We start from the raw sequence: 113,306 nt of genomic DNA, 5'->3' as shown, positions 1-113,306 counted from the left end.
CATCGGGCTGACGCCGAGGCTCTCGGCGCTGGCCACCACCACCGGAAAGGTGATCACCGCCGCGGCGTTGTTGGTGACGAGCTCGGTGAGCAGCGCCACCAGCAGGTAGGTCCCGATCAGCAGCAGCCAGGGGCTGCCGTCGGCCAGGCCCAGCGCCAGCCCCGCCAGGGCCGCCGCCGCCCCTGAACTCTCCAGCGCCGCCCCCAGGCCGAAGGAGGCGGCGATGGTCAGCAGCACCTGGGTATCGAGCCCGCGCTTGGCCGCCCCCACCGAGCAGCAGCCGCTGGCCAGCGCCAGCACCGCGCCCAGCATGGCCGCGTTCATCAGGCTCATCACACCGAAGGCGGCAAGCAGCACCACTCCCGCCAGGATGCTCCAGGCCATCCACGCCTTCTCGTGGGCGGGCCGCGCGGCGCCGTTGACCTGGCTGATCAGGAGAAAGTCCCTGGACTGGCGGTGGCGCTCGATGAATGGGGGACGCGCCTCCAGCAGCAGCACATCGGCGGGCTGCAGGCGTACCTGGCCCAGGTTGCCGGCCACCCGCTCGCCGCCGCGGCACACCGCCAGCACGGCGGCACCGTAGAGGGTGCGGAAGTGGCCGTCGCGGATGCGCTGCCCGACGAACTGGCACTGGTCCGACACCACGGCCTCCACCAGGCGGCGCTCGCGGAACTCCTTCTTGAGGCTGGATTCGCCGTGGTACGACGGCACCAGGCCGCGGATCTGCTGCAGCTCCACCGCGCCGTCGGAGGTGCCGGCGAACACCAGCCGGTCGCCCCCCTTCAGGCGCTCGCCGGGCCCCACCACGCTGACCACGTTGCCGTCGCGCTCGATCTCGACCAGGAACAGTTCCTGGAGATGCCGCAGGCCGGCCTCCTCCACGGTGCGATTCACCAGCGGCCCCGCGGGGTCGACCTCCATCTCGATGGTGTATTCGCGCGGGTTGTCGAAGGCCTGGCCGGCGTCTCGCCGCTGTGGCAGCAGGCGGGAGCCCACCAGCAGCAGGTAGAGCAGACCGGCCACCGCCACCGGCACGCCCACCCAGGCGATGTCGAACAGCCCCATGGCAAGCTCGGGCCGGCGCTCCAGCAGCAGGCCGTGCACCACCAGGTTGGTGCTGGTGCCGAACAGGGTGATGGTGCCGCCGAGGATCGAGGCGAAGCTGAGCGGCATCAACAGGCGCTGGGCCGGCAGCTGCAAGCGGCGGCTCCAGCTCAGCACCGCGGGGACGTAGGTCGCCACGATCGGCGTGTTGTTGAGAAAGCCGCTGAGGGCCGCCACCGGCAGGATCAGCCGCGCCAGCGCCCCGCTCTCGCTGCGCGGCCGGCCCAGCACGTGGCGAATGATCAGGTCGATGCCGCCGGTCTCGCGGATGCTCGCCACCAGCACGTACATGAATGCCACGGTGAACAGCCCGGTGCTGGAGAACCCGCCCAGCGCCTGGGCCGGGTCGATCACGCCGAGGGTCAGCAGCAGGATGACCGCCCCCAGCAGCACGATGTCGGGGCCGAGGCGGGAGAACGCCATCAACGGGAAGACGGCGAGGACGACGAGGAAGGCGAGCCAGGCATCCAGCGGCATGGGAGACAATCCGGGCACAGGGGAACGTCGGGCTATTGTGCACTGCCGCAGCTTATTCTAAAAAGTTATTTTTAGAAATCCAAAAATAACCAAAAAGAATAAAGATGGGATCGCCGACCCAACGCCGACAACGAAAAAGGCCCGCTTTCGCGGGCCTTCTCTGCCACCTGGGTGGCACATCAGTTCATGGCAAGCCGAGGCTTAGCCGATGACCTTGATGTTGGAAGCCTGGAGGCCTTTCTTGCCCTGAGTGACGTCGAAGGAAACCTTCTGGCCGTCCTGGAGGGTCTTGAAGCCGTCAGCCTGGATCTCGGAGAAGTGCGCGAACAGGTCGTCGCCGTTGTCGTCCGGAGAGATGAAGCCGAAGCCCTTGGTGTCGTTGAACCACTTGACAGTACCGGTAGCCATTATCGCAATTCCTCTAACAGCATTGATTTTTCCGGGAAATACCCGAGTTGCAGTGGGTAAAACAAGAAACTTTTCACCGGGAAATCGACGCGATGAGCGTTGCGATGACCACTTGCGATGTTCGACTTGCCAACCAACTGCACGCATCTTGCGCTGTTCGCGCACGCACGTCAAATACTATTTTGCATCGATGACGGAAATCTTACCGTCCTCCGAGAATCCACCCCGCCGCCTTCTCGGCGATCATCAGCGTCGGCGAGTTGGTGTTGCCGCTGGTGATGGTCGGCATGATGCTGGCATCCACCACCCGCAGCCCGTCGACCCCGTGCACCCGCAGGCGCGAGTCCACTACCGCCATGGGGTCGTCGTCGCGCCCCATCTTGGCCGTGCCCACCGGATGGAAGATGGTGGTACCGATGTCGCCGGCCAGCCGTGCCAGCTCGTCGTCGCTCTGGTACTGGGGCCCGGGCTTGACTTCCTCCGGCCGGTACTTGGCGAAGGCCGGCTGCTCGGCGATGCGCCGGGTGACCCGTAGCGAGTCCGCCGCCACCTTGCGATCCTCCGCGGTGCTGAGGTAGTTGGGCGCGATGGCCGGGGCCTGGCGCGGGTCGCGGCTCTTGATGCGCACGCTGCCGCGGCTGGTGGGGTTGAGGTTGCACACGCTGGCGGTGATCGCCGGGTAGTCGTGCAGCGGCTGGCCGAAGGCCTCCAGGCTCAGCGGCTGGACGTGGTACTCGATGTTGGGATGCGTGTACTCGTCGCTGCTGCGGGTGAAGATGCACAGCTGCGAAGGGGCCATGCTCATCGGCCCGGTGCGCCGCAGCAGGTACTCGATGCCGATGGCCGCCTTGCCCAGCCACGAGGCGGCCAGGGTGTTGAGCGTCTTGGCGCCGGTGACCTTGTACACCGAGCGGATCTGCAGGTGGTCCTGCAGGTTCTCGCCGACGCCGGGCAGCTCGTGCACCAGCGGGATGTCGTGCTCGGCGAGCAGCCCCGCCGGGCCGATGCCGGAGAGCTGCAGCAGCTGCGGCGAGCCGATGGCGCCGGCGGCCAGGATCACCTCGCGCCTGGCCCTGACCTGGCTAACGGCACCGTCACGTTCGAGCTCGACCCCACTGGCGCGAGGCTTGCCGCCGCTGCCTTCCTCGAACAGCAGGCGATGCACCTGGGTGGAGTGCCACAGGGTGAAGTTGCTGCGCTTCTCGCACACCGGGCGCAGGAAGGCCTTGGCCGCGTTCCAGCGCCAGCCGTCGCGCTGGTTGACCTCGAAGTAATCGACGCCCTCGTTGTCACCGCGGTTGAAGTCGCGGGTGCGGGGAATGCCCGCCTGGACCGCGGCGTCGGCGAAATCGTCGAGCACCTCCCACTTGAGGCGCTGCTTCTCGATGCGCCATTCGCCGCCGTGACCGTGATAGTCGCGGTGGGCGGCATCGGCGTCGCCACCCTCATCGAGGCGGTAGTGGTCCTCGTGCTTCATGAAGTCCGGCAGGCAGTTCTCCCAGCGCCAGGCGTCGTCACCCACCTGCTCGGCCCAGCCGTCGTAGTCGCGGGCCTGGCCGCGCAGGTAGAGCATGCCGTTGATGCTGGAGCAGCCGCCCAGGGTCTTGCCACGCGGGTAGATCAGCGAGCGCCCGTTGAGCCCCTCGTCGGGCTCGGTCTTGAAGCACCAGTCGGTGCGCGGGTTGTTGATGCAGTAGAGGTAGCCCACCGGGATGTGCACCCAGTGGTAGTTGTCGCGCCCGCCCGCCTCGATCAGCAGCACCCGGTTGGCCGGGTCGGCGCTGAGGCGGTTGGCCAGCAGGCAGCCGGCGGTGCCGGCGCCCACCACGATGTAGTCGAATTCCTGCTCTGCCATGGGGACTCTCCCGACCGGCTCACTTATGGGTCGGCATGGCGAACTCGGCGCCCGCGTTGATCGAGTCGGACCAGCGCTGCATGATCGACTTCTGCTTGGTGTAGAAGCGCACGCCCTCCTCGCCGTAGGCGTGGGTGTCGCCGAACAGCGAGCGCTTCCAGCCGCCGAAGCCGTGCCACGCCATGGGCACCGGGATCGGCACGTTGATGCCGACCATGCCGACCTGGATGCGGCGGCCGAACTCTCGGGCCACGCTGCCGCTCTCGGTGAAGCAGCTCACGCCGTTGCCGAACTCGTGGTCGTTGATCAGCTGGATGGCGGTGGCGATGTCCGGCACCCGCACGCAGGCCAGCACCGGGCCGAAGATCTCCTCCTTGTAGATGGTCATCTCCGGGGTGACGTGGTCGAACAGCGAGCCGCCCATCCAGAAGCCCTCGCCGCAGCCATCGCCTGTCGTGCCGGCATCGAACTCGCGGCCGTCGACCACCAGCTCGGCGCCCTCGGCCACGCCCTTGTCGATGTAGCCGGTGATGCGCTGGTGGGCCTGGGCGGTGACGATGGGGCCCATCTCGGCGTCGAGCTCGAGGCCGTTCTTGACCTTCAGCGCCCTGGCGCGCTCGGCCAGGCGAGGGACGATCCTGTCGCCCACGTCGCCCACCAGCACCGCCACGCTGATCGCCATGCAGCGCTCGCCGGCGCTGCCGTAGGCGGCGCCGATCAGGGCGTCGACGGCCTTGTCGAGGTCGGCATCGGGCATCACGACCATGTGATTCTTGGCCCCGCCCAGGGCCTGCACGCGCTTGCCGTGGCGCGCGCCGTTCTCGTAGATCAGGTTGGCGATGGGCGTGGAGCCGACGAACGACAGCGCCTGCACGTCGGGGTGCTCGATCAGCGCCTCGACCGATTCCTTGTCGCCCTGCACCACGTTGAACACGCCGTCGGGCAACCCGGCCCGCTTGAGCAGCTCGGCGATCAGCAACGAGGCGCTGGGGTCGGTGGGGCTGGGCTTGAGGATGAAGGTATTGCCGGCGGCGATGGCCACCGGGAACATCCACATCGGCACCATGGCCGGGAAGTTGAACGGCGTGATGCCGGCCACCACGCCGAGCGGCTGGCGCACGGTCCAGTTGTCGATGCCGCCGCTCACCTGCTCGGTGTAGTCGCCCTTGAGCAACTGCGGGATGCCGCAGGCGAACTCGACGATGTCGATGCCGCGGGCCACTTCGCCCTGGGCGTCGGTGAAGACCTTGCCGTGCTCCAGGGTGATGGCGCGGGCCAGCTCGTCCTTGTGGGTGTTGAGCAGCTCGAGGAACTTGAACAGCACCCGCGCGCGGCGGATCGGCGGCGTGTCGGCCCAGGCCGGGAAGGCGGCCTTGGCCGCGGCCACGGCGGTCGCCACGTCGGCGCGGGAGGCCAGCGCCACCTGGCCGGAGACCTGGCCGGTGGCCGGGTTGTAGACGTCCTGGTGGCGGCCCGACTCGTCGGCCGTCATTTGTCCGTCGATATAATGGGTGATCGTGTTCTGCGTCATGGGCTCTCTCGTCTTGTCGTTGGCTGGTGTCGCTGACTGGCGCGGCGGGCGCGGCTTGCATTCAGCACAGGCGGTACTTTGACCATCAAGCCTACCGATTCGTACGCCATGATCAATTGAGAAATCCAAAAGCGGGATATAAGCTAACCTTATATCCCTAGGCAGCCCCAGCCATGCACGATCTCCCCACCCTGCGCGCCTTCGTCACCGTGGCCCGTGAAGGCAGTGTCTCCCGCGCCGCCGAACGGCTGCACCTGACCCAGCCCGCCGTCAGCCTCAAGCTCAAGCACCTGCAGGAGGCGCTGGGGCTGACGCTGTTCCGTCGCCGCCCCCAGGGCCTGGCACTGACGGACGACGGCCACGCCCTGCTGCCCGCGGCGGAGCGGGCACTGGCCGCCATGGCCGCCTTCGAGCAGAGCGCCCTCGCCCTGCACAGCACGCTGCACGGCCGGCTGCGTATCGGCACCATCGTCGACCCGGAGTTCATCCGCCTGGGTGCCTTCCTGCACCGCCTGGTGGAGCGCGCTCCGCAGCTCGAGACCGAGCTGCAGCACGGCATGAGCGGCAGCGTGCTGGAGTGGATACGCCGCGACGAACTCGACGCCGGCTTCTTCCTCGCCCCGCCCGGCGAGGGCCCAGGGCCGGAGGCGCCCGAGATCGCCCATCGCGAGCTGACCCACTTCCACTATCACGTGGTCGCGCCTCCCGGCTGGGGCAGCCGCGTGGCCAATGCCGACTGGACGAGACTCGCCGCCCTGCCCTGGATCGTCACGCCAACCCTGTCGGCGCACCACCGGCTGCTGCACGGCGCGCTCGACCCGCTCGGGGTGACGCCCCACGGCGTGGCCCAGGTCGACCAGGAGGCGTGCATGCTCGACCTGGTGCGCGCCGGCGTGGGCCTGAGCCTGGCGCGCGACGCCCTGGCCATGGCCGAGCGCCAGGAGCGCGGCCTGACGGTGGTCGAGGGGCTGCGCCTGCCCTGCGCGCTGTGCTTCGTGTGGCGGCGCGAGCGCAGCGAGGAACCGGCCATCGCCGCCGCGCTGGAGGTGCTGGAGAGCGTCTGGGGCGGCCAGCGCTGAGCGCTGGCACCGCATGAACGCGACATGAACGAAGCCTTAAGGCTCCCGCAAGGCAACGCCGGGTAAAACGGTCACGTACCCCTCCAAGGAGTGACCCGATGAACTGGCTCGATACCGAAAACCGCTATGGCCTCGTCTCCCGCGCGCTGCACTGGTCCATGGCCGTGCTGGTGCTGTTCCTGCTTGCCAGCGACTGGTGGATGGAAGCGCTCGAGGATCTCGGCAAGGGCAACCTGATTGGCCTGCACAAGAGCCTCGGGGTGGCGCTGCTCGTGCTACTCGTCTTCCGCCTGGCCTGGCGCTGGCACAACCACGGCCGTGTGGCGCCACCGGCACACTGGCGCCGCGCCGCCCGCCTCGGCCACCTGGCGCTCTACCTGCTCCTGCTGGCGATTCCGGTGAGCGGCGTGCTCGCCGCCTGGGGCAGCGGCCACGGCGTCGCCTTCTTCGGCCTTCCGCTGATCCCGACAGGTGCCGAGATCGAGTGGCTCGAGGAGGCCTTCGAGGAGACCCACGAGGTGCTCGCCAACCTGATGTGGCTGATGATCGGCGGGCATGTCGTCGCCGCCTTCGCCCACCAGTGGTGGCTGGGTGAGCGAAGCCTAAAGCGCATGGCCTGAGTGGCGATCGCTTAAGGCTGCGATAAGACAGCGCGGGGAAAGTGCAGGCGTCATCCCATCAAGGAGCGCCTGCATGTTCCTGCTGACTTCGATTCGCCGTCACCCGGCCATGCGCAAGCTGGGAAAGCGCCTGGAAAGAAGCGCCAAGGCCTGGTGCTACCGCGCCCTCAGCCTGCGTCATCGTCAAGCCAAGGCCGTCACCCCGAACGTCCTGGAGGGCGTGCAGCGAGTGCTCTTGGTACGCCCCAACTTTCGACTCGGCAATGCTGTCATCGGGGCCCGCTTCATCCAGGCCCTGGCCCGGGATCGCCCGGGCCTCGAGATCGACTACCTGGGCACGGACACCACCCGCGCCCTCTTCTCCGGCATGCCGCTCGCCAACTACCACGGCCTGAGCCGCTCCATGCTGCTCGGCCCCTGGCGCCTGTTCAGCCTGCTCGGCGAGCTGCGGCGGCGTGAGTACGACCTCGCCATCCAACTGGGCGAAGGGTCCCTGACCGGCTGGGCGTTCACCCAGCTCTGCGGGGCCCGCCAGACGCTTGGCCAACCTGGCCGGCTGGAAGGCACCTATGACTGGGTGGCGGAGCCTGCCCCGGCTCACGCCCATGCGCTGGCCAGCAGCCTGGCGGCGCCCCTGGGCCTGGCCTGCGAGCCGCGCCCCTGGCTGGTGCTGTCGCGGCAGGAGCATGACGCCGCGCTGGCGCTGCTGGCGAGGCTGTCGCTGCCGCCCACCGCCGTCGGCATCTTCGTTGGCGGCCATCTCGACAAGCGCCTGCCCCTTCGCTTCTGGCAGGCACTGCTGCGCGCGCTCGAGGCACGCCAGCAGCCCTATGTGGTGCTGCTGGGGCCAGAGGAGGCACGTCACCTTCCCGCCCTGGCATCCACCTGCGGCGTACACGGCCGCCTCCTGCCGCCCCTGCCGCTGCGCGAGTTCGCGGCCGTGCTGGCCCAGTTGCCGCAGCTGGTCACGCCGGACACCGGCCCCATGCACATGGCCGCCGCCCTGGCGGTGCCCGTGATGGCCCTGCTCAACGTGCCCGGGTCACGCAGATTCGCTCCCGAGGGCCCCGCGGATCTGGTACTTTTCCAACCAGACCCTGAGACGGTGGCCGAGCATGTGTCGCATCGCCAGGAAGCCGCGCGACCCGCGCCGCAGCCGCGCCGCGAAGCGCATGGGCATGCAGCCCCGGCACACCCGGGCCACGACGACCGAAGACGAGATCGCCTGCATGCGCATCCTGCTGGTGGAGGATGACCCGAGCCTGGCCTCGGGCATCCGCCTGGCCCTCAAGCCCGAGCACTACACCGTCGACCACCTGGCCGACGGTACCGCGGCCCTGAACGCGCTGCACGGCGACGAACCGTTCGATGCCGTGATTCTCGACCTGGGGCTGCCCGGGCTCGACGGCATGCGGGTACTGCAGAGCGCTCGCCGACGCGGCAATCGGGTGCCGGTGCTGGTGCTCACCGCCCGCGATGCCGTCGACGACCGTATCGCCGGCCTGGATGCCGGCGCCGACGATTATCTGGTGAAGCCCTTCGAGGTGGCCGAGCTCAAGGCGCGCCTGCGCGCGCTGCTGCGCCGCAGCCAGGGCCAGGCGAGCCCCGTGCTGGCGTGTCGCGACATCCGCCTCGATCCCTCCACCCTCGGTGTCAGCTACCGCGGCCGGCCGGTGGCGCTATCGCGTCGCGAGTTCACCCTGCTGCACGAGTTCATGAGCCATCCGGGGCGCGTCTTCACCCGCGATACCCTGACCCGGCTGGTCTATGGCTGGGAAGCGGACGTCGAGAGCAACGCCATCGAGGTCCATGTCCACCACCTGCGCCGCAAGCTGTTCCCCGGCCTGATCCGCACGGTACGGGGAATCGGCTACGTGCTGGATGAGGCCGGCGCCCCATGACCTCGATCCGCCGCCGCACCCTGGGCCTGGTCCTGCTGGTGTTCGCCATCAGCATGCTGGCGATCGGCCTGGTCAGCTATCGCTACGCCGCCCACGAGATCGAGGAGCTCTACGACGCCAGCCTGGCGCAGAATGCCCGCCTGCTGGAGGGGCTGGCCCAGTCACCGCTGCCGAGCGCACAGCGCGAGGCCCTGCTCGAGAGCCTCGAGAGCGCACTGCTGCGCGCCGAGCAGTCGGACAAGCGCCTCGCCGGACACCGCTACGAGAGCAAGCTGGCCTTCCAGCTGTGGGAGGGGGAGCGCCTGCTGCTGCGCTCCGCCAGTGCCCCGGAGCAACCGTTCACCGATCACCCGCCGGGCTACACCGACAACCGGGTGGCCGGGGACGACTGGCGCATCTACGTGCTCGATGTGGCCGATGCGACGCGCCGGGTCATGGTCGCTGAACGCAGCGACGTGCGCGGCGAACTGACCCGCGCCGTGGCCCTGCGCACCCTGCTGCCCGACCTGGTCGGCCTGCCGCTGCTGGCGCTGCTGCTGTGGTGGGCCACCGGCTGGGGGCTGCGCCCGCTGTCGCGCCTGGCCGAGGCGATCCGTCACCGCGACCCGTACAACCTGCAGCCGCTGGCACTGCAGCCGCTGCCGCGTGAGTTGGCCACCATCGTCGGCGCGCTGAACCGCCTGCTCGAGCGGATCCGCGAGCTGCGGGTGCGCGAGAAGCGCTTCATCGCCGACGCCGCCCACGAGCTGCGCACGCCACTGGCGGTGCTCGACCTGCATGCCCAGAATGCCCTCGCCGCGGAGAGCGCCGAGGATCGTCGCGAAGCGCTCGATGAGCTGCGATCCGGCGTGGCACGGGCCACCCGCCTGGTGGCGCAGCTGCTGACACTCGCCCGCCTGGACCCGGAGGAGGCCCGGCCCGCGCTGCGCGAGGCCGACCTGCTGCTCGAACTGCGCGAGGCGCTGGCCAAGCTGGCCCCCCTCGCCGCCGAGCGCGACCAGGCGCTGGCTCTCGAGGCCGACGCCAGCCTCGACTGGTGCCTGCGAGTCGAGCCCGGCGCCATCGAGACCCTGGTGCAGAACCTGGTGGGCAATGCGCTGAACCACTCCCCCGATGGCGGCCTCGTCACGGTCGCGCTCGAGGCGGATGACAGCCTGCTGACCCTGCGCGTGGACGACCAGGGGCCCGGCATACCCGCCGCCGAGCGCCAGCGCGTGACCGAGCGCTTCCATCGTGCCGGCCCGGGCGCCGGCGCCGGCCTGGGCCTGTCCATCGTCGAGCGCCTGCTGGCCCGTCATGGCGGGCAGCTGCAGCTACAGGAGGCGCCCGGGGGTGGGCTGCGGGCCCTGGCGACTCTGCCGCGGGAGGCCGTGTCACAGCCCCGGAACAGCAGCCCCGAGCGCTAGGCTGCCCAGCGGGGAAGATCAGTCGCGCTCCACGTCGGTCACCCCGCTCTCGCCCTGCTGGCTGCGCACCTCGATCTCGCGGCCGTCGGCGTCTCGCCCCTCGATCTCGATGCGGCCGTCGCGGTCGACCTGGAGCTCGTCGAACTCGGCCAGGCCTTCGGCCACGGCGGCTTCCATGGCCATGCGGACGTCCTCTTCGCTCATGCCCCAGGCCCCGCCGTCACGGCGCTTGCGCTCCTCTTCGAGGGATTCTCCGCTCTCCAGCGACAGGCGCACCTCGGCCTGCCATTCGTCGTCGAGCCAGCCCTCGACCTCGACGCTGTCGCGCCCCTTGGCCTCGATCTCCTGGATGTGCTGGAAGCCGAAGCCCGTGACCTGCTCCAGCACCTCGTCGAGGCGCTCCGTCGCCAGGCGAGCGTCGGAGGCCTGTACCGAGGCGGCGGCGAGCATCAGGGTGGCCAGCGAGCCGGCTGCGAGTGTCTTGCGTTTCATGGGTGAGTCCTCAGTGGCTTTGACGGTGTCGCGTTTCTCGACACAGATCAGGTTTTAGCACCGGCCACCTTGCCCCATGCTGACAGGCCCGTTCATGCTGTATTCATGTCGGGCCCGGCACTCTTGCTTCATGAAGCCTTCACTCCCGTTCCCTCGCACTCGCCTGTCGCGCCGCGCCTTCGCCCGCCGCGTCCTGGCGGTCCTGTGGCTGTCGCTGCTGGCCGCCGCCCCGGCGTTCGCCGACAGGCACTGGCACGACCTGCACGAGGCCGTGCGCAGCGGCCGACTGGTCGCGCTGCCGCAGATCCTCGACTGGCTCGAGGCACGCTACGAGGGGCAGGTGCTCGAAGTCGAGCTGGAGCGCGACGACGGCCGGACGATCTACGAGGTGGAGATGCTCGGCCCCCGGGGCCAGGTGGTGGAGTTCGAGTTCGACGCCGAAAGCGGCGAGTTGATCGGCATGGAGGGCGTCGACATCGACGGCATGCGGCGCGAGGGGAAGGCGCGATGAAGGTGCTGCTGGTAGAGGACGACGACGCGCTGGCCACGGTGCTGGCGGAGGCGCTGCACGAGGCCGGCGTGCTGGTCGAGCGAGCCGGCAGCGGCGGCCAGGCCGATTTCCTGGTGCGCACCGAGGTGTACGACGCCGCGATCCTCGACCTCGGGCTGCCCGACGGCGACGGCAGCCGCTGGCTCGCCGAGTGGCGCGAGGACGCCATCGAATTGCCGGTGCTGGTGCTGACCGCGCGTACCCGCTGGGCCGACAAGGCCACCGGCTTCTCCGCCGGCGCCGACGACTACGTCACCAAGCCGTTCGAGACCGCCGAGGTGCTGTTCCGCCTGCGCGCCCTGGTGCGCCGCAGCCACGGTCACGCCCATCCGGTGCTGCGCATCGGCGAGCTGGCCTTCGACACCCATACCGGCAGCGTCACCCTGGCCGGTCGCCCGGTGAGCCTCACCGCCCAGGAGTCGCGCCTGCTCGCCTACCTGGCCCACGCCGCCCCGCGGGTGGTCAGCCGCAGCGAACTGGCCGAGCACGTCTACGATCGCGACCACGAACCCGACTCCAACGTCATCGACGTCCAGATCAGCCGCCTGAGGCGCAAGCTGGGCGCCGAACGCATCGAGACCCGCCGCGGCCAGGGTTACCGCCTCAGCGGCAGCGCCGAGGCCTCATGAAGCGACTGCATCGACTGTCGCTGGCCAGCCGACTGATACTGGCCACCCTGCTGATGCTGGCGCTTACCCTGCCGCTGGCCGGGCTCGGCCTCGCCCAGCATTTTCGCACCACCGCCACCGCCGCCTTCGACCGCCAGCTGGAGGCGCTGCTCAACGTGGTGATCGCCGGTGTCGCCTGGGACGACGTGGCGCAGCAACTGGTCCAGGAGCGCGACCTCGGCGATCCGCGCTTCGAACAGGTCTACTCGGGCTGGTACTGGCAGGTGAGCGATGGCGGCGAGCGGGCGCTCACCTCGCGCTCGCTGTGGGACCAGCGCCTGCCGGTACGGGAAGCCCCCGAGGTCGCCCGGCACGACGTCGCGGGCCCCCGCGGGACACCGCTGCGGGTCGTCGAACGCGATATCCGGCTGGCCCCGCTCGAGTCGCCGCTGCACGTCAGCGTGGCGGTGCCCCGCGAGCCGTTGGACCAGGAGCTGGCGCGCTTCGCCCGGTTGGTGGCACTGTCGCTCGCCGGCCTCGGCCTGCTGGTGCTGGCGATGCTGGCGCTGCAGGTGCGCTGGGGACTGGCGCCGCTGCGGCGCATGCAGGGCAACCTGGCACAGGTGGAGAACGGCGACGCCGAACGCCTCGACACCCGCCTGCCCGCCGAGCTGGCGCGCCTGGCCGGGGCGGTGAACGCGGTGCTGGCCCGCGACCGGCGGCTGATGGAGCATGCCCGCCACGCCGCCGGGAACCTGGCGCACGCGCTGAAGACACCGGTGAGCGTGCTGACCACCCTGGCCGATGGCATCGAGGAGCCGCGCCGCAGCCGGATTCGCGACGAGCTCGCCCGCATCGACACCGCCGTGCGCCACCACCTGGCGCGCGCCACCGCGGCGGGGGACGTCGGCCTGGCTCCCCGGATCGCCGTGACCGAGACACTCGCCCCCATCCTCGACGGCCTGGGGCGCCTCGCCGGTCGCCGCGGCGTGCAGCTCGAGCACAGCCTGGCGGACGGGCTGCGCGTGCGCATGGCGCCCCAGGACCTTCAGGAGCTCATCGGTAACCTGCTGGACAACGCCCTGCGCTGGGCCGACGGCCGGGTCAGGTTCACGGGCAACGCCGCCGGCGACGGCTTGTGGCTGTGCGTGGAAGACGACGGCCCCGGCATGAACGAGGCCCAGCGCCAGGCCGCCATGGGTCGCGGCGCACGCCTGGACGAGCAGCGCTCCGGCAGCGGCCTGGGGCTGGCCATCGTCGCCGACCTGGCAACCCTGCACGGCGGCCGGCTGGCGCTCGACGCCTCTCCCCTCGGCGGTCTTTCCGCCCGGGTATGGCTGCCGGCCCGGCCACTGGCCGAGCCCCCGGCAGCGCCGGGCTAGACTCCCTCGACGACTCGCGCCGCCTCCCGCCGCCGCTTCAGTTCGTAGACCACGGCGACTGCCACGGTGATGAGGATCAGGATCAGCCCCAGGGCGTTGACCGCCGGGGTCAGCCCGGTGCGCACCTTGGAGGCGATGTAGACCGTCAGGGTGGTGTCGTAGCCGACCACGAACAGCGTGGTGTTGTAGTTCTCGAAGGACTGCAGGAAGGCGATCACCGCCGCCGAGTAGAGCGCCGGCTTGAGGTAGGGCAGCAGGATGCGGCGGAACGCCTGCCAGGGGCTGGCGCCGAGGTCCAGTGCCGCGCGCTCGAGGGTGCGGTCGAAGCGCTGCAGCCGCGCGGTGACCATCAGCATGACGTAGGCGGCGATGAAGGTCGCCTGGCCCAGCACGGTGAGGAAGATGCCGCCGCTGACGCCGAACTGGCGCCAGAAGATCAGCGTCGAGATGCCGATGATCACCCCGGGGGTGAGCAGCGGCGAGAGGATCAGCGCGTAGAGGAACGGCTTGGCGCGGCTCGACACGGTGTTGAGGAACAGCGCCGTGGCAATGCCGATGGGCACGGCGACGACCAGCACGCCCGCCGCCACGACCAGGCTGTTGCCGAGCGCCTGCCACATGCCGCCGTCCGCCGCCAGCTCGCCGAACCAGCGCAGGGTGGTGCCGTCCCACGGGGTCACGGTGGGAAAGCGGCTGTCGTTGAAGGTGGCCGCCGCCATGATCAGTAGCGGCAGGAACAGGTAGGCGAAGAAGACCACCACGTAGAAGCGCAGGCCAAAGGCCAGGAAGCGTTGCGAACTCATCTCCCGATGTCCCCCAAGCCCACTTTGAACACTTTCATGACCAGCGACATGAAGCCGATGCACAGCACCAGCAGCAGGAAGGCGTAGGCCGCGCCCTGGTTCCAGTTGCCGCCCTCGAAGAACCAGTTGTAGATGATCTGGGTGAACCAGCGGCTGCCCGGCGAGCCGAGCAGCGCCGGCACCGCGTAGCTGCCGGCGGCGAGCATGAAGGTCATGATGCAGCCGGTGGCGATGCCCGGCTTGGCGTGGGGAATGACGATACGCCGATGGGTGCGCAGGGTGCCGGCACCCAGGTCGCGGGCGGCGCGCACCTGGTTGTCGTCGAGGCTCTCGATGGCGTTGTAGAGCGGGAACACCATGAACAGGATGTAGGCATAGACCATGCCCACCATCACCCCGCCGTTGCCGCTGAGGAAGCGGATCGGCCGCTCGATCAGCCCCAGCATCATCAGCACCTCGTTGAGCGGGCCGCGAAACGCCAGGATGATGAACCAGGAGTAGGTGCGCAGGATCTCGTTGATCCAGAACGGCACGATCAGCAGCAGGATGCACAGCGCCGCCTGGCGCGGGGTGGCGACCTTGGCCAGGTACCAGGCCAGCGGGTAGCTCACCGCGAGCGTCAGCAGCGTGACCAGCACGCTCGACCAGAGGGTCTTGAGAAAGATCGCCCGATGGATGTCGTTGTTGAACAGGGTGGCGTAGTTGGCCAGGGTCAGTCGGTCCTCGGGCCCGCCGATCTGGGCCGGCAGCAGGTTCGGCTTGAGCGAATACTCGATCATCTGCAGCTGCGGCAGGGTCACCATCACGATCAGCCAGATCCCCAGCAGGGTGACGATGGCCATCGCCAGCGGCCCGCCGAAGCGCACCTGCAGCTGCCTAAACATGAGCGCCTCCGGCCTGTGCGCGGTCGCTCTCCACCACTTCGCCGGTCTCCTCGTCCACCACCGGGCTGCCGTCGTCGGGCAGTACCACGGCGTCGCCGGGGTCGTAGGCAAAGGTCATGCGCTGGCCCGCGGCGAGCGCCTCGGCCTGGCCGCGCGAGACTTCGTGGCCGAGCTGCACGCGCAGCTTCTCGCCCGTGGCCGCCAGGCGCGTCTCGAGCATCACCCAGGCGCCCTCGAAGTGCACCGCCTCGATCTCGGTGTCGAAACGGGGACCCGCGGCCCCTGCCGCCACCGGGCGCAGGTGCTCGGGGCGCACGTAGAGCGCCGCGGCCTCGCCGTTGGCCAGGCGCACGCCGGGTCCGGCCCGACCGGCCAGCTCGCCCAGGGCACCGCCATCGAGGCGCACCCGCTCACCCTCGCGGTCGATCACCCGCGCCTCGAGGCGATTGTTCTCGCCGACGAAGGCGGCGACGAAGCCGGTGGCCGGCTCGCGGTAGAGGGTCATGGGGTCGGCGACCTGCTGGATGCGCCCCGCCGACATCACCGCGACCCGGTCGGACATGGTCAGCGCCTCGCCCTGGTCGTGGGTGATATAGATGAAGGTGATGCCGGTCTTGCGCTGGATCGCCTTGAGCTCGGCGCGCATGTGCTGGCGCAGCTTGAGGTCCAATGCCGAAAGCGGCTCGTCGAGCAGCAGCACGCGGGGTTCCACCGCCAGCGCCCGGGCGATGGCCACGCGCTGCTTCTGCCCGCCCGAGAGCTCGGTCACCCTTTTCGGCCCGCTGCCCTCCAGCGCCACCAGCGCCAGCAGCCGTTCGGACACCTCGCGACGCTGGCGCTTGTCGACCCCGCGCACTTCGAGGCCGAACTCGATGTTCTCGAATACCGTCATCAAGGGAAACAGCGCCAGGTTCTGGAAGATCATCGCCGTGGGGCGACGGTTCACCGGCACGCCGGCCATGGGCTCGCCGCCGATGAACACCTGACCCTCGCTGGGCGTGATGAATCCACTGACGATATTGAGCAGGGTGGTCTTGCCGCAGCCCGAGGGGCCGAGAAAGCTGAAGAATTCGCCCGAGCCTATCGCAAGCGAGGTCTTCTCGATGGCGGTGAAGTCGCCGAAGCGCATCACCACCTCGTCCAGTCTGACGCTACCGTCCATCAAAACCTCATACGCAGGATCGCCGCTATGCGGCTAAAACGAAGCGGGAAGAGCGGCGCTGCGCGCCCCTCTTCCCTCTTACCTCTTCATCCGTCGATTCATGCCGATAGGTAGCGATCCTGGTATTCGTTGCGCAGCGCCACGTACCACGGCTCCTGGATCGGCCACCACCACAGATTGGCCAGGTCCTCCTCGGTGTAGGAGTCGGTGAAGAACTGGCGCGTCTCGTCGGGCAGCAGTTCGGTAGCGCCCTTGGAGGTGGAGTTATAGCCGGTCGCCTTGACGAACAGGGCGCCCGCCTCCGGCGTGTAGTACCAGTTGATCAGCTCGTAGACGGCGTCCGGGTTCTGCGCGTTCTTGGGGATCACGAAGCCCTCCATCCACGCCAGCGCCCCCTCCTTCGGTGCACCGTAGGCGATGTCCTCGCCCTCCTGCTGCAGGCGGAAGGCGGTGGAGTCCCAGGTCTGGCCGATGATGGCGCCGTTGGTACGGAAGGCCGCCTGGGCGTCGTTCTCGGTCTCCCAGAACTGCACCAGCATGTGCTTGTGCTTGATCGCTTCCTCGAGGATGACGTCGAAGTTGGCGCGCATGGCCTCCTCGCTCTTGTAGGAGTCGAGCAGCGGATGCGGCAGCCGTCCCTCGCGCTCGAGCCACAGGCCGATGCCCACCAGCGCCGAGTGCCCGCGTACCGTCACACCCTGGTCGTGCTCGGGGTTCCACAGGTCGGCGTAGCTGAGGTTGGCGCGGTCGACCTTGGCGTCGCGACGGTTCCAGGTGATCGCCTCGGTGCCCCAGTCGCTGGGGGCGAAGTAGCGCTTGCCGTCGACCACGCCGCCCACCTCGGAGCCCTCGATGGCGCTGTCGAGCGCGCCGGACCAGTTGATACGCGATTCGTCGAGCGGCTGCACCAGGTCGTAGTCCAGGTAGCCCGGCACCCGGTCCACGGTGGGCATGATCACGTCGAAGCCGGTGCCGTCGGTGGCGCGCAGCGAGTTCATCAGCTCGTCGTTGGTGCCGTAGGGGGTGAAAGTCGCGCGAATGCCGGTCTTCTCGCTGAAGTCGGCCAGCATCTCGTCGGTGAAGTAGCCGGCCCAGGCATAGATGCGCAGGGTCTGCTCCTGGGCCAGTACCTTGTTGATGTAGAACGACGGCACGCTGGCGGCCGCACCGGCAGCCAGGGTGCCCTTGAGGAAACGGCGACGTGTGAACGACATGAGGGGTTCTCCATGAGGGTCCTGCACAAGGTGACAGGGGCCAGCGGGACCTGGCCCCCGACCCTTATCGCGCGACTCCATGACGAAGGGATGACCATTGAATGACCGTTCAATCCCTGTGTAACAAAGAGTAGCAGTCGTTCGCGAAATGTCCGTAAGCCGTTTCAACGTTCGCCTCTCGTAAACTCCTCCTATCGTCAATGCCCGCTTCTCGCCAATGCTCAATGCCGGGCGCAGGTCGGCTCCCATGCTAGCTTTCCCCGAAGTATGCAGAGACGAGCACCACCGAAGCTCACCGTTGGTCGTAGCTGAAGCTTGCTGATAGCCTCCGCAATCATATAAAAAGCGCGTGCAGGCAAGGGCAGTACTGCCATCCCGCCAAGCATCGGCCTGCTGCACAGCTATCCCAAGAGCCCCCATGACGGCTATCGCGAATAGTACATCGAGTACACTGAGGCGCTTCAGTCTGCGCTTCGGCGACCCATTGCTGGAACACGCCTATCGGCGTGACACCCTGCCTCGTACCCTGCACCAGGGTCGCACTGCAATCGTTGTCGGCATGCTCGTCTATCTGCTGTGCGGCCTTCTGGATACCTGGTATGTCCCGCCAGAGGCCAGTTGGGGCGTTTGGCAGTCGCGTCTCACCGCCTTGATGGTGCCAAGCCTGGTGTTGGCCGTCAGTTTCACTTCAGCTTTCCAGCGCCTTGCGCAGTGGTGGCTTACGGCTGTTTGCGCGGCGGCCGGATTCGGCCTGATCGCCATCCAATCGCAGGTTCCTCTCGAAAACACCCCCTACTATTACCCCGCCATGGTGATGGTGACCTTTTACACCTATAACTTCATCGGGGTTCGCTTTCCCTATGCCCTGGGCCTCGATGCGCTGCTGTTGGCGAGTTACAACCTGATCTTCGGCCTCCTGCTGGACTATCCGGCACACATTCTTTTCAGCCATAACGTGTTCATCATATCGGCCAATCTCATCGGCGGTACCACGGGGTATCTGGTAGAACGCCAGGGACGCCGGCTCTACCTGCGAGAGCGGGAGCTCGAGAAAGAACGGCGCTTTCACCATGAGCGTTCGTTGCACGATCCGCTGACAGGGCTGCCCAATCGCGAACTGCTCTACGACCGCATTCAGCAAGCCTTGGCAGCCAGCCAGCGGCAGCGCAAGCTGCAGGGTGGCCTGTTCATCGATCTGGACGGGTTCAAGAACGTCAACGACCAGCTCGGACACAAGATGGGAGACCATCTGCTTGTCCAGGTCGCCCGCCGCCTCAAGCACAGCGTGCGCCAGACGGATACCGTGGCGAGGATCGGTGGTGATGAGTTCTTCGTGCTCGCCCGCGATCTCAGCTCCGAGCGGGATATTCACCACCTGGCGACAAAGCTGCTGCTGAACCTCCGAACGCCGTTACCTGACGTACCCGCCCCGCTCTCCCTTCGGGCCAGTATCGGCGTATGCCTGTTCCCCTATCCGGGCATGAGCGTCGACGACATCATCCATCGCGCCGACATGGCCATGTACCGGGTCAAAACGGCGGAAAAGGATGGTTACTGCCTGGCGGAACTCGAGTCATGACGAACCGGTCGGCAAGACATCCCCTGCCGACCGGTTCGCCCGCTGGGTCAGCCCGCCCTTATCGCCACTTTCAGCACGCCGTCGCGCTGGTGCGAGAAGAGGTCGTACGCTTCGACGATGTTCTCCAGCGCGTAGCGATGCGTGACCATGGGGCCGAGATCCAGCCGCCCGGTCTCGATCACCTGCATCAGGCGGCGCATGCGCTCCTTGCCGCCGGGGCACAGCGAGGTGACGATCTTGTGGTCGCCCAGCCCGGCGCAGAACGCCCCGAGCGGGATCGTCAGGTCGCCGGAGTAGACCCCCAGGCTCGACAGGGTGCCGCCCGGCTTGATCACCCGCAGCGCCGCCTCGAAGGTGGACTGCAGCCCCAGCGCCTCGATGGAGGCGTCCACGCCGCGCCCGCCGGTCAGACGCAGGATCTCCTCGACCACGTCGACCTTGCGGAAGTCGAGGATGACGTCCGCGCCCATCTGCCGCGCCATGGCCAGGCGTTCGTCGACGCCGTCCACGGCGATGACCAGCCCGGCGCCGCGCAGCCTGGCACCGGCCGTGGCGCACAGGCCGATGGGCCCCTGGGCGAACACCGCCACGCTGTCGCCGATCTTGATACCGGCGGACTCGGCACCGGCAAAGCCGGTCGACATGATGTCGGGACACATCAGCACCTGCTCGTCGGTCAGGCCGTCGGGCACCTGCGCCAGGTTGGCCTGGGCGTCGGGCACCCGCAGGTATTCGGCCTGGGCGCCGTCGATGGTGTTGCCGAAGCGCCAGCCGCCCATCGGCTTGTAGCCGTGGGCGTGGTGGCCACCGTCCTGGGCGCTGCAGCCGTCCTGGCAGGCGTAGGAGGTGAAACTCGGGCAGATGGCGCCGGCGATGACCCGCTGGCCCTCGCGATAGCCCTGCACGTTGGCGCCCAGCTTCTCGATCACGCCGACCGGCTCGTGGCCGATCGTCAGCCCGCGCTCGACCGGGTACTCGCCCTTGAGGATGTGCACGTCGGTGCCGCAGATGGTGGTGGTGGTCACGCGGATCAGGGCGTCGTTGGGGCCGATGTCCGGGATCGGCTTGTCGTCGATCTCGATGCGCCCCGGCTCGACGAAGATCGCGGCTTTCATCATGGCAGGCATGGCGTGGCTTCCTGTGTCGTCTGCGCGTTGGCAAGGAGGATGGCGTAGGGCAACTATCCGTCACGGCTGGCCGCGTCGCCTTGATGCAGATCAAGGTAGCCCGCGGCGTCACTCCCCGCCCGACTCTACCCACACCTCACTGCAAGGCTGCCTCCGACCAGCCGAGGGTCGATTCCAGCGCCGCTCGCACGACAGGAAAGTGCCAGACTGACGATTGACCCAGACGAACGAGGAGACGCCCCCATGACGACCCATACCGGCCTGTCCGCCGAGGCCGCGGTACTGGAACAGCTGGAAAGCTGGGCGGCCGCGGTGCGCGCCCAGGATCTCGACGCCATCGTCGCCCACTATGCCCCCGATATCGTCGCCTTCGATGCGGTGACGAAGCTGCAGTTCAAGGGCGTGGCGGCCTACCGCGACCACTGGCAACGGTGCATGGAGATGTGCCCGGGGCCGATGGTCTTCGAGCTGCATGAGGTGACGATCCATGCCGACGGCCAGGTGGCCTTCTGCCATGCCATGAATCGCTGCGGCGGCAGCAACGCCAACGGCGAGACCAAGTCGGGCTGGCTACGCATGACCAGCGGCTACCGGCGCATCGAGGGCCAGTGGAAGGTGGTGCACGAGCACTTCTCCGCCCCTTTCGACACGCGCAGCGGCGAGGCGTTGTTCGACCTGGAGCCCTGAGGCGCGAGCCGGGAGAAGCGCGACCTACATCACCGGCACCCCGGTGACCCACACATGCAGATGGAAGGCGAACAGGTAGTAGGCGACCAGCCCGACGCCCAACGTGATGAGGGTGCCCGAGGCACGCGGGCTCACGGCCGGGGCGGGCTGGCGACGCCGGGCGGCACGGAAGTCGAGCACGGCCCAGAGCAGGAAGGCGCCGAAGAAGACGATGTCGCCGAGGCGCCCGTTGGCCAGCAGGTGGGCAAACGCCCACACCTTGACCGCCAGCACCATGGGATGGCCCAGCTTGGCCTTGATGTGGTTATGGGGAACGTAGGCCGCCACCAGCAGGAGGAAGGCGGGGAGCATCAGCAGCGCCACCGCGTGGCGCATTCCCACCGGCGGGTACCAGACCCAGGTGGGGTCGAGGCGCATGCGCCCGAAGCCCCAGATGGCCAGTGCCAGCCCCACGATGGAGACGAGCGAGAACAAGCCCTTCCAGCGCATCTCGCCCAGGCGCTGGATCTGCTCGCTGCGCCAGTCGTCGGCAAAGATGCGTACGGAGTGGGTGCCCAGGAAGAGCACGAGCCCCAGAATCATGACGAGCATGTTGCCGTCTCCATCAGCAGGAATTGAACGAATCGCAGCCCAGCCTACTCACTTGGAGTGTCATGCGCCAGCGATGGCGCGAGTGCGCCAGACAGGAGAGCCCGATGACCGACGACGCCCCGCCCCTGCCCGACGTCCTGGCCGGCCCCTTGCTGCGACGCCTGTCGGCCGAGCGCCTGGTGCTGTGGCTGGTGGCCACGCGGCCGCTCGAACTGACGCTCATGCTGCACCCCGAGGGCCACCCGCCGCGGCGCCTGCGGCTGGGCGACGGGCGGCTCGAGCGCATCCCGGTCGGGCAGCATGCCTGGCTGCACCTGATCGACGTTTCCCTCGCCACGCCGCTGCCCACCGGCACGTTCGTCGACTACGACCTGAAGATACGCGGCGAAGCCGAGGAGCGCGGCATCGCCGACTGGGCACCGCACCTGCTGCATGAGGGCACGAACTACCCGAGCTTCGTGCTGGCCGAGCGCCACCACCGCCTGCTGCACGGCTCCTGCCGCAAGCCCCACCATGACGGCCCCGACGGCCTGGTGGGCGCCGACGCCTGGCTCGCCAAGCGCCGCCGGGCGCCACAGGAATGGCCGGCCTGGCTGCTGATGACCGGCGACCAGGTCTACGCCGACGACGTGGCCGGCCCCACGCTGGTGGCGATCCACACCCTGATCGCACGGCTGGGCCTGTTCGACGAAACGCTGGAGGGCGCCACGGTACCCGACAGCCGGGCGCTCTATCGCGACGAGGCCAGCTATTACCGGCGCGAGGCGCTGCTGCCGGACACCGAGAGCGGCAGCGCCCTGCGCGAACGCTTCTTCGGCGGCGTACGCAAGCCGGTGTTCACCACGGCCAATGCGCACAATCACCTGATCACCTTCGCCGAGGTGATGGCCATGTACCTGCTGGTCTGGTCGCCGCTGCCGTGGCGGCTGATCGAACTCTCCCCTCCTGCGCTGGACGCCGAATGGCACCAGCGCTTCCTGGCCGAACAGGCCATCCTCGAGCGCTTCGTCGAGGGCTTGCCCGCCTGCGCCCGCCTGCTGGCCCACCTGCCCAGCCTGATGATCTTCGACGATCACGACGTGACCGACGACTGGAACCTGACCGCCGACTGGGAGCAGGTCGCCTACGGCCACCCCTTCTCGCGACGCATCATCGGCAATGCCCTGCTGGCCTACCTGCTCTGCCAGGGCTGGGGCAACGATCCCGAGCGCCTGGATGGCCTGTGCGCACGGGCGGCGGCGCTGATGAGCGAGGCACGGCGACAGGAGGGCCAACTGCCTAGGCAGGCGCACGACGCCCTGCTGCAGCGGCTGCAGCGCTTCCAGGGCTGGGAGTACCGCATACCCGGGCCGCCTCCCCTGATCGTGCTGGATACCCGCACGCGGCGCTGGCGCAGCGAGCGCCACCCGACCCGACCCTCGGGCCTGATGGACTGGGAGGCGCTGATCGAGCTGCAGGAGGCCATGCTCGACGCGCCAGCGGCCATCATCGTCTCGCCGGCCCCCATGTTCGGCGTCAAGCTCATCGAGACGGTGCAGCGGCTCTTCGCCCTGGCGGGCAAGCCCCTGCTGGTGGATGCCGAGAACTGGATGGCCCATCGCGGCGCCGCCAGCGTCATGCTCAACATCTTTCGCCACTCGCGCACGCCGGGCAACTACGTGATTCTCTCCGGCGACGTGCACTACTCCTTCGCCTACGACATCCACCTGCGGCACCGCGAGCAAGGCCCGCGGCTGTGGCAGATCACCGCCAGCGGCATCAAGAACGCCTTTCCCGTCACCCTGCTAGACTGGTTCGACCGGCTCAACCGCTGGCTCTACGCCCCGCGCTCGCCGCTCAACTGGTTCACCAAGCGTCGCCGCCTGGCGATTCACCCCCGCGACCCCGATCGCGCCCGGGCCGGCGAGCGGCTGTGGAACGGCTGCGGCCTCGGCCTGGTCGACTTCGACGAGGCGGGGGAACCCCGCGACATTCGCTACCTCGATGCGCGCGGATTCGAGGTCGGCTTCCCGCCCGCCAGGGAGTGAAGGTCGCAGGCGGTTTGTCTTTGCGTCGATGCGGGCCTAGCTTGAGGGCAGACCCACCAGAGCACGGTTGCCATGACCTCACCCCGCCCCGCCCCGGCCGCCGCAAAGGATTCACGCCGATCACTCTGGCTTGCCGCGATGGCCGGCGCCGGCGTGATGGCCGCCGTCGACGAGATCGTCTTCCACCAGTTGCTGCAGTGGCATCACTTCTTCGACCGCGCGACGCCGACCGTCGGCATTCTGTCGGACGGCCTGCTGCACGCAGCCGAGCTGCTCGCCATCGCGCTCGGCGCCTTCCTGCTGATCGAGCAGGCCCAGCGTCGCCGGCTGGTGGCGCGCTGGGCCTGGGCCGGCGCCTTCCTCGGCATGGGCGGCTTCCAGCTGTTCGACGGCATCGTCAGCCACAAGCTGCTGGGTATCCACCAGATCCGCTACGGCGTCGACCTGCTCGCCTATGACCTGAGCTGGAACCTCTCTGCCCTGGCTCTGCTGCTGGTGGGCCTGGCCCTCTACCGTCGAGCCAGGCGGCTAGAGCGGGGCTGAGCCATGCTCGGCAGCGTTGCCGCTGGAGGCGCATCGGCGCTGTTGGCGTGGCTCCCGCTTGGCCTGCTCTGTCTGGTGACCCTGGGCTATCTTGGCGCGGCCGGGCGCCAGCAGCGTCACGGCAACGGCTGGAGCGGCTGGCGCTGCGCCCTCTTTGTCCTGGGCAGCCTGCTGCTCGCCGTGGCCGTGGCCCCGCCGGTCATGGCCTGGGCGCATCACGACCTGAGCGGCCACATGGCCCAGCACCTGCTGATCGGCATGCTGGCACCGCTGGCCTGGGCACTGGCCGCCCCGGTGACGCTGACCCTCAGGAGCCTGCCGACCGCCGCGGCGCGCCGGCTCGTTGGCGTTCTCCGGAGCCTGCCGCTGCGGATCGTGTCGCACCCGATCGCCGCCCTGCTGCTCAACGTCGGCGGAATGGCCCTGCTCTACTTCACCCCGCTATATGCCGCCTCGCGGCACAGCGGCCTGCTGCATGGCTGGGTCCACCTGCATTTCCTGGCGGCGGGCTACCTGTTCTGTTGGTCGATCCTGGCGGGCCCGGACGCCTCGCCGCACCGGCTCGGCCTGCGCTTTCGCCTGGGCGTACTGTTCGTTTCCATGGCCGCCCACGCCCTGCTGGGCAAGCTCATGTACGGCTACCTGTGGCCGCGCGGTGCCGGCCATTCCGCGGCAGAGATCCAGGCCGCCGCCCAGCTCATGTACTACGGCGGCGACCTGGCCGAGCTGTTGCTGGCGGTGGCGTTGATGGCGCTGACCTCCGCCGCGCGACGAGAATCGCTGCTGACATTTCCGCCTCTTCGCTAGTCGCCCTGGCCGAACGCCCCTCTGCCTTCCGCCCTAGCGGTGGCCTTCGGGCCTGGCCAGGGGATGAAAGGCCGGCCCCTCGATCACCTCGCCCTCGGTGTCGAAGCGGCTGCCGTGGCAGGGGCAGTCCCAGGTCGATTCGCTGGCGTTCCAGTGCACGATGCATTTCATGTGCGGGCATACGGCGGAGAGCACCTTGAGATCGCCGGCCTCGGTGCGGTGAATGGCGAGCTTCTCGCCTTCGACGGTGGCGACCCGGGCCTGCCCCGGTGCGATGCCGTCGAAGCCATCGAGTTTCTCGGTGCCCAGGTAGTCCTTGACCATGTGCTTGGTGACGGTGGCGTTCTCCCTGGCATACTGCAGCGCCGACTTGCCGGGAGTGATGCGCCGCGCACCGAAGCAGGCCTGCCAGGGGTTGACGCGCCCCAGGATCTGGTCGGCAATGATCCGGCCGGCCAGGGTGCCCCATACCAGGCCATCTGCGGCGAAGCCGGTGGCCATGTAGAGGTTGTCGCGACCGTGCATGCGACCGATGTAGGGCAGCCCGTCGGGCGAGCTGTACTGCTGGGCAGACCAGTGGTGGGTGAATGCCGCGACGTCGAAGTGGCGCGCGAGGTACTCGCGTAGCTGCTGATAGTGGTCCCCCCGGTGCTCGCCGGTCGGGTGCTTCTCGCCGACCACCAACAGGTAGCGTTCGTCGCCGTGCCGGTAGCTGCGCAGCGAATGGAAGGGGTCGAGCACCCAGATGATGCCTTCGGGATAGTCGTCGCCGCGCAGTCGCGCGCCGACGGCGTACTCGCGCGACACCGGCATGCCCGCCTGCACCAGGCTGATCCCCTTGGGCGTATGGGTCGCCTGCACGATATGCTTCGCGGTGACGCGGGCCCCATCGGTTCGCACCAGTTCCTTGCCGGCATCGATCTCGCGCACGGGGGCATGCTGGTGGATCACCACACCCTCGCCGAGCAGGCCGTGGGCCAACCCCTGGACGTAGTGCAGCGGGTTGAACTGGGCCTGGCGGGCGATGCGGATGCCCCAGCTGTCGAAGGGCAGGCCGGGACCATCGGCCAGCTCGGCCTCGAGACCCACGCCGACCAGGGCGTCGAGCTCGTCCTCTAGGTCGTGTGGCGTCGGCTGGCGCTCGCCGGTCACCAGGCGGTAGGCCGGTTGTCGCCGGAAATCACACTCGATGGCGTGCCGCGCCACCAGCGCCTCTATGTGGTCGATGGCTTCGGCTCGGGCCCGCACCACGTCGGCCGTCATCTGGTCGCCCCACTTGCGGCGCAGCGGCGCCAGGCCCGAGGCCAAGGTGGCGTAGAGATTGCCGGTGGAGCCCCCCGTGACCCCGCCACCGACGGTCCCTGCCTCGAGCACCATGACCCGCTGCCCCGCCTCGGCCAGCGCCAGCGCCGCGGTGAGCCCGGTGATGCCCGCGCCGATGACGGCGACATCCACCTCGGCATCCTCGTCCAGAGGAGGGTGTTCGGCGATGGCGCGGCTGCCCAATCTCCACATCGCTTCCATTACGACTCCTTTCGTCACGCAAGACATCCGTCAATGCCCCAGTTATAGAAGCCCCGGCAAGGCTGCGCGAACGCCTGAGCCACGCTTTGCTGCGCTTGCCAGACGGGGCCAAGCCATTACCTTGAGGGTAGGCGTTGTCCGAAAGCTGGCTGCCCTTGGCCGTATGGGGGAAAAATCCGCTCAAGGCACCCTTTTGCACCACGTGAACTCCGCCTGTCCGCTGATTTTCCCCACCCGGTCGTCGCATGCCGAATTCCAGGCAAAGTCCTGTGCCCCCACTCAAGGAGGAAAAATCTCATGGCGCACACCGTTTCTGTCGCCGCACTAGGCTTGGTGGCCGTTGGCCTGTCGCTGACTCCACACGCCTTGGCGCAACCGAAAGAGTCCGTTCAGACCGAGGCCGGAGCCCTGAGCATCGATACCGTCGTCGACGGGCTCGTTCACCCCTGGGGCATGGCATTCCTGCCCGACGGCCGGCTGCTGATCACGGAGCGCGAGGGTCGGCTGCGGCTGCTTTCTCAGGAGGAGACCCTCTCCGAGCCGCTCGAGGGGGCTCCCGATGTGTTCAACCGGGGCCAGGGCGGGATGCTGGATGTCGCCCTGCACCCCGACTTCGAATCCAACCGTCAGGTCTACCTCTCCTTCTCCGAGCCCGGCGAAGAAGGGGCTACTACCGCGCTGGGACGAGGCCGCCTGGAAGATGACCGACTCGAGGACTTCGAAGTGATCTTCCGCATGCAGCCACGGGTCGAGCACGAGAATCACTTCGGTGGTCGCATCGTCTTCTCCGATGAGGAGACGCTCTTCCTCACCCTGGCCGAGCGCTTCCAGTTCGATCCGGCGCAAGACCCGTCCAATCACCTGGGTACCATCGTGCGGCTCAACGATGACGGCACGGCCGCCGACGACAACCCTTTCCTCGATGACGACGAGGCCCGCGACGAAATCTGGTCCTACGGCCACCGCAACATCGAGAGCGCCGCCCTTCACCCCGAGACGGACGAGCTATGGGTGGCCGAGATGGGCCCCCTGGGCGGCGATGAGCTCAATCGCCCCGAGGCAGGCCGCAACTACGGCTGGCCCGAAGTGAGCTGGGGCAAGCACTACGACGGCGAGGAGATTCCCGACCCCGGCGATGAAGGCTACTACGCCGGTTCGGTCAAGCAGTGGACACCGGTCATCTCACCTTCCGGCATGACCTTCTACACCGGCGACACCCTGCCGGAGTGGCAGGGCAGCATGCTCATCGGCGGGCTCACCGAGCAGGGCCTGGTGCGCATCACCCTGGACGGCGACGAGGTAGCCAACGAGGTGAGCATCCCCCTTGGCGCTCGTATCCGCGACGTCGAGCAGGGGCCGGATGGCCGGGTCTATGTCCTGACCGACGAAGCCGATGGCAAGCTGATCCGCCTGGCACCGCTCGAGGATGACGACGCTTGAGGGCAGCCACGCTGCCATCGCACGTACTCGGTCACATAAAGCAACCGATGAAAACCGCACAAAAGCCGAAGCATTGCTACGTTGAACGAGCCAGACAAAGGAATGGCCTATCCAGTGAAACGGAGGACACATGAAGATCGATAGCCCCCAGGAACTGTTCGTGCGCCTGCTCTCCGAGACCAACAGCGCCGAGAAGCAGATCACCCGCGCGCTGCCCAAGATGGCCCGCGCCGCCGATGACCGCAAGCTGGTCGAGGCCTTTCAGCATCATCTCGAGGAGACTCAGGGCCAGCTGGAACGCATCGAGCAGGCCGCCGATTCCATTCCCGACCTGCGGGTCAAGCGTCTCAAGAGTCACGCCATGGAGAGCCTGATCCAGGAAGGGGAAGAGCTGATCGACGCCACCGAGAAGGGCCCGTTGCGTGACGCCGGCCTGATCGCTGCGGCCCAGAAGGTGGAGCACTTCGAGATCGCCACCTACGGCACGCTGTGCGAGCTCGCCGAGCAACTGGGCCACACCAAGGCCAAGGAGATCCTGGCCGAAACGCTCAAGGAGGAAAAGGCCACCGATGACAAGCTGAGCAAGATGGCCAAGCAGGACATCAACAGGAAGGCGAGCTAAGCGCCTGGCGTGTTTCGTGGCAGGCCGGCCACGGCCTGCCCGCCCTTGCCCCACTTCTCTTCGCTACCGCTTTCCCGACCTCTCTCGCTACGCTGCCCTGCCTTCGCGCGGCCTTGCGCGGGGGCGCTACGCCTCCACGCGGAAGACGTGCTTGAGATAATTCACGTAACTTTCGTCGCGTGACATGGTCTTGCCCGGCGAATCGGAGATCTTGGCCACCGGCTGGCCGTTGCACGAGACCATCTTGATCACGATGTTCATCGGCTTCACCCCCGGCACGTCGCAGGTCAGGTTGGTGCCGATGCCGAAGCTGGTGCGGATACGCCCCTCCAGCGCCGTCTTGATGCGCATGGCCTTGTCGAAGGTCAGGCTGTCGCTGAAGATCAGCGTCTTGGTCAACGGGTCGATACCCAGCGACTCGTAGTGGCGTATGCACTTCTCGGCGAACCACAGCGGGTCGCCGCTGTCGTGACGCAGGCCATCGAAGAGCTTGGCGAAGTAAAGATCGAAGTCGCGCAGGAAGGCGTCGAGGGTGACCGTATCGGTGAGCGCGATGCCCAGGTAGCCGCGATACTCCTGCACCCACGCCTCCAGCGCGGCCCGCTGGCTGTCGATCAGGCGACTGCCCAGTTGCTGGTGGGCCATGACCCACTCGTGGGCCATGGTGCCCATCGGGCTGATGTCGTGGCGCCGCGCGATGTCGACGTTGCTGGTACCGACGAAGTGGCCCGGGAACTCCCGCTCCATGACCGCGACGATCGCCTCCTGAACGGGCTGGGAGAGCCGTCGCCGCGTGCCGAAGTCGGCCAGGTTGAAGCCGGCCAGCTGTTCGGGCGCATAGGCCTCGCGCAGCGCATCGAGCTTATGGCGCAGCTGCGCCACGGCCTGGTCGATCTCGACCTCGGGGTAGAGCGTTCGGTTGCGCACCTCGCTGATGATGGCGAGTATCACGATCTCGAACAGGATGCTGTGCGACCAGGGGCCGTCGATGACGATGCACAGCTCGCTGCCCTGCATGCCGACCTGGACGTACTCCGGCCGGAAGCGAAACAGCTCCAGAAAGCGGATGAAGTCGGGCGACATGTAGGGAAAGCTCGCCAGGTAGGCCGACTCCTCGCGGGACAGCTGCAACGTGGCCAGGCGATCGATCTGCTCGCGGATCTCGGGTATGTAGCGCTCCAGGGGCTCGGCGTCGCGACAGCGGAACTCCCAGGTGACGCTGGCATTGGGGTACTGGTGATGTACCCCCTGCATCATGGTCAGCTTGTACCAGTCGGTATCCAGCAGGGAGCGGATGATAGGCCCTTCGCGGTAGGTTTCGCCCATGTCGCCTTCCGTTTGCGTGGTCGGTGTGCTTGCGTCTCCTGTCAGGCTAGCGCTCGGCGCGCTCCTCGACCACCCGCGTCGAACGTAGCCCGCCTTCGTCCGCGACGGCCAGGAAAGCCTCCGCCGCGGCCTGGGGCGGCCGGCTCGCCAGGCTGGCGCCGACGAAGGTAGCGCTGGCCACCAGGATGCCCCACACCCCCGCCGGCAGGCCCAGGAAGGAGTTGCCGGTGGCAAACACGAACAGCACGAAGGCGCTTGTCACCACTACGCTCGCCAGCACCCCGAGAGCGGTGCCACGGCGCCAGAAGAAGGCCCCGACGATGGCCGGCACCACGGCGACGAGCCCCGCCGAGGACGCCACCGAGAGCACCGCGATCAGGTTCAGCTGCAGCTCGGCGAAGCCCAGCGCCAGCAAGGCGATAACCGGAATGACCCACTTGCCGACCGCCAGCTGGCGCGCCTCGCTGCTGCCCGGCCTGAGGTTGGCGTAGACGTCGCGGGCGACCATCGAGGAGAGCGTCAGCAGGATCGAATCGATGGTCGAGACCGCCGCCGCCAGGATGCCGATCATCACGATCACCCCCAGCAGGGGCGGCACGTGGCTGGAGGTCAGCAGCGCGGGGGTGGCCAGGTCGGCGTTGTCGAGCCCGGGAAAGGCGACGATGGCGGAGAGCCCCCACAGCACCGAGACCAGCGTATAGACGAAGCCGAAGACCAGGAAGCCGAGCAGCATCCGGCGCATGGCCGCAAGCGAGGCGGGCATGAACAGGCGCTGGCTGACCTGGGGGTTGGAGAGGCTGAAGAAGAACCAGGGGATGGTCAGGCCGAGGAAGGTGGTGAAGGTGAACAGGCCCTCCCCCGGCACCACGAGCGCCTCGGGGCGCTCCTCCGCCAGGGTGCCGAACAGCGCCTGGAAGCCGCCCAGGCCGCGGATGACCAGGAAGGTCACCAGCGTGGAGGCCACGATCATCATGATCGCCTGCAGCGAGTCGGTCCACATCACCGAGCGGATGCCGGCGATGTAGGAGAAGAACAGCGCCAGCGCCGTGGCCAGCAGCACCCCGGTGGTGAACGGCACCGCGCCATCGGTCGTGCCCTGCATCAGGTAGCCGATGCCGGCGAGCTGCACCGCGGCGTAGGGCACCAGGAACAGGCAGTTGGAGAGCGCCACCACGATCGCCACCGCCCGGCTGTCGTAGCGCCGCCCCAGCATCTCGCTGGGGGTGACGACGCCGAACGCCTTGCCCACGGCCCAGAAGCGCGGCCCGAACACCGCCACCAGCGAGACCCCGGCGAAGTAGACGATCTCGAAGCCCAGCGCGCCGACGCCGCCGGCGTAGGCCAGCCCCGCCAGCCCCACCATCATGAAGGCGCTGTAGGTGGTGGCGCTGTAGCTGAGCGCGGAGACGAAACCGCTCATCTGGCGGTTGCCGAGGAAGTAGCCCGACATGTCCTGGGCGCGGCCCTGGCGCGACAGCACGGCAATGAGGACGGCGATCGCCAGGTAGCCCGCGATGGCCCACCAGATGAGGGATAGCGTCATCTCAGCGGTCCTTGAAGTCGCGGGTGATGACCACGTTCAGCGCGATCACGGCCAGCCCCGCCAGCGTCCAGAACAGGAAGCTGCCGTACCACTGCGCCACGTCGCCGAGCAGCGTGTACGGCACCGCGTAGCATAGTGCCACCACGATCCAGACCAGCCAGATCCCCTTCCCCCGCCAGCGCTCGTCCTTTCGCATACGCCTCCTTTCGTCCCCAATGGCCCCTGCACGTCTACAGCCTAGATGCCGGGAGCGCAACCTCCCACCCCGAGAACGAGGCGGTGATGTCGGCTTGGCGAGAGGATTCGGTCGGGAAATTCAATGAATACGTACCCTAATCTACAACCAAAGTATATTTTATTCTAAAACAGAAACTTGCCTCTCATACACCGGAACGTAATCAGCCCAGCTATTGCATACGTATGCACACTCTTCTACAACGTGTGCTGTGTGTGCCGGCATGCCTTCGCCAGGGGCTTGCGCCGCTGCTTGCTGGCACGTGTCGATGGAACAAGGACAAGACGGTCAACGATCCGTTGGCGACGAACCGAGGAGACACCATGAAAACATCCCAGCTCAAGAACGTCGGCCTGACCGCCCTCACGGCGTCGGTACTCGCCGCATCCACAGGCGTTCTGGCACAAGCAGAGCAGGTCATCGAAGTGAGCCTCCCGCTGGGCCCGGAATCCCAGCAAGGCATCGGGGTACTCAAGTTCGGAGAGGAGCTGGAGCGCCTATCCGACGGGCGTTTGACCATCGACCCCCAATACGACAATGCCCTCGGGGCCGAGCGCGAGGTCATCGAAGGCATGGGCTTCGGCATCATTGATGCCGGGATTACCTCCACCGGGCCGATGGGCGGCTTCGTCGATCAGTTCATGCTGTTCGACCTGCCCTATATCTTCGACGATCATGACCATGCCTACGCCTTCCTCGACAGCGAACATGGCGAAGAGCTAGCCCGCCTGGCCGAGGAGGAGATGAACGTCAAGTTCCTGGCGTGGATGGAAAACGGCTTCCGTCACAACACCAACTCGGTGCGCGCGCTCGAGCATCCCGATGATCTGGAAGGCATCAATCATCGCACCCAGGAAAGCCGCGTCCAGGTCGACACCTGGGAAGCGCTGGGGGCCAATGCCACTCCCATGGCCTGGACCGAGGTCTACACCGCCCTGCAGCAGGGCGTGATGGACAGCCAGGAAAACCCCTTGGCCACCATCTACGACGTCAACTTCTATGAAGTTCAGGACTACCTGAACATGACCCAGCACGTCTACTCGCCGGCGCCGCTGATGATGAGCCTGGACCTTTTCAACTCCTTCAGCGAGGAGGACCAGGCCATCATTATGGAAGCGGCCGAGATCGCCCTGTCCGTCCAGCGCGAAGCCAGCCAGGAGCTCGAGCAGCGCTATCTCAAGGAGCTCGAGGAGCTGGGCATGACGGTCACCCACCCCGACCTCGACCCCTTCCGCGAGGCCGTCCGCCCCGTGATCGATGAGTGGAAGCCCACCGTCGGCGAGGACCTGGTCGACGCGGCCATCAACTTCGAGTATTGAGCTTTGCGGCACCCGCGGGCGGCGATGCCCTGCGGGTGCCACGCTGACGCACGAGGCAGCCATGAAGACATACCTTTTGCTGGCCAACAGAGCCATCGATCAGTTCAACCGATTGATCGGCTGGGGGCTGGCCGCCCTACTGCTGGTGATGACCGTGCTTATCCTCTGGCAAGTCTTCGCCCGGTTCGTGATCGGCAAACCGCTGTACTTCTCCGACGAGATCGCCCGCTTCGCCATGCTCTGGCTGACCTTCGTCGGGGCCGGCTACGCCTACCGCAAGGGCACCCTGATTTCGGTGGACATCGTGCTGGAGTATGCCGGCAGGAAACTCGCCTGCCTGCTGCGTGTCGCCATCATCCTCAGCTCCGCCCTCTTCGCCGTCGTCATGGTCAAGTACGGCCTCGAGCTGCTGGAGCGCGTCTCTCACCAGACCGCGCCCAGCACGCGGATATCCATGATGTGGCCCTACCTGGCGGTTCCCGTCGGCGGCATCGTCATCATCGTCAATAGCGTGGCGCTGCTGATCGATGAGGCGCTCGGCACGCCCCCCAGCCCGACCCAGGAGGTGAGCTGACCATGGCGCTGCTCCTGTTCCTGCTGCTGCTCGCGCTGTTCATCATCGGCGTGCCCATTGCCTTCTCGCTCGGCCTGGCCTCCGCCGTCACCGTCTGGCAGGGCGACCTGATGCCGATGGTGATCGTCGCCCAGCAGCTGATCGCCTCGGTAAACTCCTTCCCCTTGATGGCCATCCCCTTCTTCATCCTGGCGGGCTACCTGATGCAGGGGGGCGGCATCTCGCAGCGACTGGTCGACTTCTCCAATACCCTGGTCGGCGGCATGACAGGCGGACTGGCGATGGTGGCCATCGTCACTTCCCTATTCTTCGCGGCCATCTCCGGCTCAGGCGCCGCCACTACCGCAGCGATCGGCTCCATCCTGATCCCGGCGATGCTCGCCAAGGGCTACCCCGGCGGTTATACCGCTGCCAACCAGGCCGCTTCCGGCGCGCTGGGGGTGATCATCCCGCCCAGCATTCCGCTGATCCTCTACGGCATCGCCGCCAACGTCTCCGTGGGCGACATGTTCATCGCCGGCATCCTGCCGGGGATCCTGGTCACCCTGACCCTGCTGCTCTTCGCCTATTTCTTCGCCAAGGCCAATGGCCTGGGAGGCAACGAGAAGTGCACCTGGAGGGAGGTCCTGCAGGCAGGACGCAAGGCCATCCTGGCCATCCTCATGCCGATCATCATCCTCGGCGGTATCTACGGCGGGGTCTTCACGCCGACCGAAGCCGCCGTGATCGCGGTGGCCTACTCTTTCCTGGTCGGCTTCGTGATCTATCGCGAGATCACCCTCGCCAGCCTGGTCGGTATCTTCAAGCAGGCCGCGGTCACCACCGCCGTCGTGCTCAGCATCATCGGCGCCGCGGGGCTCTACGGCCGGATCCTGCAGCGGCTGCGCGTGCCGGACATGCTCTCGCAGTTCGTGATGTCCACCATCGACAGCCCGCTGCTGTTCATCATCCTGGCCAACCTCCTGCTGCTGTTCGCCGGCATGTTCATCGAGGCGGCCGCCGCCATCCTGATCTTCGTGCCGATCCTGCTGCCCATCGCCGTCAGCTTCGGCTTCGACCCTGTCCACTTCGGAATCATCATGGTGGTGAACCTGGCCATGGGCATGTTCACCCCACCCGTCGGCCTCAATCTCTTCGTGGCCTCCCAGATCACCCACATCGGCATCGCCCGTCTCGCCTGGGCGGTGATGCCCTTCGTCGCCATCGTGCTGCTGAACCTGTTGATCATCAGCCTGTTGCCGTTCCTGGCCACCTGGCTGCCTTCGCTGTAAGCCCCGTCAAGGAGAGAGCCCATGAGTGTCATTGAAAGCCTGTCGCCGCGCAGAGGACTTCGCGTGCTGGTCACCGCCGGCGCGGGCGGCATCGGCCTGGCCATCGCCCAGGCCTTCCACGAGGCGGGCGCCCGCGTGCATGTCTGCGACATCGATACCCAGGCACTGGCCGCCCTGCCCGACGGCATCACCCACACCGTGGCGGATGTCAGCCAGCAAGCGGACGTCGACCGGCTGTTCCAGGATGCTGCCGCCCTGGGCGGCCTCGACGTGGTGGTCAACAACGCCGGCATCGCCGGCCCCACCGCCGGCATCGACGAGATCGACGAGGACAGCTGGACGCGCACCATCGACATCAACCTCAACGGTCAGTATCGCGTCGCCCACCGCGCCGCGCCGCTGCTGCGCGAGAGCCAGGGGCTGCTGATCAACCTGGCCTCGGTGGCCGGCCGCCTGGGCTTCGCCTACCGCACTCCCTACGCCGCCAGCAAGTGGGCCGTCGTCGGTCTGACCAAGAGCCTGGCCAGCGAACTCGGCCCCGAGGGCGTGCGGGTCAATGCCATCCTGCCCGGTATCGTGCGCGGCCCCCGCATCGAGAAGGTCATCGCCGACCGGGCCGCCAAGCGCGGGATCAGTTACGCCCAGATGGAGCAGGAGAACCTCGCCAAGATCTCCATGCGCCGCATGGTCGAGCCCACGGATATCGCCGCCATGGCGCTGTTCCTGTCGGCGCCGGGCGGCGCCAACATCTCGGGCCAGGCACTGAGTGTCTGCGCCAACGTCGAGTCCCTGTGACCGGAAGGAGTCTGCCATGCCCCCCCAGATAGGTATCGTCGGCGCCGGCCTGATCGGTCGCGCCTGGGCCATCGTCTTCGCCCGGGCCGGTCTGCCCGTCTCCCTGCACGACCTGGACTCCAGCGCCCTGGACAAGGCACGTGACGCCATTCGCCAATCCCTCGAGGACCTGCGCCAGGCCGGCCTGATCGAGGACGTGACCGGCTGCCTGTCGCTCATCCGGACCGAAAGCGATCTCGCGCACGCCATGGCCGGCGTCGAGTACATCCAGGAGTGCGGCCCCGAAGACGTCGAGGCCAAGCGGCGCATCTACGCCGACCTGGAAGCGGCGGTGGACGAGACCACCGTGCTGGCCAGCTCCACCTCGGGCATCGCCGCCTCGCAGTTCACCGATCATCTTCGCCACCCCGAACGCTGCCTGGTCGCTCATCCGGTCAACCCGCCCTACCTGATCCCGCTGGTCGAGGTCGTCCCCTCGCCCGCCACCTCGGCGGCGGCCGTCGACCGCACCCTGCGCCTCATGGAGCAGGCCCGGCAGGTCCCGATCCTGGTCCGCAAGGAGGTACAGGGCTTCATCCTCAACCGCCTGCAGGGCGCCCTGCTGAACGAGGCGCTGCGCCTGTTCCGCGACGGCTACGCCTCCGCCGAGGACCTCGACAAGACGGTCAAGCACGGCTTGGGGCTGCGCTGGTCCTTCATGGGGCCCTTCGAGACCATCGACCTCAACGCTCCTGCCGGCGTGGTCGACTACGGCCAGCGCTACGGCCCCCTGTACCGCGACGTCGACCGTCAGCGCGGCGAGGACGACCCCTGGGAAGCCGCCACGCTCACCGCACTGAACGAAGAGCGCCGTGAACGGCTGCCCAGCGACGGCCTCGCCGATCGCCAAGCCTGGCGCGACCGTCGCCTCATGGCGCTGATAGCCCATCAGCGTGGCGCTTTACCTTCCTGACACTCGCTACCCGAGGAGCAACCTACATGGCTAACAAACGCAAGGTCATCATCACCTGCGCCGTGACCGGCGCCATCCATACCCCCTCCATGTCGCCGCACCTGCCGGTCACGCCGGAGGAGATTGCCGAGGCCGGCATCGCCGCCGCCGAGGCGGGCGCCGCCATCCTCCATCTTCACGCGCGCGATCCGGCAACCGGCAAGCCCACCCAGGACCCCGCCGTCTTCGAGCGTTTCCTCCCGCGCATCAAGACCTCCACCGACGCCGTGATCAACCTCACCACCGGGGGCAGCCCGCACATGACCGTGGAGGAGCGCATGCGCCCGGCCATGGAGTTCAAGCCGGAGCTCGCGTCGATGAACATGGGCTCGATCAACTTCGGCCTGTTTCCCATGCTCAATCGCTACGAGAGCTTCCAGCACGAATGGGAGCGCGCTCACCTGGAGAACAGCCGCGACCTGGTGTTCAAGAACACCTTCGCCGACATCGAGACGGCGATGACGCTTGGCGGCAAGAACGGCACGCGCTTCGAGTGCGAATGCTACGACATCGGCCACCTCTACAGCCTGCGCAATGTCATGGACCGCGGCATCGTGGGTGGCCGTATCTTCGTGCAGAGCGTGTTCGGCATTCTCGGCGGCATCGGCCCTCACCCGGAGGACGTGATGCATATGCGCCGCACTGCCGATCGGCTGTTCGGCGAGGAATACGAATGGTCCGTGCTGGGTGCCGGCAGCAGCCAGATGCGCATCGCCGCCCAGGCAGCGGCCATGGGCGGCCATGTTCGCGTGGGGCTCGAGGATTCCCTGTGGCTCGGCCCGGGCAAGCTGGCCGAAAGCAATGCCAGCCAGGTGAAAAAGGTGCGTGAGATTCTCGAAGGACTCTCCCTCGAGATCGCGACTCCCGAGGAGGCACGCGAAATGTTGCAACTGAAAGGAGCCGACAAGGTCGGCTTCTAAGGAGACTGGACTGATGCCCCTCTACCGACTCGAAGGCCACGCGCCCGAGATCGATTCCTCGGCCATGGTGCTGGATGAAGCCACGCTGATAGGAAAGGTTCACCTGGACCGTGAAGTCAGCGTTTGGCCGGGGGCGGTGCTGCGCGGCGACAATGAACCGATCAGCGTGGGCGCAGGCAGCAACCTGCAGGATGGCTGCGTCGTGCACACCGACCCCGGCCACCCGGTCGTCATCGGCCGCCAGGTCACCGTCGGGCACCTCGCCATGCTGCATGGCTGCCGTATCGGCGATGGCGTGCTGGTGGGCATGAACGCGACGCTGCTCAACGGTGCCGAGGTCGGCGATCACTGTATCATCGGCGCCGGCGCGCTGGTCACCTCCGGCAAGCGATTTCCCCCCCGCTCGCTGATCGTGGGCGCGCCCGCCAAGGCAATCAGGGAACTCAGCGACGAGGAAGTCCAGTCGGCGCTGGACAACAGCCGCAGCTATGTGCAGAAGATCGCCCAGTATCGCTCGCTCGAGCGCATCGAGCCGGCATCATAGGCGGCCCCAGCCAACTCGACACTACGTGAATCGATGAAAAGAAAATCCGTTACCTCACGCGATGTCGCCAAGCTGGCCGGCGTCTCGCAATCCGCCGTCAGCCGAGCCTTCTCGCCCAATGCCAAGGTCTCGGAGAGAACACGCAGAAAGGTAATGGATGCCTCTCGCGAGCTTGGCTATCGCCCCAATACGATAGCCCGCTCGCTCATTACCCGCTCGAGCCGCACCATCGCGGTCGTGACCTATAGCCTGCAGAACCCCTTCTACAGCTTCATGCTCGAGCAAGCCTCACGCTTCTTTCAGCAGCAGGGCTACCACCTGCTGCTGTTCTTCGCCCCCTCGAGTGGCGACTTCGATGCGGTACTCGACGACATCATCAGGAGCCAGGTGGAAGGCGTGCTCATGCTCGCCCTGACCATGAACGAGCAGCAGGCGCGCCTGGTGGCCGACTTCGGCATACCCATGGTCATCATCAATCGCACCGTCAACGGCGCGGGGATCAGCCAGGTCAGCAGCGACAACTTCCAGGGCGGTTACTGGGCCGGCCGACACCTGGCTTCGCTGGGGCATGAACGCATCGTCTACCTCGCGGGGCTGCCGGACTCCTCCACCGAGCAGCAGCGGCGGGCGGGGTTCCTCGAGGGGCTCGGCTCGAAGGAGGCGTCTTGCCATGCCATCGATGTCGGCAATTACCGCTACGAGGATGCCTGCCAGGCCACGCGGCGGCTGTTCGCCGATACACCGGCCCCGGACGCCCTCTTCGCCGCCAACGACCTCATGGCCATTGCCGCCATGGAGATCCTTCGTCACGAGTTCTGCCTGAAGGTACCCGAGGACGTTTCGGTGATCGGTTTCGACGATGTGCCGATGGCGTCATGGCCGAGCCACTCCCTCACCACCCTGCAGCAACCGGTGGGCACCATGGTCATGCGGGCCACCGAACTTCTGCTGGCCCAAATCGCGCAGCCCGACACCCCGCCGGAGCATATCACCCTGCCCGTCACGCCGATGCTGCGTAACAGCACGAGACGGCAGCACCGCCACCCAGGATGAAGCACCTGCGATCGCGAACGCCACGGTCACACGCGACGCCCTGGTGTCCAGGCCGGCCGGGGTTCGAGCCCGAAGCGCGACGCCGACATGCCGCGTCACCGCTCGCCAAGCCTCGGCCTGACTGCTATGGATAGGGAGGACACTACAGGGAGGGCAGCACCATGAGCCAGCGCGAGAGGACCGTGATGGCCTTCGACGACCAGGGCCGCGAGTACATGATCGACGTGTTCGTCAGCATCCGCGAACTCAGCGAAATGCAGCATGCCGGCGCCACGCGGGGTTCCCCCGCCTTCCGCACCCACGACGGCCACGACGTGACCTACCTCGGCAACGGCGAATTCATGATCATGGTGCCCGGCGAGGAAGGCGGCGTGACCGTGCGGACCGACGACTCGGAGTTCGTTTGACGCCGCCTTCACTCGGCCAAGCAGACGCTCACGGGGGTCTCGGTGGCCGGGACCGCACAGCACATCAGCACCTCACCTTCCACGACCGCCGCCTGCGGCGGCACCGGATAGTGCACCTCACCGGCTACCAGGCGCTGCGCGCAGCTCCCACAGCGCCCTGCCCGGCAGCTTGAGGGTGGCGCGAGCCCTGCCTGCTCGGCCAGCTCCAGCAAGGTGCCCTGCGCCGGCGTCCACTCGACGACGCTCTGCGCCTCGCGCGATCCGTCTTGCCCCCTGGAGGCCGACACGAACGTGACCCGGGCGCGTGAAGGCAGCGCGTGTGGCTCAGTCGCCTTCGGCTCAGTGGCCACGGGTGACTCAAGCGAGCCGCGCCCGAAGACCTCATGGTGCAGATGTTCCCGCGGCATGCCGAGCGCCAGCAGGGCCGCATGCTGCGCTCGCATGAACCCCTCCGATCCGCAGAGGTAGACCTGGCATCGGGTCATGTCCGGCAACCAGGTCGTGAGCGATGCCAGCGTCAACCGCCCTCGCGAGTGATACGTCTTGCCCAAAGCATCCCGCGGAGTGGGGCGAGTATAGGCGATATGCAAATGCAGCCAGGAGTACCGGTCTGCCCACGCCTTCAGCACCTCCGCAAAGGCCTGTTCCCGCCCGTTGCGCGCGCTGTGAACGAAGAACACTTCGCCAGGTGGCGCCTCTCCGGCATCGGCACGCTGCACCAGGGTCTCCAGCATGGCGGTCAACGGAGTGATGCCCACGCCGGACGACACCAGCACGATGGCACTCGCCCCTTCGCGCAGCGTGAAGTCTCCGGCCGGCGGCAGCGCCTCGAGCACGTCTCCCACCGCGTATTCGTCATGCAGCAGGCGAGAGACCCTTCCGTGCTCTTCTCGCTTGACCGAGATCCGGTAGCTTGATGCCCGCTCATGCCACGCCCTCGAAAGGCTATAGCTGCGCGTCAGCGTGGCCTGCCCTCGAGCAAGCGACTGTCCGGCCTTGGCGGCAAGGCGCAGGGTGAGGAACTGACCCGCCGCATAGGGCGCCAGCGGTGGGTCATCCGCAGCCAGCGGCTCGAGATAGAAGGAGGTGATGACCTCGCTCTCCCTGACCTTGTCGGCGACCCGCAGGCGACGGTAGCCCTTCCCGGCAGCCGCGTGGGGCCAGGTGCCCGTCTGCGCCAGCGTGGGAGAGCGTTCGATCAGCCGCCCGTGCACAGGCAGGGCGTGCTCGACATGCCAGACCTGCTCCGGCACGACGTCCACGATACGCTCGGCCCCCTCGACCAGCGACGCGCGCCGAGGGTCCCAGTCGATCCGGCCGCGCCCTTGCAGCACCAGGGCTTCACCGGTCGCGAAATCGGGTATGAACAGACTGACCCGTGGGTCCTGCTCGATGTTGCCCAGGGTATTGAAGAAGCGATTGCCCGGGAAATCCGGGAACGACAGGCTCCCGTCCGAGTTCAGGAGCAAGAAACCCGGCTTGCCGCCGCGATGGGAGATGTCCACGCCATGGCTCGAATCTCCTTCCAGTTCGCCTGCACGGGTGGCAATGAAGAACGTATCGGCCTGGGCCAGCATGGCCCGGCTGGCACGCGAGGCGATCGCTACCTGCCGGATCACGGGAGGCACCACCTGCCCCGCCTGCCAGTCCACCTCGCGCTGCTGGATATACTGAGGACAGTTGCCGAAGCTCTGGTCGACCGAGACCCGTATCCCCTCGGCATCACGGGAACGCACCGTGCCGTTCAGCCGATTGCGACGACGGCTGGTCATCTCGAGCCCAAGCAGCCCCAGCCTTGCCCCGGGCCCCAGCGAGAGGCCCAGGGCTTCCGCCAGCGGTGGCAGCTTGCGGATCCACAGCTCGCTCGACGTCGCCGTGCACAGCTGTCCCGGGGCGCCGTAGCTCACCACCGCCCACGGCCACCCCTGCCGGTCCAGCGCCCCCATGAACAGTACCGGCTGATTGCTGAAGAACGCTACGTGCTGGTCGGGCATCGCGTCGCGCACATAGGCGGAAACGCGATCAACATACGCACCTGGCACGCCGGCACGCTGCTGTACTCTGAGCTCGCCCTCATGGAACACACGCCGGTTCGCTGTCATGGGATTCGCCTCCTGTTGCTGCCGTTCGATCAGGCCAGTGCCGGGCTGCGCACCATGCCGACGAAACCGGGCTGCGCCTCGATGCGCTCGAGCCAGGCGAGGATGGCCGGATATGCCTTGAGACTGACCCCACCCTCCGGGGCGTGGGCGATGTAGCTGTAACCCGCCACGTCCGCCAGGGTGATCTCGCTACCGGCCAGGTACGCTTGACGACCGAGGTGTTTCTCCATCACCGAGAGGAGCGAGTGCGCACGGGCAATCGCCTGTGCATGATCCAGCGTCGCGTTGAAGAGCGTCACCAGCCGCGCCGCACAGGGACCCACCGCAATCTCGCCAGCGGCCACGGACAACCAGCGCTGTACCCGGGCGGCGGCGGTCGGTTCGGTGGGAAGCCAACGGTCGTGGGCGTCATAACGGCGGGCCAGGTAAACCAGGATGGCGTTGGAATCGCTGAAGAACTCGCCGTTGTCTTCGATCGCGGGCACCTGGCCGAACGGGCTGATCTCGAGGAACTCGGCCGACTTGTGCGCACCGTTGGCCATATCGACATCGACCGTCGCATAGGGCAGCTCAAGCAGCGCGAGCATCAGCTCGACGCGATGGCAGTGGCCGGACTTGGGGTTGCGAAACAGGCGGATCGGCGCGGCATCACGCGGAAAGCGCGCATTCACGGTAGTCGGCGTCGGCATGGCAAAGACTCCTGCTGGTAGTGGCATGGCACGCCGTGAAAGCTCACGACGGCGGAACGTCACCAGACTATTCCTTGCAACAAATCACTAGAATCCTCACGAATCTCAATTCATTATTTCAGCAATTGATGCCAATCGACGCCGATCGGGAAGCCCCTTGATGGACCGTCTCCAGACCCTGCAAGTCTTCGTCGCCGTGGCCGATGCCGGCAGCCTTGCCGCCGGGGGGCGAGCCATCGGCATGAGTGCCCCCTCGGTGACCCGCGGCATCAATGCGCTGGAGGCCCGCCTCGGGGTACGCCTCTTCACGCGTACCACGCGACGGGTTCACCTGACGGAGATCGGAGCACGCTACCTGGAAGACGCGCGGCGCATCCTCCAGGAACTGCAGGCGGCCGATGATGCCGCCAGCGGCGCGGCGGCACGCCCCACCGGGCTGCTGCGGATCAACTGCCCCAATGAGTTCGGCCGCATTCACGTGATGCCGATCCTGCTGGAATACCTCGATGCCTACCCGGAAATGCGCGCGGAAATCGTGATGGTGGACCGCGTGGTCAATATCATCGAAGAAGGCTTCGACATTGCGGTGCGTATCGGCCCGCTGCCCTCCTCCGGTCTTTCCGCCATCCGGGTGGGAAGCGTGCGCCGGGTGGTCTGCGCTGCGCCCGACTACCTCGCCCGACACGGCACGCCAACCAGCCTGGAAGAGCTGGCGGCACATCGCATCCTCGCCACCACGACACTGAGCGCCAACAGGGAGTGGCGCTTCGGGAGCGACCATGGCCAGGCGATACGCATCCACCCGCGAGCGACGGTCAGCAGTATCGCGGCCTGCATCGAGGCGGTACGCAACGGCTGGGGCATCACCCGGGTACTTTCCTACCAGATCGGGCCGGATCTCGAGGCAGGACGGCTAAAGGCCGTACTGGAAGCCTACGAGCCGCCGCCCCTCCCCATCCACCTGCTGCACAGCGAAGGCCGCGGCGCCGTCGCCAAGATTCGCACCTTCCTCGATCTGGCAGCGGAGCGCCTGAGGACCTCGCCGATTCTCAAAGCGCGCTAGCCCCTCGGCCAGCCGCCGGTGGTGGCTACCCCGGCATCCCGAGTTGACAAAAGGATGTTCCTTTCATAGAACGTTCATTAAAAGGAACAGTGAGACTCTCTAGCGTGGACAAGCTCTCCCTCGGCACCCTGGGCCGGCATCTGCAGCAGCTGCGCCAGGCACAGGGCTTGTCGCTGTCGCAGCTGGCCGCCGCCGCCGGCATCGCCAAGTCGAACCTGTCGCGCCTCGAGCAGGGCAATGGCAACCCCACCCTGGACACCATCTGGCGCCTGGCGGTGCAGCTCAAGGTGCCCTTCGGCACCCTCGTGGCGCCCATCGCCGTGCCCCTGGGCGAGGATGGCGTGGAGGTGCGCCTGCTCGACCAGGGCAAGGAGCCGCCTCAGGTCGACGCCTACTGGATGCGCTGCGCACCCCACACCCTGCGGCGTGCCGAGCCCCATACCCCCGGCGCCCGTGAAACGCTCACACTGATCAGCGGCACCCTGGAGGCCGGCCCGGAAGGCGACACCCGAAGCCTCTCGGCCGGCGAGACCCTCACCTTCGCCGCGGACCGCCCCCATCTCTACCGCACCGGGGATGCCTGGGCCACGCTGCTGCTCAGCGTCATCTATCACGAGGAACCCCCAGAATGAGCCTGCAAGCCGCCTCCTCACCCACCCGCCCCTGGCTGACCGGCATGAGCGAGGCCATCCCGCTGCTCGGCGGCTATGTGCCGGTGGCCATCTCCTTCGGACTGATCGCGACCCAGGCCGGCTTCAGCGCCTGGGAAGCCGTGGCGATCTCGACGCTGATCTATGCCGGCGCCTCGCAGTTCCTGTTCGTCGGCATGGTCGCCGCCGGTGCGCCGCTATGGCTGGTGGTAGCCATGACGCTGCTGATCAACCTGCGCCATGTCGTCTACGCCCCCAACCTGGCTCCCTGGCTGAGCGCCAGCCGCCTGTGGCCTTGGCTGATGCACGGCCTCACCGATCAGATCTTCGCCCTGGCCCATGCCCGCCTGCCCCAGCTGCCCGCCGCGCAACGCCTTGGCTGGTATACCGGCGCCGCCCTGCTGGCCTGGCTGAGCTGGATCGGCGGCACCGCGCTGGGGGCACTTGCCGGCGGCGAACTGGTCGCCCGCTGGGCGCTGATGGGAGAGATCCTGCCCTTCGCCCTGCCCGCGCTCTTCCTGGTGCTGGTGGCGCCACGCTTCACCTCCCGGCGCTGGAGCCTGGCCCTGGGCCTGACCATCGTCAGTGCCCTGCTGCTGACCACTCTGGGCCTGACCAACGTGGCGGTCCCTCTTGCCGCCGCCTGCGGGGCCCTGTGTTTCCAGCTCGTCAGATTCGGCCACGCCAGGAAAAGCGAGCACACGCAAGGAGAGCACCATGAGTAGCGCCCTCTGGACCGCCGTCCTGGCCTCGGCGCTGGGTACCCTGTTGATACGCCTGCTGCCGCTGCTGTGGATGCAGCGGCGCCTGCAGCGGCAGGGCGGCGACGGCCTCGAGGCCATGCCCCAATGGCTGAGCCTGCTCGGCCCGCTGATGATCGCCGCCCTCTTCGGCGTGTCGCTGATGCCGGTGGCGCCCGGCGCCAGCTCCTGGTTCGCCACCGCCATCGGCGTGCTGGCGACCCTTGCCGTGTGGTGGCGCAAGCGCACCCTGGGCTGGCCGGTGGCCGCCGGCGTGGCCGCCTATGGCGTCGTCGTGATGCTGCTGGGTACTGCTACGCTCTAATGTCGCCAAGATGGGGTAGCCTTTACCTTGGAGAACGCATGACCATCACCGTCCGTCCGCTTACTTTCGGCCAACGCCGGCGCCTTACCGTGACCCGCCGTGCAGGTCCCGGCAGCCTGTTGCTGACCCTGCTGCTGCTGGCCCTACCGGCGGCGGCCGGTTGCCCCGAGCCATCCAGCGTCGACCTTGCCGCCATCAAGGGTATTGGTGAACGCACGGCCCTGCCCGCCGACCGTGAGGTGATTGTCGACGGCGTGGTAACCGGCGAGTTTCTCGGCCGCGGGCGGCTGGGCGGTTTCTATCTGCAGCAGGCGACCGAGCATGGCCCCGTCGGCCTGTTCGTCTATATGCCTGATGCGACGCCGAGCGATGGGGCGCTCATCGCTGCCGGCACGCACCTGCAGCTCCACGCCCACACCGGCGAGTACCGCGGCCAGATCCAGTTGCAGCGGGTCGAGCGGATAGAAACTTGTGCCCGCGACCAACTGCCCGAGCCGCTGAGGGTCGACTGGCCGCTCAGCGAGGAGCAGCTGTCACGCAGGGAGGGGTTGCTTCTGACGTTTCCGCAGGTGCTGACCGTTACCGGCAACCATGAGCTGGCCCGCTACGGCTCACTGAAACTGGCCGCCACCCGCCTGTTCCGACCCACGAATGTGCCCGGCGAGCTCCAGCGGAGGGATATCCTCGAGCTGGACGACGGCAGCTACCGCACCTTCCCGAACCCCATTCCCTACCGGGATGCGAACGGCTCCCGCCGTGTCGGCAGCACCGTTGAGGGGCTGACCGGGATACTCACCCATGCCTTCGACGCCTACCGCCTGCACCCGACCCTCGAGCCGCGCTTCGAGGACGCCAACCCGCGCCCGGAACCGCTGCCGGCACCGGGAGAGCGGCTGCGCGTGGCGACCTTCAACGTCGAGAATTACTTTCTCACCCTCGGCCAGCGTGGTGCTGCCAACGACGACGAGCTGGAGCGCCAACGGGCCAAGCTTGCCGCTGCGGTGGAGGGGCTGCAGGCCGACATCCTGGCCCTGGTCGAAGTGGAGAACAACCCGCGTGCCCTGGCCGACCTGGTCGAGCAGCTCGGCGAGCGGACCGGTATCCGCTATCGTGCAGTGGGTGGTGATGTCGACCGCGGCAACGATGCGATCAAGCTCGCCCTGCTCTACCGGCCGGAGCGGGTAGAAGCCGTGAGCGAGCTCTATGCCGACGACAGCCGCGTCCATCACCGCCCACCACTGGCGGCCTTCTTCCGCAGCGTGAACGGCGGCCCGGCCTTCGGTGTGGTGACCGCCCACTTCAAGTCCAAGTCCGGCTGCCCGCCCAGCGGCGATGTCGACCGCGGCCAGGGCTGCTGGAACCAGCGCCGGGTGGAACAATCCGAGGCCATGAACGCCTTCCTCGACCGCCTCGCTGCCGCCGAGGAGCACGAGCGTCTGCTGCTGGCCGGTGACCTCAACGCCTACGGCGCCGAGGACCCGATCCGCACCCTGACCCACGCAGGGCTGGTCAACCTGATGGCCCGCGAACTGCCGCCGGAGCGACGCTACAGCTATGTGTTCCGCGGTGAGTCGGGCTACCTGGACCATGCCCTGGCAAGCCCCGAGCTGGCCGCGGCAGTGGAAGAAGTGCGGCCGTGGCCCATCAATGCCGACGAGCCGCCCTACCTCGGCTATGACGGGCCGGACAACGCCGCGCCCCACTTCCGCCCCGACCCCTTCCGCTCCTCGGATCATGACCCGATCGCGGTGGACCTGGAGTGGCGTTAGGTGGGAGCAGCTTGAGGCTCGATGATGGGGGCGCCGACCAATATCGTGGACGCCCGCATCATCTCAAGGGGATCAGTAACGCCGACGTCCCAGGTCGATGTCGTCGCGGTTGGTGGCCGCGCCGACGGCTGCGCCCAGGCCGCCTCCGATAACCGCCCCCCTGGTCACGCTGCCGCCGGTCATGTAGGCGGTGCCGGCACCGGCGGCTGCCCCCAGGCCGCCGCCACTCAGCGCTCGCTCGCCGGTGGTGGTGCCACAGCCTGTGAGTCCCAGGGCCAGCACGCCGGTCAACAGTCCGATAGATAGCATTCGCATGGCATTTCCCTCCCAATAGAGTCAATTACGACCAATCATCCCGTTTGATTTCTTTGGCAATCAAGCAACCGCTCCGGCTTCGGCTTCGGTATCCACTCGACGCCTTGGCCGGAGCGAAAGTCATCGAAGCCGCGCAGCGCAGCACCAAATCGCATGTCATTGCGACCACTCTGGTTGCCGATGCGCTGTATCCCTTATACAGCCTCGGTAGGAAGACGGTTCATGGACCGGATAACGATCCACACTCTTTGAGAATTTCAGGCACTTGAGTATCAAGATGGCGACAAGTAAGGCTGAACCGCACCGGAGTTAAGGAGGGGTTCTTCGCCCCTCCCAGGCATGACTCCACCAGTGGCTGAACTCATCAATAGAGAGCTGCAAGGGCCCCGCCAGGCGTCGTGGTGGGCACCGAGTTGCGAGATATCCGTGACGGCAGCTGGCTGAGCGAACACTCCAGGTGTCCGCTCAGGCCGGATGCCACGGCTCAGGGCGCCGACTCGGGCCCCGGTATCGCACTTGGATAGTCGATATCGCGAATTACCCCCGGATCGGCTACCGGCACGGCAATCACCCTGTCGGCGAACCGGGCGAGAACCGGGCTGGCCCCCAGATCATCCAGGTTGGTGGCCAGGGCAGGCCAGAAGTCACGACCGAAGAAGACCGGATGTCCGGGTATATCGAGGTAGAGGGGTCTGACGATGGTGTCGGCAGCAGCTCGTCGGGCCAGCCGCTGGCAGGTTTCGGGCCTTACCCAGGGCATATCGCCCAGCCAGATGGCGACGCTGTGGACATCACAGCGCGACAACGTCTGGTCGAGCTCTCGCAAGGCATGGGCGATGCTGCCTCCAAGCCCCACCGGAGCAGCGGGACGGATGACCAGCACCATGGCCTCGGGAATTCCCAGATCGGCGGGCGCTACGCGGGTATCCACCACCACCCTCACCTGCTCGAAGGCGTCCATGGCGGCGGCCAGGGTAGTGGCGAGTAGCGTGCGACCGTCGGCGAGACGCGCCAGTCGCTTGTCACTGCCGAAGCGCCTGGAGTGCCCTGCCGCCATGATCAGGGCCAATGAGTGCTTAGAGCGCATCTCGCGCCTTGCCCCGATGGACCCGAACGATATCGGCCATGACCGCCAAAGCGATTTCGGCCGGCGTCTTGCTGCCGAGACCAAGGCCAATGGGCATGGCGATCCGGGCGACCTGCTCGGGGCAGAGTCCTCCAGAGCGTAGCAGCCGTGCCTCGCGCAGACGTGAGGTCTGCCGCGACCCCATGACGCCGACATAGAAGGCGTCGGTGCGCACGGCCTCGATCATCGCCAGATCGTCGATGCGAGGATCATGGGTCAAGGCCACCACGGCGGTGGCGGCATGGCAGGCCCCCGAGGCAATGAAGGTCGAGGGCAATACTGCCTGCACCTCCACCCCCGGTACCGCAAACGCCCGGCGCGCCTCCTCTCGAGGATCGCAGACGATGACCTCGAAGCCCAAGGTACTGGCGAAGCTGGCACAGGCCTGGGAGACCGGTGAGATACCCGCGATGATCAGGCGCAGTGCCGGGCCGATGCGCACGCCGATGATGCCTTCCTCCCAAAGGATGGCGGGCCCCGGCGCCTCGGCCAGCGCGAAGTGCGCCCCGCGACCATCCAGTGGCACACGCCGAATCAGGGCTCGTCGGCCGAGCAGGGTGGCATGCACCACCTCCAGGTGGGTCAGGGTGGCCGCGTCGGGCTCCAGCCGCTCCACCAGCACCTCCAGGCTGCCTCCGCAGGGCAACCGCACACGGCTCGACCCCGGAGCCTCCCCCTGGTCGCCATACCGGATCCGTTGCACCGGCTCGCTGAATTCCCCCTGGCGCAACCGCTCGAGAAAGTCCTCCTCCACACAGCCACCGGAGAGCGATCCCAGATGCTCACCGTCCTGACGTGCCACCAGCATGGCGCCGGGCTCCCGGGGCGACGAGCCAAAGGTGGCCAGCACCGTGCACAGCCATAGACGATGGCCCCGGTTGGCCCACTGCAGGGCGCGCTCGATGACCTGCAGATCGAGATGCTGCATCAGCTGATCGCCTCAACCGGAGCCGACCGAGCAGCAGCCAGGGTGCGGCGCACCACCTCCGGTGTGAACGGGGGATGGGTGAAGCGTACCCCGGTGGCATCATAGAGGGCGTTGGCGATGGCCGGAGCGCCGGGCAGGGAGGTGGATTCCCCGACTCCCAGCGGCGGTGCCTCGGGGCGCTCGAGAAGCATGACGTCGATATCAGGCAGCTCGGAGAACCGCAGGATTGGATAGCCGCCCCACTCCCGGCTCACCGGCAGGCCATCCTCGAAGGAGACCCGCTCCTTGAGGGTCCGGCTCAGCGTCTGGATGACGTTGCCATGCACCTGATGACGCACGCCGGCCGGATTGACCATGAGGCCGGCATCCTGGCCCACGACCAGCCGCTCGATGACGATGCGTCCACTCTCGGGGTGCACCTTCAGCTCCACCACCCAAACCGCCAGGGCCGCACCGAAGCCGGGAAACTTGCTGTGCACGTACTGGGCGTAGGCAACCCCTCGCCCATGGTGCCAGCCCTCGACCACCCGGAGCGAGGAATGGGCGACCCGAGGCTGCCAGCCCGCTCGCTCGGCCACGGCCTCGGTCAGCTCCACCGCGCGCGGGTCGGCCAGGTAGCGTAGCCGGTAGGTCACCGGATCCTCGCCGGCCAGCTGGGCCAGTTCGTCGATATGGCTCTCATGCGCGAAGGTGTTGGGCATGGCCGAGACCCCTCGCAACCAGGAGGCGCGCACCAGGGTCGGCACGTCATCGCAGGCGATCTGCCGATGCGGGTAGCGATAAGGCGGGACCGAGGTACGATCCCCCATCTCGAAGGGGATATCGCTGGGCTTGACGGTACCAGTCAGCAGCAGGGCCAGGGTCGGGGCATTGTTCGAGGGGTAGCGGGCAACGAAACGATAGCCCGCCGGGCTACCATCGGCGTTCAGTCCCCCCTCGACCTCCATCAACTGGGCCGCGCCCTTGGGCTCCCAGCCATGCTCCTGTTCCCGGGTCAGCTGTACTCGTACCGGCCGCTCCACCGCACGCGACAGCAAGGCAGCATCGGCCCCTACATCGTCGGCACAGTTGCGGCCGTAACAGCCAGAGGCCTCCATACGTGTGATGGTGATAACGCCCTCATCGAGCCCCATCAGCCGCGACAGATCAGCGCGCAGGCTATGGGGATTCTGAGTGCCGGACCACACCTGCAACCGGTCGTCACGATAGTCGGCCACCGAGCAGGAGGGGCCGATGGAGCCGTGCAGCTGGAAAGGCCAGACATAGGTGCGAGATACACGATGGGCAGCCCGGGCCAGCGCCTCCTCCACGTCGCCCTCTTCCAGCAGGTGACGCCGTTGGGCCGGCAGCTCTCGCAGGGCCTGCTCCAGGTCGTCGAGCCGGGCCAAGCCCTCCGGCTCGCGCCAGGTGACCTTGAGCTGCCTGGCCGCTGCCGCGGCCTGCTCCTCACGCTCGGCGACCACGCCAACGAAATCGCCGATCACCACTACCTGGATCAGCCCGGGCATGCCGGCGACCGAAGCCTCATCCACCGCCACCAGGCTGTTGCCGACAAAGTCGCCGCGATCATGGCCGGTATAGGGTGGGCGGATCACTCGACCATGTAGCATGCCGGGCAGGCGCAGGTCATGCACGAAAGTCAGCTTGCCGACGGCCTTGTCGGGAATGTCCACCCGCGGCGCCGACCGTCCTACCAGTCGATAGTCACCGGCTGGCTTGAGCGGTACCTCATCGGCGAGCTTCAAGGCGTGACGCTCGCCGTGGAGAAGATCACCGTAACTCACGGCGGCTCGCCCCCTCTCGAGCGGCAGAATGTGTCCCTCGACACACCGCAGGCCGCCTCGCTCCATGCCAAAGTGGCTCGTCGCCAGATCCAGCAAGTATTCGCGCGCCTGGGCTGCCGCACGCCGCAACGGCTCGGCGGTGATCTGGATGGTGGCGCTGGCGATGGTCGGCCCCTGGTTGGGCACCTCAAAGGGATGGCCCAGCACCATCGTGACCTGCTCGAAGGCGACCTCCAGCTCCTCGGCGACGATCTGGGCCAGGGCCGTGCGAATGCCGGTACCCAGATCCACGTGGCCGTTGAAGGCCATCACCCGACCATCCGCGAGCACGGCGATAAAGAGCTCGGGCTCCGTGGGTATAAAATCAGAGTGTGCGCCCGGTTGGCCCGGCGCCGGCTTGGGCGGCACCACGGGCTCTCGGTAGACCACCAGCAGGTCGGTCCCATGGAGGAGCGAGTGTCGGTCCGGCAGTGATATGGACGCCATTCAAGCCTCTTTATCTGTTATCGGTGGCCAGGAACGCGATACGGTGGAAGCAGCGAAACGGCCTGAAAGGGGCCAGACCGGCTTGCTCTGTCCACCAATTAGTTATAGTGTATACACCATAAATAAGCACGAATACGCCGTCGTCTGCAAGCCTGTGTCGCGCCTGCGTTGACGCTCGAGGCTGCTCTGCCCCGCCACCAAGGCCATACTCGGCGTTGACACCGTGACAGCCAGAGGTCGTCGACAGCACACCAAGGATGCTCCATGACTACAGAGACGCCAGCTCACGCCGCCATGTCCAGCGACCACCGAACACCCGCCGAGCAGGGTTATGACTTCTCCGAACAGGTTGGTCACCTGCTGCGCAAGGCCTACCAGCGCCATACGGCAATCTTCCAACGCTACAGTTGTGACAAACAGCTGACCGCGATCCAGTTCGTCACCCTGTGCACGGTCATGGAGCGTGGACCAAGCTCGCTCACCGAGATCGTCAATGCCACCGCCATCGATCCCGCCACGATCCGCGGGGTTATCAAGAGGCTCAAGGCACGGGAGTGGATCACTCTGACCACCGATCCCAGCGACCAGCGCAAGGTGATGGTGGTCATCACCGAGGCGGGAGAGACCCTGGTCGAGACCATGGTGCCCATCGCCAAGCAGATCAGCGATCAGACCATGAGCAACCTCAACCCCGCCGAGCGTATCGCCCTGATGCATCTGCTGGAGAAGATGAACGCCGACGGTTGAGGTGGCCGCCCGGCCGCCGTCGGCCGGGTCGGGTCAGTCATGACGCAAGTGGTTCAGCGTCTCGTCGAGGGAGACTACGTCGCCGTACTTGCTGTCGATATCGAACAGGTTGGCCTCGTGGGGGGCGGGGTGGCGATCACCGACGCAATCGCGCACCACCATCACGCGGAAGCCATGCTGCAGGCCGTCCACGGCGGTGGCACGAATGCAGCCGCTGGTCGAGCAGCCGGTCAGGATCAGGGTATCCACCCCCATGGCCACCAGCGTCGGGGCCAACGAAGTGCCGAAAAAGGCGCTGGCGTACTGCTTGGTAATCACCAACTCATCGTCAGACGGGATCACCTCCTCACAGAATGTTGCATAGGGGTTGCCCGGCACCATGGCACGCATTACCGGTGCCTTCTTGACCCAGATGCCTCCATCACGCTGATCCGGCGCCAGGTAAAGGATATTGGTATGGATAACCGGCACCCGGGCCTTGCGCGCCGCCACCAACAGCCGCGGCATCCTTGCCACCGCCTCTACCACACCCGGGGCATAGAGCGGCGAGCCAGGCGTGGTGTATCCCTGCATGAAGTCGACGACCAATAGAGCGGGCTTGTTACCGAAACCGATCCGGCCATCCCAGACGCCTTTGTAGTTGTCGCTGGCTTCCTGAGCGTGTTGCGTCATGACGATCTCCTCAGTAGGCGCCCGACAGCAGAGCGCCGGCTCCCGGCACCACCGGTTCGAGATCGAGGGCCTTGAGCATGGCATAGGTAGTGGCGATAGCCGCGGTGACCACCGGCTTGCCAGTGATCGCTTCAACCTTGGAGACGGCGGCCAGCGATGGCATCTGCACACAAGCAGAGAGCACGATGGCATCCACGTCGCTGTAGTCGAGGCCGGCGACAATCTCCGGCAAATTGGCTGGATTGTGGCGGGCCACGTCGAGGTTATTGGGAATCTCCAGCGCGCGGTAGTCGACCACCTCGACGCCCTCCTCACGGATATAATCCACCACCATCTCGGTAAGCGGCTTCATGTAAGGCGCAACCACTACCACGCGCTTGGCCTTCATTACGCCCAGGGCATCCACCAGGGCGCCGGCACTGGTCACCACCGGAGTGTCGCAACCGTTCTCCTCGGTGCGGCTACGCAGGCGCCGTTGGGATTCGCGGTGGTAACCCGGCCCCATGGACATTATCGCCACCAGGCAGGCATAGCCCATCACATCCACAGCCGCGTCGGAGAGCTCCAACGCACAGCGGTCGGACTCGGCATCCATGGCAGCCAGTTCATCCTTGCTCACGGTCTTCATGCGCATGCGGCTGGAGTGGAAAGTGAAACGCTCGGGGCGAATCAGTTGCCTCGCAGCCAGCATCGCGGGAATTTCCGTCTCCATGGTGATGTTGGAGCTGGGTACGATCTGGCCGATACGGTATGTCTTGGTCATGGCGCAAGGCCTCTCTCAGAGTTTAGTGTCCAGGAAGTCCCCGAAGGCGGCGAAGAAGCCCTCGTAGTCGTCCCAGGGAATCATGTGTCCCGCCCGCTCGGCGGTGGTGATGCGAATCGACGGCAGCAGTTCGCGGATCTCGGCACGATCTTGATCCTGAATCACCCCGCCCTTGCCGGCGCAGATCAACAGCGTCGGTACCGTCACACCGGGAAGGTCCTGGTGGATATCCACGCTGTGGAACTCTTCGAAGGCCTGGACGATAGCTGGCTCGTAGCAGGTATGCAGCCATTCGGCGCGCAGGCGCAGCTGGTCCTCGCTCCAGGTCGGGCAGTACCGACGCATGGTCTCGAGGTCGGCCCCCCGGGTGCAGTCGCGGATCGAATCCACGTACCAGGGCAGTTTGCTGGGGTACTCGCGGCGCCCCGGACCGGAGACCGGTGGATCGATCAGCACCAGCTTGTCGATGTCTCGAGCGCCCCGGGACAGGGCACGCAATGCGAAGCGGGCGCCCATGGAATGGCCGGCAAGAATGACACCCTCCAGCCCCAGCGCCGCAATGAACGCGCTCACGTCATCGGCACAGGTATCGGTGTCGTAGTCGAGTTCGGGACCGCTGGAGGAGAGACCCCGGCCGCGCACGTCGAGTACATAGGTATCGAAGTGTCGGCCAAGACGCTCGGCCACGAATCCCCAGGTCACGGCCGGGCTGGTGATACCGGGAATCAGTACCAGCGGCTGGCGAGTGGCCGATGCCTCTCCGCCATAGCGCAGGTAGTGCTGGCGAATGCCATTGGCCTGGACGTTGGCGCCGTACAGGAAGGTACTGCTCATGCCGGACTCTCCTCATCGGTGTGCTGCAGCTGCTTGAGCGGCACCTCATAGACGTCATAGCCGAAGACCCAGGCCGGGTCTTCGTCATGACGCAGCCAGGTGTTGTCATGGGAGACCTTCTGCACGCGGGAGGCGCGCTCGAAGCGGTTGGTACGGTACAGCTCGAAGGCATCCTGATAACGGTCGGCACCGACCTTATCCAGGCAGCGCACCAGCATGGCGGCATCCTCGATGGCCATGGCGGCACCCTGGGCCATGTGCGGCTTCATCGGATGGCAAGCATCGCCAAGCAAAACCAGGCGGTTTTCATGCCACAGTGGCAGGGGGTTACGCTCGAGCAGCGGCCACTTGGTGACCGTCTCGGTGCAGTCGATCAGTGCCTGGACCGTGGGGTGATAACCCTCGAAGGCCTTGCGCATCTCTTCGCGAGAGCTGTCCACGAAGGAGGTACCGTGATTCCACTCCGGCTCCGGTACCCCGGTGACGTAGTAGTACTCCTTCTCATCGCCGGTCACGAAGTAGACCATCATGTGGCGATCCTCCGACCACCACTTCACGCACGCCTCGAAGTCGAGGTCATAGGCCTTGAGCTTCTCTGCCGAGATGATCGCGCGATGGGCGACCCAGCCGCTGTAGGTAGGCGCCTCGGGCCCCAGCAGCTTCTCGCGGATGCGTGAATTGACGCCATCGGCACCGATCACCAGGTCGGCCTCGTCGGTAGTGCCATCGGCGAAGGTCATGATCACCTTGTCGCCGTTGTCGTCGACGTCCACCAACCGCTTGTCGAAGTAGAGCCGCTCCTGATCCAGGGTGCTTACCATCAATTCATGCAGGTCACCGCGGTGCACGGTGATATAGGCCGCACCGTACTCTTCGCGTGCGAAAGCGCCGAGCGGAATGCGCGACAGGTACTCACCGCTCCTGCCATCGCGACTGAACCAGTGCGTCGGGTGGGAGCCCATGGCGTTGAGCTTGTCCTCGATGCCGATGCGACGCATCACCTTCATGACGTTGGGACCGAGGTGAATACCGGCACCCAGCCGGGAAAAGGCCGGTGCCTGCTCGTAGACCCTGGTGTCGTAGCCAGCCTGCTGCAGGAGCGCACCCGCTGCGGCGCCTCCGAGACCTGCACCAATAACGGCAATTTTTCGATTCTTGGTCATTTACTCCACCTGTTTGATTTTATTGATCTTCCTCGATGCCCAAAGGGCAGAGGGCATGCGCAGAGCGACTCTTCGTCGGGGGGCGCTCCAGCATGGGGCACACGCCGGGGTAAAACGAGGCTCAACTACAACGTATACACCATTTATTTTTACGTCAAGCACCGTTTACCCGATCGTCTCGCCGAGCGCCCACATCAGGAGAAAAAGAGAAGAATCTTGACCAACGCCCATGAAACAGTAATTTTTCGAAGGAAAAGCATGACGCAGATCATAGCTTGCAGAAACAGGACGCAAGGTGCTATATGTGTAGAAACCTAAAATTAATAGCGTATACACTGCAATCAATCAGCACATCCGGATCCGCAAAGGGAAGCGCAGGGTGATGCCTGAACTGGCTCCTTCAGGAGTCGATAAATGTGGATAGCGCCAAGAATAACGACGAGTCCCTATGACCGAAGCGATCTCCCTGACTGTTAATGGCCGTTCCTACGAGCTGGCAATACCGCCGGACACCCCCCTGCTGACCGTCCTGCGCAATGACCTGGAACTCAACGGCCCCAAATACGGCTGCGGCCTGGGCGAGTGCGGTGCCTGCAGTGTACTGATCGACGGCATGGCCGCCCGAGCCTGTGTGCTGCCGGTTTCGGTCGCGGTCGGGCATGAGATCCTTACCCTCGAGGGCCTGGCCAGCGAAGGCCGCCTCGACCCAGTCCAAAGCGCCTTCATCGAGGCCCAGGCCGCCCAATGCGGCTACTGCCTCAATGGCATGATCATCAGCGTGCGCGCTTTGCTCAATCATACCCCTAGGCCCTCATCAGCCCAGCTGCGGGCCGCTCTGGAGTACAACCTCTGTCGCTGCGGCACTCACGTGGAGATTCTCGAGGCGGCGAGTCGCGCCGTGGCAATCAGCACCGCCGAGTCGCCGGAGGCGCCCCATGAGTGATCGGCAGCCCCCCACTTCCCGGGCTGAACCCACAGAGCTCCCCGCTCCGCTTGCGTCGCCCAAGCGCTTCGGTGTAGCGGTAAGGCCGCCCCACTATGCCTGGAACGGCGAGCACTTCGTCAGCGATCGACTGGTAGCCGTGGATCGGACCAGCGTGGCGGGCCTGCCGGGCCGAGTTGAAATCGTCATCGAGGGTGATTTCGTGGGCGTGGTGGCCGACAGTCTGGCCGCGGCGCAAGACGCTGCGCGGCACCTGAGGCTCGAATGGCGGGCGCCCTCCGGGGCCGGTCAAGGTGACGCCACCCCGCTTCCCGTGACAACCGGGGCGGCATCCCGGGAGCTGGCGACGGAATATGCCAAGACGGCCTCGTCCCATCGACATGACTATGGCTGGCCGAGCCGACTTCGCTGGGGCGATACCCCCGGCTGGGTGGTGGCCGACTGCTCCGGTCAACGCCTGATGCTGTGGGGAGAAACGATCACGCCCGAGGCCTTGATTCACGACCTGATGACCCTCACCGGCCTGCCGGCCGAGCGGATCGAGCTCTACGGGACCACCCCGGCGCGGGTCTCCGGCCTGGGGCGTCACTGTGGTGACGATGCCGCCGTGGATGCCGCAGTGATGTCCCGGCAACTGGGCTGCTCCGTGGCGGTATGGCTGGATGCCGCCTATACCCGTGATGTGCATGCCCTGGGACAGGCACAGCGCATCACACTGAGCGCCGACCTGGCGGAGAGCGGCGATATCGCCGACTACCGCTATCATCAGGCCCATGCCTCGGGCGATATCGCCGCCGTAGGCCTGTGGCTCTGCGGCAGGCCGCCCGCCCGGCGGACCGTGGCCGGCAGAACACCGTTCTTCTCGCCTTATGACTTCAATAACGCCCAACTGACCACCCGTCGCGACGATCATGGCACCGGTCGGCGCAACGAGCACCTCGCCGAGATCCAGCAGGCCTTTGCCCGGGAATCCTTCCTGGACGAGGTGGCCCACGAAAGTGGTCAGGATCCTCTGACGCTGCGGCTACGTCACCTCGACGACGCCCGTGGCGTCGAGCTGATCACCTCGGTGTCGCAGCGCGCCCGATGGGGCGAAGCGCTGTCGTCCGTCACTACCACATCACCGGATCGGCTGCGCGGTCGCGGTTTCGCCTATTCACAGCTGCCCGACCGGCATCAACGCATCCCGGAAGGCGTGCGCTCGGCCTGGATTGCCGACGTGGAGGTGAACCGTATTACCGGTGACGTGACCTTGGCTCGGCTGGTGGTCGGCCAGGACGCCGGCCCCGAGGTAGACACGGATCGCCTGCAGCAGACCCTGCAGGCCCGGGTGCTGGGTAGCGCTCGTCCGCTGCTGGGACGCGACCCGGCCTTCGACGAATGGGGCGATGGCAGCAAGGACGATAAGAATGTCGATCCGACGCCCGGCGGTGCGCTGGCAATCCACACCGCCATGGCAACCAGGGAGAGCGCAGACGCTGAGGCAACGACCTCGCTGCTCCAGCCGCTCGACGACGTGAATCTTGCACCCGGCGTGGCGGTGATCGCCAATGCGCTGTTCGATGCCACCGGCGTGCGCTTCCGTCAGCCACCCTTCACCGCCGGCCGCGTACGTCAGGCTCTCCACGACCAGGCCGATTCCTTGCAGGAAGAGACACCCGGCAGACCGACCAAACGCTCTGGGCGCCGTTGGCTCAAGGCGGCGGCCCTGACCGCAATGGCCGGCACGGCGGTCATGGCCTGGCCCTGGAAGGGAGCGATCACGCCGATCAACCGCCCCGCAGCCAACCTCTATTCCGCCGAGACCATCGAACGGGGACGGCTGGTGGCTGCGGCCGGCGACTGTGCGGCCTGCCATACCGTCGAGGGAGGTCAGGAGAATGCCGGCGGACGTGCCTTCGAGACGCCATTCGGAACCCTCTATAGCACTAACCTGACGCCCGACGAGGGGACCGGGATCGGCCAGTGGTCCTATGCGGCCTTCGAGCGCGCCATGCGTCACGGCATCAGCCGCGATGGCAAGCATCTTTATCCGGCCTTCCCTTACACGGCCTTCGCCAAGATCAGCGATGCCGACATGCAGGCGCTGTATGCCTACCTGATGGCCCAGCCCGCAGTGAGCGCCGAGACACCGGCCAATGCGCTGAGCTTTCCGTTCAACTTCCGGCTATTGATGGCCGGCTGGAACGCCCTCTACCACGACCCCAGCCCCTTCGAGCCCGATCCCGGCCAGAGTGAACTCTACAATCGCGGCGCCTATCTCGCCGAAGGCCTGGGACACTGCAGCGCCTGCCACACGCCGCGCAATGCCATGGGGGCCGAGCGCAGCGGCCAATACGCCCTCTCAGGCGCCATGGTGGACGGCTGGGAGGCGCCGCCGCTCAATCGGCTGTCCCGCTCGCCAATTCCCTGGAGTGAGGCCTCCCTCTACGACTACCTGCGCCACGGTGCATCGTCACTGCATGGTGCAGCCTCGGGCCCCATGGCACCGGTGGTGGCCGGCCTGGGCAAGCTGCCCGAGTATGACGTACGCGCCCTGGCCCACTATGTGGCGGTCCAGATGGACGCACCGGCAGGCGATAGCGAGACCGTGCAAGCCGACGCTGCGGTTCGCATCGCCACAGCCCAGAGCGGCCCCGCCGGCATGGAGGAGGGAGAACGCCTGTTCGAAGGAGCCTGCGCCAGCTGTCATATGGAGAGTGGCGCGCCTTCCTTCACCAGCGCCCAGACCGCGCTGGCATTGAACACCAACCTACATAGCCAGCATCCCGACAATGTCATCCAGTCGATCCTGGGTGGCGTGCATGCCGACCATGTACCCGGCCTCGGCAATATGCCCGGTTTCGCCGACAGCTTCAGCGACTCCCAGGTCGTCACTCTGACGGCCTATCTACGGGCGCGTTTTGCGCCCGACCAAGCCCCCTGGCGAAACATCGAGTCGCGCGTGACGGCGATTCGCCAGCATAACAACAGTCCTTCCCCCACCCCTGACGCAACAACAAGACGAGGTTGATCATGAAAAGAAGCAAGTGGATATGGCTGGTCTGGGCAGTGGTCCTGCTCTGCTACCTAGTGCCCTACACGCTGTTGACTCATGTGCAGGCATGGTATGGCAGTTTCCTGTTCTGGACGATTGCCGGTCTCGCGGTCATCGCTCTGAACCTCTTCATCACCAAGGACTTCGAGGAGCACGGCAATGACTGAGTCACTGATCTGGTGGTCGATCGCCATCTATCTCTTGATTGCCATCGGCATCGCCATCCTGTCGCGCCAAGGCAAGTCGGAGAGCATGTCGGGCTATTTCCTGGGTAACCGGCAGATGAACGGCTTCGTATCGGCGTTGAGCTACAGTGCCACAACCTACAGTGCCTTCATGATGGTGGGGCTCGCCGGGCTCACCTACGCCGGTGGCGTCGGCGCCCTGGGCTTCGAGATCATCTACTTCGCTGGTGTCTCGCTGGTGGCCATCTTCGGGCCGAAGTTCTGGGCCGTGGGCAAGAAGTTCAACTTCGTGACCCCGAGCGAGATGCTGGGGCACCGCTACAACAGCAAGCGGGTCGCCATGGCGGTGTCGATAGCCAGCTGCATCTTCCTGATCCCCTATGCGGCAGTGCAACTGGCCGGGGTCGGCTACCTGCTGCAAGGCACCACCAACGGCGCCATTCCCTTCACCACCGGGGTGATGCTGGCCACGGCGATCGCTATCTTCTTCTCCTATGTGGCAGGCATTCGCTCGGTCATGTGGACCGACTCTCTGCAAGCGATCATGATGATCGTCGCCTCGACCCTGGTCGCCTTCCTGGTCATCCAAGGCCTCGGCGGCTTCGCCGCATTGTTCGAGACCCTGGCCACCGAACACCCTCAGTCGCTGACGGTACCGGGCCCCGGCCTGTTCAGCTTCATCACCTTCCTCGGCCTGACCATCCCCTGGTTCTTCTTCAGCCTGTCCAATCCCCAGGTCAGCCAGCGGCTGTTCATGCCCTCCTCGCTGCGCTCCATGCGGCAGATGCTGATCGGCTTCCTGGTCTTCGGCTTCATCTACACCCTGGTGTCGGTGCTCTGGGGTTTCTCGGCCCTGGCCGCCTTCCCGAGCCTGGAAAGCGCCGACCTGGCCACGCCATCGCTGCTGGCGTCCGAGTTCGTGCCGCCGGTGCTGGGCGTCATCGTGATGATCGGGATCATGGCCGCGGCGGTCTCCACCATCGACTCGATCATGCTGACCCTATCCTCGATGTTGGCGCGTGACGTCTATGCCAATGTCAAACCGGGTGCCAGCGAGAAGCGTCAGCTGCTGGTCGGCAAGATCGTCATTCCGGTAATCGCGCTCATGGCGCTGGGCTTCGCCGAGCTACAGCTCGACCTGATCGCGGTACTGTCGGTCGCGGCCTCATCCGGACTGGTGGCCATGGTGCCGGCGATCATCGGTGCCTTCTACTGGAAACGCGGCACCGCCGCCGGCGCTCTGGTGAGTGTGCTGGGCACCGGTGCCTTCGTACTGTTCGTCTATGCCATCGGCAACTCCTTCCTGGGGCTCCCCGCTGGAGTATGGGGGATCATCGTCTCCAGCGTGCTATTCGTTGGCGTAAGCCTTGTTACCCAACCTTGCCAATCTGCTGCAGATAGTTTTATGGAAGCCATCAAGGAAGAGCTTTCGAAAAAGTCGCTGAAGCCAAAAAAAAGCGAGACGGAACTCCCTCCTTCACTTCAGAGTAAAGTCCAGTAGCAACACGGACACACTGCACACAAACCAAGAGCGTAATTAGCGCTCGACAGGGGGCGAAATCGCCCCCTGCCCTAGAGCGTTCAACTACCAGAGTCAGGCATGCCAACAATTAACTCTCTTTCAAGCCAGATTCGCACGACGTATCCCAAGCCTTGAACCTCAACACCGACCTGAAGCGGAGAACATCATGGATCAGGCAAGCTTTACAGAAATTTGTCTTCATCAGCTAAAAATGTCGGGCGTTCATGAAGGCGAGAAAGTGATCGTTCTAACACAAGGTAGTGAAAGAATCGATTATGCTGACGCATTCATGGCGGCGGGACAGCGATTAGGCGCTAGTATGTATCATATGCGCTTACCTTCCCCACTACCTACAGGAGGATGGAATGTGGGCACCACTGGCCTAGCCAGCATGCCCGACGCGGTAGAGGCTCTCAAAAATTGCGACATGTTAATAGACTGTATTTTCCTGCTTTTTTCACCAGAGCAAGTGGCCATACAGGCAGCGGGAACGCGCATACTCACTGTCGTAGAGCCTCCGGAACTACTGGCCAGAATGCTTCCCAACCAAGAGCTAAAGGAGAAGGTCGAGATAGCCGGCGAGCTTCTTTCAAAAGCAAAGGTGATGCGTATCACCTCGGCTCATGGCACGGATGTTACGTACAAACTAAACACATACCCTACCGTCACAGAGTACGCCTGCACTGACGAACCGGGCCGATGGGATCATTGGCCTTCTGGCTTTGTATTCACAGGCGGTGATGATGATGGGGTGGATGGCACCATAGTCGTAGCACCGGGCGACATTCTGTTACCACAGAACATTTATGTTAGAGAACCCATTACATATACCATAGAAAAAGGATGGATCACTAACATTCAAGGTGGATTAGAAGCGGAAATTGTAAAATCCTACATGGCAAGCTTCGAGGATGAACGTGGCTTTGGCATGAGTCACATCGGATGGGGAATGAATCGAGATGCCAAATGGCATCGAATGGTTCCAGGAGAATTTCCTGGCGGCATGGGCATGGAACCCAGAAGCTTTTATGGGAATGTCATGTTCTCAACTGGTCCCAACAATGAGCTTGGCGGAAAAAATGATACCGCCTGCCACTTGGACATTCCTATGAGAAACTGCTCTCTTTTCCTAGACGACAACCCCGTATTGATCAATGGCGACATTGTAGAAAAGGACATTACAATTCGTCAGAAATAGGATCGAAAGCCCCAGGCCACTTTAACCTGGGGCGATTTCCTTCATACAGCAGACTGATCTACAGCACGTTGCGGTACTCGCTGCTGTGGCTGAATGGGTACAAACACGATCTATCGACAGTGTGTATTCACCACTCGTCCCGGTTTATTACTCACCACAACCCCGGCGAGATATAGGGGGGTACCGAAATAGAACTCTCGAATCGTTGTTTCAATCACCTTGGCTGGATGTCCGCAAAGGCACGGTGCCGGGCCAAGGCATGATCGACAGTTGAAACAGGCCATGGCCTCGCCAGGACGCCGCGCTAGTTGGCCTTCAGATGCTGATGGTCTGCTCCCCGGCATGACAGTTACCGAACTGCTCGACGATAGTCTGTCGGGCTCATGTGCCGATACTTGGTGAATACCCGAGCGAGAACCTGGTTGGACGAGTACCCGACCTCCTGGGCGATCTCACTAACCGAAAGCTCCGTCAGTTCAAGGAGCTCGCAGGCTTTCTCCACTCTCAGTCCCGTCAGGTAGACGCGTGGCGGAACACCGACGCTCTGCTTGAACATGCGTGCAAAATGGAAAGTTGAGAGTTGTACCTCCGCCGCCAGTTCGTCGAGACTGATGTCTTCCGCAAGTCGCTCCCTCATCAGCTCCATGCAGCGACGCTTTGCCCACGGGGCCAGGCCGCCCCTTGTCGGTGTGAACGGCGCCCCGCTCAACCGGCACAGCTCGGCGAGAATCTCGCAGCCGGCGGCCTGCGCCAGGAGACGCGACGGCACCCCCTCCTCATTAGACAAGGCCCATAGGTTCCGCAACGCAGATTGTATGGCCGGCGAATGAAATGACCCTCTATGCACACGAAAGCATTCCATCGAAAGCCGTCCGTCTGCGGCTTCATCGAGCACTTTCTGCCAGTGCGTTAGAGGAAACGATAAACTTCGAAGCTGATGGCTGGCATCGACCATGACCGTATTGGCGAAGTTCGGCGCGGCGAGAAAAAAACCGCCCCTTTCGCTCATCTCATCAAAATGTCCGCCTCCCATGTTTCCGCTGACACGGCAACCACCGAGTAAGTCCTGATACAGAGTGAGGTCCGGTACGGCAGGGTCAGACATGTCCCCGGCCGGTTGCGCTGCCTCAAGTAGACTTAGGATTCCGCCGGGCGATTTCATCATGCGTACATAGGAGGCGAGGCGGCCCTCGCAGTACCATTGGGTGAAGGACGAATAGGTAGTTGTTGTCACTGTAGTGTCCTCTGGCAGTGCAGACTGCTTCATACGAAGAGCTTTCGCTCCGGCACGCACATCAGATATGGCTCAAACAATGTTAGAAAACCGGGCCTCGGCCCCACCATAGTGGCCATTTACTGCATATGATATTACTAAATGATGGCTTTGAATCTCGTATTGTCCAGCAGCGAAATCCCTGCCAGGCTGTAATTCGGCTAGTCAGCATGCCCATAAGAAACAGTATAATTAGCCAGACAAAAACAAAGCTCTAGCAACTAGGGTTACGTTATAATCCTAGCTGATCCTTGCACTCTTCGCAAAGGGACGTGTTCACTAAAACTCATGCTTTGTGTCCCCACGATTGCTCGCCCCCCTTTATCAGTCCTTCCGGACCGGCTTAACTATTTGCGAAGGTGACACGTGGTCGCAGCACGTGATCGAACCAAGCGCGTAGCGACGAAGCGATGCTGAAGTACTGCATTGAAGCCCCAATCACTATTTTGCCATATACTTTTTACCCTAACGTATCATCTTGGATTACCGGTAGCCCTGATTCGCAAAAGCTGTGTTGCAAGATCCGGAACGCTGACAGGAACAACCAATAGAAGTCGATTCCCCTCTTCATTCACCGGGCCAGCGTCGTAGCGATGGCGTAAAGATTGTTACAATACTGTATCTGAACGACCCACACTTATGGGTTGTTTTGGCGCCTCCCTTAATGGTCTTTACGCTCCGCATGTTTTCGCAAATTATTAGGCCTCTGATAGCTGGAGACGGAAATCATGAACACGAGCCTCGGCACTAAGGCTGCTGTCGTTCTGCATGCGGACGCTCTGGATGTCGATTCTACTGAGCAGTACCCCTCAGACGTCCCGTTAGAATCCGTAGAAGCCGTGCGTCGGTTAATTGTTGATGCCCAAAATGTGTTGCGGAGCGATAGCGAAACTGCGATCGTGCGGCTGTCCTTGGCGATCGATCTACTGAACCACGCCGACCAGAGTAGTTCGGCACGCAACCGATTCAGAGGGGGACTGGCAAGCTGGCAAATCAAGCGCTTAGATAGCTTCATCGTTCAGCATATCGATTCTGCCATTCGCACAACGCAGTTGGCGGCGGCCCTCAACCTGAGCGTCAGCTACTTTTCCCATGCATTCAAGCAGGCCATGGGTGTCGCCCCCCAAGTTTACGTCGCACATAAACGCATCGAACTGGCCCGTCAGGTAATGCTGACAAGTCGAATGCCCTTGGCCGAGATTGCACTCGACCATGGGTTTTGCGATCAATCCCACTTCAGTCGGACGTTTCGACGCGAGACAGGGTTAACTCCGCAGAAGTGGCGACAAATTTTTGGCTAACATTGGAATGAGGAGACAGGCATCGTTACCCGGCGTCGGCCGAAAGCTTGCAGGGCATCGCCTGGGCCAGTTCGTCGATGGTAAGGCTCCGCTTGCAGGCGGCTTTCACAGCCTGGCTTGCCACCATTATCAGTCCACATCTTTACATAAGAGCGTGTAAGGAAAGGATGGCAGTTGCACGCCACCGCGTTCAGGAATGCTGTCGCCACGCATACGAATCAAGCTCTGCTGATGAATCGGTACGATCGGCTGGGCACCTTTTTTGATACACTACACAGTAATCGGGCAATTCGTTCTTCATGAACTCGCGTACGAAACCTTACGAGCGGTAGAGTGGGAGGAGCCGAGGGAACCCCGGCCCCAAAGTGATGCATTTATTTGCCAGATAGTCCAGGAAAGGGGATAAATTCAGCGTCATCGCCCGGTGGTAGGCGAAAGCGGCCATGTTCAAAGTCGCCCTCTACCCATGCCTGCTTTGCTGCCTCCAGTTTTTCCCGTGAAGAGGCGACGAAGTTCCAAGAGATATAACGAGGACCATTCAGGGTTTCGCCGCCCAGTAACATTAATCGAGCTCCAGCCTCACCGGCCCCAATTGTTATAGGGTCGCCTGGTCGGAACACCATCATGCGGCCAGCGTCGAAGGTTTCCCCTGCGATAATGACACTACCGGACATGACATAAATCCCACGATCCTCATGGCCATCCGGTAATGGGAGCTTTGCACCTGGCTGCAGTATCGCATCTGCATAGAACATTTCCGAGAAGGTTTGTACCGGGGCCCGCTCTCCCCAGGCCGTACCTAGAATAAGGCGCACTTCTTTACCCTCACCCTCCAGCATCGGCAACGAGTCTTCGCCATGATGCTCAAAGCTGGCAGGCTGGTCTTCATAGGCTTCGGGAAGTGCAACCCAAGTTTGTATCCCGAGTACCGAGTGCTTGTTCTGACGAGTGCTAGAACTGGTGCGCTCAGAGTGAGTTATCCCATTACCTGCTACCATCCAATTTACGGCGCCAGGACGAATCATTTGGTCGGTGCCAAGACTATCACGATGCTGGAACTCTCCTTGATACAGATACGTAACCGTAGCAAGACCAATATGGGGATGTGGGCGAACATCTATTCCCTCTTCTTCAAGAAACTCAGCAGGCCCCATCTGATCAAAAAAAATAAACGGCCCCACCATCTGACGTTTCGGGGAAGGCAGTGCGCGGCGCACCTCGAAACCACCCAAGTCTCGCGCGCGAGGTACAATCAGCGTTTCTATGTCATTCAAGCTACCGGCGGATGGGCATGTGGGCTCTAAACCAGGCATCCAGCTCATAAGTTTTCTCCAGAAGTGAGAGGCAGAAAAAATTGATTCGTATATTATAGCAACACATCGTGCCACTCCGAGTGGCGTGCAAACTGTGCTTTCGCAAATGGGCATAACGGCATGATTTTCTTACCCGAAGAACGAGCGTCCCTCACCGCTTGGCTCACTAGTGCCACACCCACCTTTTGTCCGCGCATGGCATCAGGAACTTCGGTGCTATCGATAATGATCATCGAAGACCCCGCTTTAGAATAGGTCATCTCTGCTTTGGCCCCATTGAGTTCAACTACATAGAGCCCCTTGGTATCGCTAGCTTCATGTGCAATGGTAAAAGAGTATTCAGGAATACTAGACATTTCTATTTCCTCGCTAAATTATTCGGAAAATCAGTCCCCCCAAGTAGTTCTCACGCTCGACCTTCATGTGGATGATTGAAAGTCAGGAAATGGCGCACAACCGGACCTTCCTTCCCTTGATGGAAACGTAAGACTTCTTCTTGGATATCGGCGGCTGATTTAGAAACGCGCTTATGTTGACGCAGATGCTCTGCCCAGGATTCGACTTGGAACCATTCCAGCATCAAGCTGGAATCAGCGGAATCCTCGGTAATGCCCCACGCATAGGCACCATCACGCCGCCTTTCACCCGAGAGCCTAGCCAATGCTTTCAAAAACGCTGGACGATCTTCCGGGGCGACTCGATACTCTATCTGGATAAGTACCGGTCCACGATCATACTCGACTGGAGTGGCCGTTAGCGGCTCGGGCCAGTGATTGGACGGTGCCAAGTCGGATTCGCCCTTGGGCAACTTGATACGATGTGCAATACATCCGATCGCCGCTAGCCCGACCGCACCAGAGAGTAGCGCCGACGACACGCCAATCACTTGAGCGATCACCCCCCATGCCAAACTGCCAGCAGCCATGGCTCCATTAAATACCGTCAGATATACCGCAAGAGAGCGGCCGCGCACCCAATTAGGAAGAATTGCCTGGGCGACACCATTGAGCGTGGTCAGCGCAGTAATCCAAGCGGCCCCAAGGATCAACAGCGAGGAAACTGCAAGCCATTTAGGTGGCGCCAAGGATAGCAAAGTCATGACGGCCGAAGTGACTAATGCGGAAGTGAGAAGTAGACCATCGGCGCTAAGGTATATACGCAGGCGAGGCATCACAGTAGCCCCTCCGATAGCCCCCAGGCCAACAGCTCCAAGCAATATGCCATAGAAGCTTGGGCCGCCTTCCAGTAACTGACGCGCGACCAGAGGCAGCAGTGCCCAGACTGAACTAGCCATCGCAAAGAAGAGAAAGGCGCGCAGCAGAACCACATGCAGTTCACGACTGGCGCGGGCATAGCGTAGCCCGGCCCGGAAAGCACCCGGGAAGCGTTCGGATAGGACATCCCGTTGCGTTGCGGGCCGTTTCCACCAAATCAGCGCAGCAATCACAAATACATAGCTCAGGACGTCTACTCCATAGGTAAACGCTGCCCCCATACTGGCCAGCAGCAGGCCGCCCAGCGCAGGACCTACGGCACGGGCAATGTTGATCCCCAGCGAGTTGAGTCCCACTGCGTTCTTGAAGTCTTTCTTGTCGACCAGTTCAGGAACGATAGCCTGCCAAGTTGGCCCCATCAGAGCAACGCCGATGCCTCCTATAAAAGTGAGCATGATCAGTGATGCCACAGAATGCAGATCCACAAGCGATAGAATGACGAGGCAAACGCTGACTCCGGCAAGCAGAAGCTGAACACAGATCAGTAACTTACGACGGTCGAGCATATCGGAAAGCACACCTGCCGGGATCGCCAAGAGAAAAACCGGCAGAGCAGCGGCAGCCTGCACCATAGCGACAGCCGCTGGCGAGGAGGATAGATCAGTTACCAGCCAGGCACTGGTCACATCACGCACAAAACTGCCAATGCTGCCGATGATGGTGGCCGCCCAAAGTACGGCGAAAAGAGTCTGCCGCAAAGGAGCAAAAGCATTGTCAGGTGATACGGGAAGTGGGTTGTCAGTGGCCGTACTCATGTTGCGCCACCCATCATACTAAGTGATTTTTTTTCCAACGAAATAAACATATACATTAGATAAACCTCCTCACACGGCCCAGCAAGAGCAGCCGAGAGCTCCAAAGAAGCCTTTAAGATCCGATGTTGGCACAGGGGAGCCCCACGCTTTAGCATGATCATGGCCATGTAGACTGCAGGCGCTAGCACAGCCGCAGGTGGCCATCGCATGAGCGTGCAACGGTGCCAGGGAGTTCTTGCCTGCGCCCTCTGGCTCGCCCCAGGCTCCATAGCCCTTGAAGCTGCGTGTCGGCGACCAGTCAGGCATCGCTGGCGGTAGTGGGTTGTCGTCCAGTGGCGCAAAATCCTTGTCACCATAGACAACGCGACCACCCACTACCGTTAGGTCGGAAGTCAGGAAGGAGATCTCGTCTTCAGGCACGCTGAAGAAATCCTGACTCGGTGCGATAAAGTCAGCCAAGTGGCCTGCCTCGATGCGGCCCCGCTTGCCTTCCTCGTTGGAGAACCAGGCCACCTTCTCGGTCCACATGCGCAGAGCCGTCTCGCGGTCGAGCAGATTCTTTCGCGGGTACAAACCGAGACCGCCGACTGTTTTTCCGGTAATCATCCACGACAGAGACACCCAAGGGTTATAAGAGGCTACACGTGTAGCATCGGTTCCAGCGGATACCTTAACGCCCTTCTCGAGCATGCGTTTGACGGGTGGAGTCGCCTCGGCAGCGCGAGCACCATAGCGTTCTACAAAATATTCGCCTTGATAGGCCATGCGGTGCTGCACCGCGATGCCGCCACCCAGTGCAGCGATACGGTCAATGGATTTGTCAGAGATGGTCTCAGCGTGGTCAAAGAACCAGTTGATACCATCCAGCGGAATGTCCTGATTAACCTTCTCGAATACATCCAGTGCGCGAGCAATGGTCTCGTCATAGGTGGCATGAAGACGCCACGGCCACTTATTCTGTGCCAGAATACGCACGACTTCTTCCAGCTCGCCCTCCATCTCAGGTGGCATATCTGGACGCGGCTGGCGGAAATCTTCAAAGTCCGCTGCCGAAAAAACCAACATTTCACCAGCGCCATTATGGCGGAAATAATCGTCACCCTGCTTATAAGTAACGCTTGAAGTCCATTTGAGAAAGTCCTCTTTCTCCTCCTGAGGCTTCTGGGTAAACAAATTGTAGGCCAAACGGATAGTCATGTTCTCTTCGTCAGCCAACTTTTGAATCACTGCATAATCATCGGGATAATTCTGAAAACCACCACCCGCATCTATAACGCCAGTAACCCCAAGACGGTTAAGCTCGCGCATGAAGTGACGCGTAGAGTTGACTTGGTAGTCGAACGGTAGCGTAGGGCCCTTAGCTAAAGTTGAATAAAGAATCATCGCGTTGGGCTTGGCCAGCAGCAGGCCGGTGGGGTTGCCATTGGCATCGCGGGTGATCTGGCCGCCAGGAGGTTCTGGCGTGGTCCTCGTATAACCGACGGCCCGTAAGGCAGCACCATTAAGCAGCGCACGGTCATAAAGGTGTAGTAGAAAAACCGGTGTATCTGGAGCAATCGCATTTATTTCAGCGACTGTTGGTAATCTTTTCTCAACGAATTGGTGCTCGGTGAAGCCGCCAACCACACGTACCCACTGTGGTGCCGGGGTAACAGCGACCTGGCGTCTAAGCATATCCATCGCGTCAGCCAGCGAGCGCACACCATCCCAACGTAACTCCATATTGAAATTCAAGCCGCCACGCACGACATGAGTATGGTTATCGTATAGACCAGGTAGCACGTTGCGACGCCTTAGGTCAACGATCTGGGTATTGGCGCCAACAAGGGTCATGACTTCCTGATCGGGACCGACGGCCAGGAACTTGCCATCCTTGATCGCGACCGCAGTAGCAGTTGGGTTGGCCCGATCGAGAGTTGTTATCCGGCCATTATAGAAAATAGTGTCGGGGGCAGAGTTAGGCATGAGGGTACTTCCTTTACAAGAAGCGTGGCAGCGCCCTAGTACGCTGCTTACGAAGGTTTGTCTTCCGGTGCCTTTTTCGAAGCATGTCGACCGGGCAATTGCCCAAGCACATGCTCGATCGAATGTGTCTTAGAGCAAGCAGCACTGAGAGCAGAGCCAGTCAATAATTGTTTGCCGACTGGAACGACCTGTTCGCCGATCAGAATGCCGAGCAAACCGACCAGCGCTACCAAAGGAGGAGCCGGTGAGCGTACACTCAATAGGCTATAGATGATGCCAACCAGTAGGCCAGCTCCCAATGACAAGACATAGATCTTCATAGCTCACCCCGAGGATTGTTGTGTTACCTGAATCCCGTTTACCTGCAAATGGCCTCACAAGAATTTGATGCTTTTCAGGTAGCTTTAGTCTGGGTGAACGGTCATCCCCGTGTCGTTCACCCAGACTTTTTATGAGCTTATTTGTTAGCGGGTTTAGGACCGACCCGATCTCCATGTTTCACACGCTCAGGGGCCTTGTGAACCATGGTGTAAGCATAGTCGATGCCCATGCCATAGGCGCCAGAATGTTCCTTTGCGATCGCCATCACAGCGTCGTAGGTATCCCGGTGAGCCCAGTCGCGTTGCCACTCCAACAGTACCTGCTGCCAGGTCACTGGTACCACGCCGGCCTGAATCATGCGCTGCATGGCATAGTCGTGAGCATCTAGCGAGGTACCGCCGGAAGCGTCCGCGACCATGTAGATTTCGTATCCAGCATCGTGCATGGCAGAAAGCGCGAAGGTAGTGTTGCACACTTCGGTCCATAATCCAGAGACGATCACCTTCTTGCGACCATTTGAGGCCAGTGAGTCGCGCACGTTTTGATCATCCCAGGAGTTCATCGAGGTGCGCTCAAGAATCTCATGGTCAGGAAATACAGCCAGCAGTTCTGGATACGTGTGACCCGAGAAACTTTCGGTTTCAACGGTCGTAATGGTCGTGGGAATGTCAAATACTTTCGCTGCCTTGGCCAAGCCGACAATATTATTCTTCAAGGCTTGACGGTCAATGGACTGCACCCCGAAGGCCATTTGTGGCTGTTGATCGATGAAGATGATCTGACTGTTTTTAGGGGTCAAAACTTCGAGTAATTCTTTTGACATTATATTTCTCCTTCGAAAGATGGGGAGTTCATTACAACTGCTTGAACCATTATCAGCGGCAGGTAGCGAAATAGCGCAAGGAATGCCGCCAGCTTTCCCTGCTTCCAAACAAAAATCAGCCAAGTTCGCCCATCAGCATTTGACCAGTATCCTCAAGTGTCAAACCTTGAGTGTCTTCTCATCTCGGATAGTAGCTTCATTACAGGCTTCGGGAGCTACAGCATCTAGTCCGATCTTGCCGGTGCTGGGAACTAGACAGCTGTAGCGTCTTGTGCTAGCAAAGCGCCCATCGTCCGCCGACGTTGCGTGAACACGGAACGATGATTTCGATCACAACGCTTCCGACATAGTCGGGACAGCCCGTTTCGATTGCTAGGTACCCACTCATACATGTCATCCTTTGTGGCTCGAACTTACTCAGAACTGAGGGTCCAATGCGTCCAGCGCCTCACAGACGCCGGCACCGAAATCCGGATGGACCTGTCGGAAGAGTTCTATCTGCCGTTCGGTGATGCAGGGTGGAACCCCGCACATCGCAGCCGCGACGTTAGCGAACAGTCGGGCCTTCTGTCCCTCATCGAACAGCAGGAACAGGGCGCGCGGCTGGCTGAAGTCGTCGCTACCGTCCCGATGATCGAACCGAGCAGCCGGGCCGTACAGATCGAGTGGAGGTTCGGTGAATGAGCGGTCCTCCATCGGACCACCGAAGCTGTTCGGCTCGTAATAGGCATCCTGGTGGGACATGTTGTCGAAGAAGCGCATCGCCCCGTCCTTATGATAATGGTGCACGGGGCAACGTGGCCTGTTGACCGGCAGTGCTTCGTAATGGGTGCCAAGCCGATAGCGTTGGGCGTCCGCATAGGAGAAGATCCTGCCCTGCAGCATCCTGTCCGGCGAGTGGCCTATCCCCCGGACAACGTTTGACGGACTAAAGGCAAGCTGCTCGATCTCCGTGAAGTAGTTCTCGGGATTGCGGTTGAGTTCAAGAACGCCGATTTCGATCGGCGGGAAATCCGCATGCGACCAGACCTTGGTGAGGTCAAACGGATTGAAGGGGAATTTTTGCGCTTGGGCCTCCGTCATGATCTGCACCTGCACAGTCCACTGGGGAAACTCTCCGGACTCGATCGCGCCGAACAACGCTTCCTGATAGCCTTCGCGGGTTCGTCCCACGACCTCCTCAGCCTCGGCGTTGGTGTAATGGCGGTGGCCTTGCCGCGTCTTGAAGTGGAACTTGATCCAGACCCGATCCCCTTTGTTATTCCAAAGGCTGTAGGTATGGCTGCCGTAGCCGTTCATATGCATCGGGCTGACCGGAAGGCCGCGGTCAGAGAAGAGAATCGTTATCTGGTGAAGGCTTTCGGGCGACAGGGACCAGAAGTTCCACATGGCTGTCGCCGAACGAAGGTTGGTGCGCGGGTGTCGCTTCTGAGTATGAATGAAATCCGGGAACTTGAGCGGGTCGCGGACGAAAAAAACCGGCGTGTTGTTGCCGACCAGATCCCAGTTGCCTTCTTTCGTGTAGAACTTAAGTGCGAAGCCACGTACGTCCCGCTCATGGTCTGCGGCACCCATCTCCCCAGCCATGGTCGAGAAGCGCGCGATCATCGGCGTCTCGGCACCGGGTTGTAGCGCGTCGGCACAAGTCAGGTGCGATATGTCGCCCGTTATCCTCAGCACGCCATGCGCGCCCCAACCCTTGGCATGGACGACGCGCTCGGGGATCCGCTCGCGGTTCTGATGAGCCAGTTTCTCGATCAGTTGCCAGTCATGCATAAGGACCGGGCCGCGAGCACCAACGGTAAGACTGTTCTGGTTCTCAACGACCGGAGTGCCGGCACTGGTTGTCAGGCGTGGGGGCGGAGTGTCATGGGTAGGCATCGTCAGCACACTCCTTTCTTGTCTTCCCGTTTTCCGACTTATGCACATGCTGGCCCGTGATCCCGCTGGCAGGGCTTGCGGTGCGGAGCCAAGTATCGAAAGAATTGTAGCGAGCGCTGTCGGGCGCTACGTCGCCGATTCTGCTGGGTCGGTGCCGATCTTGCGATTTGATACGCTGAGTCATGTTGCCCCCAGCAGTCAGTACGATGTGCTACAGCCAAGCACCCTCCCGACTATACGAGCCATCAGCACCGAGTGTCTGTTGGACTTCCAGGCAATCAGCCAGGTCTATCGGCCAGGCGCGTGACCAGCCGGTAGGCCTATGCCCCGGCGATCAGGTGCGAGAATTCGATAGCCCTGCTGACCACAAGACAACATCTTGTTACTTAGGCATCCAATGACAAGGACAACCGTAGAGAAAATATCGGCTGGCCTGCCCCCCTGTCAGGATAGAAGAGTGTGACCTTAACGCTGATAGCGCACGAACCTTAAACCAACCACTTATTAATTTAATAATAATCCCCACGCAAGACTTAATTATTCTAATTTTCAGTGGCTTATTTCCGGAAAGTGAAGGTTATTATCGAAATATTCAATAAGAAGCTCGGTAAGAAGCCGTACTTTTTGGACGGGATGCTGTCCTGGCGGGCGTATGACATAGGCACCTCCAGGGCGTACCGGATAGCGAGTCATAACCGAGACGAGTGCACCAGAAACTAAATACTCATCAATAAGCCCACTGGGAAGCATACCGATGCCAAGTCCAGCAATGGCGGCTGCGACCAGCGCTGTACCATTATCGGCCTTGAAGCGCCCTTGCGGGCGAACCGTGATAATCTTATTGCCATCCATGAATTGCCAGGCTTCGGTACCTTGGAGCAGAGCCTGATGAGCGAGGAGCTCTTCAGGTGTTTCCGGCGCCCCATGTGCTCTGATATAGTCTGGACTCGCCACAACCGTACCGTGAACAGTTCCTACACGTCTCGCAATCAAGCTGGAATCCTCAAGATAGCCAAGTCGTATAGCACAGTCATAACCTCCTGCGATGAGATCAACAACATGATCACTATAGCAAGTGTGGATATGAAGGTGCGGGTGACGGCGTGCCATTTCTGCGATCACAGGAGTGAAGTGAGTTGAACCGAAAGACACCGGCGCAGATATGCGTAACCGGCCACGTAGGTCACCGGCAGGCAAAATCGTTTCCTTGGCTAACTCAATTTCGGCGCAAGCTCTGGCTGCATAGGCGCGGAACGTGACACCGGCTTCTGTGAGTGCAGCGCCGCGAGTGGTTCGTGCCAGAAGCTGGATCCCAAGCTCTGATTCAAGCCGAAATAGCCTTCGGCTGACGATCGATTTAGAGACACCGAGCCGGCGCGCAGCCTGAGAAATCCCACCAGTCTCAGCAACTTCTACAAATGTCTGCAGCTCTTCGATGTCCACTTCAGCGTTCCCCATTTCGCAACTCAACTATTCAGAAACTGTTTTACCGCATCAAGAATAGGAAAGCCAATATTTTCTAGACAACAACTCAACGGATACCTGACTCATGGCATCCATTTTTACTCATTAGTAGAAATACAATAATGATCCTTCGCCGCGGACCGGCCTCACCTTTTTGGTCCGCAGTCTCGGTACTTTTTCGATAGACTACCAGCCTTACCAGCTAGCGAATAGAAACAGCCGCGGGCAGTGACCAACAACTCGACAGCGCTTGCTAAGGCCGCAAAAGCCGTTGTCTCAGGCATCTTCTAATAACAGTACCAACTCGACTCTTAATGCGTACAATTTTAAAAAAACGCCGACAAGGGGTACTTCAGAGTGGCGTCATCAACTAGCCTATCAGCCAAGTCAGTAGAAGTGGCGGGGAAATATGGAAAAGTTAAAGCGGGGAGGACAGCGACAAAAAAACGGTGTCGCCTTCCATAAATGGAGATTTTCCAAACCAGACAAGGCAATCAGAATCACCGTCCGTGTGAACGAAAAAAGACAAGACGCTGATCGACAAGTCATCGATCAAAATTTGCGTACAGTAAAAGGCCAGTAACTGCTAAGCGTGTAAACCCCACGTCAGAAAAAACAATGGTGTGTTATCGAGCACTGAAGGATGACGAGACTCTTTAAGCCATGTGATTTCTTGCGACTTAAGACTATACGTCCCGTCATCCCTTCTCTGCTTATACTTCGCTGTCAGGCACCGGCGTATTGAGCAGTTGTTGCTCCCACATATACGCGATACCGCTGCCACCGCCATGCTGCCGCATCACCTCAATCAGCTCGCCGATATGTTCGGTCCGCGCCCAGTCTCGCTGCCATTCGGACGCCAATGCAATCCAGGTCATCATATTCACGCCGGCCGCAATCATGCGCTGTATGCCGACTTCGTGTGCCTCCACCGACGTGCCGCCTGACGCATCCGTGATGACAGTGACGTCCCAGCCTTCACCAGCAGCCTGGATAGCCGGCATGGCAACGCATATTTCAGTCCACAGGCCTGCGATTATCAACTGCTTACGGCCCGTCGCCTTGACTGCATCCACTGTCGGCTTGTCTTCCCAAGTGTTGATAAATGTACGGTCGATCACTTCCTGGCCGGGGAATACATCTGTGATCTGAGAAAAGATGTCGCCGCCTTGGGCTGCGATCACGCTCGTCAGGATGGTGGGGACGTTGAAGGCTTTGGCAGCCTTCGCCAGGGCCGTCGAATTGTTAAGCACCATCGTTGGTTCGTGGCTATTCAGATTCGCGAGCTGGTAAGGCTGGTGGTCAATCAGTACCAACACCGAGTCTTCGGGACGAAGAAGAGACGCAAGGCCATTACGAAAAGTCATGAATATATCCTCTGTCTGTTGCCATCGTCTAGCGGTTTGATTTATCGGAATAAACGCGTATAGCCGCCTTAATCCGAAACTACATTCTGCTACCCCAAGGCTTTAAACAGTAGCCCCCTTTAAAGTTGAACTGTGTCGCTAAACTGGGAACGATGGAGGTGATATAGAAGAGCGACATTCCTGCATAAAACACCTGACTCCCAAGGAGAGGCCCCTTCCACATTCCGCCTCATTGCTTCCCTAGACAATTATCATGCACCGCCCTTCATACTTGGGGTGGAGTTATACTTTAAGAATCGTTGAACTTGATCACAAAGTGATACGTTTTTGAATAATTCGGTTCAGCTGGGACAGACCCAAGGTTCACATCCTGATGCCTTAAATTCCCTAAGGCGCTTCTTTGGGTCGGCGGATCACCAGGTTGTGGATTTCGGTCATGTCCTCCATCGCGAAACATACGCCTTCGCGACCCAGGCCCGAATCCTTGACACCGCCATAGGGCATGTTGTCGACGCGATAGCTGGGCACATCGTTGATCACCACTCCACCGACAACGAGGTGATCCCAGGCATCGAACATCTTGAACAGATCGCGGGTAAAGACGCCCGCCTGCAACCCGAATTTAGAGGCGTTGACCTCGGCGAGAGCAGCATTGAAATCAGTGAAGCGTGACAGCACAGCGACCGGGCCGAATGCCTCTTCAGTGACGATCTTGGTGTGGGCAGGCACGGCTTCGAGCAAGGTGGCGGCGAGCATCGCACCCTCGCGGTTGCCGCCGCAGAGCAGAGTACCACCAGCGGTGACTGCCTCGTTGATCCAGGTTTCGAGCCGCGTCGCTTCCTTGACATGAATCATCGGTCCGATGAACGTGTCGTGCCGCTTGGGGTCGCCCGCTACCAGGGTCTTTGTCCTGGCGACCAGCATGTCTCGGAAACGGTCGTAGACATCGGCATGAATGATGATGCGCTGCACCCCGATACAACTCTGCCCCGACTGGTAGAAGGCGCCGAAAATGACGCGTTCGAGCGCATCGTCGAGATCAGCATCAGCATCGACGATCACCGCGGCATTCCCGCCCAGCTCGAGCACCACCTTCTTCTTGCCGCAGCGGGCCTTGAGGTCCCAGCCGACATCGGGCGATCCGGTGAAGGAGAGCAGCTTGAGTCGGTCGTCGGTGGTGAACAGGTCGGCTCCGTCGCGACTGGCGGGCAGAATAGAGAATGCGCCTTTGGGAAGATCGGTCTCGGCAAGCACTTCGCCGATGATGATCGCGCCCAAGGGGGTACGGCTCGCCGGTTTCATCACGAACGGACAGCCCACCGCAAGCGCTGGGGCGATCTTGTGAGCGGCTAGGTTGAGCGGGAAGTTGAACGGTGAGATGAATGAGCACGGTCCGATGGGCACGCGCTTCCAAATGCCCTGGTAGCCCTTGGCGCGTGCCGAAATATCGAGCGACTGGACCTCTCCGGTCATCCGCACCGACTCCTCAGCGGCGATGCGGAAGGTGTCGATCAGCCGACCTACCTCACCCTCGCTATCCTTGATCGGCTTGCCCGCCTCGACGCACAGCGCATACGCGAGCTCGTCGAACCGCTCGGTGAAGCGGGTGACGCAATGGGTCAGCACCGCCTGGCGCTCGTAGCTCGCCATCCGAGCCATCGGTTCTGCCGCCTCGACTGCCCCCCTGATCGCAGCATCAATTGTCGCGGCATCGGCCTGGGCAACGTGGAACGCGACCTCGCCGGTGAACTTGTCGGTCACTGCGAGATTGGCGTTAGGCTGCTGCGCCACGCTGTTGAGATAGAGCGGATAAACGGACTTGAGCATGGTCATTTGAAGCTCCCTGTGGGCATCCCGCTTTCCGCCGAAGCCGGGGAAAGAGACAAGGGCTGCAATTCTCTCGACAGCCTATTGATGTCGATATTGAGGATTTGGTCATTCTCGGAATAGTCGACTGGACAGTCGATCAGATGGACGCCCGGCGTGTCGCGAGTATGCGCGAGCAGCTCCTTGAGATGTTCGGCACTTTCGACGCGATGGCCGAACGCGCCATAGCTTTCCGTGTACTTGACGAAATCGGGATTCCCATAGGTCAACCCCCAGTCCTTGAGCCCCATGTTCGACTGCTTCCAGCGGATCATGCCATAGCTGTTGTCTTTGAGAATCAGCACGGTGAGATTGAGCTTCAAGCGAACGGCGGTCTCCATTTCCTGGCTATTCATCATGAAGCCGCCATCTCCACAGATCGCCATCACCCTGCGATCGGGGTAGACCATCGCCGAGGCCATGGCCGAGGGCAGGCCCGCGCCCATCGTGGCGAGCGCATTGTCGAGCAACACGGTATTGGGGCGGTAGGCCGGATAGTCGCGCGCGAACCAGATCTTATATATCCCGTTGTCGAGGCAGATAATGCCGTTTTCGGGCATCGCCTCGCGGACCTGCTCGACCAGAAAAGGTGGGAAGATGGGGAAGCGTGCATCACCCGAGATCGATGCAGTGTGCGCGATCTGGCCTTTGCGCGCCGCCAGTATCGCGTCGAACGACCAGCTCCCATTGGGGACGATGTCCTGTTTGATCTGCCAGATCGCATTGGCGATGTCGCCGACAACCTCAATCTGCGGGAAATAGACCGGATCAACCTCAGCGGTCTTGGACGAAATATGGATCACCTGCGCTCCGCCCGGCTGCATGAAGAACGGCGGCTTCTCGATAACATCGTGGCCTATATTGACGATCAGGTCGGCGGCCTCAACCGCGCGGTGGACAAAATCACCCGCTGACAGGGCCGCGCAGCCGACAAACTTAGGATGGCGTTCATCTATCACGCCCTTGCCGAGCTGAGTGGTGAGAAAAGGGATGCCGGTCTTCTCGATGAACTGGTTCAGCATTCGGCAGGTCATGGTGCGGTTGGCACCTGCGCCAATCACCAGGATCGGCGATTTGGCTTTTTCGAGCGCATGCACCGCAGCGCGGATCGACTTCACATCGGCATTGGGCCGCCGCGCATGGCTGCGCTTGAGCGGCATCGATTCGGTCCTCTCCTCGGCGATGTCCTCGGGAAACTCAATATGCGTCGCACCGGGTTTCTCTTCTTCGGCGAGTCGGAACGCCTCACGCACCCGACTGGGAATGTTGTCGGCACTGGCAAGCTGATGAGTGAACTTGGTCAGAGGCTTCATCATGTCAACCACGTCGAGGATCTGAAAGCGGCCTTGCTTCGACTTCTTGATCGGCTTTTGCCCGGTTACCATCAGAATCGGCATACCGCCAAGCTGCGCATAGGCAGCGGCGGTGACTAAATTCGTCGCACCCGGCCCCAGCGTTGCCATGCACACCCCGGCCTTGCCGGTATGCCGGCCATAGGTTGCGGCCATGAAGCCTGCGCCCTGTTCGTGTCGGGTTAGGATCAGTTGAATCGCGGTCGAGCGGCTAAGGCTGTCGAGCATGTCGAGGTTTTCCTCGCCAGGAACCCCAAAAATATACTCCACCCCCTCTTCTTCAAGGCATTGGATGAACAGATCGGACGCTTTGGTCATAGTGGAACTCACCTGAAGCCTGCTGAATGGACCCATATCAAGATCAAGGAAAGAGTGCATCGCCACTGACTAATAAAGAAAACGAGAGCAAATCCGGCCTGCTGGGCGTCGTGAGCGATCAACAGGGAGTCTGGCTACTCTAGCAACCGCTCCGAAGAACGGCGGCGCAAAAACTGCGGTTTAGTTGCCAATATTGCGGTCAACCGCTGCGAGGCTGCCGTCCTAAGTCAAGTCCACACCCCCTCGAACCCAATTTCGTTTGAGGCATGGGTTAGCGCTTAGCTTAGCTGCTCCAGAAGTTTTGCCATTGAGCGGACACTAGCTGACGAACTGTTACATGCCCGTGAGGGGAAAGGACGCCACCGCGGTGCGATTGACCGCAAGATTGGCAACTTACCGCAGGTATCGCGCCACGCCTCGTATAGACGCTTGTTAGAGTCAACAGACGGTAACCACGAAGCATATTTCGTTCGGACTGAAACCCATCTTGAAGAGGGCGGCACAGCCCTACCGTAGATACTGCTCGCTACAGGAGCTATGGCGCTGTTCTGCAACTGCCGTTTCCATGGATTGCTCATGCTCAACCTGAAGGGGAACTGGCATGGCTATCACCATCACATACGTCCCTAAATTGCGCAGTTATACAAGACAAGCGGTATGGTACGCATCACGATGATGCGAGGCTGAAGGTTTCTGGTTGCTGCATTTCCCGACATCCCTTTTTCTCGATACGTTTTATTACAGAAGTGAGGATCAACCATGAAAGCGCAGATACTTAAAGCATTTGGCGGCCCGGAGTCGTTCACATGCTCGCGCAAGGCATCGAAACACCCGAGTTATTCAACCTGATCGTGCGATGGCAATCCCTTTAGGATCACACGCTGGGCTTCGAGGAGAGTGAAGACCATCGGGTATTCATGATGGGCCTAGAGGAATATTTTTCGGCAGAACCGACGGTCTACCATATCGAGGGAGCCGAATCTTTTCCCGGTGATAGTCTTGATACGAGGATCGCCACATGAAAGCCATTGGCTATACCCAGCACGGCTTGCCCATCGACGACCCGCGCGCGCTGGTCGAACTCGACCTTCCCGAACCAACGCCTGGGCCGCATGACCTGCTGGTCGAGGTACGTGCCGTCTCGGTCAACCCGGTCGATACCAAGGTGCGCAGGGGAGCCCAGGTAAGCGAGCCGCGTGTGCTCGGCTGGGATGCGGCGGGCATTGTCCGTGCCGTGGGCAGCGAGGTGAGCCTGTTCCAACCCGGTGACGACGTCTTCTATGCCGGCGACATTACCCGCCCGGGCAGCTACAGCCAGCTCCACCTGGTCGACGAACGCATCGTCGGTCACAAGCCCGCCTCGCTCGGCTTTGCGCAGGCCGCGGCCCTGCCGCTGACCTCGATCACTGCCTGGGAATTGCTGTTCGACCGCCTGGGCGTGGCCGAGGGTGGCGGCCAGGGCGAGACGCTATTGATCGTCGGTGCAGCGGGCGGGGTCGGCTCGATGCTGACCCAGCTTGCCCGCAAGCTGACCGGGCTGACGGTGATCGGCACCGCCTCGCGCCCGGAAACCCAGCACTGGGTCAGCGAGCTGGGCGCGCACCACGTCATCGACCACGGCCGGCCGCTCACCGAGGAGCTGCAGCGGATTGGCTTGGATCAGGTCGAGATGGTCGCCAGCCTGACCCATACCGACAGGCACTATGCGCACCTGATCGAAGCGCTGAAACCTCAAGGTCGCCTGGCCCTCATCGACGACCCCGAACAGCTCGACGCACTGCCCTTGAAGCGCAAGAGCCTGTCGTTGCACTGGGAGCTGATGTTCACCCGCGCCATATTCCAGACCACGGACATGATCCGCCAGCACGACCTGCTGGAGCGTGTTGCCGCCCTGATCGACGAAGGCGTACTAAAGACCACCATGGCCGAGCATTTCGGAACCCTCGACGTCAACAACATGCGCCGTGCCCACGCCCTGATCGAGAGCGGGCGTTCACGTGGCAAGGTCGTGCTGGAAGGCTTCTAGGACGAGGCCCGAACGCCACCATCCCACTGCCCCACCCCGCCGGGCGGTAACTGCCCGGCGACGGTGGCTCCCCTGTCTCGAAGACGTTATAGGACCACGAACACTATCTGCCCATCATCAAGAAAACGTGTCAGGAGGCGCCCACGATCAGCGTCGGTTCGGCCGGTCTGTTCGGTGACGTCATAGATACCTTCAACTGCGAAAGGCCGCAGGACGGACCGCATCGCGATTGACCACAAGATCGGCAACTACATCGCAGGTGTCGCACCACGTTGCGTGAAAGCGCTTGCTAGAGTCAACAGACTGGAATCACCGAGCACGTTCGCTCGAAATGGAACCCACCTTGTAGAGAACGTCACGGCCCAAGTGTCGATGCCACTCACCATAGTGCCATCCGTTTCCAGGAGTTGCTTAAGCTAAACCTGAAGGAGAACTGTCATGGCTATGATCACTACATCCGATGGTACCAACATCTTTTACAAGGACTGGGGCCTGAAAGACGCGCAGCCAGTGATGTTTCACCACGGCTGGCCACTGAGTGGCGACGACTGGGATACCCAGATGCTGTTCTTCCTGTCTCAAGGCTATCGCGTCATTGCACATGACAGGCGCGGCCATGGCCGTTCGGATCAGACCGACACGGGTAACGAAATGGACACGTACGCCGCGGATGTTGCGGCCATCGTGAAGGCGCTGGACCTCCGTGATGTCATTCATATCGGTCATTCGACCGGCGGGGGAGAAGTCGCTCGTTATGCCGCCCAGGCCGAGCCCGGCCGCGTCGCCAAGGCTGTGCTGATCGGTGCGGTTCCCCCCGTGATGGTCAGGTCCGACCAGAACCCGGACGGCATCCCGATGGAGGTTTTCGACGGATTTCGCGAGGCACTGGCCCGGAACCGCGCGCAATTCTACAAAGGTATCCCGAATGGTCCGTTCTACGGCTTCAACCGCGAGGGTGCGGAGGTGAGCCAGGGCTTGATCGACAACTGGTGGCGGCAGGGCATGGCCGGCGGCGCGAAGGCGCATTACGACTGTATCAAGGCATTCTCCGAGACCGACTTTACCGCGGATCTGGAAGCGATCACTGTTCCGGTCCTTTTCCTGCACGGCGAGGACGATCAGATCGTTCCGATCGAGAACTCGGCATACAAGGCGGTCAAGCTGGTGCGGGACGGAACGCTGAAGATCTATCCGGGGCTTTCGCACGGCCTGTTCGCTACCCATCCCGAGATTGTTAACGCCGATCTGCTGGCGTTCGTTCGCAGCTGACAAAGACAGGCATACTGTCGTGGCGACCCACCGTTCACGGCAGTGTGCCAAAGCCGCGCTAGCATCGAATACGATGACTTCGCGTTACTGGCAAACTATCCTCCTCGCTCGGTGTGAAAGGATCAACGCATGCATGTCATCAGGGTTGCGATTGCAGGTTTCGGCGGTGTCGGCCGCGCCACGGCCAATCTGCTCCTCTCCCGTCGCGAAGCCTATCGGCAGGTCTATCGGGCGGATGTACGACTGGTTGCGATCTGCGGTTCGCGGTCCGGCATGATGGATGCGAAGGGGATCGAAGCTGACCGGTTCGATTCACTCGAACCTGGTCTGTCGGGGCCGGACTTCATTGAAGCGAGCGGCGCCGACATATTGATCGAAGCAGGGCCAAGTGATTATCGCACCGGGGGGCCAGGCCTTGCCTACATTCGCTCGGCGCTGTCGGCCGGGCGCGACACGATCGTCATATCCAAGGGGGCGTTGGTCCACAGCGGTCGTGAGTTACGGGCGCTCGCTCAGGTTTCGGGCGCGATGCTGAAGCTCAGCGGCGCGGCGGCAGCCGCTTTGCCTACGATCGATCTCCTCGAGCACAGCCTGAAGGGCTGCAGGGTGCTTGAGGTCGAGGGTATCCTCAACGCCACCACCAATTTCCTGCTCGATGCAATGACGAGGCGAGGGCTCGGCTACGACGAGGCGCTGCGGCAGGCGCAGGCGGGTGGTTTCGCGGAGGCCGACCCGCGCAACGACACCGAGGGCTGGGACACCGCCAGTAAGCTGCTGATCATCACCAATTTCGGGCTCGGGGCAGAGCTGACGATTGACGATCTCGCCGTGGAAGGAATCCAGTCCGTCACCCGCGAGCGCATCGAGGCGTGGCACGCTCAAGGTCTTGTCCCCAAGCTCGTCGGCCATCTCACGAACTCGAATGGTGAAATTCGCGCAAGAGTCGGTATCCGGACCTACCCCCTCGACGACCCGCTGGCGAATGTGAGTGGAAAGGACAAGGCGATACGTATCACCACCGATGCGATGGGCGAGACTGTTGCCATCGGGGCCGGCAAGGAGCCGCTCGCCACCGCCGCTGCCGCGCTAAAGGATTTCGAGCATATCCTGATGGCTCGCTGCGGCAGGCCGACACCTCTCGAGAAATCATCATGACCCAGCGCACGGTAAAGGCCCTTCGCCCTATCGTGCTGCATGCCTTCTTCCTGGTCACCAACCTTGGTAGATTCTACTGGCCGCCAGAGAAGGTTATGGCGCTCTACCGCAAGCGCGGCAGCGCCGAGGCCCAAAGGGCGAGGTAAAGTCAGCGCTCGACGTGCATCTCTCGTCGACGGATCGCGGCACCTCCAACGTCCAGGAGGTGATGGCGCGCAATGAGGTGGGCCTGCTGCTCAGCTTTTCACACACTAGACGACCAGTCTATTTCGTGCTATGATCATGCTTATGAACACTGAAACTACTCTTAAAACAACTGATGTACGTGAGAATATTCTTGCTACAGGCCAGCGAATTATGGCGGGCAAGGGTTTCTCGGCCGTTGGTTTAAACGAAATCCTGGCGACAGCCGGCGTACCTAAGGGTTCCTTCTACCATTATTTTGGTTCGAAGGATGCGTTCGGAGAGGCGCTGCTTGATCACTATTTCGAGCATTATCTCGCTGAGCTCGACGAGATGCTTCGTCAGCCTAATAAGACGATGGCCGAACGCCTGATATCGTATTGGCAGAAATGGGAAGAGAACCAATCCTTTTTCGATTGTCAGGGCAAATGCCTTGCGGTCAAACTCGGTGCGGAAGTAGCCGACTTATCGGAAACAATGCGTTTAGCGCTCAAGCGCGGTACCAAGGGCATCATTGATCGTCTTGCGCAAGCTATTGAGGCTGGTACGGCAGATGGTTCGTTGTCGATTAAGGGATCTGCTCACGACAATGCTGAAAGCCTTTATCAGCTCTGGTTAGGTGCCAGCGTGATGGTGAAAATTGGGCGTACCACGCATCCTTTTGAAATAGCCATGAAGACGACTCGCCAGATTCTTCATCTTTCCGCCTGACCGGGGAGAGATGTGGAGGTACTACTCGAGAGTGTTCTCTCAGGAGTATTTTTTTACGCCTCGTTTCTAGACGACCGGTCTAATACAAACCACCTACCGATTGGAGAAAGGCATGAAAATTCTGATGGTTCTGACATCACACGACCAACTTGGCAACACTGGCCGAAAAACCGGCTTCTGGCTCGAAGAGCTGGCCGCGCCATACTACGTATTCAAAGAAGCCGGCGCAGAGATCGTCCTGGCATCGCCTAAGGGTGGTCAGCCGCCACTCGATCCGAAGAGCAACGAGCCAGACTTCCAGACTGATCTGACTCGCCGCTTTGAGGCAGATGCAGACGCCCAGGTCCAACTTGCCAACACCGTGCGCCTGGATAGCGTTTCACAAGCCGAATTCGATACCGTGTTCTATCCCGGCGGCCACGGTCCTCTTTGGGATCTCGCCGAAGATAAAAACTCAATCTCGCTGATTGAGTCGTTCCTCGCTGCCGAGAAGCCGGTTGCACTTGTTTGCCATGCACCAGGCCTGCTCCGCCACGCTAAAACGCCAAGTGGCCGCCCGCTGGTAGAAGGCAAGAAAGTCACGGGGTTTGCCAACAGCGAAGAAGCCGCTGTCGGCCTTACCGACATCGTGCCGTTTCTGGTCGAAGACGAACTCAAAGCCAAGGGCGGTATCTTTTCGAAAGGAGACGACTGGGGATCCTATGTCATCACTGATGGCCTGCTGATCACCGGTCAAAACCCGGCGTCCTCAGCCCCAGCCGCAACCGTTCTGCTAGATAAGCTTGCCGATCACGCTGCATCATGAGCATTTGAGGCTGACAGTGCTTGCTACTGACAGCCTCAATTCTTAAAAACGTGACACCCAGGCTCCACTGACTACTCGACCTATGTCAGACCAACGTGCTGGGGACCATGGCCATGACACGCGCGGTGATGCCCGGCATGCGCGAGCGGTGCAGCGGCGCTATCGTCAGCTCCAGCGTGACGCTGCACCCGCTACCGGCCCTGTCGTTCTACAGCGCCAGCAAGACTGCGGTGAATGCCTTCACCGAAAGCTTCGCGCTGGAAGCCGAGGAAGTCGGCGTTCGCGCCCGGTTCGCCCTGCCCGGCAGCGTGCACGAGACCCGGGGAGCGACGCCCTGCTGACGATCAGCCGCGTGGTCCGTGGGCTTGGCGGGATCGCGGGGCTCGACGCGCGAGAAACCGAGGTAGAAGATCCCGAGGCGCTGGGGGCGACCCGGCGTTTGATCCTGGCCTGGCTGAGGAGCGTATTCTCCATCGAGAAAGACGTCTGGACACAGAATCAGGTCGTGCTCCGAGATATCCTGCCGCCATCGCGAAGATCACCGTGACAGAGAGCTGAGAGGTGGTCTCATTTCAGCTCGTCACCATTGACGTCGTTTCTTATGAGACCCGTGGTAGCGCGGCTTCTGACATGTTCTGGGGTGAAACGGGAAGAGTTTTTGGTGGGCCCAGCTGGACTCGAACCAGCGACCAAGGGATTATGAGTCCCCTGCTCTAACCAACTGAGCTATAGGCCCTGCATTGCGCCGCCGTATGATAGCGAAAGCTGCCGGGTGAGGCCAGCGCCGCGCGGGCGACACTTCCATCACTCGAGCGGGGCACTTCTCGGCATCTGGCGTGTCTTCTGGATGAGCCTTCCGCTCCAGGAGACGCACCGTTCATGAACCGCCTTTTGCCTACCTTTCCCATGCTGGCCCTGGGCGCCTCGGCCCTGCTGTTCGCCCTGCCGCTAGCGGCCTGGGAGCTCGAGCCCGAGCGCTCGCGGGTCTCCGCCACAGTGATGCAGATCACCCCCGACGGCCCCGTGCCGCGCCAGCACGAGGTGCGCCGGCTTTCCGGCAGCGCGGATGCCGATGGCACCCTGCAGCTGCCGCTGCGGCTCAACCAGAGCGACGTGGTCGAACGGCTCGGGCAGTTGCCGCCCTGGCTTGCCGGCATTACCGAGCGGCCCATGGCCACCCTGACCACCCGCTTCCCCCCGCAGCGGCTGGACCAGCTGGCGGTGGGCGATTCGTTGGTGGAGGAGCTGACGATGACGGTGCGCTCCGGCAACGCCGAGCGCGAGGAGTCGCTGCCGGTTCGCTTCACCAAGACGAGTCAGGGGCAGGTGCAGGTCACCAACGCCGAGCGGGTGGCGCTGGACGGACAGGCGCTGATGGCCGACCCCACCCTGCGTTCGGTGCTGCTGCTGCTTGGCTACGAGCAGATCGGCGACGAGGTGCCGGTCACGCTCGATGCCCTGCTGGTCCAATCCGACGATTCCTGACCCTCTGCCGCCTCCCCCTTCCTCGATCGACGCCTCCCCTCCCCGGGCGGCGCAGCCGCCGCCCAGCGTCGATCCGCGCGCCCGGGCTCAACTCGTCGCATGCCCTGCGCAGATGGCTGCGTTGCTGCCTCGACCCCGCTGGACTACGGTTTATGGGCGGACTGCAGTTGAGTCGGCCGCCTGACAGGGAATCAGCGCGGCCACATCGACAGGGAGCCATGGGCTAAGGAGGGATGCCGTGCCCGAGTTCGAACTAGCGACTATCGATCTGGTGATCGTCGGCCTCTACGTGGTCATGATTCTGGGCATCGGTTTCTGGGCGGGGCGCAAGCAGCAGGATTCGGAGAGCTACTTCCTGGCCGGTCGCGGCACGCTCTGGCCACTGGTCGGCCTCAGCCTGGTGTCCGCCAACCTTTCCGGCACTTCCTACATCGGCCTGGCGGGCGCGGGCTACCACGACGGCATCGCGGTGTGGAACTACGAGTGGATGGCCACGCTGGTGCTGGTGTTCTTCGTGCTCTTCATTCTGCCGTTCTACCTGCGCTCGCGGGTCAGCACCATGCCGGAGTTCCTCGCCCGCCGCTACGACCAGCGCTCACGCTACGCCTTTTCGCTGTTCTCGATATTCACCGCCATCCTGATCGACAGTGCCGGCGCGCTGTTCGCCGGCGGCATTACCCTGCAGCTACTGTTCCCCGACGTACCGCTGGGCGTACTGATTGGCGCCATGGCGCTGCTCGGCGGCGGTTACGTGATCCTCGGTGGGCTGCGAGCGGTGATCGTCACCGATACCATTCAGTGTGTGCTGCTCTACGTGGCGGGTGGCATCATCTTCTTCATGGTCTTCAATGAGCTGGGCTCCTGGAGCGCGGTGAAGGAAGCCGCACCGGAGAACGGCTTCAGCATCGTCAAGCCGGCGGACGACGACTTCCTGCCCTGGCCCGGTATCTTCACCGGTGTGCTGTGGCTGGGCTTCTACTATTGGACGACCAACCACATCGTCATGCAGAAGGTGCTCTCCGCCAAGAGCATCGACCACGGCCGCTGGGGCGCGCTGATGGCGGCGTTTCTCCAGTTGCCGCTGCTGTTCCTGCTGATCCTGCCCGGCACCATGGGTCGCGCCATCTACCCGGAGCTGGAAGAGGCGGACCTGATCTGGCCGACGCTGGCCTTCGACCTCCTGCCCATCGGCATACGCGGGGTAGTGCTGGCAGCACTGGTGGCCGCACTGATGTCGACGCTCGACTCGGTGCTCAACGGCGCTTCCTCGTTGGTGGTCAACGACTTCATCAAGACACGCAAGAAGCAGCGCAGCGAAAAGCAGCTGTTGCTGATCAGCCGTGGCATGGTGGCCGTATTCATGGTCGTCGCCGGGCTGTGGGCGCCGGTGATCCTCACCTTCGAGGGCATCGTCGAGTATTTCCAGTCCTTCCTCGGCTACGTCACCATGCCGGCGGTGGTGATCTTCCTCGGCGGGCTGTTCTGGCGTCGGGCCACCGCGGCGGCGGGGTTCTGGACCCTGGTCATCGGCGCGCCGATCGGCATGGCCGGCTTTCTCGCCGGCGAGATCTTCGAGCTGTATCAGCTGCAGTTCCTCTACGGCACCGGCCTCATGCTGCTGCTGTGCGTGTCGATCTTCGTCGGCGTCACGCTGGGCACCGAGGCGCCAAGAGAGGAGGAGCTCAAGGATTGCGTCTGGTCGCGCGCGGCCTGGCGCGAGGAGTCGCGCGAGCTTGCCGGCAAGCCGTGGTGGCAGAACTACCGCGTGCTGGCGGGCCTGCTGGTGGTCGTAACCGTGGTCTGGGTTGGCCTGTTCATCTAGCGGGAAGACGGTGGCGGGCCTGCCCCGCCACCGTCGGAGCCTGGCATGAAAGGCTCAACCAAGTGCCTCGCTCTCCTCCAGCGCACCGGTCTGCACCCGCCATTGGGCGGCATAGCGCCCGCCCCGGTCGAGCAGCTCGGCGTGGGTGCCCTGCTCCACGACTCGTCCGCCGTCGATCACCACGATCTCGTCGGCGTGGACGATGGTCGAGAGGCGGTGGGCGATCATGATCACGGTGCGGCCGTGGCCGATCTTCGCCAGCGAGCGCTGGATGGCCGCCTCGGTCTCGTTGTCCACCGCGCTGGTGGCTTCATCGAGCACCAGGATCGGCGGATCCTTGAGCAGGGCCCGCGCCAGCGAGAGGCGCTGGCGCTGCCCGCCGGAAAGGCGCACGCCGCGCTCGCCCACGGCGGTGTCGAGCCCCTGCGGCAACGCCTGGATGAACTCCCACGCCTCGGCGGTGCGCGCCGCCTCGATCACCTCCGCTTCGCTGGCCTCGGGCTTGCCGTAGGCGATGTTGTCGCGAACCGAGCCCTCGAACAGGTAGACGTCCTGGCTCACCAGGCCGATGGCCTGGCGCAGCGAGGTCAGGCTCACCTCGCCGATCGGCTGGCCGTCGATGCAGACCCGGCCGGCGGCGGGGTCGTAGAAGCGCAGCAGCAGTTTCATCAGGGTCGACTTGCCCGAGCCGGTGGCACCCACCAGCGCCAGGGTATTGCCGGCAGGCACGTGCAGGCTGACGCCGTCCACGCCCACGCCGCTGGCGTCATAGCGGAAGCTCACCGCCTCGAAGCTCACCTCGCCGCGCACCGGCTCGGCCAGCGGCCGGCCCTCGTTGTCCTTCACCGTGATCGGCACCGCCAGCAGGTCGAGGATGCGCCGGGTGCTGGCCATGGCGCGCTCGAACAGGTCGATCACCTCGGCGAGGCCCGTCAGCGGCCACAGCAGGCGCTGGGTGAGGAACACCAGCACCCCATAGGCGCCAACGTTGAGGTCGCCGCTCAGCGCCTGCATGCCGCCCACGGTGAAGGTGGCGAGGAAGCCGGCCAGGATCGCCATGCGGATCACCGGGATGAAGGCCGAGCTGACCTGGATGGCGCGCCGGTTGGCCTCGACGTAGGCCTCGCTGACCTGGCGCAGGCGTTCGGCCTCGCGCGCCTCGCTGGTGAAGCTCTTGATGGTGGCGATGCCCGAGAGATTGTTGGAGAGCCGGCTGGCGAGGTCGCCCACCTTCTCGCGCACGTCGGCGTAGAGCGGGCCGGCCTTGCGCTGGAAGTAGAAGGCGCCCCAGATGATCAGCGGGATCGGCGTGAAGGCGAGCAGCGCGATCAGCGGCGAGATGACGAAGAACACCGCCCCCACCGCCACCACGGTGACGCCGACCTGGATCAGCGAGTTGGCGCCGCCGTCGAGGAAGCGCTCGAGCTGGTTGACGTCGTCGTTCATGGTCGCCACCAGTTGCCCCGAGCTCTTCGACTCGAAGTAGGCCATGTCGAGGCGCTGGGCGTGCTCGTAGGTGTCCAGGCGCATGTCGGCCTGCAGCCGCTGGGCCAGGTTGCGCCACAGAATCTTGTAGAGGTACTCGAAGATCGATTCGCCGGCCCAGATGAAGAAGGTGAGCACGGCGAGCACCATGATCTGTTCCTGGGCGGTCTCGAAGCCGGCTCGCGCGACGAAGCTGCGCTCCTGGTTGACCACCACGTCGATGGCCACGCCGATGAGGATCTCGGGGGCGATATCGAAGATCTTGTTGACGATCGAGCAGGTGGTGGCGGCGACGATGCGACGACGGTAGCCGCGCGCATAGCGCAGCAGGCGCACCAGGGCCTGGAAGCTGTTGGCGGAAGCATGGGTTGGCATTTGAGAATTCCTTGCGAACAAGAGTCGCAGCTTACCGGGAGAAGGCCGCCTGCACCAAGGTGAAACCGGTCCGTCTAGCCTCGGGTTCCTTGCCTGAGCGACCCAGCGGCCCGTCGAGCTTGCATCGAGCCGGCACTCTTCACGACAATGTTTCGCTTGCTCACTACCCTGGACGCTCGATGCTCGCCGATCTCTTTGCCGTGATGGCGCCCGTACTGGCCGGTGCCGGTCTCGGCTTCACCTGGATCCGCCTGGGCCAGCCCTACCCCGTGGATTTCGTCACGCGCCTGGTCTTCAACATCGGCACCCCGGCGCTGGTGATCGCCTCGCTCTCCGGGGCCGAAATCGACGCCGGCAGTTTCGGGCGCACCATGCTGGCCACGGCGCTGGTCATCGTCGCCATGGGCCTCGCCACCTTCGCCATGGCGCGCCTGCTGCGTCGTGACTGGCGGGTGCTGCTGGCACCGATGATGTACCCCAATACCGGCAACATGGGGCTGCCGGTAGTGCTCTACGCCTTCGGCAGCGCCGGCTTCGCCTTCGGCATCACGGTGATGGTCACGGTGTCGCTGTTCCAGTTCACCATCGGGGCCATCATCGCCAGCACCGGCAACCCCCTGCGAACCCTGGTCAGGACGCCCACGGTTTACGCTATCCTGATAGCACTCACGCTGCTGCTGACCGACACCGAGCTGCCGCGGTGGCTGGACAACAGCGTGGGGCTGATCTCGGGCTTCACCGTGCCGCTCATGCTGATCACGCTGGGCGTGTCGCTGGCCAGCATCAAGGTCAAGAACCTGCGTTCGGGGATCGGCTTCAGCCTGCTGCGCACGCCGGTGGCCGCGCTGCTGGCCTGGGGGATCGGCACGCTGCTGGGGCTGTCGCCGCTGGCGCTCGGCATCCTCGTGATCCAGATGAGCATGCCGGTGGCCGTGTTCAACTACCTGTTCGCGCAGCGCGCCAAGCGCGAGCCGGAGTACGTGGCCAGCCTGGTGTTCTGCTCGACGCTGCTGTCATTGCTCTATCTGCCGATCCTGCTGGCGATCCTGATGTAGCGGCAAGCCCCGCCGGGCGGGGAATGGGAACACCCCGGGCGCTTCGGAGTCTGTATCTTTCGGGGCGGCATCGAAATGCAAGGGAGAGAGTCATGCATGAAGCAAGCAAACGGCTGGCGGTTGGGCTGCTGGCGTCCCTCGCGGCAGGCGTCGGCACGAGCCAGGCCGCCGAGGTCGTCGCCGAGCGCATTGATACCGAACATCTGGAGCTTCGCCTCGAGCGGATTGCCGAAGGGTTCGAGCACCCCTGGGCCGTGATCCTGCTGCCGGACGGCCGCTTCCTGGTCAGCGAACGCCCGGGGCGCCTGGCGCTGGTCGAGGAGGACGGCAGCATCGCTCAACTGGAGGGCCTTCCCGAGGTCAACCCCCGTGGCCAGGGCGGGCTGCTCGACCTGGAACTGCACCCTCGCTACGGCGACGGCGAGCACGACTGGCTCTACTTCACCTGGAGCAAGCCTGGCGATGGCGGTAGCGCAACCGCCCTGAGTCGCGCCCGACTGGATGATGACGGCTTGACGGACATCGAACTGCTGTTTGCACAGAATCGTGACTCCAAGCGAGGCATCCACTACGGTTCACGCCTTGCCTGGTTGCCCGACGGCACCCTGCTGATGACCATCGGCGAACGCGGCACCCCGTCGCGGGCGCAGGACGGCCGCGACCATGCCGGCAGTGTGCTGCGCCTGACGGAAACCGGCGGCGTGCCCGACGACAACCCCTTCGTCGACGATGACGAAACCCTCGACGAGATCTTCACCCTGGGCAACCGCAACCCCCAGGGCCTGGTCGTCACCCAAGCGGGCGATGCCTGGGCCACCGAACATGGCCCCCGCACCGGCGACGAGCTCAACCGGCTCATCGCCGGCGAGAACTATGGCTGGCCCGAGGCAAGCCAAGGGCTTGACTACGGCACACGTGAGCCCATCGGGGAGAAGTCGCTGCCCGGCATGCGCGATCCGGCCTATGTCTTCGAGGGCCGATTCGCCCCTTCCGGCCTGACCCAGGTCACCTCGGACATGTTCGAAGCCTGGCAGGGCAACCTGCTGGCGGGGGGGTTACGCAGCGAGCAGCTTTACCGCCTGGAGCTGGAGGAGGATCGCGTCGTCGACGCTGAGCAGGTGCTCGACGGGGAAATCGGACGCATTCGCGACGTGCACCAGGGTCATGACGGCGCCATCTACCTGATCAGCGACGACGATTCGAAGGGCAGTCTCTACCGGTTGAGGCCGGTGGATTGAACTCCGGCGCGGCGCCGGGCTGGAAAGCCGGCACTCCCGCATTCCTCGACCATCGTTCGCGAGCCGCCATGCGCCTACGCAATCTCATACTCCTGACCGTCATCGCACCGCTGTTTCTCGCGCTGCTGATCTTCAGCCTGGTGGCCATCAAGTCGCTCGAGGACAACGTGCGCAACCGCCTGGAGCGGGAGGTCCAGGTCATCACCAACGTGATCGGCACCACCCTGAGCCAGGCACTTACCCGCGACGCCACCGAGCACCTCGAGGAGTCGCTCTACTCTGCGTTCTCGTTCCATCGGATCTACGGCGCCTACGTGTTCGACGAAAGCGGCCGGGAGATCTACGGCCTGGGGCTGGGCCAGGCGCTGTTCAGCCCCGAGACCATTCGCGAGGTGGCCGAGGATGGCGAGATGCGTGCGGCCTACCGCGAGCACGACGGCTGGCACTACTACTCGGCGCTGAAGCCGCTGCAATCCGCCACCGGCGAGGTGCAGGGGGTGCTCCAGGTCAACCGGCTCAACACCGGCATCGAGAACTACACCGGCTTTCTCAGCCAGCTGGCCCTGCTGGCCTTCGTCATCGGCGCGGGCGGGATCGTGCTGGGCATCTGGTGGGGGTTCCGGCGTCACATCGAGCGACCGCTGGAGCGTCTGCTGACCGTCATGCAGCGCGTCGAGGCCGGCGACCGCGGCCAGCGTGCCGAAGCCAAGGGACCGCAGGAGTACGAGCGCCTTGCCGTGGCGCTCAACGGCATGCTGGACGCCATGGCCGAGAAGGATGCCGACATCGAGGCGCGCCGTCGCAAGGAGATCGAACTGGAGAAACGCCTGCGCAAGTCGAAGAAGCTCGCCGAGCTGGGGGTGCTGGCTGCCGGGGTCGCCCACGAGATCGGCGCGCCGCTGACGGTGATCAACGGCCAGGCCCAGCGCCTGGCCCGTCGCGCGACGCTCGACGACGACGACCGGAACCGGCTGGGGCGCATTCGCAGCGAAGTGGAGCGTATCGTCGAGATCGTACGCCAGCTGATGGAGCTGGGTCGCCGCCACAACGTCGAGAAGGAGCCGCTGGACCTGTCGGAGCTGCTCGAGACAGCGCGTGAGCTGGTCGAGGAGGACTTCGAGCAGAAGGCCATTCGGCTCGAACTCGACCTTGTCGCGCCCTCCTCGCCGCTGCTGGCCAACGGCCAGCAGCTGATCCAGGTACTGACCAATCTGCTGCGCAACGCCGCCCAGGCCAAGGAAGTCAGCCGGGTCCGCATCAGCTCGCGGGAACGGGACGGCTGGTTGACGCTGTGGGTGGAGGACGATGGCGCCGGTATCGTCGACAAGGACAAATCGCAGGTCTTCGATCCCTTTTTCACGACCAAGCCCGTGGGCCAGGGAAGCGGCCTGGGGCTTTCCATGGTGCACCGAATCATCAACGACCACGGCGGCACCGTCGGGGTGTTCGACAGCGAACTGGGGGGAGCCGGCTTCGAGATCGGACTGCCACTGAACGATGCCGATGAAGGAGGAACTGCCACGTGACAGGGAGCCACAGCCATAGCGATTTTCCGATACTCATCGTCGAGGATGACGCCGCCATCCTCGAGCTGCTGGAGGAGGAGCTTCAGGAGGCCGGTTACCAGACGCTAGGCGTCGGCAGCGCCGAGGAGGCCGTCGTCACCCTGAGTCACACCGAGGTGGCCCTGATCATCAGCGACGTGCGCCTCCCGGGGATGAGTGGCATGCAGCTGCTCGAGCAGCTGCGCCATGAGGGCAGTCGCCTGGGGTTCATCATCATCACCGCCTTCGGCACCATCGACCAGGCCGTCGAGGCGCTCAAGATCGGTGCCGACGACTTCCTCACCAAGCCCCTGGACCTGGAGAGCGTGGGAGAAGCGGTCTTCCGAGTGCTGGAAAACCGGCGCCTGGCCGAACGCCTGCACCAGGACGAGCCGGCCGGCCACTTTCACGGCATCGTGGGCGAAAGCGAATCGATGCAGGCGCTGTTCCACGATGCGGCACGCCTGGCCAAGAGCGATGCGCCCATCCTCATCCTGGGCGAGAGCGGTACCGGCAAGGAGCTGCTGGCCCGCGCCATTCACGCCGAGAGTCCGCGCGCCGACCAGCCCTTTGTCGCCATCAACTGCGCCAGCATTCCCTCCGAGCTGATGGAGAGCGAGTTCTTCGGCCATGTGAAGGGCGCCTTCACCGGTGCCAACGAATCGCGCCAGGGTCTGTTCCAGGCGGCCAACGGCGGCAGCCTCTTCCTCGACGAGATCGGCGAGATGTCACCCGGCCTGCAGGCCAAGCTGCTGCGCGCCTTGCAGGAAAAAAAGGTCAAGGCGGTGGGGGCCGAGAAGGAGGAGGCGGTGGACGTGCGCATCATCGCCGCCACCCATCGGGATCTGGAGCAGGAGATCGAGAGCGGCAATTTCCGCAGCGATCTGTTCTACCGCCTTGAGACGTTCTCGCTGCGCATTCCCCCGCTGCGTGAGCGCCCGGGGGATATCGAACGTCTGGTCACGGCCATGATCGAGAAGCATGCCAGTGCCCAGGGCAAGACCATCGAGCGCATCGAGCCCCTGGCCCTGCAGACCCTGCTGGACTACCCCTACCCTGGCAACGTACGCGAGCTGGAGAATGCCGTCATGCGCGCCGTGACCCTGGCGGAAGAGGGCCTGCTCAGCCATACCGACCTGCCCGAGCGGATTCGCCAGCATGGCCAGGACCAGCGCGGTGCCGCCCGGCAGATCGAGACGGGCAAGGCCATGATTGCCAGCGGCCAGCAGAGCTGGCCCAGCCTGGAAGAAGTCGAGAAACGCTACATCCAGAAAGTGCTCGAGGCGACGGGCGGCAACAAGCGGCGCACCGCCGACATCCTCGGTATCGCCCGGCGCACGCTCTATCGCCGCCTCGAGGACGAATAGCCTGGCGCAACGCTGTCGGCAAGGGAGCGAATCGCCACAAAAAAGCCCCCGTGGGAGCTCGGGGGCGAAGCACGCCATGCAATCCGGCTGACGGTGCAAGGGGGGAGGGTGGCGGGCCGCCAGCGGATCGCGCGCGTCATGCTTGGGCGACGCTTCCCTGCGTCGAGGTCCCTCCTCTGGCCCCAGCCACCCGGCTGGGGCTGAGACCCAAGGGGATCAGTGGCTCTCGTGGTCCTCATCCTCTTCCGGATAGTCCCACTCCTCTTCCTCGTTCTCGTATTCGAACTCGGGCTCGGACTCTTCGCCCGGCATCGCCTCGGTTCCTTCGCCGAAGCCGGGATCGTCCTGCGCGCCTGGCGCAGCCGGATCACCGCCCGGTGCGGTCTCGGCCCCCGGCGCCGCGGGATCGGCGCCGGGCGCTGTCTCGGCACCCGGGCCAGGCTCAGAGCCCTGTGCATCCGGAGCGGTCTCGGCACCCGGATCCGTGGCCCCCGGTGCGGCCGGATCTTGCTCCATGCCCGGCTCCTGTTGCATGCCAGGCTCCTGTTGCATGCCAGGCTCCTGCTCCATGCCAGGCTCCTGCTGCATGCCAGGCTCCTGTTGCATGCCAGGCTCCTGTTGCATGCCAGGCTCCTGCTCCATGCCAGGCTCCTGCTGCATGCCAGGCTCCTGTTGCATGCCCGGATCCTGCTCCATGCCAGGCTCCTGTTGCATGCCCGGATCCTGCTCCATGCCAGGCTCCTGCTGCATGCCAGGCTCCTGCTGCATGCCCGGATCCGCCTCGGTACCCGGGGTGGCGGGCTCCTCGGCGTTCGGTTGATTCTGGTATTCGTCCTGCTGGGTCTGCTGGGCCAACGCCAACGGGCTGGCAGTCAGCCCCATGGTCACGCCGAGAACGCCCAGCGTCTTCAGAAATTCCTTGGACATCATGTTACTACCTCCTGAACATCGACTTGCGAGGATAAAGGGCTTCCTGCCCGGAACTCTCACCGCGTGGACCGCACGCGAAGAATTCGTTCGCCCGGGCAACGGGACGGTTAGCTGTTCCCGCCCTGCTCGTCCTCCGAATCATCTTCCTGATCGTCATCCTCGGTTTCATCATCCTGACCGCCTTCCATGGTAGCTTGCTGACCGTCAGGCTCTTCGTCGGGCACCGGTTCCTGCTCAGCCTCGGGGAACGATTCCTCGTCGGAAGCTTCATCACCGGACATTTCCGTATCGGATCCCTCAGGCTCTTCCTCGGCGCCGGCCACGGGTTCTGCGGCGCCATCGCCGGAAGCCGTATCGGTCTGGTCGATGCCCGGATCGTCCGTGGAGTCCTCCATCGGTGAACTCTGCTCCTCCATGGCGGGGCTCTCCTCCTCTACCGGAGGAAGCTCGTCGTCATCGTCGCCACAGCCGACGAGCGACAACGTCCCCAGCGCAAGCGCCACTGCCGAGGCCAAGGCCGTCATTCGCCTGGCAGGTTTCCTTGCACGCTGGTCATGGCTCATGTGGATCTCTCCCTGGTTGGTCGTCCTCACCTTAGCTGCAGCACAGGCTGTGCCAGCCTTGCCACACCTGGAATTACAAGCTTTATAACAAAGACTTAACCAAACCAAGAAACGCACCGGCAATGGCCTTGGTCGCCCCTTTCGCATGGTGCAAACTGACACATGGCTAGGAGTGCCACAGCCGCCCTCCCGGGATTACGCTCGGCTGGTGCATGCAGACAACAAGGGGGCACCGAATCGGCGCCCCCTTGCCGGACGGGGATGGCGTTGCGCGAAGATGCGCTATTCGGGGGTGATGCCTCGCAGCCGCTCGCTGCGTCGCCTCAGCAACTCCAGCGTCGTCAGCAGCAGCATGGAGAGCAGGACCAGCAGCGTGGCCACGGCCAGGATCGTCGGGCTGATCTGTTCGCGAATCCCGGACCACATCTGGATCGGCATGGTGCGCTGCTCGGGCCCGGCAACGAACAACACCACCACCACCTCGTCGAAGGACGTGATGAAGGCGAACAGGGCGCCGGAAACGACCCCCGGCGTGACCAGCGGCAGCACCACCTTGAAGAACGTTCGGGTGGGGTTGGCGCCAAGGCTGTGGGCCGCACGGATCAGGGTGGTATCGAAACTCGACAGGGTGGCCGTCACGGTGATGACGACGAACGGTATGCCAAGCGCGGTGTGCGCCAGGATCACGCCGAGGTAGGTCTGGGCGAGGTTGATCTTCGAGAAGAAGAAGAACATGGCCGCCGCGGAGATGATCAGCGGCACGATCATGGGTGAGATCAGCAGCGCCATGATCGCCCCGCGCGCCGGCATGTAGCGGCTGGAGAGCCCCAGGGCCGCCACCGTGCCCAGGATCGTCGCCAGGATGGTCGAGGCGATGCCGATGATGAAGCTGTTCTTGATCGCCCCGAGCCAGGCCCGCGAGGTGAAGAAGTCCTCGTACCAGCGCAGCGAGTAGCCGGCCGGGTCGAGCGTGAGCATCGCCTCGGAGAAGGTGAAGTAGGGCTGCGCATTGAACGACAGCGGGATGATGATGAGCAGCGGCCCCACCAGGAACAGGAAGATCAGCGCGCAGAGGCCCAGGAACACGTAATGCCAGATGCGTTCGCCACGAGTCGCGTAGGAAGGAATGGCCATCGGATTACCCCAGCTTGACCTTGTCGACGCCGATCAGGCGATTGAAGACCATGTAGAAGACGATCACCACGAACAGCAGGATCGAGGCAATGGCCGCGGCCAGCCCCCAGTTGAGCGAGGTCTGCATGTGGTAAGCGATGTAGTTGGTGATGAAACGCCCCGACTGTCCGCCTACCAGCGCCGGCGTGATGTAGTAGCCGATCGAGAGAATGAAGACCAGGATGCCGCCGGCGGCAATGCCCGGCACGGTGAGCGGGAAGTAGACTCGCCGGAAACTCAGGAAGGGCTTGCCGCCCAGCGAGCGGGCCGCACGCATGTAGCTCGGTGGAATGGTCTTCATCACCGAGTAGAGCGGCAGGATCATGAACGGCAGCAGGATATGGGTCATGGCGACGATGGTGCCCGTCTTGTTGTGAATCATCTGCCAGCGCGCCTCGTCGGCAATCACGCCCAGGGTGACCATCAGGTCGTTGAGCACCCCCTGGGATTGCAGGATCGCGATCCAGGTCGTGGTCCGCACCAGCAGCGAGGTCCAGAACGGCAGCAGTACCAGGATCATCAGCAGGTTCGAATGGCGCAGCGGCAGGCTGGCCAGCAGGAAGGCGATCGGGTAGCCGAGCACTAGCGTCAGCCCCGTGATGACCGCGCTCATCCAGAAGGTGCGCCAGAACAGCCCCACATGCACTTCGAGATGATCCGGTACCTTGACGATTTCGCCATCGAGGCTGAGCCGCCGGTCCACCGCCGCCAGGTAGTAGGAGATCGTGTAGGGTCGCGCCTCGCGCTGTATCAAGCGCCAGGTGTCGAGCTCGCCCCAGGCGCGATGGGCCTCCACCAGCGACTCGCGAAACGGCGGCTCGAGGTTGCGCACGCCGCGCGCGGTGCGACTGATCGCGGAGCGCATGCCCGACTTCTCGTAGTTGAGCCGGCTCGACAGCAGGCCCAGGTTGCGCGCTTCCTGGCCAGTACGCAGATCCTCGGCCAGGGCGGCGAATGCGGGTTCTTCCGGTAGCGACCCGCCGTCCCAGCCCTCCAGGGCCTCGACGGTGCGCGGAAGATAGGTGGAGACTTCAGCATTCTCGACGCTTCGCCACAGCATCTCGACGATCGGCATGACGAAAGCGACCCCCAGGAACAGCAGCAGCGGCGAGACCAGCAGAAAGGCCTTCACCTTCGAGCGCCGCACGGCGCGTCGCAGGCTGACCTTGAGCGGCACACCGTCAGCGGTAGTCAGGGGGGAAGCAGGGGATTCGGACACTCGGGCCCCTCCAGGAAACGACGTTACGAATGAAGTGTCGACGGGCCCCCGCCTGGCCACGCGGCCAGGCGGGGGCCGTGGCTCACTGGGCCAGCCAGGCGTCGAAGCGCTGGGTCAGCTCGTCGTTGTAGTCGGCCCAGAAGTAGTCATCCTTCTGCAGGGCCGTGGCGAAGTTGGGCGGGAAGGTCGGCATGTGCGGCATCATGTCGATACCGGTTTCCGCGTGCACCGAGACCATGTCCGAGGACGAGTAGCGCGCCGGGCCGTAGGAGATGTACTGGGCCTGGTCGGCGAGGCGCTGGGTGTCGGTGGCGAAGTAGAGGTAATCCTTGACCTTGTCGAGCTTGCCGACAGGCACCACCCAGCCGTCCAGCTCGAACACCTGGGCGTCCCAGATGATCTCGAAGGGCTGGTCTTCGGAAACCATCGCATCGAAGATTCGCCCGTTGTAGGCCGAGGCGAAGGCGACCTCCTGGTCGGCCAGCAGTTGCGGCGGCTGGGCGCCCTCTTCCCACCAGATCACCTCGTCCTTGATGGTGTCGAGCTTGTCGAAGGCGCGCTGGATGCCCTCTTCGGTTTCCAGCATGGCGTAGACCTCGTCGCTATCCACGCCGTCGGCGATCAGCGCCCACTCGAGGTTGTTGATCGGCTTGCGCAGCAGGGCCCGCTTGCCGGGATAGTTCTCCAGGTCGAAGACATCGGCGATGGTACTGGGCTGCTTGTCCTCGGGGAACATCTCGGTGTTGAAGGCGACGATGTTGGAGTAGACGATCGAGGCCACGAAGCAGTCGCCCAGGGCGCCGTCGACGAAATCCTCGCTGGGCGGGGTACCGTCCGGTGCATCAGCCAGCAGCTCGTCGTGATCCAGCGGCTCGATCAGCCCTTCGTCGCAGGCGATCATGGCGTCCGCCGGCAGCATGTCGACCAGGTCCCAGGTCACGTTGCCGGCCTGGCTCTGCGAGCGCAACCCGGCCAGGGCGTTGCCGCTCTGGTCGATGTTGACGATCTCGTCGCCCGTCTTTTCCATCCACGGCTCGTGGTAGGCCTTCTGCTGGCTCATGCTGTAGGCGCCGCCCCAGGAGACGATGTTGAGCGTCTGCTGCGCCTGCGCCATGGTCGCCAACGCCATGACCGAGGCGCCCGCCACGGCACAGGTCACCCGCTTGAGAGCCACTTTCCCTGCTTGCTTGTCATCGTGTTTCATGGTCAATCTCCGCTTGTTGTACTTGTTGAACCGCAGGTTGAGCACTTTCAGGCATCGAGCGCCCGACAGTCGCTACTGGACCAGCCGATGACGATCGACTGGCCCGGCCTCAGCGAGGCATATCCCTTCGAGTTGGGGGTCTTGAGAATGAATTCGTCGTTACCGCAGACGCTGACGCGGGTGCGCAGGTGATCGCCGAGATAGATCACCTCCCTGACCTCGGCACGGAAGCAGTTGTCGAAGTCATGATCGGCTTCATCCGCCACGATGTCGATGCGCTCGGGGCGCAGCGAGAGCGTCGTCCGCGTCCCGACGCCCCCCGCGGCGACGGCCTTGGCCGATACCGTCTCGCCGCTATCGAGACGGACCTGGCAGCTGTCGCCGATGGTTTCGATCACCTCCCCATAGAGCCGATTGTTCTCCCCGATGAAATTGGCGACGAAGGCATTCTCGGGCGCTTCGTAGAGCGTCTCGGGCTCGGCAAGCTGCTGCACCACGCCATCGTTGAACACGGCGATACGATCGGACATGGTCAAGGCTTCGGTCTGATCGTGGGTCACGTAGATCATGGTGACCCCCAGGTTGGCGTGGATGCGCTTGATCTCGTACTGCATCTCCTCGCGCAGGTTCTTGTCGAGCGCTCCGAGCGGTTCGTCCATCAATACCAGTTCGGGCTCGAAGACCAGCGCCCGAGCCAGGGCCACACGCTGCTGCTGCCCCCCCGACAGCTGCGCCGGGCGACGGTCGCCGAAATTCTCCAGCCGCACCATGGCCAGCGCGCGATCGACCTTGCGCTTGATCTCGGCCTTGGACAGATGACGGACCTCCAGCGGGAAGGAGAGATTCTCGGCCACCGACATGTGGGGAAAGAGGGCATAGTTCTGGAAGACCATGCCGATGCCCCGCTTGTGCGGCGGCAGGTCGTTGATCGGATCGCCCTTGAGCAGGATCTGGCCGTGGGTCGGGGTCTCGAAGCCCGCCATCATCATCAGGCAGGTGGTCTTGCCGGAGCCGGATGGGCCCAGCAGCGTGACGAATTCACCACGCCGAATGTCGAGATTGAAGCCCTTGACGACCAGCTCGACCCCGTCGTAGCTCTTCTGCACGTTGATGAAACGGACGAAGTGCGTATCCGTTGGATGGTCGGCTTCCCTTGCGTCTTCGTTGCGTTCTTGTTGCAGGCTTTCGTTCATGCAGGGTTCCCACTCATGGCCAACCGCAGGCGAAGACGGTTCATGCGTGCCGGCTGGCCCTTGTTCTTGTCGGTCAGCCATGACCCTATTCCTATCCGGGCGAGAACCGCAATCCCCGCTGGGTCCAATTAGCGTTGAACGAGGACGGGGACACTCGACGGGTTATCGGTTAACCCAGCGTTACCCAAACAGAAATTTGGGTTACATTTCCGCACCGGCCAGCCCCCCACGCGAAGCCGATTCGGCAGCGCCGCTCCGTTCGTGTACCATCCTTGTCACAATATACTCCTTGTCACAATATAGTCGCCCAGGCATGCCCGTGTGCCGGTTATTGAACTGACAGCTTGCGTCAAAGCCGCCACACTGGTCGTGGTGTGACGTCCAATGCGTGCACCCGAGTACGTCTCGTCGGACAGCCCGACATCACGTCAATCAGGAGAGCACGATCATGTACAGCAAGATCATGGTCCCGGTCGACCTCGCCCATCTGGAAGTGCTGAAACCGTCGCTGCAGGCCGTGAGCGATCTGGCCAGGCACTACCGAGCCGAGGTCTGCTATGTAGGGGTGACCTCCTCCGCCCCGAGCAGCGTGGCCAGGACACCGCAGGAGTACGCGCAGAAGCTCGAGGCGTTTGCCCAGCAGCAAGCCACGCTGCATGGCCAAGCCGTCAGCGTGCATACCGTCAGCAGCGCGGATCCGGTCGCCGATCTCGACGACCTGTTGCTGCAGGCGATCGATGACGTCGGCGCCGATCTCGTGGTCATGCCCACCCACCCACCGAAGCATCTCGACGTCATCATGCCGTCTCATGGCGGCAAGATCGCCACCCACACCGATGTCTCGGTCTTTCTGGTCAGGCCACCCCGCTCCTGACCGCCGCCGACAACTACCCACCCACTTCGACGTTTAATGGGAGAACGCAACGTGGATAACGATTCTCGCGACGAACGCTCCAGGGAGCCGGAGCCCTCGGAAGGCGTGCCAGCGCCGGAAGGCCCCGCCAACCTGATCGATACCGACTACGTCATCGGTCAGGACAACCTGGCCACCGACAAGCTCGGCTTCAGCATCGACCTGCATGGCAAGGTGTTCTCCATCTCGGCCCTGGTGACGGTGTTCTTCGTGGTGCTCACCCTGGCCCTCCAGGACCAGGTCGAGCCGCTGTTCACGGCCCTGCGCGACTGGCTCACCGGCAACCTCGACTGGTTCTTCCTGCTCGCGGGGAACATCTTCGTGCTGCTGTGCCTGGCGCTGATCGTGTCGCCGCTGGGCAAGGTGCGCATTGGCGGTATGCATGCCAAACCAGACTTCACCTATGTAGGCTGGTTCGCCATGCTGTTCGCCGCGGGGATGGGTATCGGGCTGATGTTCTACGGCGTCTCCGAGCCGATGTCCCACTTCGGCGCGGCCCTGGACGGTACCAGCGTGGAGGATGGCGCGCGCACCGACTGGGCGCCGCTCGGTGGCGCCGCCGACGATCCGGCGGGGGCCGCTCGCCTGGGCATGGCCGCGACGATCTATCACTGGGGCCTGCACCCCTGGGCGATCTACGCCGTGGTGGCACTGGCGCTGGCCATCTTCTCGTTCAACAAGGGCCTGCCGCTGACCATGCGCTCGATCTTCTACCCGGTGCTGGGCGAACGGGTGTGGGGCTGGCCGGGTCACATCGTCGACATCCTGGCGGTCTTCGCCACCCTGTTCGGGCTTGCCACCTCGCTGGGGCTCGGCGCCTCTCAGGCCTCGGCGGGTCTCAGCTACCTGTTCGGCATCCCCGAGTCCGACGCCACCATGGTGCTGTTGATCCTCGCCATCACCGCCATCGCCATCGTCTCGATCCTGGCCGGGGTGGACAAGGGGGTGCGCCGTCTCTCCGAGATCAACATGGCCCTCGCCGTGCTGCTGCTGCTGTTCGTCATCCTGGTGGGGCCGACCCTGCTGATCCTCACCGGCTTCTTCCAGAACCTCGGAGCCTACGCCGTCAACCTGCCGGCGTTGTCGAACCCCTTCGGTCGCGAGGACGCCAACTTCAGCCAGGGCTGGACCGCCTTCTACTGGGCCTGGTGGATCTCCTGGTCGCCCTTCGTCGGCATGTTCATCGCCCGGGTCAGCCGCGGCCGCAGCGTACGCGAATTCCTGATCGCCGTGCTGCTGGTGCCCTCGCTGGTTTCGGTGCTGTGGATGACCGCCTTCGGCGGCACCGCCATCGACCAGCTGGTGAACGCCGGCTTCGAGGGGGTGCGCGACGCTAACCTCGAGCTGCAGCTGTTCGTGATGCTCGGCGAGCTACCGCTGACCGCCATCACCTCCTTCGTGGGCATCGTGCTGGTCGTGGTGTTCTTCATCACCTCGTCGGATTCCGGCTCGCTGGTGATCGATACCATCACCGCGGGCGGCAAGGTCGACGCGCCCAAGCCGCAGCGGGTGTTCTGGGCCATCATCGAGGGCGTCATTGCCATCGCCCTGCTGCTGGGTGGCGGCCTCGCCGCGCTGCAGGCGATGGCGGTCTCGACCGGCCTGCCCTTCACCCTGGTGTTGCTGGCAGGCTGCTACGCCATCATCAAGGGCCTGATGAGCGAACCGCGGGCCTGACCGACAAGGGGGGACGGTGGGCGCCGGGCTGCCTGCCGTCCACCCCTTCCCCTCCGAGCGACAGCGGAGGCCAGCGTGGCCTTTCCGCTCGTCCGTCGCGGCATTTCCTCCTCGGCAACGATGAAATCGTCCCTTTCGTCAAGTGTTTCATGCGGCTATCGGCCACTAGCCAGGTGCTAGCGCTTCGGGCATATTTCGAATAGATCATTACAACTATGCTCAAGGAGCCGCTCTCGCCCATGATGGCACCCGAAGACGCCTTTCGTCTGCTCGCCGATGGCTTGGGCAAGGCCGGCACTCCCCAGGCGTTCGATCACCTGGTCGAGCGCATCTCCACGATACTCGACGGGGAGCACGTGCTCATCGGAAAGCTGCTTTCCGACAACGCCTCCATCCGGACCGTTTCCTTCTGGTCGCGAGGCTCGCTGCAACCCACCTCGGTCTATACGCTGGCGGGCACGCCCTGCGAGCACGTGCTGAATGACGAAGTCTGCGAATTCTCCGACGGCGTCTGTCAACGCTTTCCAGACGATACGATGCTCAAGGAGCTGGGGGTCGAGAGCTACGTGGGCATCCCGCTGCGCGCCCCCCAGGGCGATCTCGTCGGCCTGCTCGCGGTGCTTTCCAGCCGCCCTCTCGAACTGGCCGCCTACGCTCCGGAAGTGCTGCGTATCGCCGCAGCCCAGGCGGGCGCCGAGATGGCACGGCGGGCCGAGGAGGAGAAGCGCCGCAGCAGCGACTACCGCATCCAGCAGCTCATCTACTGGGACAGCGTGACCGGCCTGCCCAACCGGCGCTACTTCATGGAGCGGCTGGAAGAGGCCTGCGAGCAGGCGCGCCTGCGCGACAACTGCCTGGGACTGCTCTATCTCGACCTGCAGCGCTTCCGCCAGATCAACGATACCCAGGGGCATGAACTGGGTGACCTCATGCTGGCCGAGATCGCCGGCCGCTTCGGCGCCCAGGCCGAGCCGGGAGAATTCGTCGCCCGCCTGGGGGGCGATGAGTTCATGGTCCTGCTCACCGACACTCGGCCGGCCGCCATGGCGCACGCCATCGAACGCTATCGCAACAGCCTCACGGCGCCGATCGAGTTGTCGGAACGCAGTTTTTCGATTTCCGCCAGCGTCGGTGCGGCGCTGTTTCCCCGCGATGCCGACACCGCCCAGTCGCTGTTCCAGCACGCCAGCATCGCGCTCAATCACGCCAAGCGGGACAGCAGTCGCACGCGCTTCTTCACCGCCACCATGGCGGACGAGCTTCATCAGTACGAGCTGCTGCAGCTGCGCTTCAGCGACGCCTTGGCCAAGGGCAAGCTGTCGCTCGCCTTCCAGCCGCAGTTCAGCCTCAAGACCGGCAAGCTGACCGGAGCGGAAGCCCTGTGCCGGTGGCACGACGAGATCCTGGGCCACGTCAGCCCCGGCACCTTCATCCCGCTGGCCGAAGAGCAAGGCCTGATCTGCGCCCTGGGCGAGTGGGTGCTCGAGGCCGCCTGCCAGCAGCTGATGGCCTGGGAGCGCCAGGGCAAGCCGTTTCCCGGGCGGCTGAGCGTCAACGTCTCGGCGCAGCAGATGGACGATCCGCGACTGGCCGAGCATATCCAGCGCATCGCGATGCGCGTGCCCCCCGGCAAGCTGGGGCTGGAGCTCACCGAAAGCGGCTTGATGCGCAACCCCGAGCAGACGGTGCGCGTGACGCGAGCCCTGTGCAAGGCGGGTTTCAGCCTGGCGATCGATGACTTCGGCACCGGCTATTCGTCACTCTCCTACCTCAAGCGCTTTGCCGCCGACACCCTGAAGATCGACATGTCCTTCGTCCAGGACATGCTCAAGAGCAGCCATGATCACGCCATTGTCGCCACCATCGTTGCCATGGCGCAGACCCTGGGCATGCTGACGGTGGCGGAAGGCGTCGAGGCCGCCGAGCAGGCCGAAGCCCTGCGTGCGCTGGGCTGCACCGGCGTGCAGGGCTTTCACTTCGGCCGCCCCGTGGACGGCGACAGCTTCGCCGAGCTCTGGCTGTGAGCCGGCATCGGGCCGGCCGTCAGGCGCTGTCCGTCGGCCGAAGCGCGTTGCGGACTAGGTCCATAGCGCGCTGACGGGAAGTTCGGGGGCGTAGTGCCTTGCCACCTGGGCCTGGAGCAGCTCGGCCGTCGCCAGCGCATCGACCATGGCATGATGCCCCTGGTAGTCGGGCAGCCCGTAGCGCCGCCGACTGTCGCCCAGGCGTATCGAGACGGGCGGACGCCGCATCCAGCGCCGCAGGCGCGACCACAGCGAAAGCCGATGAAGTCGCGCTTCGAGCGACATGGTATCGATCATCGGGAAGCGGATCCCCTCCCCCAGCCGCGCCCTGACCGCCTCATCGAGGAACGGTCGCTCGATGTGGCGGAAATGCACCACCACGATGCGCCCCGCCAGGGCCTCGAGCAGCTCGGGCAGGATCGCCTCGAGGTCGGGCGCCGCGGCCACCTCCGAGTGGGTGATGTGATGATAGGCGATCGAGGTCTCGGACAGCGGCCGGCTGGGACGCACGATCCAGTAGCGTCGCTCGGCGAGAGGAATTCGCTGCAGGCTGAAGGGCACCAGGCCGATGCTGACGATGGCATGCCGCTGCACGTCGAGGCCGGTGGTTTCCAGGTCCAGCGCCACCAGCGGCGTCTCGGCGAGCGGCGTGTCGGGCGCCGGCCAGCCCGCCGCGAAGAACGTCCTGAGCATGGGCTCCCGGGCTTCGGCCGCCCGGCGCTGCAGGTAGGCGGGCCAGTCGAGCCCCGACGAGCGCGAACCCAGCCGATGCGACAGCATGGCTCAGCGCGCCCGGCCAGTGGGCGCCGGCACAGGATAGCGATACTTGAGGAATTTCTGAGCGTGGCTCAGGACCTGAAAGGCATCCTTCAAGTGGTGGCGCTCGCTGTCGGCGACGTTCTCGGGCTCGATGTTGTTGTCCGGCTCCTGGTCGTGCTGCAGGTCGAGGACCTGGTGGCGAATACGCACCATGGAGAGCAGTTCCATGGCATAGCGCAGCTTCTCGCCTACCCCCGGTGCCAGCAGCTGCGTGGCGGCGATATCGTCCAGCCGCTCGAAGCTGTTCTGGGCGCGCGAGCCACACGCCAGCGCATGCACGCGAATCAGGTCGACCAACGGCGCCGTGCCACGACGCTTGAGGTTGATCGAATTGTTGTGCTTGCCATCCTTCTCCATCACGAAGGTACGAAAGAAGCCCAGCGGCGGCTTGCGGTTCAGCGCATTGCGCGCCATAGCGGCCAGGAACCGGGGGCTCTCGGGCGCCTGCCGGGCGATCAGGTCCTGCAGCTGCTCGACATAGGCCTCCTCGCCGAAAGCGCTGTCGAGGTCGAAGAAGATCGAGCAGTGCAGCAGCCGCTCCGGGGTGGGCGCCTCGATCCACTCGCTGAAGTAGCGCTTCCATACCGCCACGGGCTGGCGCCACCTGGGATTGGTCGCCATCACCTCCCCCTTGCAGTAGGCGTAGCCGCAGGCCGCCAGGCCATCGCTGACGAACTGCGCCAGGCGCAGGAAGTAGGCATCGTGCCGCTCGGGCTCGAAGTCGTCGGCGAGGATCAGGGCGTTGTCCTGGTCGGTGACGATGGTCTGCTCGTTGCGGGCCATGGAGCCGTTGACCATGAAGCAGTACCCCACCGGGGGCGGCCCCAGGGCCTCCTCGGCCAGTTCCAGCAGGCGCCGCACGAAGCTGCGGCCGATGGTGGACAGGGCGCTGCCGACCATCTGCGAGCTGGCGCCCTCCTCCACCATGCGCATGAAGGCGGCGCGCACGTCGGGCGCCAGCCGGGCCAGCCCCTCGACGCTGGACTGGTGGAAGATGTTGCTGACCAGGTAGAGGCTGCTGTGGGTCTCGTAGCGGATGATGTCGGAGAGGTGAACGATCCCCACCGGCCGTCGCCGATAGAGCACCGGCAAGTGATGGATGTTGTTGCGCAGCATGCACAGCATGGCCTCGTGGACCGACTCGTCCGACTGGATGGTGATCAGCCGCCCGCTCGCCAGGCTGCCCACCGGGGTGTCGGGAGACAGGCCCTCGGCGACGATGCGGGTACGAAAGTCGCTGTCGGTCAGGATGCCGTGCAACCGCCAGGGACGATCCTCGCTGTCGGTGAAGGTGTGCCGCGGATCGCCGTCGGGCGTGTCGAGAATCAACGCCGCCGAGGCCTGCGAGGCGGTGATCTGGCGTGCCGCCTCCTGGACCGACGCGCCGGCTTCGACCATCACCGGGTAGCGCGTCAGCAGCTTGCGCACCCGCGTGATCATCATGTCGTTGGCTTTCTTGTGCTCCTCGACCGCCGCCTCCAGCCGCGGACGCTCCAGCTCCACGAAATCGGCGAAGTGCTCGTCGGCCTCGCACAGGCGCCGGAAGACCGGCTCGGGGATATAGTAGATCAAGGTGTCTTCCAGCGCGCGCGCCGGAAAGCGTACCCGATGATTCCTCAACAGGCTGAAATGGCCGAAGATGTCGCCCTCACCCAGGCGATTGTGGAGATCCCCCGTGCGCCGCCGCACCTCCACCGCGCCACTGCGGATATAGCACAGTTCGTGGAGTTCCTGGTCGAGCTGGAGAATGTCGGAACCGGCCTTGAAGTAGCCCACCTCGACCTGCCCGGCCACGCTGTCGAGCAGTTCGTCGTCCAGGGCATCGAAGGGCGGGAAGCGCCCCATGTGCTGCCGAATCTCGAGTAGTTCCGCGTCCATGTCCCGTCTGACTCCCGCCGCCGTGCCAAGCATCGATCATACCCCGAGGGTAATGGCCCCTCGACTCCCGACACAAGAAAGGCCACCCACAGGTGGCCTTCCTCGTTCGGTGGGACGGTCGGCTTTTACTGCTCGGCCATCTCCTGAACGCGCTGCATCAGCTCAGGATCCTGCTGGATGGCTTGGCCGATGGCGTTGAAGGTGTCCACGTCGAGACCGTTGTCCTCGACCACCTCGACCATCTTGTCATTGGCTTCCATGCGCACTTCCTGCTGGCTCTGCTCGTCTTCCGCCTCATGCAGCCGCTCGGTGTAATCCTGTGAAATCACAGCGATTTCCTGGGAGGCATCGGCAAACTGCTGGAGCTGGTCTTCGGAGAAGTCCTGTGCGGGTGCCTGCGCTTGCGGCTGGCCGGCCTGATCCTGAGCGGGGTCTTGGGCAGGGTCCTGCTGAGCGTGCGCCTGTACGGTCATCAGCCCGGCGGAGAGCAGGGCGGCCGAGAACAGTGCAGTCATCCGTTGCATGAATACCTCCAGGGTGTTGCTGTGAATGTAAGGGTTCTGACGAAGTGGAGCGTGGGGAGTTCATTTTTTTATGTTACGAAATGTATCCATCGCTTCAGCTGCGGCTTCCCCGCGCCATCGCACCGCTTAAAAAAGTTAACTTGCTAGCTTTCGCTCACCCCGGCAACCCAGTATCGTCATCGCTTATTTGCCGTGAACAAGGACCCTGTCTTTTATGTCGTCCTCCGCCAACTCTCGTCTCGATGCCGCACTGCTGGCGAGCATGCCGGTGCTGTTCGTGGCCCTGTGGAGTACCGGATTCATCGGGGCCAAGTTCGGCCTGCCCCACGCCGAGCCCTTCACCTTTCTGTTCATCCGCTTCGTGCTGACCCTCGCCCTGCTGGTCCCGCTGGTGAAGCTGATGGGCAGCAACTGGCCCGCCGGCTGGCGCCTGCGGGGGCATATTGCCGTCTCGGGTCTGCTCGTGCACGCGGCCTATCTGGGCGGGGTCTTCTACGGTATCTACCTGGGCATGCCGGCGGGCCTCACGGCGCTGCTGGTCGGCCTCCAGCCGCTGTTGACCGCCACCCTGGCGGGCCCGCTGCTGGGCGAGCGCATCACCGCCATCCAGTGGCTTGGGCTGGCCCTTGGGCTGGCCGGCATCACGCTGGTGCTGGGCAGCAAGCTCGACCCGGGCGCCATGCAGTTCCATGGCTTCGGCCTCGGCGCCCTGGCCTGCGTGCTCGTCGCGCTGGGCGGCATCACCCTGGGTACGCTCTACCAGAAGCGCTTCTGCACCGGCATGCCGCTGCTCTCGGGCACGGTGGTGCAGTATCTCTCGGCCGGCGCCCTGCTCGGCCTCGGCGCCCTGATGCTCGAGCGGCGCGATGTCGAGTGGACCCCGACCTTCGTGCTGACCCTGGGCTGGCTGGTACTGGTGCTCTCCATCGCCGCCATCCTGCTGCTCATGGCGCTGATCCGGCGCGGCGAAGCCTCGCGGGTGGCCAGCCTGTTCTACCTGGTGCCGCCCGTCACGGCACTTCAGGCCTGGTGGCTGTTCGACGAGCGCCTGCCGCCGGCGGCGCTGTTCGGCATGGCCGTCACCATCCTCGGCGTGGTACTGGCCGCTCGCGGCCAGGCACGCCGGTAGGGTGGCTCGCCGCGCAGGGGCGCTTCAGTCGCCACTCAGTCGCTCGAGGTAACCCGCTCCCCCGAGGTTGCGCATCTGCTGGCGTATCCACTGGCTGCGGCGTTCCACGTGGGGCCCCGGCCGGGTGGCATCCCAGCCCCTGGGATTGGGCAGGATCGCCGCCAGGCGGCTGGCATGCACCTCGCTGAGGCTCTCGGCGGAGACCCCGAAGTAGTGCTGCCCGGCGGCCTCCAGACCGAACACGCCATGGTCCCACTCGACGATGTTGAGGTAGACCTCGAGGATGCGCTGCTTGGGCCAGAGCGCCTCGATCAGCACGGTGAACCAGGCCTCGACGCCCTTGCGCACCCAGTTGCGCCCGGTCCACAGGAACAGGTTCTTGGCGGTCTGCTGGCTGATGGTGCTGGCCCCACGCAGCCGCGCCCCATTGCGGCTCGCCTCCCAGGCCCGGCGCATCTCGTCCACGTCGAAGCCGCGATGGACGGCGAAGCGTTGATCCTCGGCGGCGATCACGGCCAGCTTGGCGTGATCGGAGAGTTCCTCCCAAGGTCGCCAGCGGTGCTGGATGGGCAGCGACTCACCTGCCGTCCACGCCTCGACCTTGCGCTCCAGCATCACCATGGAGCCGTAGACGGGTACGTAGCGCAGCAGGATCACGAGGAGGATGGAGAGTATGACGAAGGCGGCCCCGACGAGGGCCGCCCAGCGTAGTGCGCGATAGAGCCAGACCTGGATCATGCCCCACCCTGGCGGGTGGAGCACTCATGGCTTGTGAAGATGCTCGGCATGGTAGCGCAGGTGATCCTCGATGAAGGTGGCGATGAAGAAATAGCTGTGATCATACCCCGGCTGACGGCGCAGCGTCAGGGGGTGATCATGCTCTTCGCACACCGCCTCGAGGCGCTCCGGCTTGAGCTGCTCCTCCAGGAACTGGTCCGCCTCACCCTGGTCGACGAAGAGGTGCTGGCTCGAAGCCCCCTTGGACACCAGCTCGCAGGCGTCGTACTGCGTCCAGGCGCCGGGATCGTCGCCCAGGTACTCGCGGAAGGCCTTGCGCCCCCAGGGGCACTGGGTGGGATTGACGATCGGCGAGAAGGCCGACACCGAGCGGTAGTGTCCGGGCCGGCGCAGCGCCAGGATCAGCGCTCCATGCCCGCCCATCGAGTGGCCGCTGATCGCTTCCCGGCCATTGACCGGAAAGTGCTGGCGCACCACCGAGGGCAGCTCCTCGGAAACATAGTCGTACATCCGGTAGTGCTGCTTCCAGGGCTCCTGGGTGGCGTTGACGTAGAAGCCCGCCCCCGAGCCGAAGTCGTAGCTGTCGTGCTCCCCCGGCAGGTCGGTACCGCGCGGGCTGGTGTCGGGGCAGACGATGGCGATGCCGAGCTCCGCGGCCACGCGATGCGCCCCCGCCTTCTGCATGAAGTTCTCGTCGGTGCAGGTCAGCCCCGACAGCCACCACAGCAGCGGCACGCGTTCGGTCTCGGCCTGCGGCGGCAGGTAGATGGCGAACTCCATCTCGCAGTCCAGCGCCCGCGAGCGGTGCCGGTAGCGCTTGTGCCAGCCACCGAAGCTCTTGTTGCTCGAGATCGGCTCGAGGTTCTCGGTCATGGTCATGTTCGGTCTCCTCACGGTCACCCTCAACGGGCAGCTTACCAGCCCCTGCGCATTGTCGTGGCGCGTCTGACAGGCGCGCGGCACCGGGTGCCTGTTACCTGTTCGGCGCGGCACCGGGCGCCTGTCATGGGCGCGGTACCGGACGCCTGTCATGGGCGCGGCACCGGGCGCCTGTCAATAGTGCAGCACGGTGCGGATGCTCTTGCCC

101 protein-coding genes, 1 tRNA gene and 2 pseudogenes (1 of these 104 running past the window's edge) are annotated in these 113,306 nt (G+C 64.0%); 53 read left to right on the top strand and 51 right to left on the bottom strand.

Annotated features, from left to right (window positions below):
* The 4 genes from DIS04_RS16240 to DIS04_RS16225 form a co-directional block, all read right to left on the bottom strand.
* On the bottom strand, window positions 1-1,581 hold the 5' portion of the coding sequence (locus DIS04_RS16240) for an SLC13 family permease (RefSeq protein ID WP_111414832.1). It extends 189 nt beyond the left edge of the window; 1,581 of the gene's 1,770 nt are visible here — the first part of the coding sequence; it begins with the start codon at window positions 1,579-1,581; its stop codon lies beyond the left edge, outside the window.
* A gap of 201 nt (window positions 1,582-1,782) precedes the next feature.
* Complete coding sequence (locus DIS04_RS16235) at window positions 1,783-1,989, bottom strand: cold-shock protein (protein WP_010629501.1); 207 nt, start codon at window positions 1,987-1,989, stop codon at window positions 1,783-1,785.
* 202 nt (window positions 1,990-2,191) lie between these two features.
* Complete coding sequence (locus tag DIS04_RS16230; protein ID WP_111414831.1) at window positions 2,192-3,844, bottom strand: GMC family oxidoreductase; 1,653 nt, start codon at window positions 3,842-3,844, stop codon at window positions 2,192-2,194.
* Window positions 3,845-3,863: 19 nt separating this feature from the next.
* Complete coding sequence (locus tag DIS04_RS16225) at window positions 3,864-5,375, bottom strand: CoA-acylating methylmalonate-semialdehyde dehydrogenase (RefSeq protein ID WP_111414830.1); 1,512 nt, start codon at window positions 5,373-5,375, stop codon at window positions 3,864-3,866.
* A 173-nt stretch (window positions 5,376-5,548) separates the two neighbouring features.
* Here DIS04_RS16225 and DIS04_RS16220 point away from each other — a divergent pair, with 173 nt between their 5' ends.
* The 5 genes from DIS04_RS16220 (at window position 5,549) to DIS04_RS16200 (ending at window position 10,381) form a co-directional block, all read left to right on the top strand.
* Window positions 5,549-6,454, top strand: a complete 906-nt coding sequence (locus DIS04_RS16220; protein WP_111414829.1) for a LysR family transcriptional regulator — start codon at window positions 5,549-5,551, stop codon at window positions 6,452-6,454.
* Window positions 6,455-6,552: 98 nt separating this feature from the next.
* The gene (locus DIS04_RS16215; protein WP_111414828.1) at window positions 6,553-7,074 is read left to right on the top strand and encodes a cytochrome b; all 522 of its coding nucleotides are present in this window, start codon (window positions 6,553-6,555) and stop codon (window positions 7,072-7,074) included.
* A gap of 73 nt (window positions 7,075-7,147) precedes the next feature.
* Entirely contained in the window at window positions 7,148-8,329 is a 1,182-nt protein-coding gene (locus DIS04_RS16210) for a glycosyltransferase family 9 protein (RefSeq protein WP_111414827.1), read from the top strand.
* The gene (locus DIS04_RS16205; RefSeq protein ID WP_111414826.1) at window positions 8,304-8,975 is read left to right on the top strand and encodes a response regulator transcription factor; all 672 of its coding nucleotides are present in this window, start codon (window positions 8,304-8,306) and stop codon (window positions 8,973-8,975) included. Before DIS04_RS16210 ends, DIS04_RS16205 begins: the two co-directional genes overlap by 26 nt.
* The gene (locus tag DIS04_RS16200; RefSeq protein WP_111414825.1) at window positions 8,972-10,381 is read left to right on the top strand and encodes an ATP-binding protein; all 1,410 of its coding nucleotides are present in this window, start codon (window positions 8,972-8,974) and stop codon (window positions 10,379-10,381) included. Before DIS04_RS16205 ends, DIS04_RS16200 begins: the two co-directional genes overlap by 4 nt.
* Window positions 10,382-10,399: 18 nt before the next feature.
* Here the strand turns inward: DIS04_RS16200 and DIS04_RS16195 are convergent, their stop codons facing one another.
* The gene (locus tag DIS04_RS16195) at window positions 10,400-10,873 is read right to left on the bottom strand and encodes a PepSY domain-containing protein (RefSeq protein WP_111414824.1); all 474 of its coding nucleotides are present in this window, start codon (window positions 10,871-10,873) and stop codon (window positions 10,400-10,402) included.
* A gap of 130 nt (window positions 10,874-11,003) precedes the next feature.
* Between DIS04_RS16195 and DIS04_RS16190 the strand changes: the two genes are divergently transcribed.
* From DIS04_RS16190 to DIS04_RS16180, 3 genes are read left to right on the top strand one after another with little or no spacing between them, the layout of a single operon-like run.
* Entirely contained in the window at window positions 11,004-11,384 is a 381-nt protein-coding gene (locus DIS04_RS16190; RefSeq protein WP_111414823.1) for a PepSY domain-containing protein, read from the top strand.
* Window positions 11,381-12,052 carry a response regulator transcription factor gene (locus tag DIS04_RS16185; protein ID WP_111414822.1) on the top strand — a complete coding sequence of 224 codons (672 nt, stop codon included), beginning with the start codon at window positions 11,381-11,383 and terminating at the stop codon, window positions 12,050-12,052. The genes DIS04_RS16190 and DIS04_RS16185 overlap by 4 nt, the downstream gene beginning before the upstream one ends.
* Window positions 12,049-13,413 (top strand): ATP-binding protein, encoded by a 1,365-nt coding sequence (locus DIS04_RS16180; RefSeq protein ID WP_111414821.1) that lies wholly within the window; start codon window positions 12,049-12,051, stop codon window positions 13,411-13,413. Before DIS04_RS16185 ends, DIS04_RS16180 begins: the two co-directional genes overlap by 4 nt.
* Here the strand turns inward: DIS04_RS16180 and DIS04_RS16175 are convergent.
* From DIS04_RS16175 to DIS04_RS16160, 4 genes are all read right to left on the bottom strand, one after another.
* Window positions 13,410-14,216 carry an ABC transporter permease gene (locus DIS04_RS16175; protein WP_111414820.1) on the bottom strand — a complete coding sequence of 269 codons (807 nt, stop codon included), beginning with the start codon at window positions 14,214-14,216 and terminating at the stop codon, window positions 13,410-13,412. The genes DIS04_RS16180 and DIS04_RS16175 overlap by 4 nt on opposite strands.
* Window positions 14,213-15,100: an ABC transporter permease gene (locus DIS04_RS16170; RefSeq protein ID WP_111414819.1), complete on the bottom strand. Its 888-nt coding sequence runs from the start codon at window positions 15,098-15,100 to the stop codon at window positions 14,213-14,215. The genes DIS04_RS16175 and DIS04_RS16170 overlap by 4 nt, the downstream gene beginning before the upstream one ends.
* The gene (locus DIS04_RS16165; protein ID WP_111414818.1) at window positions 15,093-16,262 is read right to left on the bottom strand and encodes an ABC transporter ATP-binding protein; all 1,170 of its coding nucleotides are present in this window, start codon (window positions 16,260-16,262) and stop codon (window positions 15,093-15,095) included. Before DIS04_RS16165 ends, DIS04_RS16170 begins: the two co-directional genes overlap by 8 nt.
* Window positions 16,263-16,360: 98 nt before the next feature.
* Window positions 16,361-17,476 (bottom strand): substrate-binding domain-containing protein, encoded by a 1,116-nt coding sequence (locus tag DIS04_RS16160; protein WP_111414817.1) that lies wholly within the window; start codon window positions 17,474-17,476, stop codon window positions 16,361-16,363.
* A gap of 418 nt (window positions 17,477-17,894) precedes the next feature.
* Here DIS04_RS16160 and DIS04_RS16155 point away from each other — a divergent pair, with 418 nt between their 5' ends.
* The gene (locus DIS04_RS16155; protein WP_111414816.1) at window positions 17,895-19,055 is read left to right on the top strand and encodes a GGDEF domain-containing protein; all 1,161 of its coding nucleotides are present in this window, start codon (window positions 17,895-17,897) and stop codon (window positions 19,053-19,055) included.
* Between the two features lie 47 nt (window positions 19,056-19,102).
* Here the strand turns inward: DIS04_RS16155 and DIS04_RS16150 are convergent, their stop codons facing one another.
* Complete coding sequence (locus tag DIS04_RS16150; RefSeq protein ID WP_111414815.1) at window positions 19,103-20,182, bottom strand: NAD(P)-dependent alcohol dehydrogenase; 1,080 nt, start codon at window positions 20,180-20,182, stop codon at window positions 19,103-19,105.
* 243 nt (window positions 20,183-20,425) lie between these two features.
* On the opposite strand from DIS04_RS16150, the gene DIS04_RS16145 reads away from it, so the two are divergent.
* Window positions 20,426-20,869, top strand: coding sequence for a YybH family protein (locus tag DIS04_RS16145; RefSeq protein ID WP_111414814.1), 444 nt, complete (start codon window positions 20,426-20,428; stop codon window positions 20,867-20,869).
* Between the two features lie 24 nt (window positions 20,870-20,893).
* On the opposite strand, the gene DIS04_RS16140 is transcribed toward DIS04_RS16145, so the two are convergent.
* On the bottom strand, window positions 20,894-21,460 hold the full coding sequence (locus DIS04_RS16140; RefSeq protein WP_111414813.1) for an NnrU family protein: 567 nt from the start codon (window positions 21,458-21,460) through the stop codon (window positions 20,894-20,896).
* A gap of 104 nt (window positions 21,461-21,564) precedes the next feature.
* Between DIS04_RS16140 and DIS04_RS16135 the strand changes: the two genes are divergently transcribed.
* The 3 genes from DIS04_RS16135 (at window position 21,565) to DIS04_RS16125 (ending at window position 24,837) form a co-directional block, all read left to right on the top strand.
* A complete protein-coding gene (locus DIS04_RS16135; protein ID WP_111414812.1) occupies window positions 21,565-23,487 on the top strand; it encodes a metallophosphoesterase family protein in 1,923 nt (640 codons plus the stop codon).
* Window positions 23,488-23,559: 72 nt separating this feature from the next.
* On the top strand, window positions 23,560-24,030 hold the full coding sequence (locus DIS04_RS16130; RefSeq protein ID WP_111414811.1) for a DUF2243 domain-containing protein: 471 nt from the start codon (window positions 23,560-23,562) through the stop codon (window positions 24,028-24,030).
* Between the two features lie 42 nt (window positions 24,031-24,072).
* Window positions 24,073-24,837 carry a cytochrome c oxidase assembly protein gene (locus DIS04_RS16125; RefSeq protein WP_245904586.1) on the top strand — a complete coding sequence of 255 codons (765 nt, stop codon included), beginning with the start codon at window positions 24,073-24,075 and terminating at the stop codon, window positions 24,835-24,837.
* A 33-nt stretch (window positions 24,838-24,870) separates the two neighbouring features.
* On the opposite strand, the gene DIS04_RS16120 is transcribed toward DIS04_RS16125, so the two are convergent.
* Window positions 24,871-26,361 (bottom strand): FAD-dependent oxidoreductase, encoded by a 1,491-nt coding sequence (locus DIS04_RS16120; RefSeq protein ID WP_111414809.1) that lies wholly within the window; start codon window positions 26,359-26,361, stop codon window positions 24,871-24,873.
* A gap of 297 nt (window positions 26,362-26,658) precedes the next feature.
* Between DIS04_RS16120 and DIS04_RS16115 the strand changes: the two genes are divergently transcribed.
* Both DIS04_RS16115 and DIS04_RS16110 read left to right on the top strand, forming a co-directional pair.
* Window positions 26,659-27,801 carry a PQQ-dependent sugar dehydrogenase gene (locus DIS04_RS16115; protein ID WP_111414808.1) on the top strand — a complete coding sequence of 381 codons (1,143 nt, stop codon included), beginning with the start codon at window positions 26,659-26,661 and terminating at the stop codon, window positions 27,799-27,801.
* A gap of 130 nt (window positions 27,802-27,931) precedes the next feature.
* A complete protein-coding gene (locus tag DIS04_RS16110) occupies window positions 27,932-28,423 on the top strand; it encodes a YciE/YciF ferroxidase family protein (RefSeq protein ID WP_111414807.1) in 492 nt (163 codons plus the stop codon).
* 126 nt (window positions 28,424-28,549) lie between these two features.
* On the opposite strand, the gene pncB is transcribed toward DIS04_RS16110, so the two are convergent.
* The 3 genes from pncB to DIS04_RS16095 are packed head-to-tail and all read right to left on the bottom strand — an operon-like array spanning window position 28,550 to window position 31,488.
* Complete coding sequence (gene pncB, locus DIS04_RS16105; protein WP_111414806.1) at window positions 28,550-29,749, bottom strand: nicotinate phosphoribosyltransferase; 1,200 nt, start codon at window positions 29,747-29,749, stop codon at window positions 28,550-28,552.
* Window positions 29,750-29,795: 46 nt separating this feature from the next.
* On the bottom strand, window positions 29,796-31,292 hold the full coding sequence (locus tag DIS04_RS16100; protein WP_111414805.1) for a sodium:solute symporter family protein: 1,497 nt from the start codon (window positions 31,290-31,292) through the stop codon (window positions 29,796-29,798).
* A gap of 1 nt (window position 31,293) precedes the next feature.
* Entirely contained in the window at window positions 31,294-31,488 is a 195-nt protein-coding gene (locus tag DIS04_RS16095; RefSeq protein WP_111414804.1) for a hypothetical protein, read from the bottom strand.
* A 362-nt stretch (window positions 31,489-31,850) separates the two neighbouring features.
* Between DIS04_RS16095 and DIS04_RS16090 the strand changes: the two genes are divergently transcribed.
* The 9 genes from DIS04_RS16090 (at window position 31,851) to DIS04_RS16050 (ending at window position 39,401) form a co-directional block, all read left to right on the top strand.
* A complete protein-coding gene (locus DIS04_RS16090; protein WP_111414803.1) occupies window positions 31,851-32,846 on the top strand; it encodes a DctP family TRAP transporter solute-binding subunit in 996 nt (331 codons plus the stop codon).
* 61 nt (window positions 32,847-32,907) lie between these two features.
* A complete protein-coding gene (locus tag DIS04_RS16085) occupies window positions 32,908-33,420 on the top strand; it encodes a TRAP transporter small permease (protein WP_111414802.1) in 513 nt (170 codons plus the stop codon).
* 2 nt (window positions 33,421-33,422) lie between these two features.
* Window positions 33,423-34,691 carry a TRAP transporter large permease gene (locus DIS04_RS16080; protein ID WP_111414801.1) on the top strand — a complete coding sequence of 423 codons (1,269 nt, stop codon included), beginning with the start codon at window positions 33,423-33,425 and terminating at the stop codon, window positions 34,689-34,691.
* A gap of 21 nt (window positions 34,692-34,712) precedes the next feature.
* On the top strand, window positions 34,713-35,486 hold the full coding sequence (locus DIS04_RS16075; RefSeq protein WP_111414800.1) for an SDR family oxidoreductase: 774 nt from the start codon (window positions 34,713-34,715) through the stop codon (window positions 35,484-35,486).
* A gap of 16 nt (window positions 35,487-35,502) precedes the next feature.
* The gene (locus DIS04_RS16070) at window positions 35,503-36,438 is read left to right on the top strand and encodes a 3-hydroxyacyl-CoA dehydrogenase (RefSeq protein WP_111414799.1); all 936 of its coding nucleotides are present in this window, start codon (window positions 35,503-35,505) and stop codon (window positions 36,436-36,438) included.
* A 26-nt stretch (window positions 36,439-36,464) separates the two neighbouring features.
* A complete protein-coding gene (gene kce / locus DIS04_RS16065) occupies window positions 36,465-37,397 on the top strand; it encodes a 3,5-dioxohexanoate:acetyl-CoA acetone transferase (RefSeq protein ID WP_111414798.1) in 933 nt (310 codons plus the stop codon).
* Between the two features lie 13 nt (window positions 37,398-37,410).
* Window positions 37,411-37,941, top strand: coding sequence for a gamma carbonic anhydrase family protein (locus tag DIS04_RS16060; RefSeq protein WP_111414797.1), 531 nt, complete (start codon window positions 37,411-37,413; stop codon window positions 37,939-37,941).
* A 33-nt stretch (window positions 37,942-37,974) separates the two neighbouring features.
* Entirely contained in the window at window positions 37,975-38,994 is a 1,020-nt protein-coding gene (locus DIS04_RS16055) for a LacI family DNA-binding transcriptional regulator (RefSeq protein WP_111414796.1), read from the top strand.
* Window positions 38,995-39,155: 161 nt separating this feature from the next.
* Window positions 39,156-39,401 carry a hypothetical protein gene (locus DIS04_RS16050; RefSeq protein ID WP_111414795.1) on the top strand — a complete coding sequence of 82 codons (246 nt, stop codon included), beginning with the start codon at window positions 39,156-39,158 and terminating at the stop codon, window positions 39,399-39,401.
* Between the two features lie 8 nt (window positions 39,402-39,409).
* Here DIS04_RS16050 and DIS04_RS16045 read toward each other — a convergent pair whose 3' ends face one another.
* Together DIS04_RS16045 and DIS04_RS16040 are read right to left on the bottom strand one after the other, a co-directional pair.
* Window positions 39,410-41,503 (bottom strand): 2Fe-2S iron-sulfur cluster-binding protein, encoded by a 2,094-nt coding sequence (locus DIS04_RS16045; protein ID WP_111414794.1) that lies wholly within the window; start codon window positions 41,501-41,503, stop codon window positions 39,410-39,412.
* Window positions 41,504-41,532: 29 nt separating this feature from the next.
* Window positions 41,533-42,192, bottom strand: coding sequence for a glutathione S-transferase family protein (locus tag DIS04_RS16040; RefSeq protein ID WP_111414793.1), 660 nt, complete (start codon window positions 42,190-42,192; stop codon window positions 41,533-41,535).
* Between the two features lie 160 nt (window positions 42,193-42,352).
* On the opposite strand from DIS04_RS16040, the gene DIS04_RS16035 reads away from it, so the two are divergent.
* The 5 genes from DIS04_RS16035 to DIS04_RS16015 all read left to right on the top strand — a co-directional run bounded on the left by DIS04_RS16035 (window position 42,353) and on the right by DIS04_RS16015 (window position 46,739).
* Window positions 42,353-43,255, top strand: coding sequence for a LysR family transcriptional regulator (locus tag DIS04_RS16035; protein WP_111414792.1), 903 nt, complete (start codon window positions 42,353-42,355; stop codon window positions 43,253-43,255).
* A 104-nt stretch (window positions 43,256-43,359) separates the two neighbouring features.
* Entirely contained in the window at window positions 43,360-43,887 is a 528-nt protein-coding gene (locus tag DIS04_RS16030; RefSeq protein WP_111414791.1) for a helix-turn-helix domain-containing protein, read from the top strand.
* Complete coding sequence (locus tag DIS04_RS16025) at window positions 43,884-44,630, top strand: AzlC family ABC transporter permease (RefSeq protein ID WP_111414790.1); 747 nt, start codon at window positions 43,884-43,886, stop codon at window positions 44,628-44,630. Before DIS04_RS16030 ends, DIS04_RS16025 begins: the two co-directional genes overlap by 4 nt.
* Window positions 44,623-44,970 carry an AzlD domain-containing protein gene (locus tag DIS04_RS16020; protein WP_111414789.1) on the top strand — a complete coding sequence of 116 codons (348 nt, stop codon included), beginning with the start codon at window positions 44,623-44,625 and terminating at the stop codon, window positions 44,968-44,970. The genes DIS04_RS16025 and DIS04_RS16020 overlap by 8 nt, the downstream gene beginning before the upstream one ends.
* Window positions 44,971-45,008: 38 nt before the next feature.
* Complete coding sequence (locus DIS04_RS16015; protein ID WP_111414788.1) at window positions 45,009-46,739, top strand: ExeM/NucH family extracellular endonuclease; 1,731 nt, start codon at window positions 45,009-45,011, stop codon at window positions 46,737-46,739.
* Between the two features lie 72 nt (window positions 46,740-46,811).
* On the opposite strand, the gene DIS04_RS16010 is transcribed toward DIS04_RS16015, so the two are convergent.
* The 4 genes from DIS04_RS16010 to DIS04_RS15995 form a co-directional block, all read right to left on the bottom strand.
* Entirely contained in the window at window positions 46,812-47,048 is a 237-nt protein-coding gene (locus tag DIS04_RS16010; RefSeq protein ID WP_179951291.1) for a hypothetical protein, read from the bottom strand.
* A gap of 490 nt (window positions 47,049-47,538) precedes the next feature.
* A complete protein-coding gene (locus tag DIS04_RS16005) occupies window positions 47,539-48,141 on the bottom strand; it encodes a nucleotidyltransferase family protein (protein WP_111414786.1) in 603 nt (200 codons plus the stop codon).
* Window positions 48,131-49,108, bottom strand: coding sequence for an XdhC family protein (locus DIS04_RS16000; RefSeq protein WP_111414785.1), 978 nt, complete (start codon window positions 49,106-49,108; stop codon window positions 48,131-48,133). The genes DIS04_RS16005 and DIS04_RS16000 overlap by 11 nt, the downstream gene beginning before the upstream one ends.
* Window positions 49,108-51,378: a xanthine dehydrogenase family protein molybdopterin-binding subunit gene (locus DIS04_RS15995; protein WP_111414784.1), complete on the bottom strand. Its 2,271-nt coding sequence runs from the start codon at window positions 51,376-51,378 to the stop codon at window positions 49,108-49,110. The genes DIS04_RS16000 and DIS04_RS15995 overlap by 1 nt, the downstream gene beginning before the upstream one ends.
* A gap of 264 nt (window positions 51,379-51,642) precedes the next feature.
* On the opposite strand from DIS04_RS15995, the gene DIS04_RS15990 reads away from it, so the two are divergent.
* Window positions 51,643-52,125: a MarR family winged helix-turn-helix transcriptional regulator gene (locus DIS04_RS15990; protein ID WP_275951359.1), complete on the top strand. Its 483-nt coding sequence runs from the start codon at window positions 51,643-51,645 to the stop codon at window positions 52,123-52,125.
* 33 nt (window positions 52,126-52,158) lie between these two features.
* On the opposite strand, the gene DIS04_RS15985 is transcribed toward DIS04_RS15990, so the two are convergent.
* From DIS04_RS15985 to DIS04_RS15970, 4 genes are read right to left on the bottom strand one after another with little or no spacing between them, the layout of a single operon-like run.
* Window positions 52,159-52,797, bottom strand: a complete 639-nt coding sequence (locus DIS04_RS15985) for an isochorismatase family protein (protein ID WP_111414782.1) — start codon at window positions 52,795-52,797, stop codon at window positions 52,159-52,161.
* A 10-nt stretch (window positions 52,798-52,807) separates the two neighbouring features.
* The gene (locus DIS04_RS15980; RefSeq protein WP_111414781.1) at window positions 52,808-53,560 is read right to left on the bottom strand and encodes an aspartate racemase/maleate isomerase family protein; all 753 of its coding nucleotides are present in this window, start codon (window positions 53,558-53,560) and stop codon (window positions 52,808-52,810) included.
* A 15-nt stretch (window positions 53,561-53,575) separates the two neighbouring features.
* Entirely contained in the window at window positions 53,576-54,394 is an 819-nt protein-coding gene (locus tag DIS04_RS15975) for an alpha/beta fold hydrolase (protein WP_111414780.1), read from the bottom strand.
* Window positions 54,391-55,557, bottom strand: a complete 1,167-nt coding sequence (locus DIS04_RS15970; RefSeq protein ID WP_111414779.1) for an FAD-dependent monooxygenase — start codon at window positions 55,555-55,557, stop codon at window positions 54,391-54,393. Before DIS04_RS15970 ends, DIS04_RS15975 begins: the two co-directional genes overlap by 4 nt.
* A 448-nt stretch (window positions 55,558-56,005) precedes the next feature.
* Here DIS04_RS15970 and DIS04_RS15965 point away from each other — a divergent pair, with 448 nt between their 5' ends.
* The 5 genes from DIS04_RS15965 to DIS04_RS15945 all read left to right on the top strand — a co-directional run bounded on the left by DIS04_RS15965 (window position 56,006) and on the right by DIS04_RS15945 (window position 62,442).
* Window positions 56,006-56,500, top strand: coding sequence for a (2Fe-2S)-binding protein (locus DIS04_RS15965; RefSeq protein WP_111414778.1), 495 nt, complete (start codon window positions 56,006-56,008; stop codon window positions 56,498-56,500).
* Window positions 56,493-59,513: a c-type cytochrome gene (locus tag DIS04_RS15960; protein WP_111414777.1), complete on the top strand. Its 3,021-nt coding sequence runs from the start codon at window positions 56,493-56,495 to the stop codon at window positions 59,511-59,513. The genes DIS04_RS15965 and DIS04_RS15960 overlap by 8 nt, the downstream gene beginning before the upstream one ends.
* A gap of 2 nt (window positions 59,514-59,515) precedes the next feature.
* Complete coding sequence (locus tag DIS04_RS15955; RefSeq protein ID WP_111414776.1) at window positions 59,516-59,704, top strand: hypothetical protein; 189 nt, start codon at window positions 59,516-59,518, stop codon at window positions 59,702-59,704.
* Window positions 59,697-61,223 (top strand): sodium:solute symporter family protein, encoded by a 1,527-nt coding sequence (locus DIS04_RS15950; protein WP_111414775.1) that lies wholly within the window; start codon window positions 59,697-59,699, stop codon window positions 61,221-61,223. The genes DIS04_RS15955 and DIS04_RS15950 overlap by 8 nt, the downstream gene beginning before the upstream one ends.
* A 187-nt stretch (window positions 61,224-61,410) precedes the next feature.
* Window positions 61,411-62,442: a 2,5-dihydroxypyridine 5,6-dioxygenase NicX family protein gene (locus DIS04_RS15945; protein WP_111414774.1), complete on the top strand. Its 1,032-nt coding sequence runs from the start codon at window positions 61,411-61,413 to the stop codon at window positions 62,440-62,442.
* A 349-nt stretch (window positions 62,443-62,791) separates the two neighbouring features.
* On the opposite strand, the gene DIS04_RS15940 is transcribed toward DIS04_RS15945, so the two are convergent.
* On the bottom strand, window positions 62,792-63,676 hold the full coding sequence (locus DIS04_RS15940) for an AraC family transcriptional regulator (protein ID WP_218938178.1): 885 nt from the start codon (window positions 63,674-63,676) through the stop codon (window positions 62,792-62,794).
* Window positions 63,677-64,058: 382 nt separating this feature from the next.
* Window positions 64,059-64,157 (bottom strand): hypothetical protein, encoded by a 99-nt coding sequence (locus DIS04_RS20970; protein ID WP_218938177.1) that lies wholly within the window; start codon window positions 64,155-64,157, stop codon window positions 64,059-64,061.
* A gap of 286 nt (window positions 64,158-64,443) precedes the next feature.
* Here DIS04_RS20970 and DIS04_RS15930 point away from each other — a divergent pair, with 286 nt between their 5' ends.
* The gene (locus DIS04_RS15930) at window positions 64,444-65,016 is read left to right on the top strand and encodes a helix-turn-helix domain-containing protein (RefSeq protein WP_111414772.1); all 573 of its coding nucleotides are present in this window, start codon (window positions 64,444-64,446) and stop codon (window positions 65,014-65,016) included.
* Between the two features lie 374 nt (window positions 65,017-65,390).
* Here DIS04_RS15930 and DIS04_RS15925 read toward each other — a convergent pair whose 3' ends face one another.
* The 11 genes from DIS04_RS15925 to DIS04_RS15875 form a co-directional block, all read right to left on the bottom strand.
* A complete protein-coding gene (locus DIS04_RS15925; protein WP_111414771.1) occupies window positions 65,391-66,338 on the bottom strand; it encodes a pirin family protein in 948 nt (315 codons plus the stop codon).
* 44 nt (window positions 66,339-66,382) lie between these two features.
* Window positions 66,383-66,685, bottom strand: a complete 303-nt coding sequence (locus DIS04_RS15920; RefSeq protein ID WP_111414770.1) for a GNAT family N-acetyltransferase — start codon at window positions 66,683-66,685, stop codon at window positions 66,383-66,385.
* Between the two features lie 50 nt (window positions 66,686-66,735).
* Window positions 66,736-68,358: an MFS transporter gene (locus DIS04_RS15915; RefSeq protein WP_111414769.1), complete on the bottom strand. Its 1,623-nt coding sequence runs from the start codon at window positions 68,356-68,358 to the stop codon at window positions 66,736-66,738.
* Window positions 68,359-68,427: 69 nt separating this feature from the next.
* The gene (locus DIS04_RS15910) at window positions 68,428-70,323 is read right to left on the bottom strand and encodes an amidohydrolase (protein WP_111414768.1); all 1,896 of its coding nucleotides are present in this window, start codon (window positions 70,321-70,323) and stop codon (window positions 68,428-68,430) included.
* Window positions 70,324-70,370: 47 nt separating this feature from the next.
* Window positions 70,371-70,643, bottom strand: coding sequence for a XapX domain-containing protein (locus tag DIS04_RS15905; protein ID WP_111414767.1), 273 nt, complete (start codon window positions 70,641-70,643; stop codon window positions 70,371-70,373).
* Window positions 70,644-70,780: 137 nt separating this feature from the next.
* Window positions 70,781-71,467: a hydrolase gene (locus DIS04_RS15900; RefSeq protein WP_111414766.1), complete on the bottom strand. Its 687-nt coding sequence runs from the start codon at window positions 71,465-71,467 to the stop codon at window positions 70,781-70,783.
* A gap of 417 nt (window positions 71,468-71,884) precedes the next feature.
* The gene (locus DIS04_RS15895; RefSeq protein ID WP_111414765.1) at window positions 71,885-73,348 is read right to left on the bottom strand and encodes a catalase; all 1,464 of its coding nucleotides are present in this window, start codon (window positions 73,346-73,348) and stop codon (window positions 71,885-71,887) included.
* Between the two features lie 549 nt (window positions 73,349-73,897).
* On the bottom strand, window positions 73,898-74,791 hold the full coding sequence (locus DIS04_RS15890) for a LysR family transcriptional regulator (RefSeq protein ID WP_162623100.1): 894 nt from the start codon (window positions 74,789-74,791) through the stop codon (window positions 73,898-73,900).
* A gap of 734 nt (window positions 74,792-75,525) precedes the next feature.
* On the bottom strand, window positions 75,526-76,179 hold the full coding sequence (locus tag DIS04_RS15885; RefSeq protein WP_111414763.1) for a hydrolase: 654 nt from the start codon (window positions 76,177-76,179) through the stop codon (window positions 75,526-75,528).
* Window positions 76,180-76,566: 387 nt separating this feature from the next.
* Window positions 76,567-78,006 (bottom strand): aldehyde dehydrogenase family protein, encoded by a 1,440-nt coding sequence (locus tag DIS04_RS15880; RefSeq protein WP_218938180.1) that lies wholly within the window; start codon window positions 78,004-78,006, stop codon window positions 76,567-76,569.
* A 2-nt stretch (window positions 78,007-78,008) separates the two neighbouring features.
* Window positions 78,009-79,715 carry an acetolactate synthase large subunit gene (locus tag DIS04_RS15875; RefSeq protein WP_111414837.1) on the bottom strand — a complete coding sequence of 569 codons (1,707 nt, stop codon included), beginning with the start codon at window positions 79,713-79,715 and terminating at the stop codon, window positions 78,009-78,011.
* Window positions 79,716-80,733: 1,018 nt separating this feature from the next.
* On the opposite strand from DIS04_RS15875, the gene DIS04_RS15865 reads away from it, so the two are divergent.
* The 7 genes and pseudogenes from DIS04_RS15865 to DIS04_RS15835 form a co-directional block, all read left to right on the top strand.
* Complete coding sequence (locus DIS04_RS15865; RefSeq protein ID WP_111414761.1) at window positions 80,734-81,741, top strand: zinc-binding alcohol dehydrogenase family protein; 1,008 nt, start codon at window positions 80,734-80,736, stop codon at window positions 81,739-81,741.
* A gap of 438 nt (window positions 81,742-82,179) precedes the next feature.
* Complete coding sequence (locus DIS04_RS15860) at window positions 82,180-83,010, top strand: alpha/beta fold hydrolase (protein WP_111414760.1); 831 nt, start codon at window positions 82,180-82,182, stop codon at window positions 83,008-83,010.
* A gap of 129 nt (window positions 83,011-83,139) precedes the next feature.
* Window positions 83,140-84,165, top strand: a complete 1,026-nt coding sequence (locus DIS04_RS15855; RefSeq protein ID WP_111414759.1) for a homoserine dehydrogenase — start codon at window positions 83,140-83,142, stop codon at window positions 84,163-84,165.
* A 29-nt stretch (window positions 84,166-84,194) separates the two neighbouring features.
* Window positions 84,195-84,406, top strand: a pseudogene (locus DIS04_RS15850) (IS1380 family transposase); the annotation flags it as partial.
* 47 nt (window positions 84,407-84,453) lie between these two features.
* A complete protein-coding gene (locus DIS04_RS15845; protein WP_111414836.1) occupies window positions 84,454-85,059 on the top strand; it encodes a TetR/AcrR family transcriptional regulator in 606 nt (201 codons plus the stop codon).
* Window positions 85,060-85,171: 112 nt separating this feature from the next.
* Entirely contained in the window at window positions 85,172-85,864 is a 693-nt protein-coding gene (locus DIS04_RS15840; RefSeq protein ID WP_111414758.1) for a type 1 glutamine amidotransferase domain-containing protein, read from the top strand.
* A gap of 92 nt (window positions 85,865-85,956) precedes the next feature.
* Window positions 85,957-86,205, top strand: a pseudogene (locus DIS04_RS15835) (SDR family NAD(P)-dependent oxidoreductase); the annotation flags it as partial.
* Between the two features lie 318 nt (window positions 86,206-86,523).
* Here the strand turns inward: DIS04_RS15835 and DIS04_RS15830 are convergent.
* Window positions 86,524-86,600: transfer RNA gene (locus DIS04_RS15830), tRNA-Ile, on the bottom strand.
* 143 nt (window positions 86,601-86,743) lie between these two features.
* On the opposite strand from DIS04_RS15830, the gene DIS04_RS15825 reads away from it, so the two are divergent.
* Window positions 86,744-87,349, top strand: coding sequence for a hypothetical protein (locus tag DIS04_RS15825; RefSeq protein WP_111414756.1), 606 nt, complete (start codon window positions 86,744-86,746; stop codon window positions 87,347-87,349).
* A 238-nt stretch (window positions 87,350-87,587) separates the two neighbouring features.
* Window positions 87,588-89,171 carry a sodium:solute symporter family transporter gene (locus DIS04_RS15820; RefSeq protein WP_111414755.1) on the top strand — a complete coding sequence of 528 codons (1,584 nt, stop codon included), beginning with the start codon at window positions 87,588-87,590 and terminating at the stop codon, window positions 89,169-89,171.
* Between the two features lie 54 nt (window positions 89,172-89,225).
* Here the strand turns inward: DIS04_RS15820 and DIS04_RS15815 are convergent, their stop codons facing one another.
* Window positions 89,226-91,031, bottom strand: coding sequence for an ABC transporter ATP-binding protein (locus tag DIS04_RS15815; protein ID WP_111414754.1), 1,806 nt, complete (start codon window positions 91,029-91,031; stop codon window positions 89,226-89,228).
* A 179-nt stretch (window positions 91,032-91,210) separates the two neighbouring features.
* Here DIS04_RS15815 and DIS04_RS15810 point away from each other — a divergent pair, with 179 nt between their 5' ends.
* From DIS04_RS15810 to DIS04_RS15795, 4 genes are all read left to right on the top strand, one after another.
* Entirely contained in the window at window positions 91,211-92,086 is an 876-nt protein-coding gene (locus DIS04_RS15810) for an AEC family transporter (protein ID WP_111414753.1), read from the top strand.
* A 92-nt stretch (window positions 92,087-92,178) separates the two neighbouring features.
* Window positions 92,179-93,324, top strand: coding sequence for a PQQ-dependent sugar dehydrogenase (locus tag DIS04_RS15805; protein ID WP_111414752.1), 1,146 nt, complete (start codon window positions 92,179-92,181; stop codon window positions 93,322-93,324).
* A gap of 68 nt (window positions 93,325-93,392) precedes the next feature.
* Complete coding sequence (locus DIS04_RS15800; RefSeq protein WP_111414751.1) at window positions 93,393-94,850, top strand: sensor histidine kinase; 1,458 nt, start codon at window positions 93,393-93,395, stop codon at window positions 94,848-94,850.
* Complete coding sequence (locus DIS04_RS15795; protein WP_111414750.1) at window positions 94,847-96,235, top strand: sigma-54-dependent transcriptional regulator; 1,389 nt, start codon at window positions 94,847-94,849, stop codon at window positions 96,233-96,235. The genes DIS04_RS15800 and DIS04_RS15795 overlap by 4 nt, the downstream gene beginning before the upstream one ends.
* A 216-nt stretch (window positions 96,236-96,451) precedes the next feature.
* On the opposite strand, the gene DIS04_RS15790 is transcribed toward DIS04_RS15795, so the two are convergent.
* From DIS04_RS15790 to DIS04_RS15765, 6 genes are all read right to left on the bottom strand, one after another.
* A complete protein-coding gene (locus tag DIS04_RS15790) occupies window positions 96,452-97,165 on the bottom strand; it encodes a midas domain-containing protein (RefSeq protein ID WP_111414749.1) in 714 nt (237 codons plus the stop codon).
* Window positions 97,166-97,272: 107 nt separating this feature from the next.
* The gene (locus DIS04_RS15785) at window positions 97,273-97,728 is read right to left on the bottom strand and encodes a hypothetical protein (RefSeq protein ID WP_162623099.1); all 456 of its coding nucleotides are present in this window, start codon (window positions 97,726-97,728) and stop codon (window positions 97,273-97,275) included.
* Window positions 97,729-98,010: 282 nt separating this feature from the next.
* Window positions 98,011-98,862: an ABC transporter permease gene (locus tag DIS04_RS15780; RefSeq protein ID WP_111414747.1), complete on the bottom strand. Its 852-nt coding sequence runs from the start codon at window positions 98,860-98,862 to the stop codon at window positions 98,011-98,013.
* Window positions 98,863-98,866: 4 nt separating this feature from the next.
* Entirely contained in the window at window positions 98,867-100,120 is a 1,254-nt protein-coding gene (locus DIS04_RS15775) for an ABC transporter permease (RefSeq protein WP_111414746.1), read from the bottom strand.
* 82 nt (window positions 100,121-100,202) lie between these two features.
* Window positions 100,203-101,324, bottom strand: coding sequence for an extracellular solute-binding protein (locus DIS04_RS15770; protein WP_111414835.1), 1,122 nt, complete (start codon window positions 101,322-101,324; stop codon window positions 100,203-100,205).
* Window positions 101,325-101,371: 47 nt separating this feature from the next.
* On the bottom strand, window positions 101,372-102,517 hold the full coding sequence (locus tag DIS04_RS15765; protein ID WP_111414745.1) for an ABC transporter ATP-binding protein: 1,146 nt from the start codon (window positions 102,515-102,517) through the stop codon (window positions 101,372-101,374).
* Between the two features lie 448 nt (window positions 102,518-102,965).
* Between DIS04_RS15765 and DIS04_RS15760 the strand changes: the two genes are divergently transcribed.
* The 3 genes from DIS04_RS15760 to DIS04_RS15750 all read left to right on the top strand — a co-directional run bounded on the left by DIS04_RS15760 (window position 102,966) and on the right by DIS04_RS15750 (window position 107,131).
* The gene (locus DIS04_RS15760) at window positions 102,966-103,391 is read left to right on the top strand and encodes a universal stress protein (RefSeq protein WP_111414744.1); all 426 of its coding nucleotides are present in this window, start codon (window positions 102,966-102,968) and stop codon (window positions 103,389-103,391) included.
* Between the two features lie 36 nt (window positions 103,392-103,427).
* Window positions 103,428-105,107: a BCCT family transporter gene (locus tag DIS04_RS15755; RefSeq protein ID WP_111414743.1), complete on the top strand. Its 1,680-nt coding sequence runs from the start codon at window positions 103,428-103,430 to the stop codon at window positions 105,105-105,107.
* 239 nt (window positions 105,108-105,346) lie between these two features.
* On the top strand, window positions 105,347-107,131 hold the full coding sequence (locus tag DIS04_RS15750; RefSeq protein ID WP_162623098.1) for a putative bifunctional diguanylate cyclase/phosphodiesterase: 1,785 nt from the start codon (window positions 105,347-105,349) through the stop codon (window positions 107,129-107,131).
* A gap of 54 nt (window positions 107,132-107,185) precedes the next feature.
* Here the strand turns inward: DIS04_RS15750 and DIS04_RS15745 are convergent, their stop codons facing one another.
* From DIS04_RS15745 to DIS04_RS15735, 3 genes are all read right to left on the bottom strand, one after another.
* A complete protein-coding gene (locus DIS04_RS15745; RefSeq protein ID WP_111414741.1) occupies window positions 107,186-107,911 on the bottom strand; it encodes a 3'-5' exonuclease in 726 nt (241 codons plus the stop codon).
* 3 nt (window positions 107,912-107,914) lie between these two features.
* Window positions 107,915-109,828, bottom strand: a complete 1,914-nt coding sequence (locus tag DIS04_RS15740; protein ID WP_111414740.1) for a DUF294 nucleotidyltransferase-like domain-containing protein — start codon at window positions 109,826-109,828, stop codon at window positions 107,915-107,917.
* Between the two features lie 125 nt (window positions 109,829-109,953).
* Window positions 109,954-110,352, bottom strand: a complete 399-nt coding sequence (locus DIS04_RS15735; RefSeq protein ID WP_111414739.1) for a DUF4168 domain-containing protein — start codon at window positions 110,350-110,352, stop codon at window positions 109,954-109,956.
* Window positions 110,353-110,566: 214 nt separating this feature from the next.
* Here DIS04_RS15735 and DIS04_RS15730 point away from each other — a divergent pair, with 214 nt between their 5' ends.
* Window positions 110,567-111,481: a DMT family transporter gene (locus tag DIS04_RS15730; RefSeq protein ID WP_111414738.1), complete on the top strand. Its 915-nt coding sequence runs from the start codon at window positions 110,567-110,569 to the stop codon at window positions 111,479-111,481.
* Window positions 111,482-111,505: 24 nt separating this feature from the next.
* On the opposite strand, the gene mtgA is transcribed toward DIS04_RS15730, so the two are convergent.
* On the bottom strand, window positions 111,506-112,219 hold the full coding sequence (gene mtgA / locus DIS04_RS15725) for a monofunctional biosynthetic peptidoglycan transglycosylase (RefSeq protein WP_111414737.1): 714 nt from the start codon (window positions 112,217-112,219) through the stop codon (window positions 111,506-111,508).
* Window positions 112,220-112,243: 24 nt separating this feature from the next.
* Entirely contained in the window at window positions 112,244-113,098 is an 855-nt protein-coding gene (gene fghA / locus DIS04_RS15720; RefSeq protein ID WP_111414736.1) for an S-formylglutathione hydrolase, read from the bottom strand.
* Window positions 113,099-113,306: the final 208 nt, after the last annotated feature.

The organism is Billgrantia lactosivorans, assembly GCF_003254665.1.
Taxonomy (GTDB): Bacteria; Pseudomonadota; Gammaproteobacteria; order Pseudomonadales; family Halomonadaceae; genus Halomonas; species Halomonas lactosivorans.
Note: the sequence above shows the minus strand (reverse complement) of the source record. Positions and strands in the feature narration are given on the sequence as shown.

What these genes read in the sequence shown, in the direction of transcription:
- DIS04_RS16055 (WP_111414796.1), top strand. Translation starts at nt 37,975, where the DNA reads ATGAAAAGAAAATCCGTTACCTCACGCGATGTCGCCAAGCTGGCCGGC.
- DIS04_RS15900 (WP_111414766.1), bottom strand. Translation starts at nt 71,467, where the DNA reads ATGTCAAAAGAATTACTCGAAGTTTTGACCCCTAAAAACAGTCAGATC.
- DIS04_RS16230 (WP_111414831.1), bottom strand. Translation starts at nt 3,844, where the DNA reads ATGGCAGAGCAGGAATTCGACTACATCGTGGTGGGCGCCGGCACCGCC.
- DIS04_RS15905 (WP_111414767.1), bottom strand. Translation starts at nt 70,643, where the DNA reads ATGAAGATCTATGTCTTGTCATTGGGAGCTGGCCTACTGGTTGGCATC.
- DIS04_RS16160 (WP_111414817.1), bottom strand. Translation starts at nt 17,476, where the DNA reads ATGTCGTTCACACGTCGCCGTTTCCTCAAGGGCACCCTGGCTGCCGGT.
- DIS04_RS16235 (WP_010629501.1), bottom strand. Translation starts at nt 1,989, where the DNA reads ATGGCTACCGGTACTGTCAAGTGGTTCAACGACACCAAGGGCTTCGGC.
- DIS04_RS16130 (WP_111414811.1), top strand. Translation starts at nt 23,560, where the DNA reads ATGACCTCACCCCGCCCCGCCCCGGCCGCCGCAAAGGATTCACGCCGA.
- DIS04_RS15855 (WP_111414759.1), top strand. Translation starts at nt 83,140, where the DNA reads ATGCATGTCATCAGGGTTGCGATTGCAGGTTTCGGCGGTGTCGGCCGC.
- DIS04_RS16180 (WP_111414821.1), top strand. Translation starts at nt 12,049, where the DNA reads ATGAAGCGACTGCATCGACTGTCGCTGGCCAGCCGACTGATACTGGCC.
- DIS04_RS15805 (WP_111414752.1), top strand. Translation starts at nt 92,179, where the DNA reads ATGCATGAAGCAAGCAAACGGCTGGCGGTTGGGCTGCTGGCGTCCCTC.
- DIS04_RS15885 (WP_111414763.1), bottom strand. Translation starts at nt 76,179, where the DNA reads ATGACTTTTCGTAATGGCCTTGCGTCTCTTCTTCGTCCCGAAGACTCG.
- DIS04_RS16195 (WP_111414824.1), bottom strand. Translation starts at nt 10,873, where the DNA reads ATGAAACGCAAGACACTCGCAGCCGGCTCGCTGGCCACCCTGATGCTC.
- DIS04_RS16175 (WP_111414820.1), bottom strand. Translation starts at nt 14,216, where the DNA reads ATGAGTTCGCAACGCTTCCTGGCCTTTGGCCTGCGCTTCTACGTGGTG.
- DIS04_RS15965 (WP_111414778.1), top strand. Translation starts at nt 56,006, where the DNA reads ATGACCGAAGCGATCTCCCTGACTGTTAATGGCCGTTCCTACGAGCTG.
- DIS04_RS16015 (WP_111414788.1), top strand. Translation starts at nt 45,009, where the DNA reads ATGACCATCACCGTCCGTCCGCTTACTTTCGGCCAACGCCGGCGCCTT.
- DIS04_RS16080 (WP_111414801.1), top strand. Translation starts at nt 33,423, where the DNA reads ATGGCGCTGCTCCTGTTCCTGCTGCTGCTCGCGCTGTTCATCATCGGC.
- DIS04_RS15735 (WP_111414739.1), bottom strand. Translation starts at nt 110,352, where the DNA reads ATGCAACGGATGACTGCACTGTTCTCGGCCGCCCTGCTCTCCGCCGGG.
- DIS04_RS16005 (WP_111414786.1), bottom strand. Translation starts at nt 48,141, where the DNA reads ATGCGCTCTAAGCACTCATTGGCCCTGATCATGGCGGCAGGGCACTCC.
- DIS04_RS16060 (WP_111414797.1), top strand. Translation starts at nt 37,411, where the DNA reads ATGCCCCTCTACCGACTCGAAGGCCACGCGCCCGAGATCGATTCCTCG.
- fghA (WP_111414736.1), bottom strand. Translation starts at nt 113,098, where the DNA reads ATGACCATGACCGAGAACCTCGAGCCGATCTCGAGCAACAAGAGCTTC.
- DIS04_RS15975 (WP_111414780.1), bottom strand. Translation starts at nt 54,394, where the DNA reads ATGAGCAGTACCTTCCTGTACGGCGCCAACGTCCAGGCCAATGGCATT.
- DIS04_RS15785 (WP_162623099.1), bottom strand. Translation starts at nt 97,728, where the DNA reads ATGAGCCATGACCAGCGTGCAAGGAAACCTGCCAGGCGAATGACGGCC.
- DIS04_RS16170 (WP_111414819.1), bottom strand. Translation starts at nt 15,100, where the DNA reads ATGTTTAGGCAGCTGCAGGTGCGCTTCGGCGGGCCGCTGGCGATGGCC.
- DIS04_RS16050 (WP_111414795.1), top strand. Translation starts at nt 39,156, where the DNA reads ATGAGCCAGCGCGAGAGGACCGTGATGGCCTTCGACGACCAGGGCCGC.
- DIS04_RS15990 (WP_275951359.1), top strand. Translation starts at nt 51,643, where the DNA reads ATGACTACAGAGACGCCAGCTCACGCCGCCATGTCCAGCGACCACCGA.
- DIS04_RS15860 (WP_111414760.1), top strand. Translation starts at nt 82,180, where the DNA reads ATGGCTATGATCACTACATCCGATGGTACCAACATCTTTTACAAGGAC.
- DIS04_RS15745 (WP_111414741.1), bottom strand. Translation starts at nt 107,911, where the DNA reads ATGCTGTCGCATCGGCTGGGTTCGCGCTCGTCGGGGCTCGACTGGCCC.
- DIS04_RS16100 (WP_111414805.1), bottom strand. Translation starts at nt 31,292, where the DNA reads ATGACGCTATCCCTCATCTGGTGGGCCATCGCGGGCTACCTGGCGATC.
- pncB (WP_111414806.1), bottom strand. Translation starts at nt 29,749, where the DNA reads ATGGGCGAAACCTACCGCGAAGGGCCTATCATCCGCTCCCTGCTGGAT.
- DIS04_RS15765 (WP_111414745.1), bottom strand. Translation starts at nt 102,517, where the DNA reads ATGAACGAAAGCCTGCAACAAGAACGCAACGAAGACGCAAGGGAAGCC.
- DIS04_RS16000 (WP_111414785.1), bottom strand. Translation starts at nt 49,108, where the DNA reads ATGCAGCATCTCGATCTGCAGGTCATCGAGCGCGCCCTGCAGTGGGCC.
- DIS04_RS15985 (WP_111414782.1), bottom strand. Translation starts at nt 52,797, where the DNA reads ATGACGCAACACGCTCAGGAAGCCAGCGACAACTACAAAGGCGTCTGG.
- DIS04_RS15930 (WP_111414772.1), top strand. Translation starts at nt 64,444, where the DNA reads ATGAACACGAGCCTCGGCACTAAGGCTGCTGTCGTTCTGCATGCGGAC.
- DIS04_RS16200 (WP_111414825.1), top strand. Translation starts at nt 8,972, where the DNA reads ATGACCTCGATCCGCCGCCGCACCCTGGGCCTGGTCCTGCTGGTGTTC.
- DIS04_RS16140 (WP_111414813.1), bottom strand. Translation starts at nt 21,460, where the DNA reads ATGCTCGTCATGATTCTGGGGCTCGTGCTCTTCCTGGGCACCCACTCC.
- DIS04_RS15750 (WP_162623098.1), top strand. Translation starts at nt 105,347, where the DNA reads ATGATGGCACCCGAAGACGCCTTTCGTCTGCTCGCCGATGGCTTGGGC.
- DIS04_RS16025 (WP_111414790.1), top strand. Translation starts at nt 43,884, where the DNA reads ATGAGCCTGCAAGCCGCCTCCTCACCCACCCGCCCCTGGCTGACCGGC.
- DIS04_RS15970 (WP_111414779.1), bottom strand. Translation starts at nt 55,557, where the DNA reads ATGACCAAGAATCGAAAAATTGCCGTTATTGGTGCAGGTCTCGGAGGC.
- DIS04_RS16085 (WP_111414802.1), top strand. Translation starts at nt 32,908, where the DNA reads ATGAAGACATACCTTTTGCTGGCCAACAGAGCCATCGATCAGTTCAAC.
- DIS04_RS15960 (WP_111414777.1), top strand. Translation starts at nt 56,493, where the DNA reads ATGAGTGATCGGCAGCCCCCCACTTCCCGGGCTGAACCCACAGAGCTC.
- DIS04_RS15815 (WP_111414754.1), bottom strand. Translation starts at nt 91,031, where the DNA reads ATGCCAACCCATGCTTCCGCCAACAGCTTCCAGGCCCTGGTGCGCCTG.
- DIS04_RS15770 (WP_111414835.1), bottom strand. Translation starts at nt 101,324, where the DNA reads ATGAAACACGATGACAAGCAAGCAGGGAAAGTGGCTCTCAAGCGGGTG.
- DIS04_RS15895 (WP_111414765.1), bottom strand. Translation starts at nt 73,348, where the DNA reads ATGCCTACCCATGACACTCCGCCCCCACGCCTGACAACCAGTGCCGGC.
- DIS04_RS15840 (WP_111414758.1), top strand. Translation starts at nt 85,172, where the DNA reads ATGAAAATTCTGATGGTTCTGACATCACACGACCAACTTGGCAACACT.
- DIS04_RS16205 (WP_111414826.1), top strand. Translation starts at nt 8,304, where the DNA reads ATGCGCATCCTGCTGGTGGAGGATGACCCGAGCCTGGCCTCGGGCATC.
- DIS04_RS15780 (WP_111414747.1), bottom strand. Translation starts at nt 98,862, where the DNA reads ATGGCCATTCCTTCCTACGCGACTCGTGGCGAACGCATCTGGCATTAC.
- DIS04_RS16120 (WP_111414809.1), bottom strand. Translation starts at nt 26,361, where the DNA reads ATGGAAGCGATGTGGAGATTGGGCAGCCGCGCCATCGCCGAACACCCT.
- DIS04_RS15950 (WP_111414775.1), top strand. Translation starts at nt 59,697, where the DNA reads ATGACTGAGTCACTGATCTGGTGGTCGATCGCCATCTATCTCTTGATT.
- DIS04_RS15760 (WP_111414744.1), top strand. Translation starts at nt 102,966, where the DNA reads ATGTACAGCAAGATCATGGTCCCGGTCGACCTCGCCCATCTGGAAGTG.
- DIS04_RS16040 (WP_111414793.1), bottom strand. Translation starts at nt 42,192, where the DNA reads ATGCCGACGCCGACTACCGTGAATGCGCGCTTTCCGCGTGATGCCGCG.
- DIS04_RS16035 (WP_111414792.1), top strand. Translation starts at nt 42,353, where the DNA reads ATGGACCGTCTCCAGACCCTGCAAGTCTTCGTCGCCGTGGCCGATGCC.
- DIS04_RS15980 (WP_111414781.1), bottom strand. Translation starts at nt 53,560, where the DNA reads ATGACCAAGACATACCGTATCGGCCAGATCGTACCCAGCTCCAACATC.
- DIS04_RS15825 (WP_111414756.1), top strand. Translation starts at nt 86,744, where the DNA reads ATGAACCGCCTTTTGCCTACCTTTCCCATGCTGGCCCTGGGCGCCTCG.
- DIS04_RS16070 (WP_111414799.1), top strand. Translation starts at nt 35,503, where the DNA reads ATGCCCCCCCAGATAGGTATCGTCGGCGCCGGCCTGATCGGTCGCGCC.
- DIS04_RS16215 (WP_111414828.1), top strand. Translation starts at nt 6,553, where the DNA reads ATGAACTGGCTCGATACCGAAAACCGCTATGGCCTCGTCTCCCGCGCG.
- DIS04_RS15925 (WP_111414771.1), bottom strand. Translation starts at nt 66,338, where the DNA reads ATGAGCTGGATGCCTGGTTTAGAGCCCACATGCCCATCCGCCGGTAGC.
- DIS04_RS16045 (WP_111414794.1), bottom strand. Translation starts at nt 41,503, where the DNA reads ATGACAGCGAACCGGCGTGTGTTCCATGAGGGCGAGCTCAGAGTACAG.
- DIS04_RS16115 (WP_111414808.1), top strand. Translation starts at nt 26,659, where the DNA reads ATGGCGCACACCGTTTCTGTCGCCGCACTAGGCTTGGTGGCCGTTGGC.
- DIS04_RS16090 (WP_111414803.1), top strand. Translation starts at nt 31,851, where the DNA reads ATGAAAACATCCCAGCTCAAGAACGTCGGCCTGACCGCCCTCACGGCG.
- DIS04_RS15875 (WP_111414837.1), bottom strand. Translation starts at nt 79,715, where the DNA reads ATGACCAAAGCGTCCGATCTGTTCATCCAATGCCTTGAAGAAGAGGGG.
- DIS04_RS15955 (WP_111414776.1), top strand. Translation starts at nt 59,516, where the DNA reads ATGAAAAGAAGCAAGTGGATATGGCTGGTCTGGGCAGTGGTCCTGCTC.
- DIS04_RS15755 (WP_111414743.1), top strand. Translation starts at nt 103,428, where the DNA reads ATGGGAGAACGCAACGTGGATAACGATTCTCGCGACGAACGCTCCAGG.
- DIS04_RS15790 (WP_111414749.1), bottom strand. Translation starts at nt 97,165, where the DNA reads ATGATGTCCAAGGAATTTCTGAAGACGCTGGGCGTTCTCGGCGTGACC.
- DIS04_RS16075 (WP_111414800.1), top strand. Translation starts at nt 34,713, where the DNA reads ATGAGTGTCATTGAAAGCCTGTCGCCGCGCAGAGGACTTCGCGTGCTG.
- kce (WP_111414798.1), top strand. Translation starts at nt 36,465, where the DNA reads ATGGCTAACAAACGCAAGGTCATCATCACCTGCGCCGTGACCGGCGCC.
- DIS04_RS16220 (WP_111414829.1), top strand. Translation starts at nt 5,549, where the DNA reads ATGCACGATCTCCCCACCCTGCGCGCCTTCGTCACCGTGGCCCGTGAA.
- DIS04_RS15995 (WP_111414784.1), bottom strand. Translation starts at nt 51,378, where the DNA reads ATGGCGTCCATATCACTGCCGGACCGACACTCGCTCCTCCATGGGACC.
- DIS04_RS16010 (WP_179951291.1), bottom strand. Translation starts at nt 47,048, where the DNA reads ATGCTATCTATCGGACTGTTGACCGGCGTGCTGGCCCTGGGACTCACA.
- DIS04_RS15880 (WP_218938180.1), bottom strand. Translation starts at nt 78,006, where the DNA reads ATGCTCAAGTCCGTTTATCCGCTCTATCTCAACAGCGTGGCGCAGCAG.
- DIS04_RS15845 (WP_111414836.1), top strand. Translation starts at nt 84,454, where the DNA reads ATGAACACTGAAACTACTCTTAAAACAACTGATGTACGTGAGAATATT.
- DIS04_RS15800 (WP_111414751.1), top strand. Translation starts at nt 93,393, where the DNA reads ATGCGCCTACGCAATCTCATACTCCTGACCGTCATCGCACCGCTGTTT.
- DIS04_RS15920 (WP_111414770.1), bottom strand. Translation starts at nt 66,685, where the DNA reads ATGTCTAGTATTCCTGAATACTCTTTTACCATTGCACATGAAGCTAGC.
- DIS04_RS15810 (WP_111414753.1), top strand. Translation starts at nt 91,211, where the DNA reads ATGCTCGCCGATCTCTTTGCCGTGATGGCGCCCGTACTGGCCGGTGCC.
- DIS04_RS16145 (WP_111414814.1), top strand. Translation starts at nt 20,426, where the DNA reads ATGACGACCCATACCGGCCTGTCCGCCGAGGCCGCGGTACTGGAACAG.
- DIS04_RS16225 (WP_111414830.1), bottom strand. Translation starts at nt 5,375, where the DNA reads ATGACGCAGAACACGATCACCCATTATATCGACGGACAAATGACGGCC.
- DIS04_RS16190 (WP_111414823.1), top strand. Translation starts at nt 11,004, where the DNA reads ATGAAGCCTTCACTCCCGTTCCCTCGCACTCGCCTGTCGCGCCGCGCC.
- DIS04_RS15910 (WP_111414768.1), bottom strand. Translation starts at nt 70,323, where the DNA reads ATGCCTAACTCTGCCCCCGACACTATTTTCTATAATGGCCGGATAACA.
- DIS04_RS16210 (WP_111414827.1), top strand. Translation starts at nt 7,148, where the DNA reads ATGTTCCTGCTGACTTCGATTCGCCGTCACCCGGCCATGCGCAAGCTG.
- DIS04_RS15740 (WP_111414740.1), bottom strand. Translation starts at nt 109,828, where the DNA reads ATGGACGCGGAACTACTCGAGATTCGGCAGCACATGGGGCGCTTCCCG.
- DIS04_RS16150 (WP_111414815.1), bottom strand. Translation starts at nt 20,182, where the DNA reads ATGCCTGCCATGATGAAAGCCGCGATCTTCGTCGAGCCGGGGCGCATC.
- DIS04_RS15730 (WP_111414738.1), top strand. Translation starts at nt 110,567, where the DNA reads ATGTCGTCCTCCGCCAACTCTCGTCTCGATGCCGCACTGCTGGCGAGC.
- DIS04_RS16110 (WP_111414807.1), top strand. Translation starts at nt 27,932, where the DNA reads ATGAAGATCGATAGCCCCCAGGAACTGTTCGTGCGCCTGCTCTCCGAG.
- DIS04_RS16020 (WP_111414789.1), top strand. Translation starts at nt 44,623, where the DNA reads ATGAGTAGCGCCCTCTGGACCGCCGTCCTGGCCTCGGCGCTGGGTACC.
- DIS04_RS15915 (WP_111414769.1), bottom strand. Translation starts at nt 68,358, where the DNA reads ATGAGTACGGCCACTGACAACCCACTTCCCGTATCACCTGACAATGCT.
- DIS04_RS16165 (WP_111414818.1), bottom strand. Translation starts at nt 16,262, where the DNA reads ATGGACGGTAGCGTCAGACTGGACGAGGTGGTGATGCGCTTCGGCGAC.
- DIS04_RS16095 (WP_111414804.1), bottom strand. Translation starts at nt 31,488, where the DNA reads ATGCGAAAGGACGAGCGCTGGCGGGGGAAGGGGATCTGGCTGGTCTGG.
- mtgA (WP_111414737.1), bottom strand. Translation starts at nt 112,219, where the DNA reads ATGATCCAGGTCTGGCTCTATCGCGCACTACGCTGGGCGGCCCTCGTC.
- DIS04_RS16155 (WP_111414816.1), top strand. Translation starts at nt 17,895, where the DNA reads ATGACGGCTATCGCGAATAGTACATCGAGTACACTGAGGCGCTTCAGT.
- DIS04_RS15865 (WP_111414761.1), top strand. Translation starts at nt 80,734, where the DNA reads ATGAAAGCCATTGGCTATACCCAGCACGGCTTGCCCATCGACGACCCG.
- DIS04_RS16185 (WP_111414822.1), top strand. Translation starts at nt 11,381, where the DNA reads ATGAAGGTGCTGCTGGTAGAGGACGACGACGCGCTGGCCACGGTGCTG.
- DIS04_RS15945 (WP_111414774.1), top strand. Translation starts at nt 61,411, where the DNA reads ATGGATCAGGCAAGCTTTACAGAAATTTGTCTTCATCAGCTAAAAATG.
- DIS04_RS16135 (WP_111414812.1), top strand. Translation starts at nt 21,565, where the DNA reads ATGACCGACGACGCCCCGCCCCTGCCCGACGTCCTGGCCGGCCCCTTG.